The organism is Acidovorax sp. A1169, assembly GCF_030704685.1.
GTDB lineage: Bacteria > Pseudomonadota > Gammaproteobacteria > Burkholderiales > Burkholderiaceae_C > Acidovorax.
Window position 1 is genome coordinate 1 of the sequence record NZ_JAUZDX010000021.1, and the last position, 112,862, is coordinate 112,862.

103 protein-coding genes (1 of these 103 running past the window's edge) are annotated in these 112,862 nt (G+C 67.1%); 65 read left to right on the forward strand and 38 right to left on the reverse strand.

Annotated features, from left to right (window positions below; genetic code table 11):
- Positions 1-721: 721 nt before the first annotated feature.
- Positions 722-1,513: an enoyl-ACP reductase FabI gene (gene fabI, locus QYL93_RS25680; RefSeq protein ID WP_305746325.1), complete on the reverse strand. Its 792-nt coding sequence runs from the start codon at positions 1,511-1,513 to the stop codon at positions 722-724.
- 128 nt (positions 1,514-1,641) lie between these two features.
- Between fabI and QYL93_RS25685 the strand changes: the two genes are divergently transcribed.
- The 4 genes from QYL93_RS25685 to QYL93_RS25700 are packed head-to-tail and all read left to right on the forward strand — an operon-like array spanning position 1,642 to position 7,283.
- Positions 1,642-3,456, forward strand: coding sequence for an extracellular solute-binding protein (locus tag QYL93_RS25685; RefSeq protein WP_305746326.1), 1,815 nt, complete (start codon positions 1,642-1,644; stop codon positions 3,454-3,456).
- Between the two features lie 44 nt (positions 3,457-3,500).
- On the forward strand, positions 3,501-4,535 hold the full coding sequence (locus QYL93_RS25690) for a microcin C ABC transporter permease YejB (protein WP_305746327.1): 1,035 nt from the start codon (positions 3,501-3,503) through the stop codon (positions 4,533-4,535).
- Between the two features lie 49 nt (positions 4,536-4,584).
- Entirely contained in the window at positions 4,585-5,646 is a 1,062-nt protein-coding gene (locus QYL93_RS25695) for an ABC transporter permease (protein WP_370877039.1), read from the forward strand.
- Positions 5,643-7,283, forward strand: a complete 1,641-nt coding sequence (locus QYL93_RS25700; RefSeq protein WP_305746329.1) for an ABC transporter ATP-binding protein — start codon at positions 5,643-5,645, stop codon at positions 7,281-7,283. The genes QYL93_RS25695 and QYL93_RS25700 overlap by 4 nt, the downstream gene beginning before the upstream one ends.
- Before the next feature lie 78 nt (positions 7,284-7,361).
- Here QYL93_RS25700 and QYL93_RS25705 read toward each other — a convergent pair whose 3' ends face one another.
- From QYL93_RS25705 to QYL93_RS25745, 9 genes are all read right to left on the reverse strand, one after another.
- Positions 7,362-8,408 carry a branched-chain amino acid ABC transporter permease gene (locus tag QYL93_RS25705; RefSeq protein WP_305746330.1) on the reverse strand — a complete coding sequence of 349 codons (1,047 nt, stop codon included), beginning with the start codon at positions 8,406-8,408 and terminating at the stop codon, positions 7,362-7,364.
- Between the two features lie 8 nt (positions 8,409-8,416).
- Positions 8,417-9,316 carry a branched-chain amino acid ABC transporter permease gene (locus QYL93_RS25710; RefSeq protein ID WP_305746331.1) on the reverse strand — a complete coding sequence of 300 codons (900 nt, stop codon included), beginning with the start codon at positions 9,314-9,316 and terminating at the stop codon, positions 8,417-8,419.
- Positions 9,313-10,098, reverse strand: coding sequence for an ABC transporter ATP-binding protein (locus QYL93_RS25715; protein WP_305746332.1), 786 nt, complete (start codon positions 10,096-10,098; stop codon positions 9,313-9,315). Before QYL93_RS25715 ends, QYL93_RS25710 begins: the two co-directional genes overlap by 4 nt.
- Positions 10,095-10,856: an ABC transporter ATP-binding protein gene (locus QYL93_RS25720; RefSeq protein ID WP_305746333.1), complete on the reverse strand. Its 762-nt coding sequence runs from the start codon at positions 10,854-10,856 to the stop codon at positions 10,095-10,097. Before QYL93_RS25720 ends, QYL93_RS25715 begins: the two co-directional genes overlap by 4 nt.
- 6 nt (positions 10,857-10,862) lie before the next feature.
- Complete coding sequence (locus tag QYL93_RS25725) at positions 10,863-12,194, reverse strand: ABC transporter substrate-binding protein (protein WP_305746334.1); 1,332 nt, start codon at positions 12,192-12,194, stop codon at positions 10,863-10,865.
- Positions 12,195-12,225: 31 nt separating this feature from the next.
- A complete protein-coding gene (locus QYL93_RS25730; protein WP_305746335.1) occupies positions 12,226-13,119 on the reverse strand; it encodes a transporter in 894 nt (297 codons plus the stop codon).
- A 108-nt stretch (positions 13,120-13,227) separates the two neighbouring features.
- On the reverse strand, positions 13,228-14,142 hold the full coding sequence (locus tag QYL93_RS25735; protein ID WP_305746336.1) for an alpha/beta hydrolase: 915 nt from the start codon (positions 14,140-14,142) through the stop codon (positions 13,228-13,230).
- A 14-nt stretch (positions 14,143-14,156) separates the two neighbouring features.
- The gene (locus QYL93_RS25740; RefSeq protein ID WP_305746337.1) at positions 14,157-14,924 is read right to left on the reverse strand and encodes a coniferyl-alcohol dehydrogenase; all 768 of its coding nucleotides are present in this window, start codon (positions 14,922-14,924) and stop codon (positions 14,157-14,159) included.
- 52 nt (positions 14,925-14,976) lie between these two features.
- On the reverse strand, positions 14,977-16,452 hold the full coding sequence (locus tag QYL93_RS25745; protein ID WP_305746338.1) for a benzaldehyde dehydrogenase: 1,476 nt from the start codon (positions 16,450-16,452) through the stop codon (positions 14,977-14,979).
- Between the two features lie 267 nt (positions 16,453-16,719).
- Between QYL93_RS25745 and QYL93_RS25750 the strand changes: the two genes are divergently transcribed.
- On the forward strand, positions 16,720-18,573 hold the full coding sequence (locus QYL93_RS25750) for a sigma-54-dependent Fis family transcriptional regulator (protein ID WP_305746339.1): 1,854 nt from the start codon (positions 16,720-16,722) through the stop codon (positions 18,571-18,573).
- A gap of 4 nt (positions 18,574-18,577) precedes the next feature.
- Here QYL93_RS25750 and QYL93_RS25755 read toward each other — a convergent pair whose 3' ends face one another.
- Both QYL93_RS25755 and QYL93_RS25760 read right to left on the reverse strand, forming a co-directional pair.
- Complete coding sequence (locus QYL93_RS25755) at positions 18,578-18,940, reverse strand: FlxA-like family protein (RefSeq protein ID WP_305746340.1); 363 nt, start codon at positions 18,938-18,940, stop codon at positions 18,578-18,580.
- 30 nt (positions 18,941-18,970) lie between these two features.
- Entirely contained in the window at positions 18,971-19,657 is a 687-nt protein-coding gene (locus QYL93_RS25760) for a lipocalin family protein (RefSeq protein ID WP_305746341.1), read from the reverse strand.
- A 440-nt stretch (positions 19,658-20,097) separates the two neighbouring features.
- On the opposite strand from QYL93_RS25760, the gene QYL93_RS25765 reads away from it, so the two are divergent.
- Both QYL93_RS25765 and QYL93_RS25770 read left to right on the forward strand, forming a co-directional pair.
- The gene (locus tag QYL93_RS25765; protein WP_305746342.1) at positions 20,098-20,757 is read left to right on the forward strand and encodes a DUF1003 domain-containing protein; all 660 of its coding nucleotides are present in this window, start codon (positions 20,098-20,100) and stop codon (positions 20,755-20,757) included.
- 11 nt (positions 20,758-20,768) lie between these two features.
- Entirely contained in the window at positions 20,769-21,368 is a 600-nt protein-coding gene (locus QYL93_RS25770) for a hypothetical protein (RefSeq protein ID WP_305746343.1), read from the forward strand.
- On the opposite strand, the gene QYL93_RS25775 is transcribed toward QYL93_RS25770, so the two are convergent.
- A complete protein-coding gene (locus tag QYL93_RS25775; RefSeq protein ID WP_305746344.1) occupies positions 21,357-22,148 on the reverse strand; it encodes a GNAT family N-acetyltransferase in 792 nt (263 codons plus the stop codon). The two genes, QYL93_RS25770 and QYL93_RS25775, sit on opposite strands and share 12 nt — an antisense overlap.
- A gap of 20 nt (positions 22,149-22,168) precedes the next feature.
- Positions 22,169-23,134: a helix-turn-helix domain-containing protein gene (locus QYL93_RS25780; RefSeq protein WP_305746345.1), complete on the reverse strand. Its 966-nt coding sequence runs from the start codon at positions 23,132-23,134 to the stop codon at positions 22,169-22,171.
- A 283-nt stretch (positions 23,135-23,417) separates the two neighbouring features.
- Between QYL93_RS25780 and QYL93_RS25785 the strand changes: the two genes are divergently transcribed.
- Positions 23,418-24,446, forward strand: coding sequence for a carbon-nitrogen hydrolase family protein (locus QYL93_RS25785; protein ID WP_305746346.1), 1,029 nt, complete (start codon positions 23,418-23,420; stop codon positions 24,444-24,446).
- 26 nt (positions 24,447-24,472) lie between these two features.
- A complete protein-coding gene (locus tag QYL93_RS25790; protein ID WP_305746347.1) occupies positions 24,473-25,516 on the forward strand; it encodes a phenylacetaldoxime dehydratase family protein in 1,044 nt (347 codons plus the stop codon).
- Here QYL93_RS25790 and QYL93_RS25795 read toward each other — a convergent pair.
- Positions 25,503-26,687, reverse strand: a complete 1,185-nt coding sequence (locus QYL93_RS25795; RefSeq protein WP_305746348.1) for a M20 aminoacylase family protein — start codon at positions 26,685-26,687, stop codon at positions 25,503-25,505. The genes QYL93_RS25790 and QYL93_RS25795 overlap by 14 nt on opposite strands.
- Positions 26,687-27,682: a tripartite tricarboxylate transporter substrate binding protein gene (locus QYL93_RS25800; protein ID WP_305746349.1), complete on the reverse strand. Its 996-nt coding sequence runs from the start codon at positions 27,680-27,682 to the stop codon at positions 26,687-26,689. The genes QYL93_RS25795 and QYL93_RS25800 overlap by 1 nt, the downstream gene beginning before the upstream one ends.
- 239 nt (positions 27,683-27,921) lie before the next feature.
- Between QYL93_RS25800 and QYL93_RS25805 the strand changes: the two genes are divergently transcribed.
- On the forward strand, positions 27,922-28,806 hold the full coding sequence (locus tag QYL93_RS25805; protein ID WP_305746350.1) for a LysR family transcriptional regulator: 885 nt from the start codon (positions 27,922-27,924) through the stop codon (positions 28,804-28,806).
- Between the two features lie 19 nt (positions 28,807-28,825).
- Here QYL93_RS25805 and chrA read toward each other — a convergent pair whose 3' ends face one another.
- On the reverse strand, positions 28,826-30,208 hold the full coding sequence (gene chrA / locus QYL93_RS25810; protein WP_370877040.1) for a chromate efflux transporter: 1,383 nt from the start codon (positions 30,206-30,208) through the stop codon (positions 28,826-28,828).
- Between the two features lie 14 nt (positions 30,209-30,222).
- Positions 30,223-31,113, reverse strand: a complete 891-nt coding sequence (locus tag QYL93_RS25815; RefSeq protein WP_305746351.1) for a chromate resistance protein ChrB domain-containing protein — start codon at positions 31,111-31,113, stop codon at positions 30,223-30,225.
- Positions 31,114-31,352: 239 nt separating this feature from the next.
- On the opposite strand from QYL93_RS25815, the gene QYL93_RS25820 reads away from it, so the two are divergent.
- Positions 31,353-31,865 (forward strand): GNAT family N-acetyltransferase, encoded by a 513-nt coding sequence (locus QYL93_RS25820; RefSeq protein WP_305746352.1) that lies wholly within the window; start codon positions 31,353-31,355, stop codon positions 31,863-31,865.
- A 27-nt stretch (positions 31,866-31,892) separates the two neighbouring features.
- On the opposite strand, the gene QYL93_RS25825 is transcribed toward QYL93_RS25820, so the two are convergent.
- On the reverse strand, positions 31,893-33,623 hold the full coding sequence (locus QYL93_RS25825) for a hypothetical protein (protein ID WP_305746353.1): 1,731 nt from the start codon (positions 33,621-33,623) through the stop codon (positions 31,893-31,895).
- 121 nt (positions 33,624-33,744) lie between these two features.
- Here QYL93_RS25825 and QYL93_RS25830 point away from each other — a divergent pair, with 121 nt between their 5' ends.
- A complete protein-coding gene (locus QYL93_RS25830; RefSeq protein ID WP_305746354.1) occupies positions 33,745-34,209 on the forward strand; it encodes a VOC family protein in 465 nt (154 codons plus the stop codon).
- Positions 34,210-34,221: 12 nt separating this feature from the next.
- Here the strand turns inward: QYL93_RS25830 and QYL93_RS25835 are convergent, their stop codons facing one another.
- The gene (locus QYL93_RS25835; protein WP_305746355.1) at positions 34,222-34,662 is read right to left on the reverse strand and encodes a GNAT family N-acetyltransferase; all 441 of its coding nucleotides are present in this window, start codon (positions 34,660-34,662) and stop codon (positions 34,222-34,224) included.
- 53 nt (positions 34,663-34,715) lie between these two features.
- Positions 34,716-35,615: a LysR family transcriptional regulator gene (locus QYL93_RS25840; protein ID WP_305746356.1), complete on the reverse strand. Its 900-nt coding sequence runs from the start codon at positions 35,613-35,615 to the stop codon at positions 34,716-34,718.
- A 118-nt stretch (positions 35,616-35,733) separates the two neighbouring features.
- On the opposite strand from QYL93_RS25840, the gene QYL93_RS25845 reads away from it, so the two are divergent.
- The 5 genes from QYL93_RS25845 (at position 35,734) to QYL93_RS25865 (ending at position 40,450) form a co-directional block, all read left to right on the forward strand.
- Positions 35,734-36,738: a tripartite tricarboxylate transporter substrate binding protein gene (locus QYL93_RS25845; protein ID WP_305746357.1), complete on the forward strand. Its 1,005-nt coding sequence runs from the start codon at positions 35,734-35,736 to the stop codon at positions 36,736-36,738.
- Between the two features lie 26 nt (positions 36,739-36,764).
- Entirely contained in the window at positions 36,765-37,670 is a 906-nt protein-coding gene (locus tag QYL93_RS25850) for an alpha/beta fold hydrolase (RefSeq protein WP_305746358.1), read from the forward strand.
- A gap of 33 nt (positions 37,671-37,703) precedes the next feature.
- Positions 37,704-39,122, forward strand: coding sequence for a 3-isopropylmalate dehydratase large subunit (leuC, locus tag QYL93_RS25855; RefSeq protein WP_305746435.1), 1,419 nt, complete (start codon positions 37,704-37,706; stop codon positions 39,120-39,122).
- A complete protein-coding gene (leuD, locus tag QYL93_RS25860) occupies positions 39,119-39,769 on the forward strand; it encodes a 3-isopropylmalate dehydratase small subunit (RefSeq protein ID WP_305746359.1) in 651 nt (216 codons plus the stop codon). The genes leuC and leuD overlap by 4 nt, the downstream gene beginning before the upstream one ends.
- Before the next feature lie 117 nt (positions 39,770-39,886).
- On the forward strand, positions 39,887-40,450 hold the full coding sequence (locus QYL93_RS25865) for a YcxB family protein (protein ID WP_305746360.1): 564 nt from the start codon (positions 39,887-39,889) through the stop codon (positions 40,448-40,450).
- Between the two features lie 205 nt (positions 40,451-40,655).
- Here QYL93_RS25865 and QYL93_RS25870 read toward each other — a convergent pair whose 3' ends face one another.
- Together QYL93_RS25870 and QYL93_RS25875 are read right to left on the reverse strand one after the other, a co-directional pair.
- Complete coding sequence (locus tag QYL93_RS25870; RefSeq protein WP_305746361.1) at positions 40,656-42,353, reverse strand: hypothetical protein; 1,698 nt, start codon at positions 42,351-42,353, stop codon at positions 40,656-40,658.
- Positions 42,354-42,500: 147 nt separating this feature from the next.
- Positions 42,501-43,517 carry a PhnD/SsuA/transferrin family substrate-binding protein gene (locus tag QYL93_RS25875; RefSeq protein ID WP_305746362.1) on the reverse strand — a complete coding sequence of 339 codons (1,017 nt, stop codon included), beginning with the start codon at positions 43,515-43,517 and terminating at the stop codon, positions 42,501-42,503.
- A gap of 387 nt (positions 43,518-43,904) precedes the next feature.
- On the opposite strand from QYL93_RS25875, the gene QYL93_RS25880 reads away from it, so the two are divergent.
- The 9 genes from QYL93_RS25880 (at position 43,905) to QYL93_RS25920 (ending at position 52,453) form a co-directional block, all read left to right on the forward strand.
- On the forward strand, positions 43,905-44,738 hold the full coding sequence (locus QYL93_RS25880; protein WP_305746363.1) for a hypothetical protein: 834 nt from the start codon (positions 43,905-43,907) through the stop codon (positions 44,736-44,738).
- A 15-nt stretch (positions 44,739-44,753) separates the two neighbouring features.
- Positions 44,754-45,215 carry a hypothetical protein gene (locus QYL93_RS25885; RefSeq protein WP_305746364.1) on the forward strand — a complete coding sequence of 154 codons (462 nt, stop codon included), beginning with the start codon at positions 44,754-44,756 and terminating at the stop codon, positions 45,213-45,215.
- Positions 45,216-45,388: 173 nt separating this feature from the next.
- On the forward strand, positions 45,389-46,651 hold the full coding sequence (locus QYL93_RS25890) for a hypothetical protein (RefSeq protein ID WP_305746365.1): 1,263 nt from the start codon (positions 45,389-45,391) through the stop codon (positions 46,649-46,651).
- Positions 46,636-48,864: an ATP-binding protein gene (locus QYL93_RS25895; protein WP_305746366.1), complete on the forward strand. Its 2,229-nt coding sequence runs from the start codon at positions 46,636-46,638 to the stop codon at positions 48,862-48,864. Before QYL93_RS25890 ends, QYL93_RS25895 begins: the two co-directional genes overlap by 16 nt.
- Positions 48,865-49,103: 239 nt before the next feature.
- The gene (locus QYL93_RS25900) at positions 49,104-50,327 is read left to right on the forward strand and encodes a hypothetical protein (protein WP_305746367.1); all 1,224 of its coding nucleotides are present in this window, start codon (positions 49,104-49,106) and stop codon (positions 50,325-50,327) included.
- A 32-nt stretch (positions 50,328-50,359) separates the two neighbouring features.
- Positions 50,360-50,743: a YkvA family protein gene (locus tag QYL93_RS25905; RefSeq protein WP_305746368.1), complete on the forward strand. Its 384-nt coding sequence runs from the start codon at positions 50,360-50,362 to the stop codon at positions 50,741-50,743.
- Between the two features lie 48 nt (positions 50,744-50,791).
- On the forward strand, positions 50,792-51,253 hold the full coding sequence (locus tag QYL93_RS25910) for a GNAT family N-acetyltransferase (protein WP_305746369.1): 462 nt from the start codon (positions 50,792-50,794) through the stop codon (positions 51,251-51,253).
- Complete coding sequence (locus QYL93_RS25915; protein WP_305746370.1) at positions 51,253-51,771, forward strand: GNAT family N-acetyltransferase; 519 nt, start codon at positions 51,253-51,255, stop codon at positions 51,769-51,771. The genes QYL93_RS25910 and QYL93_RS25915 overlap by 1 nt, the downstream gene beginning before the upstream one ends.
- Positions 51,772-51,817: 46 nt before the next feature.
- Entirely contained in the window at positions 51,818-52,453 is a 636-nt protein-coding gene (locus QYL93_RS25920) for a putative glycolipid-binding domain-containing protein (protein WP_305746371.1), read from the forward strand.
- Here QYL93_RS25920 and QYL93_RS25925 read toward each other — a convergent pair.
- Positions 52,409-52,882 carry a hypothetical protein gene (locus QYL93_RS25925; RefSeq protein ID WP_305746372.1) on the reverse strand — a complete coding sequence of 158 codons (474 nt, stop codon included), beginning with the start codon at positions 52,880-52,882 and terminating at the stop codon, positions 52,409-52,411. The two genes, QYL93_RS25920 and QYL93_RS25925, sit on opposite strands and share 45 nt — an antisense overlap.
- Before the next feature lie 299 nt (positions 52,883-53,181).
- Between QYL93_RS25925 and QYL93_RS25930 the strand changes: the two genes are divergently transcribed.
- Complete coding sequence (locus tag QYL93_RS25930; RefSeq protein WP_305746373.1) at positions 53,182-54,354, forward strand: esterase-like activity of phytase family protein; 1,173 nt, start codon at positions 53,182-53,184, stop codon at positions 54,352-54,354.
- A gap of 39 nt (positions 54,355-54,393) precedes the next feature.
- On the opposite strand, the gene QYL93_RS25935 is transcribed toward QYL93_RS25930, so the two are convergent.
- Positions 54,394-57,015 carry an ATP-binding protein gene (locus QYL93_RS25935; RefSeq protein ID WP_305746374.1) on the reverse strand — a complete coding sequence of 874 codons (2,622 nt, stop codon included), beginning with the start codon at positions 57,013-57,015 and terminating at the stop codon, positions 54,394-54,396.
- 157 nt (positions 57,016-57,172) lie between these two features.
- Positions 57,173-58,075, reverse strand: a complete 903-nt coding sequence (locus tag QYL93_RS25940) for a LysR family transcriptional regulator (RefSeq protein WP_305746375.1) — start codon at positions 58,073-58,075, stop codon at positions 57,173-57,175.
- Positions 58,076-58,178: 103 nt separating this feature from the next.
- Here QYL93_RS25940 and QYL93_RS25945 point away from each other — a divergent pair, with 103 nt between their 5' ends.
- The 4 genes from QYL93_RS25945 (at position 58,179) to QYL93_RS25960 (ending at position 63,399) form a co-directional block, all read left to right on the forward strand.
- Positions 58,179-59,564 (forward strand): acyclic terpene utilization AtuA family protein, encoded by a 1,386-nt coding sequence (locus tag QYL93_RS25945; protein ID WP_305746376.1) that lies wholly within the window; start codon positions 58,179-58,181, stop codon positions 59,562-59,564.
- On the forward strand, positions 59,561-59,920 hold the full coding sequence (locus QYL93_RS25950; RefSeq protein ID WP_305746377.1) for a hypothetical protein: 360 nt from the start codon (positions 59,561-59,563) through the stop codon (positions 59,918-59,920). The genes QYL93_RS25945 and QYL93_RS25950 overlap by 4 nt, the downstream gene beginning before the upstream one ends.
- Positions 59,921-59,966: 46 nt before the next feature.
- On the forward strand, positions 59,967-60,962 hold the full coding sequence (locus QYL93_RS25955; RefSeq protein ID WP_305746378.1) for a tripartite tricarboxylate transporter substrate binding protein: 996 nt from the start codon (positions 59,967-59,969) through the stop codon (positions 60,960-60,962).
- 301 nt (positions 60,963-61,263) lie between these two features.
- Complete coding sequence (locus tag QYL93_RS25960) at positions 61,264-63,399, forward strand: alpha/beta hydrolase domain-containing protein (protein WP_305746379.1); 2,136 nt, start codon at positions 61,264-61,266, stop codon at positions 63,397-63,399.
- 56 nt (positions 63,400-63,455) lie between these two features.
- Here the strand turns inward: QYL93_RS25960 and QYL93_RS25965 are convergent, their stop codons facing one another.
- On the reverse strand, positions 63,456-64,355 hold the full coding sequence (locus QYL93_RS25965) for a LysR family transcriptional regulator (protein WP_305746380.1): 900 nt from the start codon (positions 64,353-64,355) through the stop codon (positions 63,456-63,458).
- 114 nt (positions 64,356-64,469) lie between these two features.
- Between QYL93_RS25965 and QYL93_RS25970 the strand changes: the two genes are divergently transcribed.
- The 3 genes from QYL93_RS25970 to QYL93_RS25980 are packed head-to-tail and all read left to right on the forward strand — an operon-like array spanning position 64,470 to position 66,287.
- Positions 64,470-65,336, forward strand: coding sequence for an MBL fold metallo-hydrolase (locus QYL93_RS25970; RefSeq protein ID WP_305746381.1), 867 nt, complete (start codon positions 64,470-64,472; stop codon positions 65,334-65,336).
- A 43-nt stretch (positions 65,337-65,379) separates the two neighbouring features.
- Entirely contained in the window at positions 65,380-65,646 is a 267-nt protein-coding gene (locus QYL93_RS25975; protein WP_305746382.1) for a hypothetical protein, read from the forward strand.
- Positions 65,643-66,287 carry a DsbA family protein gene (locus QYL93_RS25980; RefSeq protein ID WP_305746383.1) on the forward strand — a complete coding sequence of 215 codons (645 nt, stop codon included), beginning with the start codon at positions 65,643-65,645 and terminating at the stop codon, positions 66,285-66,287. The genes QYL93_RS25975 and QYL93_RS25980 overlap by 4 nt, the downstream gene beginning before the upstream one ends.
- Before the next feature lie 25 nt (positions 66,288-66,312).
- On the opposite strand, the gene QYL93_RS25985 is transcribed toward QYL93_RS25980, so the two are convergent.
- The 3 genes from QYL93_RS25985 to QYL93_RS25995 all read right to left on the reverse strand — a co-directional run bounded on the left by QYL93_RS25985 (position 66,313) and on the right by QYL93_RS25995 (position 69,052).
- Positions 66,313-67,452 carry a zinc-binding dehydrogenase gene (locus tag QYL93_RS25985; protein WP_305746384.1) on the reverse strand — a complete coding sequence of 380 codons (1,140 nt, stop codon included), beginning with the start codon at positions 67,450-67,452 and terminating at the stop codon, positions 66,313-66,315.
- A 131-nt stretch (positions 67,453-67,583) separates the two neighbouring features.
- The gene (locus tag QYL93_RS25990) at positions 67,584-68,018 is read right to left on the reverse strand and encodes a hypothetical protein (protein ID WP_305746385.1); all 435 of its coding nucleotides are present in this window, start codon (positions 68,016-68,018) and stop codon (positions 67,584-67,586) included.
- A 167-nt stretch (positions 68,019-68,185) separates the two neighbouring features.
- Positions 68,186-69,052, reverse strand: coding sequence for a LysR family transcriptional regulator (locus tag QYL93_RS25995; protein ID WP_305746386.1), 867 nt, complete (start codon positions 69,050-69,052; stop codon positions 68,186-68,188).
- An 84-nt stretch (positions 69,053-69,136) separates the two neighbouring features.
- Here QYL93_RS25995 and QYL93_RS26000 point away from each other — a divergent pair, with 84 nt between their 5' ends.
- Positions 69,137-70,108: a DMT family transporter gene (locus QYL93_RS26000; RefSeq protein ID WP_305746387.1), complete on the forward strand. Its 972-nt coding sequence runs from the start codon at positions 69,137-69,139 to the stop codon at positions 70,106-70,108.
- Positions 70,109-70,135: 27 nt separating this feature from the next.
- On the opposite strand, the gene QYL93_RS26005 is transcribed toward QYL93_RS26000, so the two are convergent.
- A complete protein-coding gene (locus tag QYL93_RS26005) occupies positions 70,136-70,948 on the reverse strand; it encodes a DNA translocase FtsK (protein ID WP_305746388.1) in 813 nt (270 codons plus the stop codon).
- A gap of 218 nt (positions 70,949-71,166) precedes the next feature.
- On the opposite strand from QYL93_RS26005, the gene QYL93_RS26010 reads away from it, so the two are divergent.
- Together QYL93_RS26010 and QYL93_RS26015 are read left to right on the forward strand one after the other, a co-directional pair.
- Entirely contained in the window at positions 71,167-71,640 is a 474-nt protein-coding gene (locus QYL93_RS26010; RefSeq protein WP_305746389.1) for a DUF1801 domain-containing protein, read from the forward strand.
- Positions 71,641-71,691: 51 nt separating this feature from the next.
- Positions 71,692-72,024 (forward strand): pilus assembly protein PilP, encoded by a 333-nt coding sequence (locus QYL93_RS26015; RefSeq protein WP_305746390.1) that lies wholly within the window; start codon positions 71,692-71,694, stop codon positions 72,022-72,024.
- 37 nt (positions 72,025-72,061) lie between these two features.
- Here the strand turns inward: QYL93_RS26015 and QYL93_RS26020 are convergent, their stop codons facing one another.
- On the reverse strand, positions 72,062-73,060 hold the full coding sequence (locus tag QYL93_RS26020) for an endonuclease/exonuclease/phosphatase family protein (RefSeq protein ID WP_305746391.1): 999 nt from the start codon (positions 73,058-73,060) through the stop codon (positions 72,062-72,064).
- Positions 73,061-73,206: 146 nt separating this feature from the next.
- Here QYL93_RS26020 and QYL93_RS26025 point away from each other — a divergent pair, with 146 nt between their 5' ends.
- Entirely contained in the window at positions 73,207-73,680 is a 474-nt protein-coding gene (locus tag QYL93_RS26025) for a DUF6882 domain-containing protein (protein ID WP_305746392.1), read from the forward strand.
- Between the two features lie 76 nt (positions 73,681-73,756).
- Positions 73,757-74,107, forward strand: coding sequence for a hypothetical protein (locus QYL93_RS26030; protein ID WP_305746393.1), 351 nt, complete (start codon positions 73,757-73,759; stop codon positions 74,105-74,107).
- 90 nt (positions 74,108-74,197) lie between these two features.
- Here QYL93_RS26030 and QYL93_RS26035 read toward each other — a convergent pair whose 3' ends face one another.
- Entirely contained in the window at positions 74,198-75,376 is a 1,179-nt protein-coding gene (locus QYL93_RS26035; RefSeq protein WP_305746394.1) for a trypsin-like peptidase domain-containing protein, read from the reverse strand.
- Positions 75,349-77,196, reverse strand: coding sequence for a bifunctional UDP-sugar hydrolase/5'-nucleotidase (locus tag QYL93_RS26040; protein ID WP_305746395.1), 1,848 nt, complete (start codon positions 77,194-77,196; stop codon positions 75,349-75,351). The genes QYL93_RS26035 and QYL93_RS26040 overlap by 28 nt, the downstream gene beginning before the upstream one ends.
- Before the next feature lie 267 nt (positions 77,197-77,463).
- Between QYL93_RS26040 and QYL93_RS26045 the strand changes: the two genes are divergently transcribed.
- From QYL93_RS26045 to QYL93_RS26155, 23 genes are all read left to right on the forward strand, one after another.
- The gene (locus QYL93_RS26045; RefSeq protein ID WP_370877038.1) at positions 77,464-78,678 is read left to right on the forward strand and encodes an ROK family transcriptional regulator; all 1,215 of its coding nucleotides are present in this window, start codon (positions 77,464-77,466) and stop codon (positions 78,676-78,678) included.
- Positions 78,675-80,162 carry a sugar ABC transporter ATP-binding protein gene (locus QYL93_RS26050; RefSeq protein WP_305746396.1) on the forward strand — a complete coding sequence of 496 codons (1,488 nt, stop codon included), beginning with the start codon at positions 78,675-78,677 and terminating at the stop codon, positions 80,160-80,162. The genes QYL93_RS26045 and QYL93_RS26050 overlap by 4 nt, the downstream gene beginning before the upstream one ends.
- Entirely contained in the window at positions 80,143-81,168 is a 1,026-nt protein-coding gene (locus tag QYL93_RS26055; RefSeq protein ID WP_305746397.1) for an ABC transporter permease, read from the forward strand. The genes QYL93_RS26050 and QYL93_RS26055 overlap by 20 nt, the downstream gene beginning before the upstream one ends.
- Positions 81,169-81,286: 118 nt before the next feature.
- Complete coding sequence (locus tag QYL93_RS26060; RefSeq protein ID WP_305746398.1) at positions 81,287-82,267, forward strand: substrate-binding domain-containing protein; 981 nt, start codon at positions 81,287-81,289, stop codon at positions 82,265-82,267.
- An 86-nt stretch (positions 82,268-82,353) separates the two neighbouring features.
- Positions 82,354-83,367, forward strand: coding sequence for a sugar phosphate isomerase/epimerase (locus QYL93_RS26065; protein WP_305746399.1), 1,014 nt, complete (start codon positions 82,354-82,356; stop codon positions 83,365-83,367).
- Positions 83,368-83,382: 15 nt separating this feature from the next.
- Positions 83,383-84,558 (forward strand): Gfo/Idh/MocA family protein, encoded by a 1,176-nt coding sequence (locus QYL93_RS26070; RefSeq protein ID WP_305746400.1) that lies wholly within the window; start codon positions 83,383-83,385, stop codon positions 84,556-84,558.
- Positions 84,559-85,424: 866 nt separating this feature from the next.
- Positions 85,425-86,234 carry a type II secretion system protein gene (locus QYL93_RS26075; protein ID WP_305746401.1) on the forward strand — a complete coding sequence of 270 codons (810 nt, stop codon included), beginning with the start codon at positions 85,425-85,427 and terminating at the stop codon, positions 86,232-86,234.
- Positions 86,235-86,255: 21 nt separating this feature from the next.
- A complete protein-coding gene (locus tag QYL93_RS26080) occupies positions 86,256-87,101 on the forward strand; it encodes a type II secretion system protein (protein ID WP_305746402.1) in 846 nt (281 codons plus the stop codon).
- Between the two features lie 66 nt (positions 87,102-87,167).
- Complete coding sequence (locus tag QYL93_RS26085; RefSeq protein ID WP_305746403.1) at positions 87,168-88,097, forward strand: type II secretion system protein; 930 nt, start codon at positions 87,168-87,170, stop codon at positions 88,095-88,097.
- A complete protein-coding gene (locus QYL93_RS26090) occupies positions 88,098-88,601 on the forward strand; it encodes a hypothetical protein (RefSeq protein ID WP_305746404.1) in 504 nt (167 codons plus the stop codon).
- Complete coding sequence (locus tag QYL93_RS26095) at positions 88,598-89,908, forward strand: hypothetical protein (RefSeq protein ID WP_305746405.1); 1,311 nt, start codon at positions 88,598-88,600, stop codon at positions 89,906-89,908. The genes QYL93_RS26090 and QYL93_RS26095 overlap by 4 nt, the downstream gene beginning before the upstream one ends.
- On the forward strand, positions 89,905-90,504 hold the full coding sequence (locus tag QYL93_RS26100; RefSeq protein ID WP_305746406.1) for a hypothetical protein: 600 nt from the start codon (positions 89,905-89,907) through the stop codon (positions 90,502-90,504). The genes QYL93_RS26095 and QYL93_RS26100 overlap by 4 nt, the downstream gene beginning before the upstream one ends.
- Positions 90,505-90,636: 132 nt before the next feature.
- Entirely contained in the window at positions 90,637-92,433 is a 1,797-nt protein-coding gene (gene mshL, locus QYL93_RS26105) for a pilus (MSHA type) biogenesis protein MshL (RefSeq protein ID WP_305746407.1), read from the forward strand.
- A complete protein-coding gene (locus QYL93_RS26110) occupies positions 92,430-93,374 on the forward strand; it encodes a tetratricopeptide repeat protein (protein ID WP_305746408.1) in 945 nt (314 codons plus the stop codon). Before mshL ends, QYL93_RS26110 begins: the two co-directional genes overlap by 4 nt.
- Positions 93,371-94,918 (forward strand): ExeA family protein, encoded by a 1,548-nt coding sequence (locus QYL93_RS26115; RefSeq protein WP_305746409.1) that lies wholly within the window; start codon positions 93,371-93,373, stop codon positions 94,916-94,918. The genes QYL93_RS26110 and QYL93_RS26115 overlap by 4 nt, the downstream gene beginning before the upstream one ends.
- Positions 94,902-96,641 (forward strand): GspE/PulE family protein, encoded by a 1,740-nt coding sequence (locus QYL93_RS26120; RefSeq protein WP_305746410.1) that lies wholly within the window; start codon positions 94,902-94,904, stop codon positions 96,639-96,641. The genes QYL93_RS26115 and QYL93_RS26120 overlap by 17 nt, the downstream gene beginning before the upstream one ends.
- Positions 96,642-96,663: 22 nt before the next feature.
- Positions 96,664-97,941: a type II secretion system F family protein gene (locus tag QYL93_RS26125; RefSeq protein WP_305746411.1), complete on the forward strand. Its 1,278-nt coding sequence runs from the start codon at positions 96,664-96,666 to the stop codon at positions 97,939-97,941.
- Positions 97,942-98,048: 107 nt separating this feature from the next.
- Complete coding sequence (locus QYL93_RS26130; protein ID WP_305746412.1) at positions 98,049-98,630, forward strand: hypothetical protein; 582 nt, start codon at positions 98,049-98,051, stop codon at positions 98,628-98,630.
- Positions 98,627-99,394 (forward strand): prepilin-type N-terminal cleavage/methylation domain-containing protein, encoded by a 768-nt coding sequence (locus QYL93_RS26135; RefSeq protein WP_305746413.1) that lies wholly within the window; start codon positions 98,627-98,629, stop codon positions 99,392-99,394. Before QYL93_RS26130 ends, QYL93_RS26135 begins: the two co-directional genes overlap by 4 nt.
- Before the next feature lie 24 nt (positions 99,395-99,418).
- Complete coding sequence (locus QYL93_RS26140; protein WP_305746414.1) at positions 99,419-101,698, forward strand: hypothetical protein; 2,280 nt, start codon at positions 99,419-99,421, stop codon at positions 101,696-101,698.
- A complete protein-coding gene (locus QYL93_RS26145; protein ID WP_305746415.1) occupies positions 101,695-102,903 on the forward strand; it encodes a type II secretion system protein in 1,209 nt (402 codons plus the stop codon). Before QYL93_RS26140 ends, QYL93_RS26145 begins: the two co-directional genes overlap by 4 nt.
- Entirely contained in the window at positions 102,900-104,270 is a 1,371-nt protein-coding gene (locus QYL93_RS26150; RefSeq protein ID WP_305746416.1) for a prepilin-type cleavage/methylation domain-containing protein, read from the forward strand. The genes QYL93_RS26145 and QYL93_RS26150 overlap by 4 nt, the downstream gene beginning before the upstream one ends.
- Before the next feature lie 25 nt (positions 104,271-104,295).
- The gene (locus QYL93_RS26155; protein ID WP_305746417.1) at positions 104,296-105,027 is read left to right on the forward strand and encodes a prepilin-type N-terminal cleavage/methylation domain-containing protein; all 732 of its coding nucleotides are present in this window, start codon (positions 104,296-104,298) and stop codon (positions 105,025-105,027) included.
- Positions 105,028-105,067: 40 nt separating this feature from the next.
- Here the strand turns inward: QYL93_RS26155 and QYL93_RS26160 are convergent, their stop codons facing one another.
- Both QYL93_RS26160 and QYL93_RS26165 read right to left on the reverse strand, forming a co-directional pair.
- Positions 105,068-105,418, reverse strand: a complete 351-nt coding sequence (locus QYL93_RS26160) for a hypothetical protein (protein WP_057206775.1) — start codon at positions 105,416-105,418, stop codon at positions 105,068-105,070.
- A 222-nt stretch (positions 105,419-105,640) separates the two neighbouring features.
- The gene (locus QYL93_RS26165; RefSeq protein ID WP_305746418.1) at positions 105,641-107,077 is read right to left on the reverse strand and encodes a PLP-dependent aminotransferase family protein; all 1,437 of its coding nucleotides are present in this window, start codon (positions 107,075-107,077) and stop codon (positions 105,641-105,643) included.
- A gap of 118 nt (positions 107,078-107,195) precedes the next feature.
- Here QYL93_RS26165 and QYL93_RS26170 point away from each other — a divergent pair, with 118 nt between their 5' ends.
- Positions 107,196-107,957, forward strand: a complete 762-nt coding sequence (locus QYL93_RS26170; RefSeq protein ID WP_305746419.1) for a c-type cytochrome — start codon at positions 107,196-107,198, stop codon at positions 107,955-107,957.
- A gap of 10 nt (positions 107,958-107,967) precedes the next feature.
- Positions 107,968-109,260: a cytochrome c gene (locus QYL93_RS26175; protein ID WP_305746420.1), complete on the forward strand. Its 1,293-nt coding sequence runs from the start codon at positions 107,968-107,970 to the stop codon at positions 109,258-109,260.
- A 7-nt stretch (positions 109,261-109,267) separates the two neighbouring features.
- Here the strand turns inward: QYL93_RS26175 and QYL93_RS26180 are convergent, their stop codons facing one another.
- Together QYL93_RS26180 and QYL93_RS26185 are read right to left on the reverse strand one after the other, a co-directional pair.
- On the reverse strand, positions 109,268-109,594 hold the full coding sequence (locus tag QYL93_RS26180; protein ID WP_305746421.1) for an EthD family reductase: 327 nt from the start codon (positions 109,592-109,594) through the stop codon (positions 109,268-109,270).
- A gap of 247 nt (positions 109,595-109,841) precedes the next feature.
- The gene (locus tag QYL93_RS26185; protein WP_305746422.1) at positions 109,842-111,677 is read right to left on the reverse strand and encodes an ABC transporter ATP-binding protein; all 1,836 of its coding nucleotides are present in this window, start codon (positions 111,675-111,677) and stop codon (positions 109,842-109,844) included.
- 196 nt (positions 111,678-111,873) lie between these two features.
- Here QYL93_RS26185 and QYL93_RS26190 point away from each other — a divergent pair, with 196 nt between their 5' ends.
- Positions 111,874-112,862 carry the 5' portion of an arsenic transporter gene (locus QYL93_RS26190; protein ID WP_305746423.1) on the forward strand. It continues 286 nt past the right edge of the window, so only the first 989 of its 1,275 coding nucleotides appear in the window; the start codon lies at positions 111,874-111,876; the stop codon falls past the right edge of the window.

The following is a 112,862-nucleotide window of genomic DNA, read 5'->3' on the forward strand; positions in this document are numbered from 1 at the left end:
GGGCCAAGAAAAGGCGACCCCCAGTCTGCGTCCCCCGTTCGCCCTGTAGGGCGAACGGGGGCAACCTGCGATGCTCGGATCTGGGGTGGTGCCGATGAACTCGCTGCGTTCTTCGAACTCCGCTCAAACAGCATCGGCAAGCTAGAGCACGAAGTGCGTGTGTCCTTCGGCACACGCACCCACCCCAGCCCCTGCGCTTCTCGGCGCAGCCAGCAGGGGTGGGGAGCGGGGACAAAGACGGCTGCTGCTGCGCAGCTACGCCGGATGTCGGTTACGCGCTGCGCGCTGCCGACGGGCGGCGCAGCCGCCCTGGCGAGCCGAGCGCAGCGAAGGCGCAACGGGCCGAGCGAAGCAATGGCCCGAGTGGAGCCCGCTCCCACCCCCTTCTGACCGTGCCGAGAAGCGCAGGGCCTGGGGTGAGCGCGTGCCGAAGGACACGCGCATCGTTGTCTGGCTCGCCGAAGCTGTTTGACCGGAGCTGCCCCGCAGAGGCAGCGCAGGGAGTTCTTCGGCGCCACCCCAGGACCGAGCATCGCAGGCTGCCCCCTCGCCCCCGGCGAGGGGGACACGGGCAGCGGGGTCGCCTTTTCTTGGCCTACCTTCTTTTGGCGACGCAAAAGAAGGTAGGTGCGCCGCCGGGCGCACACCCCGGCCTCCGCCCTTCAATCAACAACTGAAGCAACCACAGACCCAAAGGCCGCGAAGCTTCAAACAAAGACAATCAGCCCACCGTATCCCGGCTAACCCCAGCCGTCTGGCTGAACCCGCCATCGACATAAGTGATTTCAGCCGTCATCCCCCCGGCCAGATCCGACAGCAAAAACGCCGCCACATTCCCCACATCTTCAATCGTCACATTGCGGCGCAATGGAGAAGAATCCGCCACCATCGACAGCAGCTTGCCAAAGTCCTTGATCCCGCTGGCAGCCAGCGTCTTGATCGGCCCGGCGCTGATGCCGTTCACACGCATGCCCTTGGGGCCGAGCGCTTCGGCCAGATAGCGCACGCTGGCTTCCAGGCTGGCCTTGGCCAGGCCCATGGTGTTGTAGTTGGGGATGGTGCGCAAAGCGCCCAGGTAGCTCAGCGTGATCAGCGACGATTTTTCGTTGAGGTAGGGCAGGGCCGACTTGGCCATGGCCGGGAAGCTGTAGGCGCTGATGTCGTGCGCGATGCGGAACGACTCGCGCGACAGGCCTTCCAGAAAATCGCCGGCAATCGCCTCGCGCGGGGCGAAGCCGATGCTGTGCACGAAGCCATCGAACTTTGGCCACACCTGAGCCAGGTCGGCGAACATGCGGTCGATCTGCTCATCGCTGCCCACGTCGCAGTCGAAAATGAGCGTGGAGTCAAACTCGGCCGCGAAGTCGGTGATGCGGTCCTTGAAACGCTCGCCCACGTAGCTGAAGGCAAGTTCTGCGCCCTGCGCGTGGCAGGCCCGGGCGATACCGTAGGCGATGGAGCGGTTGGACAGCACGCCCGTGATGAGCAGCTTCTTGCCGGTCAGAAAACCCATGGTTTGTTCTCCTGTGGAATTGGGGGGGATAAGTAACATAAATGGCGGTGAAGGGCCTGGGGTAAGCACCGCGCATGGATATGCGCCATCCGCAGCAGAGCCGGCCGAACGTAGTGCAGAATTGTCGCATGCGGTATTGGCTTGCTTTTTTGCTGATGGGTTGTTGCACGGCTCCGGCCTGGGCCGCGCACGGCTATGCGCTGTGGGGTGACCTCAAGTACCCGGCCGGGTTTGCGCATTTCGACTATGTGAATCCTGATGCACCAAAGGGGGGCGAGCTGCGAATGGTGAGCAACCTGCGCTACTCCACCTTCGACAAGTACAACCCCTTCACCATGAAGGGGTCGCCGCCGGCCTACCTGTCGGACCTGCTGTTCGAGACACTGCTCACGGGCTCGATGGACGAGACCGCTTCGGGCTACGGGCTGCTGGCCGAGGACGTGGACGTGGCGTCCGACCGGCTGAGCGTGACGTTCCGCCTGAGGGCCGAGGCACGCTTTCACGATGGCAACCCTGTGGAGGCGGCAGACGTCAAGCACACGTACGAGACGTTGATCAGCCCCCAGGCTGCCCCCGGCTACGCTACCTCGCTGCAGGAAGTGGCCGGCGTGGACGTGATCGACAAGCGCACCGTGCGCTTTCGCTTCAAGCTGCCCAATCGCGAGCTGCCGCTCACGGTGGGCAGTCTGCCCATCTTCAGCCGCGCCTGGGGTCGCCAGGCCGACGGTAAGGCCAAGCGCTTCGATGAAATCGTGACCGAGACACCCATCGGCAGCGGCCCATACCGCATCGGCCCGGTGGCCTTCGGGCGCGACATCACCTATGCGCGCGACCTCAACTACTGGGGCCGCAACCTGAACGTGAACAAGGGCGCGTTCAACTTCGACAACATCACCGTCAAAATCTACAAGGACAACACCGCCCGGCTGGAAGCTGTGAAGGCCGGCGAGTTCGACTTCATGACCGTGTACTCGGCGGGCGATTGGGCGCGCCGCATCAACGGAAAGCTGTTCAAGCAGGGTGTGCTGGTAAAGAAGGACATGAAGCACCGCTTGCCTGCGGGCTTTCAGAGCTATGTGCTCAACACCCGCCGGCCCATGCTGAGCGACCCGCGCGTGCGCGAGGCGCTGGGTCTGGCCATCGACTACGAGTGGATGAACCGCCAGATGTTCTACGGCGGCTACCCGCGCGTGACCGACCTGTTCGGCAACACCGACTGCCAGGCCACCGGCACCCCCGGCCCCGAGGAGCTCAAGCTGCTGGAGCCCTGGCGTGGCAAGGTGCCCGACGCTGTGTTCGGCCCCATGTACCAGCCGCCGGTGACCGAGGGCGAGGGACACTCGCTGCGCGAGAACCTGCGCCGTGCGCGCCAACTGCTGGCCGATGCGGGCTGGACCTACCGCGATGGTGCCCTGCGCAACGCCAAGGGCGATGCCATGGTGATCGAGTACCTGGACAGCAGGGAAGGCGGCGCCCGCGGCCTGGCGCCGTGGATTCGCAACCTCGAAAAGCTGGGCATTACCCTGCGCTTCACGGCGGCGGACTTCGCGTTGTACCAGCAGCGCATGGACAAGTTCGACTTCGACATGATCACCCTGAACTACCAGGGCACCTACAACCCGGGCCAGGAGATGCAGGAGTACTTCGGCAGCAAGCGGGCCGACGTGGAAGGCGCCAGCAACCATTCGGGTGTGAAGAGTCCGGCCGTGGACGCCATCGTGACCGCACTCACTCGCGCCGACACCAAGGCCGAACTGCTGCCCGCCTGCCGCGCGCTGGACCGCGTGATCATGCACAGCCACTATTTGATTCCGCAGTGGACCCTGTCGTCGCACCGCGTGGTCTACAACCAGCAGCGCCTGGCCTACAAGGAGCCCATGCCCCCGTATGCCAAGGCTGAAGAATGGCTGATGTTCTCCTGGTGGAGCATCAAGAAGCCATGATGATGACGGCCCAACCCTGAACCGCCGGAGCCCAGCCACACGCCATGCTTGCCTACATCGCCAAACGCCTGCTGCTCATGCTGCCCACCTTGCTGGGGGTATTGCTTCTGACCTTTGCGGTGATCCAGTTCGTGCCCGGCGGCCCGGTGGAGCAGTACATGGCCGAGGCGCGCGCCGCAGCGGGCAAGGGGCGTGGTGCGGAAGGCGGCGGCATGGTCTACCGCGGTGACCAGGGCGTGGACCCCAAGCGGGTGGAGCAGATCAAGGCGCTCTACGGCTTCGACAAGCCCGCGCATGAGCGTTTCTTCATCATGCTCGGCCAGTTCGCACGCTTCGACCTGGGCAAGAGCTTTTTCCAGAACAAGAGCGTGTGGGACCTGGTCAAGGAGAAACTGCCCGTCTCCATCAGCCTTGGCCTGTGGACCTTCTTCATCAGCTACCTGGTGGCCGTGCCGCTGGGCGTGGCCAAGGCGGTGCGAGCGGGCTCGCGCTTCGACCTGGTGACCACGCTGCTCATCCTGGTGGGCTATGCCATACCGGGCTTTGTGCTCGGCGTGGCGCTGCTGGTGATCTTCGGCGGCCAGTTGCAGTGGTTCCCGTTGCGCGGGCTGGTGTCCTCCAACTGGGAGCAGCTCAGCTGGGGGGCGCGCATCGTGGACTACCTGTGGCACATCACGCTGCCGGTGACGGCCATGGTGGCGGGCAGCTTCGCGGTGACGGCCATGCTCACCAAGAACGCCTTTCTCGAGGAGATTCGCAAGCAGTATGTGCTGACGGCGCGGGCCAAGGGCCTGTCGGAGCGGCAGGTGCTGTGGAAACATGTGTTCCGCAACGCGCTGATTCCCATCATCACGGGTTTCCCGGCGGCATTCATCGGTGCCTTCTTCGCCGGCTCGCTGCTCATCGAGACGCTGTTCTCGCTCGATGGCCTGGGCCTGCTCGGCTACGAGAGCGTGATCCGCCGCGACTACCCCGTGGTGCTGGGCACGCTGTACCTCTTCACCCTGATCGGCCTGGTCACCAAGCTCATCAGCGACCTCTGCTATGTGTGGGTTGACCCCCGCGTGAAGTTTGACTGACCGCATGAACGTGCCCTCTGCAAGCCCCTCCAGCAGCACCGCAGCCGCCATGCCGGCTGCCGCGCCAGCGGCCTCCACGGCCCTCGTGTCCCTTTCTCCCTCGCGCCGGGCCTGGCTGCGCTTCAAGCGCAACCGCCTGGGCTTCTGGAGCCTGGTGATCTTCTGCGTGCTGGTGGTCATCAGCCTGGCGGCCGAGCTGGTCAGCAATGACCGGCCCCTGATCGTGCGATACGAAGGGCAGACCTACTTCCCCATGCTCCAGATCTACCCCGAAAAGACCTTCGGTGGCGATTTCGAGACCCCCACGGACTACCTGGACCCCTTCATCCAGCAGCGCCTGAGCGCCGGCAGCAACTGGGCGCTCTACACCCTCATCCCCTACGGCCCCACCACCCTCAATTACTTCGCCAAGGAGCCCAATCCATCGGCCCCCACGCGGGACAACTGGATGGGCACCGATGACCGCGGCCGGGACATGGTGGCCCAGTTGCTCTACGGCTTTCGCGTCAGCGTGCTGTTCGGCTTGGCACTGACCTTCATCGGCACCGTGCTGGGCATCATCACCGGCGCGATCCAGGGCTTCTTCGGCGGCAAGACGGATCTGGCGTTCCAGCGCTTCATCGAGATCTGGGGCTCCATGCCCGAGCTGTACCTGCTCATCATCTTCAGTGCGCTGTTTGCGCCCAGCATCTCCTTGCTGCTCATCCTGCTCTCCCTGTTCGGTTGGATGGGACTGTCGGACTATGTGCGCGCCGAGTTCCTGCGCAACCGCCAGCTCGACTACGTGAAGGCCGCGCGCGCCCTCGGCGTCAGCAATGCGCAGATCATCTGGCGCCACATCCTGCCCAACAGCCTGACCCCTGTGGTCACCTTTCTGCCGTTTCGCATGAGTGCCGCCATTCTGTCGCTCACCGCCCTCGACTTCCTCGGCTTGGGCGTGCCACCCGGCACCCCGAGCCTGGGCGAGCTGTTGAGCCAGGGCAAGAACAACATCGATGCCTGGTGGATATCGTTGAGCACCTTTGCCGTGCTGGTGATCACCCTGCTGCTGCTGACCTTCATGGGCGACGCGCTGCGCGACGCCCTGGACCCTCGCAAGGCCGATAAATGAACGCAGCATCTGTGACGGGCGCAGCCCATACCGGCCCATTGCTCGACGTGCGCGACCTGCACGTCCACTTCGGCACCAAGGAAGTGGTGTGCGGCGCGAGCTTCAGCATCGCCCCCGGCGAAAAGCTCGCCCTGGTGGGCGAATCGGGCTCGGGCAAGACCATCACCGCGCTGAGTTTGCTGCGCCTGGCGGGCGATGCCCGGGTGTGCGGCCAGGCGCTGCTGCGCGGGCGCGACCTGCTGGCCCTGAGCGAGCGCGAGATGCGCGGCGTGCGCGGTGGCGAGATCGCCATGGTCTTTCAGGAGCCCATGACGGCGCTGAACCCGCTGATGACCATCGGCCAGCAGATAGCGGAGATCCTGCAGCTCAAGAAGGGCCTCACGGGCGCGCAGTGCGCCCAGGCGGCCATCGAGCTGCTGGCCAAGACCGGTATCCCCGAGCCTGCGCGCCGGGCCAATTCCTTCCCGCACCAGCTCTCGGGCGGGCAGCGCCAGCGCGCCATGATCGCCATGGCCCTGGCCAGCGAGCCGCAGCTGCTGCTGGCCGACGAACCCACCACCGCGCTCGACGTGACCTTGCGCGGCCAGATCCTGGACCTGCTCAGTGATCTGCAGCGCCAGACCGGCATGGCCGTGCTGCTCATCACCCACGACCTGAACCTGGTGCGCCGCTTTGCTGACCGCGTGGCCGTGATGGAGCAAGGCGTGCTGGTGGAGCAGGGCGCCGTGGCCGAGGTGTTCGGTGCGCCCCAGCATGCCTACACCCGCAAGCTGATGCAAAGCCAGCCCCAGCGCGACGTGATCGAGGCTGCACCCGCGCCCGGCACCCCGCCCGTGCTGCAGGCCAGCGATCTGCGCGTGGTCTATCCCACGCCATTGCCGGGCCTGCGTGGCTGGTTCAAGAAGGGGGAGTTCGTGGCCGTGCAGGGCGCCAGCCTGGCGCTGCCACCCGGCCGCACGCTCGGGGTAGTGGGTGAATCGGGCTCGGGCAAGTCCACCCTGGCGCAGGCCATCCTGGGGCTGCTGCCTTTTGGTGGAACACTGCAGGTGGCGGGGCAGGGCTGGCAGGCGCCGGCCATGCGCAATTCACCGGCCAACCAGCAACTGCGCCGCAAGGTGCAGGTGGTGTTTCAGGACCCGTTCTCATCGCTGTCGCCACGCCTTACGGTGGAAGAAATCGTGGGCGAGGGCATGCGCGTGCACGAACCCACGCTCAGCGTGGCCGAGCGCCGCACCCGCGTGGAGGCGGCCCTGGCCGAGGTGGGCCTGACCGAGGCGCAGTTCCCCGGCCTGCTGGCGCGCTACCCGCACGAATTCTCGGGCGGCCAGCGCCAGCGCCTGGCCATTGCGCGCGCCCTCATCGTGCAGCCGCAGCTGCTGGTGCTCGACGAGCCCACCAGCGCGCTCGACGTCACCATCCAGCAGCAAGTGCTCAAGCTGCTGCAGCGTCTGCAGAAGGAAAAGGGCCTGAGCTACCTGCTCATCACCCACGACGTGCAGGTGATACGCGCCATGGCGCACGAGGTGCTGGTGATGAAGGACGGCAACGTGCTTGAAAGCGGCCCCGTGGGCCAGGTGCTCGACGCGCCGCAGCACCCTTATACGCGGCGACTGGTGGAGTCCGCCGGGCTGGACTGATACAGATTTGCCTTCAACCGGCTAGCGTCGTTGGGTCGCCTTGCCGTGCTATAGCACTGTCTGCGGCTTACCGCCTAGCTATCCGATTGAATGCAAATCCGTATGAGGTTCGCGTGCCCGCACGCGGTAGCCGGCCGACAGCAGGTGCACGTCCCAGCGCTGCTGCAGCGTACCCCATATCCCCTTGGGCAGGAACAGCGCAAACAGCATGGCGATGGCCCCCAGCCCGATGAGGTAGGCCACGCCCTGGCCGCCCCACCAGGTCTCCACCGCAAAGAACAGCAGCGCGCCCAGGATAGGGCCTTCCATGGTGCCGATGCCACCCACCAGCACCATGAAGATCATGTAGGCCGTCCACTGCACGCTGAAGTACGTTTTGGGCTGAAAGCTGATCGACGTGGCCAGCCACAGCCCCCCGGCCAGCGCGCAGCCGAACGCCGACAGCACGAACACCAGGCGCTTGACGGCCACCACGCGCACGCCGATGGAGATGGCTGCCGTCTCGTTGTCGCGGATGGCCTGCGCCGCCGTGCCCACCTTGCTGCGCAGCAGCAGGAACACGGCCCAGCACAGCCCCGCCATGGCCGCCAGCGCCGCCCAGTAGGTGTAGGCACGCCGTTCGTCGGCGGCGTACTGCTGCAGCGCGATCATGGAGGTGCCGGTCTCGCCCTGCACCAGGCTGTCCAGGTTCACGCACAGGTGCGCCAGCGCGGCCACCACCCACATGCCGATGGCGAACTCGCCGCCCTGCAGGCGCAGCATGAAGGCCGCCAGCGGCACCGCCACCAGCGCCACCAGCACGGCACCCAGCAGCAGCGCGTGGTAGGGGTCCAGGCCGGCATCGGCCAGCCGGACCATGGCGTAAGCCCCGAGCCCGAAGAATGCCTGGTGGCCAATCGACACCAGCCCGGCATAGCCTGCCAGGGCATTCCACATCACCGCCAGGATGACGTAGATGAACAGCGTGGTGAGCCGGTCCACCGTGCCCGCCTGCAGCCACAGCGGGCCCAGAAAGAGCACGGCCAGCAGTGGCACCGCAGCACCGGCGCAGACACGGGATGCGCGCGTCCAGCGATGAATGGTCCAGGCGGGCTGGCCCGCAGGTGCAGGAGAAGGGGAACTCATAGGGAGGCTCATGGTGTGGGCTGGCGACGGGTGGAAAAGAACCTGCGCAGTGCGCCGCTCGCGTAGAGCCGGGCCAGCAGGATGGTGAGGAAGGTGGCATGCCCGGCGATCAGAAAGCCCTGGGGATGCACCTGCGCCCCCAGGTTCTGCGCCACGCCCAGCACCACGCCGCCCAGCAGCGTGCCCCACAGCGAGCCCGCTCCGCCGATGATCACGGCCTCGAAGGCAAAGATGAGCTGCTGCGGCCCCGAGAACGGATCGAACGTGGCCCGCATGGCCAGCGATGCCCCGGCCAGGGTGACGGTGACCATGGTGATGGCCGAGGCTGCGGCGAACACGGCCCCGGTGTGCACGCCCACCAGGCGCGCGGTGTCGGCGTCTTCCGAGGCCGCTCGGATCTGCCATCCCAGCGCCGTGTGCGCCAGCATCGCGTGCAGTCCGCCCAGCAGGGCCACAGCCAGCAGCAGCACCATCGCGGGCAATTGGCCCACGTAGATGCCGCCGGGCAGCTCCCAGCTGTCGTAGGCCAGCGTGCCGATGGCGGTGGCCAGCGAGCGTGTATCGGCCCCGAAGTGCTGGAACAGCAGGTTGTCGATCACGCTGGCCAGGCCGAAGGTGGCGAGCAGGGGCACCAGTGCCCCCAGACGTGCGCTGCGCTCCAGCACCAGCCGGTGCAGCACCCAGCCCAGCAGCGCCATGGCCGGCAGCACCGCCAGCAGGGCCAGCAGCGGGTGCCAGCCCAGGGGCTCGGCCAGCAGCCACAGCAGGTAGGCGGCTACCACGGCCAGGCTGCCATGGGCCAGGTTGATGATACGCATGACGCCGAACATGAAGGACAGCCCGCAGGCCAGCAGGGCGTAGTAGCCCCCCAGCAGCAGGCCCTGGATGAGTTGATTGAGCAGGTTCATGCGGGCATCTCGTGGGGGTTGTCGGCAGGCGCCACGCCCGGGTTGCCAGCGGGGTGACCCGCGGGCGCGCTGCCGGGCCGCTGCGCACCGAAGTAATGCGCGGTGATCTGCGCACGCGAGAGTTCGGCAGCGGGCGCATCGGCCACCACGCGGCCTTCGAGCATGCAGACGATGCGGGTGGCAACGGCCTGCACACGCTGCAGGTCCTGCTCCACCAGCACCAGGGTGGTGCCCTGGCCCACCACGCCCCGCAGCGCGTCGTATACGCCTTGCACCGCCAGGGGCGACAGGCCCAGCGATATTTCGTCGAGCAGCAGTAGGCGCGGGTTGGTCATCAGCGCGCGGCCAATGGCCACGGCCTGCTGCTGCCCGCCCGACAGCTCGCCCGCCCGCGCATGCAGCTTGGGCTGCAACTGCGGGAATGCACCGAGCACCGTGTCCAGCGTCCAGGGCCCGCGCCGGCCGGCTGCCCGTGCCACCAGCAGGTTCTCGCGCACCGTCATGCCGGCAAACAGGCGCCGCCCTTCGGGAACCAGCGCCAGCCCCCGGGCCACGCGCTGGTGGGCGGGCATGCGGGTGATGTCCTCGCCGTCCCACCGCAGCGTGCCGCTGCTGGCGCGGTGTGCGCCGGCCACGGTACGCAACAGCGTGGTCTTGCCCGCGCCGTTGGCGCCCACCAGGGCCAGGATGTCGCCCGGGTGCACCTGCAGCGACACACTGCGCACGGCAGGCAGTTGCCCATGGTGGGCGTCCACAGAACCGATTTCCAGAAGGGCGCTCATGCCACCACCCCGCCCAGATAGGCCTCGACCACCGTGGCGTCGGCCAGCACGGCCTGCGGATCGCCGCTGGCGATGATCCGCCCGCCCTCCATGCACACCAGGCGCGTGGCCACCTGCAGCAGCACGTGCACGAGGTGCTCGATCCAGACGATGGCGATCTGGCGGCTGCGGATGGCGCGCACCAGGTCCACCAACTCGCTCGCCTCGGCATCGGTCAGGCCGCCCCCGATTTCGTCGAGCAGCAGCACGGTGGGCTGTGTGGCCAGCGCGCGCACCAGCTCCAGCCGCTTGCGGCCCAGCAGGCCCAGGGTTTCCGCGCGGCGGTTGGCCAGCGTCCCCATGCCGCACAGGTGCAGGGCCTCCATGGCCCGGTCGCCCGCATCGCGGGCGTTCAGCCCGGCACCGTGCGTGGCGGCGGCCAGGACGTTCTCGAACACCGTCATGCCCAGGAACGGGCGCGGCACCTGGTGGGTGCGCGCAATGCCCGCGCGGCAGCGGTCTGCCGCGCCCCAGGCGCCCACATCCACACCCTTGAACCACACGGTCCCCTGGCTGGGCGCATGCGCCCCGGCCAGCACGTTCAGCAGCGTGGTCTTGCCCGCGCCGTTGGGCCCGACGATGCCCACGGCCTCGTCGGCACCCACGGAAAAATCCAGCCGATCCAGCACCTGGAGCGCGCCAAAGCGCATCCCTATGCCCTGGGCCTGCAGCAGCAATGGGCCGCCCGCAGGCAGGCCCCGTGGTTGGGGTTGTGCCATGGCCGCTCAGCTGTAGGACTGGAGCGCCGCCGCCACCGGAATGCTGCGGTCGTTGGCGTTCTCAGTGATGATGATGTCCAGCTTGAACTTGCTGCCCTGCGCAGGCTTGACCCACTGCGCTCCCACCACCGGCGTCACCGACACATTGGGCACGGGCCCCTTGGCAAAGTCCACCGGCCCCTGCATGGTGGTGGCCTTGAGCGTGCTGATGGCACGCGCCAGGGCCGCCTTGTCGCGCGGGTTGGTGCTGGCCTTCAAGGCCTCGGTGCCCGCATCGAACAGCGACATGGTGGAGCCCAGCATCTGCGTCCATTGCTTGCCGGTACTGGCCTCGTAGGCATCGGCCAGTTGCACCCCGGTGAGCCCGGTGAGCGGCGATGCGTACGGAAAGGTCTTGTGCCAGAAGCACCCGGCGCCCAGGTTCACCGCCAGCGGGCCCAGGGCCTCCACCTGCGAGGGCACCAGGCCCGTCTTGGCGATCTGCGCGATCTTCACCATGCGCGTGTAGCCCTGCTGGGCCGCCTGCCGCCAGAAGGTGGCAAAGTCCGGCGGGATGGGGAAGGTGTTGAAGATCTCGCAGCGCTCGGCCTTGAAGCGCGCTATCTGCGCAGAGAAGTCGGTGGTGCCATTTTCATAAGGCCCCGCGTCCACCACGGTGAAGCCAGCCTTGCTGAGCTCGGGCGCCAGCGTGGCGCGGATGGCGTTGCCGTCGGCATCGTTGGGGTACAGCACACCAATCTTCTTGTTGGTGGGCAACGCGGAAAACTGCGAGGTGTACGACCGGGTAAAGCTGCCGCCGCCGAACGAGAAGTGGTAGGTCCACTTGAAGGGCGAAGGCGCGCCGGGCTTGGCGCCCCGGCCGAAGTACCAGGCCTCCCACGGCATCACGGTGGACAGGCAGGGCACGCCCGCCGCCTCGCACGCATCCGACACCGGGTTCACCGTCTCGGGCGTGGTGGTGGTGAGCATGAGGTCGATCCTGTCGTTGTTGATCAGGCCCTTGGCCAACTGGCTGGCGCGGGCCGGGTCCGACTGGGTGTCGCGGTCCAGGATCTCCACCGCGTACTTCACGCCGCCAATGGTCAGGCCCGCAGCCAGCGTCTTGCGCACCTGGGCCAGGATGAAGCTGTCGGTCTCGCCCAGTGCGCCCAGCGGGCCGGTGCGGGGGCTGATGAAGCCCACCTTGAGCACGGGCGCCGCAGCGGCGGCCTGGGCCCACAGCGGGCCGGAGCCCAGGGCCAGGCTGCCGGCGCCGGCCGCAGTGATCAAGTCACGGCGCGAGAGTTTGCGGAGCGTGGTCGTCTCGGTGGCCACAGGGGATGAAAGCGTGTTGTTCATGGGAATTCCTCAAAGGGGTTGGTCGCGGGGTTCAGAAAGGCACGGTGGTCTTGAGCCAGAACTGCGAGCCCTGGGCGCGGTTGCGCACACCGAACTCCTTCTCGAGCTTGGCGGTGATGAGCCAGCCCTTGCCGTCGGCGTAGCGCACGGAAGGCCCGATCGACTGGCTGCGGCCACGCGAGCCCGCCAGGGCCACGCCACCCACCTTGTCATCGCTCCATTGCCGGTACAGGTAGCCGCCCACGCCCAGCACCCAGCCGTTGCCCAGGCCCCAGCCCGCGGCGTAGTCCACGATGAATTCGCGGCCCGAGCGGTAGTTCGTGTCGCTGTTGGTGCGGTTGAAGTTGAGCGTGGCCTTCACATCGCCGTTGAAGCCGCTGGGGTCCATGAAGGTCAGCACGCCCAGGGGCTGCACCGACAGGTAGTTGCGGCCAATGTTGGCCTGGCGCGTGCGTTCGTAGGCCCCGGTGGGCAGCACGGCGTCCAGGCCCAGCACGCTGTGCAATTGGGCCGAGTGGTGCCAGGCCACCCCAGCGCCGACCGTCACGTCGCCCAGGCCGGTGCGCGAGTCGCTTGCCCCGCCGGCCCGCACCGACAGGTCCACCAGCGGCAGGATGGCGTGCGCGGTCACCTGGCCGCCCAGCGCCTGCTGCGGTGTGATCCAGATCAGGCGCGTGGCCGCCGCCGCCGCGCGCACCTTGAAGCCGGGGATGGGCACGGCGTTGCCCTGGCCATCGTTCACGCGGCTGGTGGTGTAGTAGTTCAGGTACTCCAGCACATACAGCCCGGGTGGCGGCGCAGCACCGGCCATGAAGTTCTCGGTGCCCAGCGGGTAGGTGGAGCCACCGCCTTCGGTGGCAAAGGCGGCCGTGGACGAGGCGCAGGCAAGTGCCGCCAGCGCCAGGCGGATATTTTTCGTTGTCATGTTGTCTCCTGGTTCATTCGTGTTGTTCTTCATGCACGCAGGCTCACGCCACGGCGTGCGCCGTTGGGCTTGGGGTGATGTGGCGGGTTGCCGGAGGCTGTGGCAGCGTCACGCAGGGGCGGTGCGCTGGCGTGCGGCCATGAAGCGCCCGGCCTGCTCCAGCGACTCCAGGGCCTCATCGAGCGCCGGCGCAAACAGCTGCCAGCAGTGCACCATGCCGTCCCACACCGTGCATTCCACCTCCACGCCCGCCGCCTTCAGGCGCGCGGCCATGGTCACGGCGTCGTCCCGCAGCCGCTCCCGGCCACCTACCTGCAGTTGCACCGGTGGCAGGCCCTGCAGCTCGGCGCTGTAGAACGGCGTGACGGTGGGTGCGCGCACATCGCCACCAGGCACATACATGGCATTGAAAAATCCCATGAGCTCGCGGGTGATGAATGGGTCATCTACCGTGCGGTGGGACTCGCCCTCGGATGCCAGGTCCAGCGCCGGCGACAAGGCCACGATGGCCGCCGGCAGGGGCAGCCCCTGGTTGCGGGCGCGCACGGCGGTGGACAGGGCCAGGTTGCCGCCTGCGGAGTCGCCTGCCAGCGCAATGGCCGACGCGGCGTAGCCATTGGCCAGCGCCCAATGGTAGGCCGCCAGTGCATCGTCGTGCGCAGCGGGTGACGGGTGTTCCGGCGCCAGCCGGTAGTCCACGTTGAGCACGTGCGACCCGCTGAACTGCGCCAGGTACGAGCACAGCGCTCGGTGCGAGGCCAGCGAGCCAAACACGAAGCCGCCCGCGTGGTAGTAGATGATGAGCTTGCGCGTGTCGGCCTGTGGTGTGCCCAGCAGCTCTGCCGCCATGCTGCCGCCAGCTGCATCGGGGATGCGCAGGCTCTGGATGGGCAGCCCCTGCGCCAAGGGCATCTGCGAGTTGCTGGCGTCAAACCAGGCGCGCAGCTGCTCGGGGCTGGCCTGCGGCGGCGGTGGGTTCTGTGCGGCCATCTGCAGGATGGCCTCCAGCTGTTGTACGGACATGGGCAATCCCTCGCTCAGATATAGGTCGAGGCCAGCCCGCCATCCACGGGCAGGTTGATGCCGCTCACCCAGCGCGCCGCGTCGCTGCACAGGAAGGCGATCACGGGCGCCACCTCGTCGCTGAAGGCCGGGCGCTTCATGCGGTGCGCGTCTTTCTCCACACGCTCCTGTCCCAGCATCTGCACGAAATCACCCAGGATGGGGGTGAACACCGGGCCCGGGGCCACGCAGTTCATGCGCACGCCGCGCTCCATGAAGATCTTTTGCGACTGGGTGGCGCTCCAGACGATCAGCGCCTCCTTGAAATACTGGTAGCAGGTCTCCTGGGTCACGGGGTGGCTGGCGAGCCACTGTGCTCCTTCCTCGAAGCTGGTGGTGGCGCCCAGAGCGCGGTGCAGTTCCAGCCGTGCGGGCCACTCAGCGCCCAGGATGGATGCGATGTGGACGATGGAGCTGCCGACAGGCATGCGCTCGAGCACGCGCTGCGTGAAGTGGCGCAGCCCCAGGTAGTTCACCCGGGCCACCAGTTCGGCGGGCGCGGTGCCGGGCACACCGGCAATATTGGCCAGCGCGTCCACCTGCGCGGGCAGTTGCGCCACGGCGGCGTCGACGGCTGCGGGGTCGCCCAGGTCCACCTGGATGAAGCCGTCCAGGGTGAGCGTGGGGGCGTTGCGGTCCACGCCGATCACGCGGGCGCCCTGCTGGCGCGCCAGCTTGGCGAAGTCGGCGCCAATGCCCGAGCAGCAGCCCGTGACGACGATGGTCTTGTTGTGCAATGTCATGAATTTGTCTCCTGTGGATGTTTTTTGTGAAAAGCAATTGCCGTCTTGTTGGTCAGAAAGGGAAGGCCGGCGGTGCGTCCTTGACGGTGATCCACTGCCACTGCGTGTACTCATCCATGTCGGCCGGACCGCCCACGCTGCCGCCGTTGCCGCCCAGGCCGGGGCCGCCGAAGGGGTTGGTGCAGTCGTCGTTCACGGTCTGGTCGTTGATGTGGACCATGCCCGCGCGCAGGCGCTGGCCGATGGCCATGGCGCGGCCCACGCTGGGGCTGATGACCGCGGCAGACAAGCCCCCCTGGCTGGTGTTGGCCAGGGCCACGGCCTCGTCATCGGTGCGGAAGGTGACGAGGTTGGCCACCGGACCAAACGGTTCTTCGTCGAACGAGCGGATGCCGGGCTTGACGCCCGAGAGCACCGTGGGCTGGTAGCACAGCCCATGGTAGGTGCCGCCCGCTTCAAGCCTGGCGCCCTGCTGGATGCTGTCGTGGATCACCCGGTCAAAGCGTTCGAGCTGCTTCGCATCGATCATCGGCCCCAGGGCCACCTGGCCGCTGGCGCCGTCGCCCACGGGCAGGTGCGTGGCCTTGCCCACCAGGCGCTGCAGGATGGCGTCGGCAATCGACTCGTGCACCAGGATGCGGTTGGCAGCCATGCAGATCTGGCCCTGGTGGAACCATGCGCCAAAGGCTGCTGCGCTGGCCGCCGCGTCGGGGTCTGCGTCTTCCAGAATGATGAGGTTGTTGGCGCCGCCCAGCTCCAGCGACACCTTCTTGAGGTGCTGCCCCGCCAGCGCGCCAATGCAGCGGCCCACGGCGGGCGAGCCGGTGAAGGCGATCATGGGCACGCGCTCGTCCACCACCAGCGCCTCGCCGGCCGCCGCGTCGCCCGGCAGCACCTGCAGCAGGCCGGCGGGCAGCCCGGCCTCTTCGAACACCCGGGCCATGATGAAGCCACCGCTCACGGGGGTGCGCGTGTCCGGCTTGAGCACCACGGCATTGCCCAGCGCCAGGGCCGGCGCCACCGAGCGCAGGCCCAGGATGAGCGGAAAGTTGAATGGCGAAATCACACCCACCACGCCGTGTGGCACGCGCCGTGCAATCGACAGGCGGCCCGGGGTGCTGGGCAGCACCTGGCCCTGGGCCTGCATGGGCAGGCCGGCGGCCAGCTGGCACAGGGTGATGGCCTCGCGCACCTCGTGCTGGCCCTTGGCCAGGATGCCCCCGGTTTCGCGGGCAATGGCCAGCGCCAGCTCGTCAAAGTGCTGCTGGAACACGGCGGCCGCCCGGTGAAACACCGCTGCGCGCTCGCGCGGGCCCTGCGCGGCCCAGGCCGGCTGGGCCCGGTGTGCCAGGCCGATGGCGGCCTGCATGTCCTGTGCATCGGCAATGCCCACGCGGCCGAGCACCTGGCCCGTGGCCGGCTCCAGCACGTCGCGCACTTCCTTGAGCGCCGTGGCCCATGTGCCGTCGAAGGCCTTGCCCGCCCACAGGCGGTTGTCCAGCAGGCCTGGTTTTTCTGAAACACCCATTGCATTGCTCCTTGGTTGAAAGAATCGGCGCGCACTGCGGCGGCGACTGCACAGGGATTTGCAATGGGCGTACCAGCCCTGTGGGCAAGGCGGCCGAAAGCAGCCTCTGGCACCTGCTTTTTGAGAGGCGAGGCTACGGACTTTCCCTAGGCCATCAAGCGGCCGGAGTGGACGACTTTTTGCGCAAAAATAGTTAATATCAATAAGCAGTTTGAGCGATGGAAATTGCTCAAATGATCACTTTTCGATCACTTCCTGGTAACCACCATGCCCAGACGCCGTGTCTCCCTGGCCGACCTGAACCGCAGCACCGCCACCGGCCAGGCCGCAGGATTGCCGGGGCCTGGGCTGCCGGGTGCGCTCGGCGGGTTTGACACCGTGGGCGTGAGCCAGCACGCCCATCCCACGGTGGCGGACATCAGCGAATGCCTGTTCTTCTCGCCGGGAGATGGCCGCATCTGGCTGCAGGACCAGCGCATGATCCTGTTGCACTCCGAGGCCCTGGGCTCGCTGCGGCGCGAGCTGATCGACAGCATTGGCCTGGACAAGGCGCGCGGCCTGCTCACCCGCGCCGGCTACGTCGGTGGCGCGCGCGATGCGCGCATGGTGCGCCAGCAGTGGCCCGACGCCGATCCCCCGGCCGCCGCCATGGCAGGTACGCGCCTGCACGCGCTGGAGGGCGTGGTGCAGGTCGAGGTGGTGCATGCGCGCTACGATGCCGAGACCGGTGACTACGAAGGCGAGTTCATCTGGCACAACTCCAGCGAGGACGACGAGCACATCGCTGCCTATGGCGTGGGGGGCTCTCCGGCCTGCTGGATGCAGGTGGGCTATGCCACGGGCTATGTGAGCACGCTGTTTGGCCGCATGATCGTGTTCCGCGAGGTGGAGTGCCGCTCCTCGGGTTCGGCGCACTGCCGCGTCATCGGCAAGTCGGCAGAGCGCTGGGACGACCCCGGACAGGACCTGTTCTACCTGAACGCGCAGGACTTCGTGGGCACCCCGCCCGCTGCGGCCCGGGCGCCATCGCGCAAGGGCACCCTGGGGGCTTCGCCGGGTTCGGTGGCCTTGGCAGGGGCTCCTGACGCCGATGGCGCCACCATGGTGGGCGCCTCATCGGCCTTCAATGCCGCCTGCCACATGCTGCAGCGCGTGGCGCCCACGGCTGCCACCGTGCTGTTCACCGGCGAGTCCGGCGTGGGCAAGGAGATGTTTGCCAGCATGCTGCACCGCATCAGCCCGCGCCAGGCCCATCCCCTGGTGGCGCTGAACTGCGCTGCGATCCCCGAGACACTGGTCGAGTCCGAACTGTTTGGTGTGGAGCGCGGCGCCTACACCGGCGCGGGGGCATCGCGGCCCGGGCGGTTCGAGCGCGCCCACGGCGGTACCCTGTTCCTGGACGAGATCGCCACCCTCAGCCTGGTGGCCCAGGGCAAGCTGCTGCGGGCCCTGCAGGAAGGCGAGATCGAGCGGGTGGGCGGAACGCGCACCATCACGGTGGACGTGCGCGTGGTGGCCGCCACCAATGTGGACCTGCGCCAGGCCGTGCGCGAGGGCACTTTTCGCGAAGACCTGTACTACCGGCTCAACGTCTTTCCCATCCACCTGCCGCCGCTGCGCGACCGGCGCGATGACATCCCGCTCTTGATGAGCCACTTTCTCGCGCACTACCAGCGCAAGCACCGGCGCCAGGGTCCGGGCTTCAGCCAGGCGGCCGTGAAGGCCATGTTCAACTACCCTTTCCCGGGCAACATCCGCGAGTTGCAGAATCTCATCGAGCGCAGCGTGATCCTCGTCAACGATGGCGAACCCATCGCGCCCCACCACCTGTTCAGCAGTGGCGAGCAGCCCGGCACCGGCGTGATGTCCCTGCAGTTGGGCGCCGACAGCACCGCAACCCTGCACATGCCCTGGGCGGGGGGCAACGCCCCGGCAACCCAGGCCGCTGCAGCGGCCATGGCCGGGGTGGCCCCGCTGCACCAGGCCGAGGCCCAACTGCTGCGCCAGGCACTGCACAGCGCCGCTGGCAACGTGGCCTCTGCCGCCCGCCTGCTGGGCATCAGCCGCGCCACGCTGGCCTACCGCTTGCGCAAATTCGGCATTCCTTCTGGTCGACCCTGAGGGATCAGGCGTAGGTATCGAGCTGGCTGCCCAGGCTGGTGGAGGCCTGGGTTTCGGTTTTTGCGCGCTGCTCGCGTGCGGTCTGGGCTGCCACCTCGGCCTTCTGGGCCTGTGCGGCCTGCTGTTCTTGCTGGCGCGCACGCTGGATGGCAGCGATCTGCGCCTGCACCATCTGGATCTGGGCCTGCAGCAGCTTGACCTTCTCCTTCTTGGCCTTGCTGGCATTGGCGTCCATGTCGGGCGTGGCCAGGTTCCTGAGCTCTTCGGTCAGGGACTGCAGCTGCTTTTGCAGCTTGGCGATCTCGCCGCCGCCGCCGCCGCTGGAAGAAGGCACCTTGCCGGCAGACGATGAGGAGGAGACTTGCATTCTCCCTTATCGGCCAGTCAGCACGGAACTTTAGTGCGGCGTGGGGTTCTTCAGCACCTTCGGTGCGACTGGGGGAGCCGGGCCATCCTGCGCCACCCACAGCACCTTGTCCACCGCCACCCCCAGCGACTGGGCCTTTACCAGCAACTGCTCGCGCACGCCGGGCGGCAGCGTCTTGGTGCGCGACAAGATCCAGAAGTAGCCGCGGTTCGAGCCGACCACCATGGACCACTGGTAGTCCGGGTCCAGAGCCACCACGTTGTAGCCGCCGTAGAAGGGACCGAAGAACGAAACCTTGAGGGCGCCCTTGTCAGACTCGCCGGCAAAGCGGGCCTTGCCCTCGGCCTCTTTCCAGCGGTCCCGACCGGGGTCGAAACCGCGGTTGATCACCTTGATGGTGCCGTCGGGGTTGGGAACGTAGTTGGCCGTGGTCTGCTGCAGGCCGCGCTCGAACGAATGGTCCAGCCGGGCCACCTCGTACCACTGGCCTGCGTAGCGCTGCGCGTCGAAGCCCGCCACCGGCTCAATACCGGCGGGAGGGTGCGTGGAGCAGGCCGTGAAGAACAGCACCGCCCCCAGTGCCAGCACGCCAATGGTGTTGGGCAGGAAGCGGCGGCCGGAAGAGAGCGCCGCACCGGTGCGGGCAGCGGTGGCGGCGTGCTGTGGATGTTGTGCTGGAGTGTCTCGCATGGCTCGCAGTTCAATCGTGTCAGTCATGGTGTTGTCCCTGGCTGAGGGGTTCGTCGCAGTCCTTTGCATGGGCCGGCCATTGGGGCGGGCGCTGCCTGTTCTGCGGCGGTGTGGTCAATGTAGTGAGGTTGCTAGCCGCCGCGTGTAGGCGCCCGCTGGCATCCCCTGTCGGCGGCAAGGGGGCTGCGCGGCCATGCTGCGCAGCGCCCCCTGGTCACCGCCGCGCATCACACCATGGGGCGGCGCCGTTGCAGGTGGGTGGGCTGGAAGTCCGCCTGCGTTATTGCCACAAAAGTCACGGTTTGGCGGCAGGAGTGGGGCGGCCGTACTGCCCGCGCAATCCCCGCGCCTGCTGGCACAGAAATTGAAGGCTCCCTGGGGGAAGGGCACTGCAGGGTAGAGTGGCACCAACCCTGTGCCGCCTGGCGCGCCCAGTTCTGTTCCCCCGCTTGCACGAGGTCCTTCGCATGACGACAACATCTACCGCCCCCGGCACAGCGCCTACAGCCCCTGCCAAGGATTCGCCCCCCGTGGTCGATCACTTGCGGTTTCTGCGCAAGCATGAGCATCTGTCCCCGGCCTTCGGCAACGACGGCTTCGCGCGCAACGCCGAAGCCTTTGCCCGCGTGTTCGGTACCCCCAAATTCCTGGCCGCGCAGACCGCGTTTGTCGCAGTATGGATCATCGCCAACATGACGGGCGTGGCCCAATTCGATGCCTACCCCTTCATCTTGCTCAATCTGGCGTTCAGCCTGCAGGCGGCCTACGCAGCGCCCCTGATATTGCTGGCGCAGACGCGCCAGGCCGAGCGCGACAAGGCGCTTGCCGATGCCGATGCCCAGCACCGCGAAGACCTGGCACGGGCCACCGAGCAGCGCCAGGCGATCGCCACCCAGAACACCGCCCAGTTGCTCGACCTGCTTGAGCAGAACACGCGCCTGACCGAGATGACCCGCAAGCTCAGCGAACGCATCGAGGCCTTGACGGTGGAGATGCACCACCGCATGCACTACATGCCCGCCGTGGCCCGCACCCAGCAGCAGGCCGACCAGCCGGGCACCCAGCAGTCTGGCGGGCCCGGCAGCAGCTATGGCGGCAGCGGTGAGGGCGGTGCGCGCCAAGGGTGATGGACCACGCCATGTTCGCTCGCTACCCGCTTCCTGCCACCGATGGCGCCACAGCCCCCGACACGGCTCGCGACCTGCAACTGCTGCAGACCCACTCCGAGCCCGGGCGGCCTCTCACGCTGCTGTACGTGGGGCCGGAGCGCACGCTGATCGTGCCGGTGGACGCCGCAGGCGCTGCCCCGAATGGTGCCGCGATCACCCTGGCCCTGGGCACCCACCGGACCGCCCGGGCCTTTTTCCGGCGCGACGTGCCCACCCCGCTGGAGCTGGAGAATGCCATCGCCAGCGTCGAAGACGAGGTCTACCTGGCCCACCGGCTGTACGCTGCGCAGGGCAATCCGTCGGGTATGGCCTGGTGGTCCACCGACGCGCATCTGGTGGCTCTGGCTGAGCTGGCCGGCGTGCCGCGTGCACCCGCCATGCTGCTCACGCTGGAGGCCATGGAGCGCCTGTTCCAGCGCTTGGCCGCCGTCTCCGAAGGCCGGCCGGCTGCCAGCGAGGGCCTGCCCGAGAGCGTTGAGTTCGCCACCACCTTGCTGCTGCTGCGCGAGCTGATGCACCACATGCCGTTTGCCGAACTGCATCTGGTGGGGCTGCAATCAACCGTCTAGCCCCCGGGCGTAGACCGCGAATTCATGGACCGGTTCGAACCCAAGGGCCTGGGCCAGCTCATACGACGCCCGATTGCCCCGAAAGCAGTCCCACCCCGGCTCCAGCTCGCGCCGCAGGCACTCATCGATGAAGGCCGTGGCCACCGCCCTGGCCAGGCCCCGCCGCCGGTAACCGTCCAAGGTGCCGATGTCGACGTCGTGCCGCGCCCCCTTCACGAACACCGAGTAGCACAGGCTGGCCACCCGCCCTTCATGGAGCACGCAAAAGCCGATGCCCTCGCGTTCGAACTGCGCGTTGGAGGCCCACATGCCCGCCGCGAAGGGGTAGGGGCCCTCGGCCAACAGCCGCAGCAACGCGGCATCCATGGGCACCAGGCGGTGGCCTGGCGGCAAGGCATGCTTGGTGTGCTGCGCCGCAAAGCGGCTACGGTCGAACGAAAAGCCCACGCGCGGCAGCTTTTGCACGGCGGGCGCCTGGCACGAGTCGAGCACCGGCTCCCAGCCGGCGTGGCTCGGGTAAAGGATGAAGAAGTCCTGGCCGGTAGGCCCCTGCAACCAGTCCAGGCAGGCCGCAGCAAACCGCGCGTCGGGTAGGGCACCCGCCAGCACGCAAAAGCCGTTGTCGTAGACAAAGGCGGCGCGCAGGTCCCCGTCTTTCGGGACAAAGATGCGGCCCCGGGTGTGGCCCGACAGCACGGCGCCCATGATCTCGGTGCCCACGTGGGGCCCTTCGAGCAGCGGCGTCAGCGTGCAGAAGTCTTTCGCATTCAGTTCATGCATGGGGCCGATTGTGCCAACGCTCAGCCCCTGATTTCAGCCAGCCCCTGTGCCCGCCACCCCCGCGGCGATTGCCCAAAGCGCTCCTTGAACGCCCGGCTGAAATGCGCCGCGTCGTTGAAGCCCCAGCCGAACGCGATTTCCGCCACCGAGGTCTTCGTGCGGCGTGCATCCAGCAGCTCGCGGCTCGCGCCATCCAGGCGCTGGCCCCAGAGGTAGTGCGAGGGTGACTGCGGCTCGGCCTTGAACAGGCGGTGCAGGTGGCCGCTGGACATGCCCAGGTCGGTGGCCACGGATTCGATGGTCAGCGCCGGGTCGCGCAGCCGGCTGTCGATATGCCGCTTGATGCGCGCCACATGGTAGGCACCCATGGTCGAGGGCTCGGCCCGGCTGCAGGCGGGCAGCGACTGCAGGCCGGCTACCAGCACGCTGATGACGCCGCTGGCCACGGCAGCGGCCGAGGCGGCGGGCAGGGTGTCCACCTCTCCGCGCAAGGCGGTGACCATGCTGGCCATCAGGTGCCCAGCCCCGCTGCGGCCCGAGACGGTGGTTGCTGTCAACTGCTCGGTGCCCGCCACCAGCGCGCGCAACTGCTCGCCGCGCAGCTTGAGCACGATCTCCTCGAAGTCCTCGCTGAACTGCAGGGTGTAGGGCCGCGTGCTGTCGTACAGCGCAAAGTCGCCGGGCGCCACGGCCGCGTCGCGCCCGTCCTGGGAGATGACGCCGTGGCCCTTGGTCTGCAGGCTCACGATGAAGCAGTCGTCCGTGGCGCGTGAGATGAAGCTCGGCGTGCGCACCACGCGCTGTGCGCAGGAGCGCACCACCGACAGGTCCAGCCCCGGCAGGTGGTGGCTCTGGATGGAGCCGCCGAAGCGGTCGCCACGCGGCGCATCGCATTCGAGCTGCACGTAGGTGGTGCAGATCATGTCGGTCCAGTAGGCCAGCCGGTCGCGCGGGGCAATGGGGTCGGTACTCAAGAGTTGGCTCATGGCGGGGTCTCAAGCGGGCATGGGGAGGAAGGGAGCGGAAGCACCCATCATCCTCCGGGCGCGCCCATTCTTCAAGCAAGGCCTATGCCGGTTAACCCCAGGTGGCGAGTCTGGATCAAGCCTGGGGAGACTTTCAGTCAAGTCGCCGTCCGCGTGGCTTTGCGGCAAGAGCCGCGAGACCCACAGGCAAGACGGCGCGCGGCTTCGGCCCGAGCATTCAGGTACCGCAGCAGGCACTGCCCGCGCGGCCCAACCCCTCACCTTGACCTACAGGACCCGCCCCATGCCCGCCACCCTCCACCCCAAGCTGCGCGTTGCCGCCGTCCAGGCTGCGCCCGTGTTCCTCGACCTCGATGCCACCATCGACAAGACCATTGCGCTGATGAAGGAGGCGGCCAAGCAGGGCGCGCAGCTCGTGGCCTTCCCGGAGACCTGGATCCCCGGCTACCCCTGGTGGATCTGGCTCAACTCGCCCGCCATGGGCATGCAGTACGTGCAGCGCTACAACGACAACTCGCTGGTGGTCGGCTTGGCCGAGTTCCAGCGCCTGGCGCAGGCCGCGCGCGACATCGGCATCTGGATGTCCACCGGCTACAGCGAGCGCGCGGGCGGCAGCCTCTACATCGCCCAGGCCCTGTTTGACGACCAGGGCCGCGTGGTCAAGACGCGGCGCAAGCTCAAGCCCACGCATGTGGAGCGCACCGTGTTCGGCGAAGGCGACGGCAGCGACCTGGCGGTCATGCCGACCGCCATCGGCAACGTCGGCATGCTCGCCTGCTGGGAGCACCTGCAGCCCTTGAGCAAGTACGCCATGTACGCGCAGAACGAGCAGATCCACATCGGCGCCTGGCCCAGCTTCTCTTTGTACCGGGGTGCGGCCAACGCCCTGGGTGCCGAGGTCAACAATGCCGCAAGCCAGATCTATGCGGTCGAAGGCGGCTGCTTCGTCGTCGCGCCGTGTGCCACCGTGTCGAAAGAGATGCACGCCATGCTCTGCACCGACGATCTGCAGCGCCAATTGTTGCTCGAAGGCGGCGGTTTTGCGCGCATCTACGGCCCTGACGGCGTATCGCTGGGCACACCGCTGGGCGAGAAGGAAGAAGGCCTGGTGATTGCCGATATCGACCTGGGCACGATCTCCCTGGCCAAGACCGCCGCCGACCCTGCCGGCCACTATGCGCGGCCCGACGTCACGCGGCTGCTGCTCAACCAGACGCCGGGCGACCGTGTGGTCTCGCAACTGCCTGCCGGCATGGTGTCCGCCGCCAACGAAGCCAGCGCAGAGCCCGCGATCGTCGCCCTGGCCGAGTAAGCCCGCCCGCACCGAGGAGCCGCGCCATGGAATCCGCCATCCCCACCCACCTGCAATGCCCGCGCCTGCGCCACCGCCGCGTGCCCGACGACTACGTGCCGCCATACCCCGCAACGGTCGCGCGCTACCGCGCGGAAGTCACGCGCGTGGTCATGGGCTACTTTGGCATCCAGCACCGGGCCGACGCACCGGCGCCGGCATTGGCCACCCGGGCGCTGCACTGCATCGCCGAGGCCTTTGCCGGGGCCAACGGCCCGGGCCACTGGGACCGCGCGCAGTGCGTGGACCAGGCGGGCTACCTCAACACCATCACCATCGGCTACTGGGACGACCCGGCCGCCTACGCGGCCTGGTTTGCCGAGCACGGCGGGCGCTGGGCATCCGGCGCGTTTTCCGACCCCGGGCTGGGCTTGTTCACCGAGGTGCTGCAGCCTGCGGCGGACCGCTTCGAGACGCTGTTTTCGGGCGATGTGATCGAGGGTGTGGCCGGCGTTGCCAGCGGCCTGGGCGAACCCATCCAGGAGCATGCCTACTGGGGCGGCATGCGCGACCGCCTGGCCCTGTCGCAGACCAGTGGCATGGAGCCCGCCGGTGCGCCGAAGATCGTCACCGAGGGACTGCACCAGCGCGTGCTGCCGCACGAGAACCTGTGCCTCATCCGCTCCGGCCAGGACTGGACCGGCACCCAGGGCGACGAGCGGCGCATGTACACCGAGGAGGTCGAGCCCGTGCTGCGCGCCGGTATGGATTTTCTGCAGGACCAGGGGCTCCAGGTGGATTGCTATGCCAACCGCTACATGAGCGTGGTGGACGCGGCGGGCAAGCCCATGGACAAGAGCTTCGGCATGGGCTGGTGGCGCAGTCTCGCGTCATTGGAGCGCTGGGCCGAGTCGCACCCCACGCACGTGGCCATCTTCGGCGCGGCCATGAAGTACCTGGGCACCATGGGCTCGGCGGCGCAGCTCAAGCTGTACCACGAGGTCACGGTGGCCACGGCGGCAGAGCAGTATTTCGAATACTTCAACTGCCACCCGCGCACGGGCATGCTGGGGGCTGTCACTGCGGCTTGAGAAAGGTCTCGGCCAGCCGTACCCAGTAGGCGCCCCCCACCACGATGTTGCCATCATGGAAGTCGTACCCCGGGTGGTGCACCATGCAGCCGCCGGGGGCATTGCCGTTGCCGATCTGCAGGTAGGAGCCCGGCACCTTCTCCAGCATGAAGGCAAAGTCCTCGCTGGCCGGCAGGGCCGCTGCCTGCAGGGTCACGCGCTCCGGGCCCACCAGGTCCAGCGCCACCTGGCGCGCCAGGGCGGTCTCTGCGGGGGTGTTTACCAGCACGGCGTAGCCGGGCCGCCAGTCGAGGTGGGCCACCACGCCGTAGCCCGTGGCGGTGGCGTCCACCAGTGCGCGGATGCGCTGCTCCAGCAGCGTGCGCACGCCGCTGTCCATGGCGCGCACGCTGATCTCCAGCACCGCGCTGGCCGGGATCACGTTGTTGGCCTGGCCGGCGTGCAGAGCGCCCACCGTGACCACGGCCATCTGCTGCGGGTCCACATTGCGCGAGACGATGGTCTGCAGCCCCATCACCAGGCTGGCTGCTGCCACCACGGGGTCGATGGCCGCGTGCGGCATGGCGCCGTGGCCGCCCACGCCTTCCAGGGTGATGGTGGCGTAGTCGCTCGACGCCATGGCCGGCCCCTCGCGCAGCAGCAGGTGGCCCTGTTCTACACCGGGCATGTTGTGCATGGCAAACACGGCATCGCAGGGGTAGCGCTCGAACAGGCCGTCGGCCATCATGCGCAGCGCGCCGCCGCCGCCTTCTTCGGCGGGCTGGAAGATCAGGTTCAGCGTGCCGCTGAACTGGCCGTGCTCGGCCAGGTACCAGGCCGCCGCCATCAGCATGGCGGTGTGGCCGTCGTGCCCGCAGGCGTGCATCACGCCCGGGTGGGCGCTGCTCCAGGCGGCGCCCGTGGCCTCGGTGATGGGCAGGGCGTCCATGTCGGCGCGCAGGCCCAGGCGCGGGCCGGGGCCGCGCACCAGCTTGCCAACCACACCGGTGCCGCCGATGCCGCGCTCCACCGCATAGCCCCAGCGCTCCAGCCGCTCGGCGACCAGCTCTGCCGTGCGCTGCTCCTCGAACGCCAACTCCGGGTGGCGGTGGATGTCGCGGCGCAGGGCGATGAACTCGCTGGCGCGCTCCTGCAGGGTGTCGAACAATGCGCTATGCAACATCTTCATCATCATTGCGGCTGCAGGTTGATGGAGCGGGCGATCTGGCGGTAGCGGGCCGTTTCGCTCTCGAAGAAGGCGGTGGACTCTGCCAGCGTCATCGCGGGCGATGCCACCATGGACTGCGCTGCGAGCTGGGTGTGCACGGTCGGGTCCTTGAGCGCGCGGCCAATGGCCTGGTGCAGGCGCTGCACCACGGGCTCGGGCGTCTTCTTGGGCACCATGAAGCCGGTCCAGATCTTGTACGAGAAGTTGGGCAGGGCCTTGCCCTCGCCCACCGTGGGAATGTTCTTGAGCATCTCCGAGCGCTGTGCGCCCAGTTGGCCGATGATCTTCAGCCGCCCCTGGTCCGCCATGGCGCCCATCGCCGAGCTGTAGACCAGCACCGCAAAGTCGAGCTGGCCGCCCCCAAGGTCCTGCAGCAGCGGCGCATTGCCCTTGTAGGGGATGTGCTGCATGGTGGTGTGCGTGGTCTGCTGCACCTTCTCCAGGATCAGGTGGTACAGCGAGCCTATGCCCACGCTGCCGTAGCTCAGCGGGTCCTTGCCCGGCGTGCGCGCCAGCGCTATCAGCTCGTCCACGCTGTTCACGCCCAGGTCCTTGCGCGTCACGAAGACCATGGCCGCGTCGGACACCGGGTGCACCAGGCGAAAGTCCTCCGTGCGCAGCTTCACCGCGGCATTGGCCAGCGGCGCCAGAATGGCCTCGTTGGGCGAGCCCTGAAAGATGTAGTACCCGTCGGCCGGCGCGGCCAGCACCTTCTGCGCGGCCATGGCGCCGGCGGCGCCACCCAGGTTCTCCACGATCACCTGCTGGCCCAGCTCGCGGGTCATGGGGGTGTTGAGAATGCGGGCCATCGCGTCGGACGGGCCGCCCGCAGGGTAGGGCACCATCAGGCTCACCGGCTTGGCGGGGTAGGCATTGGGTGCCTGGGCCAGCGCGGCCAGGGGGCTGGCGCCGAGCACCAGGCCTGTGAGCCCGGTCAGTGTGGCGAGCAGGCGTTTCATCGCAATCGTTGTGTGGTTCATTTCGATCCCTTGCGGAAAAATTGGTAAGCGGCCATGCAGCCATGGCTTGCGTTTCTTCGACACCCTCTGGCCTCGCCACGCGGCTCTTTGGGGGCGCGCTTTACAGGTCAGTCGGGCCATCTTAGGATTGGCCTATCTGCGCGTCCAATGCATTGCAAAGTGGGTTAGCATGAGTTGAAGTTATTCGACTATCACGCACCAGAAAGGGGCAAATTGCGATGACTTTGGTGCAGCTTCGGCACTTCATCTCGCTGGCGCAGACCGGCTCGTTCAGCAAGTCGGCCGAGGCCATGCACCTCACGCAGCCCGCGCTCAGCCGCAGCATCCGCGCCATCGAGGACGAACTGGGCCTGCCGCTGTTCGACCGCATCGGCCGGCGCAGCGAGCTCACGCCCTTTGGCCGTCAGGTGCTGCAGCGCGCGCAGCACTTGGTGGACGATGCCGCCGAGCTGCGTGCCCTGGGCCAGTGCATGCAGCAGGGTGAGGGCGGCGCCATTCGCATCGGCCTGGGCTCGGGCCCAGGCGCGTTGCTGATGACGCCGCTGCTCATGCAGGTGGCCACTCGCCATCCGCAGCTCACGCTGGAAATCTCGCGCGGCAGCACCGACCGCCTGGTGCAGGCCCTGCGCGACCGCCAGCTCGATGCCCTGGTGATCGACGCCCGCTCGTTGCAGCCTGCCACCGACCTGCGCACCGAGCTGGTCTGCGAGCTGCGTGGCTCCTTCATGTGCCGGCGGGGCCACCCGCTGCTGCGCAAGCGCGGCGGCGTGCGCTTCGAGATGCTCAAGGACTACCCCATCGCTGCTACCCCGCTCAGCGACGAGGTGGCACGCCGGCTGATGGAAAGCTACGGCCCCGGGGCCCACCCCGCATCGTGCGTGACCCTGCGCTGCGAGGAGATACCCAGCCTGGTCGAGGTGGTGCGCAAGAGCGACGCCATTTTGCTGGCTGTGCGCGCCGCCGCGCCCGACCTGGTGGAGCTGCCCATGGTGCCCGAGCAGAGCGCCACCGCGCTGTTTGGCCTGGTCACGCTGGCTGGCCGTACCGAAGCACCGGCCATGCCCATCGTGCGTACGCTGGTTGAAGAGCTGCTGCGCGATTGAGCTGCAGCGCGCTGGCCTGCTATCCGCCCAGCATGCGCAAAGCCAGTCCGGCCAACGCACAGCCGGCCAGCAAGGGCAGCACCCCCAGCTTGAAGCGGAACAGCGCCACCCCCGCCAGCAGCGTGATGGCGACTGACGCGACGTCTACCCCTCCCGCGAAGCCCCGCGGCCACCACACGTGGTACGCGAAGAATAGTGCCAGGTTCAGGATCACGCCAACCACGGCCGCCGTGATGGCCGTGAGCGGCGCGGTGAAGCGCAACTGGTTGTGCGTGGTCTCTATCAGCGGCCCGCCCGCCAGGATGAACACGAACGATGGCAGAAAGGTGAAGAAGGTCACCACCGACGCTGCCAGCGCGCCGGACCAGAAGGCCGCATCGGGCCCGAGCACGTTGTGCAGCCAGCCGCCGAGAAAGCCCACGAAAGCCACCACCATGATCAGCGGGCCCGGCGTGGTCTCGCCCAGCGCCAGGCCATCGATCATCTGCCCGGCATCGAGCCACTGGTAGTGCTCCACCGCACCCTGGTACACGTAGGGCAGCACGGCATAGGCCCCGCCAAAGGTCAGCAGCGCCGCCTTGGTGAAGAACCAGCCCATCTGCGTGAGCGTGCCCTCCCAGCCCACCAGCGCCACCAGCACCCCCATGGCCGCCAGCCACAGGCCGCCGCCCACGGCCAGCACCTGGGCCAGGCGCTTGCGGCTGAACAGCGCGTGGGCCGGTGTGGGGGTGTCGTCGTCGATCAGCGCGGGCCCATAGCCCCGCTGGGCGCTGCCGTGGCCGCCGGCCGTGAACAGCTGCGGCCAGCGCTGCCCGGCCACATGCCCGGCGAGCGCGGCCGCGAGCACGATGGCCGGGAAGGGCACGCTGAACGCCATGATGGCCACGAAGGCCGCCGCTGCGATGCCCCAGAGCCAGCGGTTCTTAAGCGCGCGTGTGCCGATGCGGTGCGCCGCATGCAGTACCAGCGCCGTCACCGCGGGCTTGATGCCGTAGAAGATGCCTTCCACCACGGGCAGGTGCCCGTACGCGATGTACACCCACGACAGCAGCACCAGCAGCACCAGCGAGGGCAGCACGAACAGCCCGCCCGCCACCAGAGCGCCGCGTGTGCGGTGCATCAGCCAGCCGATGTAGGTGGCCAGCTGCTGCGCCTCGGGGCCGGGCAGCACCATGCAGTAGTTGAGCGCATGCAGAAAGCGCTTTTCGCTGATCCAGCGGCGCCGCTCCACCAGCTCGGTGTGCATGATCGCGATCTGCCCTGCCGGCCCGCCAAAGCTGATGCAGCCGAGCTTGAGCCAGAACCACAGGCCCTGGGCGAAACTCACGTCGGCGGGGCGGGCATCGGCGGCGGCGCCGCCGCCCTTGTCGGCCATCGTGGCCACGTTGTTCGTGTCGGTCATTTCATTCACATCAGTCATGCTGGCACACCTTCGGGCGCCCAGCGGTGGTTTTCCTGCGGCCCTGCCACCCCCTGGCGGCGCCAGGCGTAGAGCGCGTCGTACACGGGCATGGCCGCCGCGAGCATGCCCAGGTCGTCGCCGGCATGCAGCTGCGAGAGGCCGAGCGATACTGCCAGCAGGCCCGCCGCCTGCGGCGCCAGTGGCAACTGGTCGGTGTCGGCGCCGCGCACGATGAGGGCCAGCGCGGCGAGTGCCGGGTCGGCCTGCAGGTCGAAGGCTGCGAGCAGCGCATCGAAGCTGCACAGCGCGCCTTCGTGCGTGATGGGCGCGCCAGGGATGTCATAGGCCACGGCGCCCAGCCGCTGCGCCTCGGGCAGCACCTGGGCCGCTTCCACATAGAAGAACTCCGCTCGCGGGTCGATGAAGCGGCGCACCAGCCAGGGGCAGGCAATGCGGTCGATCTTGGGCCGTGCGCGCGTGATCCAGCGCGATGCAGCCGTGCCATCCACGCCCAGGTCGGGCCGCTTGCGCAGCCCCAGGGGCCGCATGGCGCGCCAGCGGGCCAGGTCCTCGGGCGTGTCGACGCCGGGCTCGCCCCCCTCGAACCCTCCCGCCAGGAAGCGGGCATTCCAGCCCGCCTGCCGCAGCACGCCCGCTGCCTCCTGGCTCACGGCGTGGCCATACACGCAGTACACGACGGCCTCGCAGGGCGGGGCGCTGGCGGCCAGGGCGGCGATGTCTTCGGGTGTGCAGTGCCGCGCGGTGGCCAGCAGGTGCGTGCTCTGCGCAAAGCGGGACTGCCGGCGCACATCCAGGATGAGAGGGGCCCCGGGCGTGCCGATGCGGGCAGCGAGGTCCTGGGGAGGAACGGAAAGGGGAAGGGCGTTGCCCATAGAGGTGTCCACGGATGACTCCAGCAAAGAGTGATCAGCGCTTGGATGGGACACCATCTATCCGTGAGGATTCGGGAGGCTGGGTTCCCGATGGGCAAATCTTAGCAGGAGTTGGTGGCGCGGCTTGTGTGGCTTCCTTCTCGCATGCGCCCGCGCATGCACGCTGCGGCGTTTATGTAGTATGCGAGCGGCGCAGGTGGGCGGTGGCTAAGATATCGCTCCCTTTGCCGACCCAGCCTACCGGTTCAACCATGCCAGCACCGTTGCGTATCGAACAAGCCACTCTCGCCGACGTGCCCGCCGTCGTCACCCTGTTGCAGGACGTGGCCCAGTGGCTCGCCAATGCTGGCCGCCCTCTGTGGGGTGCCGAAGAAGTGGGGCACGAGCGCGTGCTGCGCCAGATCAGTGCGGGGGCCTACTTCATGGTGCTTGCCGGCGAAGCCGACGGGGCGCAGCTGGCTGGCGTGATGCGCTTTGAGCTCGATGATCCGCACTACTGGCCGGAGATAGCGCCGGGTACCTCGGCCTTCGTGCACAAGCTTGCGGTGCGCCGGGCCTGGGCGGGGCAGGGCGTATCCACTGCACTGCTCGACTTCGCGCGCGAGCGGGCTCGGGCACTACAGCTTTCGCATTTGCGGCTGGACTGCGTGGCGGACCGCAAGGCGTTGCGCACGATCTATGAGCGCTTCGGGTTCGTGCTGCACAGCGAGGTGCCCAAGGGGAACTGGGCGTTGGCGCGGTATGAGCTGGCGGTGGCCTCCTGACCGGACTCGGGATGCGCCGCCTGGGCCCTACGCCGTTCCCCAGTCCCCCAGCACCATCCCATTCCACTCCCGCAACGTCTTCTGCTTCTCGTCATCCGCCAGCGCATTCGCCTCCTGCTGGCGCTTGAGTTCCTTGAGCAGGGGCAGCAGGTCCGTCTGCTTCGATTGCTGGCGGGCCGGATCGGCGGTGTTTTCGGTGATCCGGTTGTTTTCCACCTTGAGCGACTGCAGCGATTGCGACGCGGTCTGGGTGACCAGGGCGCGCACCGGTTCGTCCTTCTCGTAGGCCAGCTCCACCTGGGTGCTGCTGCTGTCTTCCACCTTCTTGTAGTAGTAGTTCTGCGTGGCGGAGTCGGAGGTCAGCTTGAGTTTGGCCGAAGGTCCGTCGAGCGACTGGTGGAAGGACGCCAGCAGCCTGGCGGTCTGTGTCTGTGTGACGGCGCGGTTACCGGGCGAGGTGCCTGAGACCTGGGTGGACTGGTTGAGCGTGTACTCGAAGCTGTCCACCTCCTTGAGGCGGCGCGGGTTCGAAGCGCGGCGGGTGGCGGTGATCGAGGCGTTGAAGTCCGCCAGGCCTGTGAGCAGGCTCTGGTCCTCTTCGCTGAAGGCTCCTGCATCGCGGTTCAAGTCCACGGACTGGGCTGGCCCGAGGCCGGTGGTGGCGCGGTTGCCTGCGGCCGACCCGTAGCTGCCGTTCATGGCCGTGAAGCTGGACTTGAAAAGCTCCACCAGGTCCGCGTCTGCATTGCCGCGCTGGGCGGCCTTGTCGATGCGGCCCAGATACTGCTGCACGGCATAGGCCTTCTGGTCCGCCGTGCCCCACAGCGCGCTCTGGCGCAGGTCGGTCTTCATAGCCACCGTGCCCTGGGGGGTCTTGATCTCGATCTCGCGGTTGCTGGCGTCGGCCGTGTAGCGGACGCCCAGCTTCTGGATGCGCGAGCCGTTCTCGTCCACGCCATAGAGGCTGGTCTTGAACTCGACCTTGCCCAGCAACTGGGTGTCGAACTTCGACAGGCCTTCCAGGTCCAGCGTCGGCGGCTCACCGGTCAGGCTCTCTATGGCCTGGTCGAAGCCCTTGGCCAGGGACTGCAGCGCCTGCTTCTCCTGCGGCGTGAGGTCGCCCTCGACATCGATCTGCACCGCGATGCCCGAACCCGTGCCGATCGGCTCGCGCTGGTCGGCAATCGAGATGCGCACCGTTGCGCCCGACTGGGTCTTGATGGTCAGCTCGGCACTGGCGCTGGGGCGGGACTGGATGGCCCACAGCGCATCGGTGGCCTTGCCCTGGATCTTGCCCGGCGAGTAGGCTGCGCCCACGTTCACGATGGTCTGCCGGTAGCTGGCGCCGGTGCTGGCCACCTGCTCCAGCAGGGCCGAGCCCAGCCCGGCAAACCGGGCCTTCTCTGTGGTGGCACTGGCGTTGCGGCCGATGATCTGGTCCACCGCCGTGGTGGGTGCCTGCTCCCACACCTGCATCTGCCCGTTGCGGGTCTGCAGGTTCGCCAGTGCCTCGTAGGTCACGTCCACTGCTTCGAGGGACGCGGGGTACTGCGTGACGTGGAGAAAGCGGGTGTCGCCGGTGGCCGATGGTGCAATCGCCGGTGGGACCGATGCAGTGAATCTCGTGGCCGTGGCGACTGCTGCGGCCACTCCGCTGGAGGCTGGTGCTGGGGCCGTTTTCGATGCGGTGGAGGCTTTGATGCTGGCACTCTGTGTTCCCAGGGCTGCTGCCGGAGAGGAAAGACTGACTGCACTCATTTTCTGGTTCTTGGTTTGTTGATGCGGCTGCGGTTGTTATCGGCAGGGCTTGAGAAATCTGAAGGTCCTGGCCTGTGCGAAGCTCTGCACCTTTGAAAAAAGTGAGGAGTGATGGCAAGCCATGGATCTGAAATTCAGCCACGTCGATGTTCTGGTCAGCAACCTGGAGGAGGCCTGCGCCTACTACGCCCGTGTCTTCAGCGCCCGGGTCTCCAGGACCCAGGTGTGGGAGCGCGGTGGCCTGCATGTGCGCTATGCGGTGGTGATGTTTGGCTCCGAGCGCTTCATGCTCGTGCAGCCCATTGCCGGCAACCTGAAGGCGCTGATGGACACCCAGGGCGAGGGCACGATCTACCGCCACTGCTACTCCACCCCTGACATCGAGGCGGCCTACGATGAGCTGGTGGCCGCCGGTGTGCAGCCGGAAGACGAGCATGGCAAACCCCTGGCGCGTGGCGATCTGCAGTCACCCAGCGGCGCGCGCATCCTGTGGCTGCCCAGGCGCTTTGGCCATTTCTCGATCGAACTGCTGGAAGAACAAGAGCTTCAGCGCTTCATCGAAGATGCGTTTGCGGGCGTTGCGTGAACCCGATGGGACTCAAGGCCGGGCAATGAAGGCCTGTTTGCCATGCCGGTCAAAGCCTGCGGATTCGTAGAATCGCAGCGTCGCCTCGTCCTTGCGCCCGGTCATCAGCATCACCTTGTAGCAGCCCTGGGCCCAGGCGAAGGACAGGGCATCTTGCAGCACGGCCCTGGCGTAGCCACGCCCGCGATGGTCGGCATGCGTCACTACGTTCTCGATCAAACCATACGGCCTGCCGCCGCGCGTGAGGTTGGGGATGACTGTGATGGTGCAGCTGGAGACCAGTTGGCCATCCACATAGGCACCTTCATACCGATAGAGGCCGCTGTCCAGCAGTTCATCCCAGATCCGTTCGGCCGTCCCGTCGTCGGGCGGCAGGTCATCGTCAGCATGCAGGTGCGTGTAGAGCGCCAGCAGCTCCGAGAGTTCTGATCGTGCGATGGGGCGGATCTGCATGCCTGTGTGCTCCCTTGCTGTGTGCCTGCATTCTGCATCCGTGCGCCGGCTGCTCACGCCACCCGCCGCCCGGCAAACCACTCCCCCAGAAAATCCGCCAGCGCCCGTGTCTTGGCCGACAGGTCGCTCTTGGTCGGGTAGACCAGCGTCACGTCCGCAGCGGGCAGGGCCCAGCCCGGCAGCACCAGCCGCAGGCGGCCTGAGGCGAGGTAGGGCGCCACGTCCCAGTGCGAGCGCATGAGCACGCCATGCCCGTCCAGCGCCCAGGTGGTGGCCGCTGCGCCGTCGTTGGTGCTGAGCATGCCGCGCACCTTCACGGTCTCCTGCCGCTCGCCCTGGTGCAGATGCCAGGTGCCATAGGTTTCGTCGCTCTCGCGGATCACGATGCAGTGGTGGGCCAGCAGGTCGGCCGGCTGCGTTGGCTCGCCCGCCTGCGCCAGGTAGGCGGGCGACGCGCACAGCACGCGCTGGTTGGCCATGAGGCGCCGGGCCGTGAGGCGCGAGTCGGGCAGGTCGCCGAAGCGCACGGCGGCGTCGAAGCCCTGTTCCACCAGGTTCACGGGGCGGTCGGTCAGGTGCAGTTGCACCTCCACCTCGGGGTAGGCGCGCGCGAATGCCGAGAGGGCCGGCGCAATGTGCACGCGGCCAAAGCCCAGCGTGGCGGCCAGCTTGAGCAGGCCGCGTGGCGAGCTGCGCGCGCCGGCCACCGTGCGCTCCAGCGCCTCCAGGTCGCCGAGGATGCGGGCACCGTCGAGCAGGTAGGTCTCGCCCTCGGGCGTGAGGTGGATGCGCCGCGTGGTGCGGTGCAGCAGGCGCACGCCCAGCCGGTGCTCCAGCTGGGCCAGGCGGCGGCTGACCGCAGGTGGGGTGATGCCCATCTGCTGCGCGGCGGCGGCCAGGCTGCCTTCCTTCATGAGCAGTGCAAAAAAGCGCAGGTCCGAAAAACCGTCCATGGGTGCTTGATTCGTGCTTTGAATTTATGAATGAAGTAATTTTGACGGTATTTATGGCTTTGCACATCACTCATAAGATCCAACCCACAACAAATAACCACCTGCAGGAGACAAACCCATGACCGATTCCGCTATCCCGCTCACATCCCGCCGAATGGCTGCCGCTGCAGTCGCCGCAGCCACACTGGCCCTGTTGGCGCCATCCGCCGCCATGGCGCAGCCAGCCGGCTACCCCAACAAGGCCATCAAGCTGGTGGTGCCCTATGCCCCGGGCGGCAGCGCCGACATCGCCGCGCGGCTGGTCACGGACGAGTGGGCCAAGGCACTGGGCGGCTCGCTGTTCATCGAGAACAAGGGCGGCGCCGGCGGCAACATCGGCGTGGATATGGTGGCCAAGGCCGCACCGGACGGCTACACCATCGGCCTGCAGACCGTGTCGCTGGCCATCAACCCCAGCCTTACCGCGAAGATGCCCTACGACACGCTCAAGGACCTGGCGCCCATCGGCATGGTGGCCAGCTCGCAGCATGTGCTGGTGGTCAACAATGCGCTGCCGGCCAAGAACATCAAGGAACTGGTGGCGCTGCTCAAGGCCAGGCCGGGGCAATACTCCTATGGCTCTGCAGGGGCAGGCAGCACCTTCCACATGTCGGCCGAGCTGTTCAAGGCCGTGGCGGGCACGCCCATCGTGCACATCCCCTACCGCGGCGGCGGCCCGGCCATGATCGACACCATGTCGGGCCAGGTGGCGCTGAGCTTTCCGGTGCTGTCGGCCGCGCAGCCGCATGTGCAGGCGGGCAAGCTGCGGGCGCTGGGGGTCACGGGCCCCAAGCGCTCGGCTCTGATGCCAGACGTGCCCACCATTGCCGAGGCGGGCCTGCCCGGCTACGCTTTCGAAACCTGGTTCATCGTGTTCGCGCCGGCGGGTACGCCCAAGCCCGTCATCGACCGGCTCAACACCACGCTGAACCAGGCGCTCAATGCCCCCGCGCTCAAGGAGCGCATGACCAAGGATGGTTTCGACCCCACGCCCTCGACCCCTGAGCAGGCCCGCGCCCGGCTTGAAAAGGAAATGCCGCAGTGGGCCAAATTGATCAAAGAGCGGGGCATCACCGCCGAATAGACCCCGCCGCAGTTCCAACGACACCCATGACCACGACGACCCCGCTTTTCCCCGGCTTCACCCCCTACCGCGTGCCCACGCCCGACGGGCAGCACATCCACGCGCTGGTGGGTGGCACGGGCCCGGCCCTGCTGTTGCTGCACGGGCACCCGCAGACTTCGGCCATCTGGCACAAGGTGGCGCCGGTGCTGGCGCAGCACTTCACGCTGGTGCTGGCGGATTTGCGCGGGTACGGCGATTCGGCGAAACCTGCTGGCGATGCCGAGCATGCCCTCTACAGCAAGCGCACCATGGCCGCCGACATGCTGGCGGTGATGCAGCACCTGGGCCACCCGCACTTCACCGTGCTGGCCCATGACCGGGGTGCGCGCGTGGCGCACCGCCTTGCGGCGGACCACCCGGCGGCCGTGCAGCGCATGGTGCTGTTGGACATTGCCCCCACGCTGGCCATGTACGAGCAGGCCAACGACGCCTTTGCGCGCGCCTATTGGCACTGGTTCTTTCTGATCCAGCCCGCACCGCTACCCGAGCGCCTGATCGAAGCCGAACCTGCGGCCTATGTGCGCGACGTGATGGGCCGGCGCAGCGCGGGCCTGGCACCGTTCGACCCACGGGCCCTGGCCGAGTACGTGCGCTGCCTGGCCCTGCCCGGCACGGCCCACGGCATCTGCGAGGACTACCGCGCCGCCGCCGGCATCGACCTGGTGCAAGACCGGGCCGACCGCGATGCCGGCCACCAACTGGCCATGCCGCTGCTGGCCCTGTGGGGCGAGCAGGGCGTGGTGCACCAGTGCTTCAAGCCCCTGGCCGAATGGCAGCGCGTGGCGGCCGACGTGCGCGGGCACGCACTGCCCTGCGGGCACTACATCGCCGAGGAAGCGCCGGATGCGCTGCTCGAAGCGGCTTTGCCCTTCCTGCTGGATGGCCGATAGGCAAGAACCCACACAACAAAACCAACGATGACCATGACCATCCCCACAACGCTCTACCAGAAGCTGGTCGCATCGCACACCGTGGCCGTTCTGGACGAACAGAACGTGCTGCTCTTTTGTGACCTGCACCTGATGAACGAATACACCAGCCCCCAGGCCTTCGCCGGCCTGCACGAGGCCGGGCGCGGCGTGCCCGTGCCGGGGCAGAACGTGGCGGTGGTGAGCCACATCATCCCCACGCATCCGGTGCGCTGGCGCACCATCCAGGACCCACCCTCGGCCCTGCAGGCCAGCAACCTCAAGGCCAATTGCGACCGCCACGGCATCCCGCTGTTCGACACCAACGACCCGCTGCAGGGCATCGAGCACGTGATCGCGCCCGAGCACGGCATGGTGCGCCCGGGCATGGTCATCATCTGCGGCGACAGCCACACCACCACCTACGGCGCCCTGGGCGCCTTGGGCTTCGGCATCGGCACATCCGAAGTGGAGCACGTGCTGGCCACCCAGACCCTGGTCTACCGACTGGCCAAGGACATGCGCATCCGCGTGGATGGGGTGCTGCCCAGCGGCACCACCGCCAAGGACCTGATCCTCATGGTCATCAGCCGCATCGGCGCGCAGGGCGCGCGCGGCTATGTGGTGGAGTTCTGCGGCGGCGCCATCACTGCGCTGTCGGTGGAGGCGCGCTTCACGCTGTGCAACATGGCGGTGGAGGCGGGCGCCCGCGGCGCACTGATCGCCCCCGACGCCACGGCCATCGCCTACGTGTTGGCCAAGGCCCCCGACATCACGGGCGACGTACGCACCCAGGCCCTGGCCCACTGGGCCACGCTGCAAAGCGATGCAGGTGCCGTGTTCGACGTGGAGCATGTGTTCGACGCCAGCGCCGTGGCCCCCTTCGTCACCTGGGGCACCAGCCCCGACCAGGCCATGGCCATCAACGCCACCGTGCCAAGGCCCGAGGAGATTTCCGACGCCGTGCAGCGCAGCAGCGCCGAGCAGGCCCTGCGATACACCGCGCTCACGGGGGGCCAGCCGCTGGCGGGCGTGCCGGTGCAGCATGTGTTCATCGGCTCGTGCACCAATGCCCGCATCGAAGACCTGCGCGAGGTGGATCGCATCGTCGGTAGCCGCCAGGTGGCCAGCTGCGTGCGCGCCATGGTCGTGCCCGGATCGGGCGCCGTGAAGGCCCAGGCCGAGGCCGAGGGCATTGCCGCGCGCCTGGTGGCCGCCGGCTTCGAATGGCGCCAGCCCGGCTGCTCGATGTGCCTGGCCATGAACGACGACGTGCTGGCCCCCGGCCAGCGTTGCGCCTCCACCACCAACCGCAATTTCGAGGGCCGCCAGGGCCGCGGCGCCATCACCCACCTGATGAGCCCGGCCATGGCTGCGGCTGCCGCGGTGACTGGCTGTATCACCGATGTACGGACCCTGGAGGTGACCGCATGACCGCCGACAACAACACCACCGTGCGCGGCCAGGCTGCCTTGCTCGACATCGCCAACCTCGACACCGACCAGATCATGCCCAAGCAGTTTCTGCGCGGCATCGACAAGGCGGGCCTGGCGCCCGGCCTGCTGTACGACCTGCGCTTCGACGGCGCGGGCCAGCCGCGGCCCGAATTCGTGCTCAACCAGCCGGCCTTTGCCGGCACCGACGTGCTGTTGGCCGGCAGCAACTACGGCTGCGGCTCCAGCCGCGAGCATGCCGTGTGGGGCATGCAGCAGTACGGCTTCAAGGCCGTGGTCGCATCGAGCTTTGGCGAGATCTTCTACTCCAACGCCATGAACAACCGCCTGCTGCTGGCCATGGTGAGCGAGCCTGATGCCCAGGCTTTCATGCAGGAGGCCCGCACCACCACAGGACCGTTGGCCATGGAGATCGATGTGGAGCAGCGGCAGGTGCGCACGGCGGGGCGCAGCGCACCGTTCACCATCTCCGAGCGGCACCGGCGCATGTTTCTCGATGGGCTGGACGTGATCGGTGCGTCGCTGACTTACCAGGATCAGATCAACGCCTTTGCCGCGCAGCACTGGGCGGTGCAGCCCTGGGTGAAGGATGTGGCGCGGCTGACACGGGAGCGGCTAGGGGCGTGAGGGCACAGCGCAAACTCTGCCGGCAACCGTGAGATTGTGCCGGTTGCGGCCGCCGTAGCAGGGCAGGGGATGGGTTGACCTCTATAGTGGGGTGACACATTGCCCCAAGCCGTACCCATGCAATCCTTTTCCCTTACGCGCAGCGACTATGTCGATCTGCAAAAACGCATCCTGGCCAATGCCAAGGCCCAACTGCGGCGCGGTGCTGGCAGCAGTGATCAGAGCAGCGACAAAACAGCAGCCGGGTCGGGACGATGGTGGTTGCCCCTGGTGCTGTGGGGTGCCTCCGTGGTGCCGCTGGTGTTCCTGTTCCGCTGGCTGGAGTCGTTGCCTGATATGGGCAGCCACCTGGCGGTGGGGGCCGCAGGCATCGTGATCGGTGCATTGGCCTTCTGGGCGCTGGTCGGCAGCGGCACCCGTTCGCTCCAGAATGCCATGTTCGAGGACGACGGCTATTGCCTTGCGCCCCAGTCCCTCGACATACGGGCCGACTGCATCGAGCAGCGATCGGATGCTGCCCACAGCCTTTGGCAGTGGGCCGGCTTCAAGCGCCGGCAGGAGAGCGACACGCTCGTGTTCCTGTTCGTGGACAACGCCGTGTGCCTGACCGTGCCCAAGTCCATCCTCACGCCCGAGACCTATGCGCTCATCGAGCAGCGCGTGCCGCTTCAGGTGGACTAAAGATTCTTCACCCTGGGGCCCGCTTGCACGGGGCCCGTCGGCTCAGAGGCTGAGGGTTTTTTGACCGTGCCCGAAAGGCGCGTCACAACGCACTGGATCTAGGCGCAAAGCGCAGTCATAGCTCGGGCTATGGCGAGCATTTGCTTTCGAAGAGCCAGGGTGTTTTGGCGTGCAAGGCGGGCATGGACGAAAGACTCTCAGCCTCTCAGATCCCGAACACCTTGAGCACCGAATCCGCCAAGCCCTCCAGCCACCGTGCCGGGCCGCCCTGGTGCTTGCCAGGGTGGGGCATCTCCTCGTACACATAGAACCCCTGGCCGCCCTCGAAGGAATCGTTGAGCAGAGCCTGCTTGCCGCGCAGGTAAGCGATGAAGGTCTCGCACCGGCGCGTGGAATAGCCCAGGTTGGCATTGAAGCCGATGGTCGCCGCCTGGCTGATGGCGCGGCCCGCATCGGCCGGTTCTACCCGCACGCCCCGGCAGCCCTGCACGATCAGTTGCGCGGGGCCGTGGAACGCCAGGTAGCGCAGTTGCAGCGTGAGCCAGGCGTGCAGGCTGCCAAGCCGCCAATGTGAGGTGATGCGCACCGGCATGCCGCGCTGCTGCAGCACACCCACCAGGTTGTGCGGCTGCATCACCAGGGCCGCGCCTGCGGGCAGCAGCAGGACGCCGATTTCACTGTGGGCGTCCTGCGTGGCCGACACCACATAGGTCGCAGGTTCGCTGGCGCGGATGCGGGTCAGCGCCACCATGCCCGACGCCAGGCTGGTCAGCGGGTAACGTGGGTTCAGCAGCCAGCAGGTGTCGCTGTGGCCTGCGGTGGACGCGCTCTGCAGAAAGTCGGGGTGTACCAGCAGCTCGTGGCCGGCGTCCACCACCACCTCGCGCGACACCGCTGCGTGGCCTGATTCCAGCGCCAGCTCGCCCAGGCTGTCCGGCAGCAAGCGCACGGGAGGGCGCCGCGCGGCCAGCGGTGCGAGCACGAAGTAGAACAGCACCTTGATGGCCAGCGGCGTGAGCATGGCACCCAGCAGTATCAGCAGCGCCGTTGGCATGATCTCCAGCAGCGGGGCCGACAGCCTGCCAAACCAGTTGCCGGCACGCAGGTCCTGCAGCGCCGCCTGCCGTTCGCGCAGTGGTGCAAGCAAGGTGTCGATATCGCTGCGGTCCGGCGCGAACGCCTGCAGGGCCGGCAGCGGCTGTATCTCCTGCACCAATGCCAACTGGCGCTGGTAGTCGCCATCGGCGCGGCGGTTGTCTGCCAGCAACTGGTCCTGCAGCGCCCTCAATTGCCCGCACTGGCGGTATTGTGCCGAACCGATGCCCAGCCGGCATGCCACGGGATGGCTCTGCTCCAGCGCCTCCCGCTCCCTTTTTGCGGCCTGCCACTGCGTGTACACACCTTGGTGTCTGAGGCGCAGCCGCTCCAGCTCAGCCCGGCGCGACTGCGCCGACTGGGTGGCCTGCAAGCGCAGCCGCAGTTCCTGCAGGTACTTGCGCTCCGCGTCGAGCAGGTAGATCTCGGCATCCAGCCGCATGCCGGCCAACTGGTGTTCCAGGATGGGCTGGCCTTTGAGCAGGGGGCCGAGCTCACTGGCCTTCTGGCGCTCAAGCTGCTTGCGCCGGGTCTCCTGGTCCACCGCGTCGATGCGCTCGCCCAGGGCGCTCAGCGATGCCGACGATAGCCTGGCCACGCGCTCCTGGCTGGCGGTGGCAAGGGCGCCTGCATCGCGCGCGATGCGCTGGTCGGCCCCTGCCAGCTGGGCAATCTCGGCCTGTGATGACCGGTAGGCCTGCCACTCGGCCCAAGCCCATCGGCCCAGCAGCAGCACCGCGCAGATCAGCACGAACGACAGCAGGTGGCGCAGAAAGAACCGGGCGATCATCGCAGCAAGAGTGGTCAAGAGCGGGGCCTTTGCTTCATCGTGTTGAAAGCGCTACACCCCAACGCCTTTTCACGCCGGGGTGGCCAGCGTACCTGCCGGCGAGCGAGCCCAGACTGTGCCATGTCCCTGCATGACCCACTAGCTAGTCAGCGGATCGGTGGCTCTTCAGGGCTTGGCCGCTGTGGCCGCCTTGCCCGCCTGGGCCTTCTGGGTCTTGTTGTAGACCTCCATCACCGTCGCAAAATCGCGCTCGAAGTTGATGGCCAGGAAGGAGTCGTTGCCCGGCAGCAGCTGGCGCAGCTTGGGCGAGAAGCTGTAGCTGTACGAGCACTTGGTCACGCGCGCCTGCACTTCGGGCGAGACGTCCTTGCCCAGGGTCCAGGTCTCGGTCATGAAGGGTGGGCTCTCCCACAGGGTGCGAATGCTCGACCCCTTCACGTCGCCCTTGACCACCATGCGCTGGTACAGGTCGCTGGCCACGGCGGCGGCCGGGTAGAAGCCGTGCATCACCCCGGTCACCGAGCGCTCGTGGCCATTGGAGAAGACCACCTCGTAGTTCTGGTCGGGCACCAGGCCCAGCGCAGGGAACAGGGCGCGCGGCGCCAGGTTGCCCGAGTTGGAGGTGGGCGTGGTGTGCGCGATCTTCTTGCCCACCAGGTCCTGCGGCTTGGTGAACGGGCTGTCCACCCGCGAGATCAGGATCAGCTTGTACGAGTTGCGCTGCCCACTGGCCTTGTTGCCCGGCACGCCGAAGGGGGTGGGCTGGCCTGCGGCCACCAACTGCGGCACCAGCCCGGGGTTGACCTGGGCCAGCTGCACCTTGCCGGCGACGATGCCGTCGATCAGCTCCTTCTCGCCCAGCGTGTCGATGTTCACGCTGCGCTCCAGCGACTCGCCCTGCAGGTTCTGCAGGTCCATGTTGCCGCAGCGTGCCAGGTGGTTGAAGTAGTCGCCCCAGATGAGCATGGTCTCGCTCTTGGCATAGGTCTTGGGCATGGCCACGACCAGCTTTTCGCGCGTGCCGCCAAACAAGGGGGCGGCGGGTCCAGCGGCCTGCCGCGCAGCGCTGGTCTTGGCCGGCGGGGTGGCCGTGGTCTGTGCGGCCACGGGGCCCAGCAGCAAGGTGGCGCCTGACAGCAGCGTCGCGCACAGGCGCGCATCCAGTGGCTTTGTGGCAAACATGGTGTTGTATCTCCCTAGGTTCGTTCTGGTAAGCGGCAACGCAAGGCCGCCCGCAGCGCAGGCCGACCGGGATGGCCGGGCGCTGGAGTGGGCTTTGCGTTGGGAATGGGTGCCCTGCGGGCGGCCTGCTGCTGCACGGAGGTGCGACTCAGGCGCTGAAAGGGGTACCCAGTATGCACGAGGCGACTGGGGTATTTGTAACCTTGGCGACTGCGCGGGGCAGGGTTGTGGCGAGCGAGTCAAAAGGCATGCCTGCCATGGCCCGGTTGACGCGCTGTCAACCGCCGAAGCGGCGGCGATGGACAAGGTGGAGAGGGCGCGGCACACGCGCCACGGCAACAATTCAACCACTTCGCAGCCCATCCCGGTCGCTGCACCGACTCCACCATGTCCCAAAACGCACATACCCTGCACCTGTTCTTCGAAGATCCGATCCGGCTCAAGTACGCCCAACTGGTGTACCAGTACATCGCCGAGGGCAACACCGCAGAGGCCGCGCGCTGGGCCGCAAAGCTGGGCGTGGCGCTGGCAGACCTGTGGGATGCCGAGTGGTTCAACCAGCAGGTGACGGCCGCGCCCGGCTACCTGCAGCTGAACTTCGACACCGGCACCAGCGACCCGCTGCCCCTGTCACCCCTGGTGGCGCTTTTCGGCCATGGCCTGCAGGCCGCCGTGCTCGACGTGTTCTACGACCAGGTCGGTGAAACCCAGCGCATGTACTTCGACAAGGGCCAGTGGGTGCCGCGCTCGTATTTCCTGGCGCTGTACCCGCACCTGCAGACCATCGTCGAGCCCGCGCACGACCCGGACGATGGTGATGAGCCCGGCGAACGCGCTGCGGCCGATGCGCACGACCCGGCCAAGCCCCTCTCCGTCGCCCGCCTGGCCAAGGACGAGGCCAAAAAGCGCAAGGAGGCGCAGGAGGCCGCCGAGGCCTTTGTCGAGATCGCCAAGGCCATGGGCAAGAACGGCGTCAAGAACACCATGGACGGCGTCATCGGCGTGGTGGTGCTGGGCTCGGCGCTCAAGGGCCTGCTGCACGCAGCGCTTTTCACCGTGGTCACCGTGCTGCTGTTCAAGGGCCTGTGGCTGTGGCTCGGGCTGGGCCTGGTGCTGGCCATTGCGCTGCCGCTGTACTACGCGACGCGCACGCACAGCGAGCTGAAAGGCGATGGCGGTGATGACGAGACCGACGGTGAAGTCGCGGCCATCGGCTCTTGACCAGGGAGAACACACATGCTGACGCAGATCGAATGGTGGGGTGGGGTGATCTTTGTGCTGGGGGCCTTGGCCTACCGGCTGGTGCTGGGCGCGCTGGAAAAAGGCGAAGGCTACGACTGGTACCGGTGGCTGATGCGCCTGTTCTTCGTGCTGCCGGGCGTGCTGCTGGCCGGCTATTTCTATCCGCTGGAGCGCCTGGCGCTGCAGTACTCCTACCTGGGAGTGCTGGGCGTTGCGCTGCTGGCGGTGGCCGGGGTGATGGTGCAGGAGGTCACAGGTGACGCCGATTCGGACAAGGACAAGGCCGCAAAGGCCGCGAGGGAGGGAGAAAAAGGCCAGGCCGGGGAGGACTGCGAAGACGAGGAGCCTGGCTGGCTGATGACCATCGTGGGCGTTGCCGTGCTGTACAGCCCGGTGCTGGCGGCATGCGGGCTGGCCTGCCACAAGGCCTGGCCCTTGGTGCAAAGGCTGGTGTGAGCCCGCATCGAGCGGCGGCCATGGCCTGCCGGCCCACTGCCGGGCTCGGTCGCTGTTCGATGCACAGGCTTTTTGGCGGTCGGCAGCCCTGGCTCAGGAGACAATCCGTGCCAGAGGCTCCGGCCTCTTTTTGCTGCCATCCCATTCCCCAAACGGCTTGCCGCCCACCATCCATGGCCCACGATTCGTTCCCGGAGCTTTTGTCCCTCTACATGCGCCGCATCCGTGCCAGCGCCTCGGGGGTGGCCACCGAGATCGGCCTGAGCCGCGAGGCGGTGAACAACTGGCGCAACGGCATGTCGGCGCCCAACGCCCGCTCGCGCGATAAGGTGGTGGCCTGCACCCGCTACCTGCGCCTGACCGAGGTCGAGGCCAACCGCCTGCTCAGCGCTGCCGGGTTTGCGCCGGAGTTTCCGCTTCAGGCCGAGGTGGAGGCGCCTGCCACGGCTGCGGGCACCGCCACGGGTGCGGAGCGCGAACAGCCCTTCGGCGCCTTCCAGGCCCGGCTGTTCGGCCAACTCGCGCAGGCCATGCCGTACCCCATCTCCATGCTGCTGTCGCCCGCGCACTGGGGGCAGCCGCCGTTTCGGCCCGAGCTGCTGCAGCGCGCGCGCCAGCAGTACGGGGCCACGTCGGTGCTGCACATCCAGCCGCCCTACAGCGTGAGCACCGCGCCCACCGAGTACTTCGCCGCCATCGGCCGCCAGTGCGGGCTGGGCGAGGTGCAGTCGGACTATGAATTCGAATCCGCGCTGGAGCGGCGCCTTGTGGCCGGCGAGCGCCTGTTCTGCCTGGTCAGCCGCTTCGAGCAGGGCACGCCCGCGCTGCGCGAAACGCTGGCCGGCATATTGCGCAGCCTGAGCGAGATGCACAGCGGCCGCCTGCACCTGCTGCTGTGCGGCGGCGAGGCGCTGGCCGACCTCAAGTACCGCAGCGGCGACCTGTCGCTGCTCAACATCGCCCAGGTCAACCACTGGCCCGAGCCCACGCTGGCCGATCTGTCCATCCTGGCGCGCCAGCGCTGGCCCGGCCATGACTGGCCAACGCCCGTGCTGGCCCACCTGCTGGACGCCAGCGGCGGCCACCCCGCGCTGTTCGAAGAGGGGCTGCAGTGGCTGGTGGAGCAGGGCATCAACGAGACCCAGGCTGCATCTGCCGCGCTGCGCACACAGCTGGCAGGCAGCCCGCGCCTGTGGCAGACCTTTTTGCCGCTGGCGCAGGAGGGCGCCCCGCGCGAACGCCTGCGCAGCCTGCTGCAGGCCGATGACCTGGGGCGCGCCCGCCCCTACCTGCAGGACGACGACCTGCGCCGCCTGTTCTGGGGCAACCTCATCCATGTGCGCGGCACCGGCGATGCGGCGCGCCTGCACTGGCGCTGCGACACGGTGCGCCATGCGGGCCTGATGGTGCTGGAGGCCGCGTGCTCGAACAGCTGAGGTACTGGCTGACCTGGCCGGTAGTGCGCGCGCTGCTGATCGCCACAGCCACGCTGTTCATCGGCAGCGCGTTGCTCACGCCGCACCTGAACCCCGCCACCCGCGGATCGGTGCGCACGGCCGAGAGCATCGGCCCCTTATGGGGCGAGCTGGTGCAGTGGCGCGTGGCCCTGGTGCAGGCCAGCCAGGAGCTGGGCCATTGGCCCGAGGACATCCAGAAGTACGCGCCGCAGATACCCTTCCCCAAGCTGCGCGTCACCTCGCCCGGGCCGCTGCGCCTGCAGGCCGATGTCATCAACGACCCTGCGCTCGGCAACCTGTCCGGCACCCAGGTGCTGCTGCACATGACGCCCGACATGTACCACTGGACCTGCCGCCCCGGCAAGCCGCCCATGCCCGCTGGCGCGCTGCCCATCAGTTGCTCAGCCGGCCCCGAAAGCCAGGACGGCAAGGGCGACGACATGGACCCCGAGGCCGTGCGCCAGAGCCGCATCGCTGCGGTGGAGGCAGCCGACCCCTTCGGCTGGCTGCGCAGCCTCATCAAGTGGTGCGCCTTGATCTTCATCGTGGGCGCCGTGGTATGGGTGCTGCGCCACCCGCTGATCGGCCCGGCGCAGCTGCGCCCCGAAAAGCTGCTGCGCACCCCTGTCTCGCGCCTGCCGCGCATCGACCAGCTGCTGCGCACCGTGGGCCGGCTGCGCGCCACGCTCGAAGCTGCCGAGGTCCGCACCCGGGACTGGCAGAGCGCCGTGCAGTTCGCACACGACGACCCCGCGGACCAGTCCACGGTGCTGGCCGAGCGCGTGTCTGCCCGCAGCCAGCCGAGCCGCGACTGGGCGCTGCCCGGCGCGGTGTTCGAGTGGCAGTTTCCACCGGACCTGCCGGTCTCGCTGGACCGCTGCCTGCTCTACATCCCCGCGCCGGGGCTCGACGAAGCCACCGTGCTGCGCCAGCTGCGCGCCGCGCAGACCGGCACCGACGTGCTGCTCATCCTGTGCGACCATGGCACCGAGACCCCCTGGCCACTGCTGCGCGCCCACACCGACGATGGTGCCAACCTGCACGTGATGGTGGACAGCGCCAGCCAGACCGAATGGCTGCTCTCGGCCCAGCCGCTGCAGGTGCTGCTGCGCCTGCTCTCGGCCCAGTTGCGCGTGACACGCATCTCGCCCTACCAGACCCGGGGCGGGGTCACGCGCGAGGGCTCCTTCTTCGGGCGCGAGCAACTGCTGGCCCGCGTGGTCAACCGCGAGCCGGCCAACTACCTGGTGGTGGGCGGGCGGCAACTGGGCAAGAGTAGCCTGCTCAAGGCCGTGCAGCGCCGCCTGCAGGGCCACCCGCAGATCGTCTGCCACTACGTCTCGTTGCGCGACCACCGGCTGGCGCCGCGCATGGCGCTGCAGTTCGGCCTGCCGGCGGAGACGCCGCTCGAAGCCATCGTGGACCACCTGCAGGCCCAGTACGCCGGCAAGCGCCTGTACCTGCTGATCGACGAGGCCGACCTGTTCTTTCGCGACGAGTCGAACAACGGCTACCACCAGCTGTCCACCCTGCGCTCGCTCAGCGAAGAAGGGCGCTGCTGGTTCATGCTGGCCGGCTTCTGGGACCTGTATGCCACGGCCGTGCTCGATTACCAGAGCCCCCTTCGCAATTTTGGCGAGGTGCTGGCCATCGGCGGGCTGGAGCGGCCCGCCTGCAAAGCCCTGGCCACCGAGCCGCTGCGCCGCCTGCGCCTGGGCTTTGGCGGCGATGCGCTGGTGGAGCGCCTGGTGGACGCCAGCGGCCTGCGCGCCAACCTGGTCGCCATCCTGTGCCAGGAATGCCTGGAGGCCCTGCAGCCCGGCGAGCGCGTGATCGAGGCGCGCCACCTGGACCAGGCCCTGGCCTCCCAGCCCGTGCAGGACGCCCTGGCCGGCTGGGGCCGCCTCTCGCCCGACGACGACGCCTGCCGGCTCGACCGCGTGGTGGTCTACCACGTCGCCCAGCAGAGCGAGACCAGCCTGGTGGCGCTGGCGGGGTTGCTGCAAGGCCATGGCGTGCAGGCCGACGCCCAAGCCCTGCGCCAGTCGCTCGCGCGCCTGCAACTGGCCTGGGTGCTGCGCCGCGAGGGCGCGACCTACGGCTTTGCCATACCGCTCATGTCCGCGCAGTTCGAGCCCAGCGAGGTGGAGTTGCTGCTGCACCAGGAACTGGCGGTGATGGCCAAGTCCTGATCCTCCCGCATTTTTTAACCTGTTCACTTTTCGTCATGGCCTCTTCAAACGTCACCCTGGAACGCGAGATTGGATTCGACGCCCTCATTGCCGAGATCGAACGCCTAGTGCGCTCAGGCGTACACCCGGACCGCATCAGTGTGTCCCAGTACCCTGCGGCCCAGTGGGTCTGCAGCACCCATTGGGCTTACTCCGACAGTTCTGACGATGCATCCGTGGCCCGTCGCGTGGATGCCCAGGTGGCGCTGCTGCGCCTGTTGCTGGAGCACGGTGCCGATCCCAACAGGCGCAAGAACCGCAATTCCACGCCGCTGGCCGTGTGCTGTGGGCAGTTGTCCACCTATTCCGGGGAGCACCATCGTGTGCTGGAGAAGCTGGGCCTGGTGCTGGCGGCAGGGGGCGATCCGAAGCAGACCAAAGAGCCCGCCATCTGCATCGCACTGGGGCTGCGCGACATGCGGGGCGAGATTTCTGACATACCGTTCCGCGACGATGCGGATGAAGGCCACGCCGACATGGTCTTGCAGGCCATCGACATGCTGCTCAAGGCCGGTGCCGACATCGAAGCCATGGACCAGCGCGGGATGTACACACCGGTGCTCATGGCGGCTTACCTGGGCAGCTTGCCGTTGCTGCAACTACTCAGGGAGCGCGGTGCCAATGTGCACGCCACCAACACTGGCGGCTCCAATGCCCTGATGTTCATCGCTGGCGACGTGGAGGGCCTGGCCGGCAGCCGCGCAGGCATTTCGGCAACCTGGCACCGCTTTGGCGACCCTGTCGCCACCACCCGCCAACTGCTGGAGTGGGGCCTGGACCCCGCAGCTGCCAACGCTCGCGGCCGCACCCCGCTGCGCCTGGCGGTGAACGCCGGCAGCCTCGACGTGGCCGCCGTGCTGGCCGAGGCGTTGGCCGCGCGGGCCAAGTTGGTGGCTGCCGATGTGCGCCTTTTCAAGGGCACCGAGTACGAAGCCCGCGTGGCCGCTTTGACGACCACTGTGCCCACGAAGAAGCCTCCCAAGGTGAACGCTAACCTCGATAGTGCAGCCCAACGCGCGTCATGGGAGCGGGCCCGCACCGCGCTCAACGACCACCTGGGGGAACCTCCCAATCGGGAATCCCGATGGTTCTTGCCATTCCTCCACACCGTCTTCGAGCACCTGGCCACCGGTGCAGACCCGCGCGTCCCGCCACAGGCGCTGTACGCTGAGTACGCTAGCCACTTCACCGCCATCCGGCTTTCCAAGACCAAATCCTGGCTCAGCCGCAGCGGCGTCGTAGAAGTTGATCCGGACTTGTTCTGGACGCACCTGCGGATCAGGTATTCGCAGGCGGAGGACGATAATTTCCTCTGTAGGGAGGAGGTGTTGCTTGCGCTCTCTGCCAATGCACTGCCCACTGTCGAGGAAGTCGCTGAAGTGGTCGGGCGCATGTGCGCGCAGTATTTCAAGACCCAGGGGTGATGGGCCTGCGGCCTGGGTGATACTTGCTCACCATGTCACTCCTGACCGCCGCCAAAGACTGGGCGCGCCGCATCAAGCGTGACGTCGTCGCCGTCTACTTCGCCGCGCGCGATGTGCGCACGCCATGGCCCGCGCGCTGCCTGGCCGTTGCAGTGGCCGCGTACGCGCTCAGCCCCATTGACCTGATCCCCGACTTCATCCCCGTGCTCGGGTATCTAGACGACCTGCTTGTCGTCCCTCTGGGCCTGCTGCTCGTCATCCGTATGCTGCCGCCTGCGGTGCTGCAGGACGCCCGTGACAAGGCAGCCAGCGTGCTGGAGCGGCCCCGGAGCCGGGCTGCGGCGGTGGCCATCGTGCTGGTCTGGCTGGCCTTTGCGTCGGGGCTCATCTACTGGTGGGTGCATCGGCCGAACTGAAGGCAGCGGTGGGGTGCGATCCCTTACGATTCCCGTACGATAGCGAGCATGCAAATCCGATTGGAATCCCCCCGCCAACCCGACGTGGTGCAGCTCATCGACGACCTCGACGCCTTTCAAAAGCCGCTGTACCCACCCGAGAGTCACCACGGCATCGACCTCAACGCGCTCGACCAGCCCCACGTGCTGTTCGCCGTGGCGCGCTCGGAGCAGGGCGTGGCCCTGGGCTGCGGCGCCATGGTCCTGGGCGCCGATTTCGGCGAGGTCAAGCGCATGTACGTGCGCCCCGAGGCCCGCGGCCAGGGCCTGGCCCGGGCATTGCTGGACTTTGTCGAAGCCCAGGCCGTCGCGCGCGGCTGTAAGCGTTTTGCGTTGGAGACCGGCCCCCTGCAGCCCGAGGCGCTGTCGCTGTACGCGCGCATGGGCTATGAAGAGTGCGGTCCGTTTGGCGACTATGCGCCGGATGTGCACAGCGTGTTCATGCGCAAACAGGTGCCGGTGGCTGCGTGATGGCGCTGTCCGATGGCACGAGCGTGCGCCGGCTCACGGCCGAGGATGCCGAGGCCTTCAGCGCGCTGCGCTGGCAGGTTGCTGCAGACAACCCCGTGCCTTTGGGCCTGGGCATGCAGGAGGAGCTGGCGCGCCCCCTCCAGGGCTTTCGTGACCAGCTGTCCGCTCCGTCGAACGCCGTGTTCGGCGCCTTTGTCGGGGCCGCGCTGGCCGCCACAGCCGCCGTGGCCCCATCGGGGCCATTCACCTCCTCGCGCCACAAGCTTGTACTGTGGGGCACCTTCGTGGCACCTGCCCACCGGCGCAAGGGCCTGGGGCGCCTGGTGGTGCTCCAGGCCATCGACCACGCTCGCCAGGCAGGCGCGCGCCGCGTTCACCTCACCATGTACCTGCCCAACCCGGCCGCTCACGCCTTGTACGAGTCCTTGGGTTTCGTCGCCTGGGGCACCGAGCCCGAGGCCGTGTGCATCGATGGCACCTACCATGGTGCGATGCAGATGGGTTTGCTGCTGCAGTAGGCAGTAACGCGGAGGCGCCTGGCACTGAACCGCAGGAGGAACCCCTATGCCGCAGACCGTTGCCATGACCGCCGCACCGCAACACACCTTCTTCTGGCGCCGCATTGGCGGCGGCACTGGCAGCGATGTCTGCCGTGTCTACCAGCGGGCCGATGGCGGCTGGGACCTGCGCGGCATGGCGGTGTTCCATGACGAAGGGCTGGCATGCGACCTGGGCTATGTGGTCCGTGTCGATACAGGCTGGGTGACGCAGGCTGCCCATGTGTCCGGCCATTGCGGTGAGCGCGTAGTGGACTTGCGCTTTCACCCCGGCGCCGATGGCCGTTGGCGGGTGGGGCAGGGCGCTGGGCCCGATGCGGATACCGGCGTCAGCGTCAGCGCATGCCCGGACATGGACCTCAATTTCAGCCCTGCCACCAACATGATCGCGATCCGCCGCATGGCCTTGCAGGTGGGGCAGGAGGCGAAGGCGCCTGCGGCCTGGCTGTCGTTTCCGGATTTGCGGCTTCAGGAATTGCCCCAGGTCTACCGGCGGCTGGATGCCCTGCGCTACCAGTACGACGCGCCTACGGTGGGGTACAGCGGTGTGCTGGAGGTGTGCGAGCGCGGCGCGGTGGTGGAGTACCCGGAACTGTTCTCAAGGCTGGGCACTGGGACCCCCTCGCTCTCGACGCCCGATTGAAAACAGCGCCGTCCTGCACTCAAGCACCAGTTTGTCCGCATCGGCCCGAAATCTTGGCCAGTCGATCACCGCGAGCGCCGCGCGGGCGTCGTTCCTGACCGGCTCCCAATCGGGGTGGTTGAAGATTTCCGGATCACCACATTCCAAGGCGCCTGCATCCATGGCATTGCAGCTTTCCCACGTGCGCGCCAAAGCATGCCTTACGTCCGGACCAACGGCCTGGGGGCAACTTTCAAGGTAGTCTTTGACCGGCAAGACCATGCAATACCAAGTCTCGCATGCCTGGCAATTGGGGATGCTGTTCGCCTGTTCTGCTGCACTGGAAGCCAGGAATTCGAGTGCCTGGCACAGCTCGCAAAGTGCGAGGATGTTCTTGTACTCGTCTTCTGCGTACCAGCTCCAGAGCACCAGGGATAGCCGTTCAGTCATGCAAACTACCTGTTCTTTAGCCGAGGTGTCGAAAGGGTGCCATCCAGCGCCAGCTTGCACTGATCTTCATCCGCATGGCGGTGTTGGTGCAACAGCGATTGAAACATGGCGGCGGTCGATATCCAAGGTTGACTGCGGGAACCAACTGATTTTGATGCAACGCGCTGCTCCTGTACTGGATGTGCTGTGTTTCCCCGCAGCAACATGTGTCTCCAATGACTTGGAGTGTCACGCACCTGACGCATTTGCCCCCCAACCTCCCGTGCTGCTTTCCTCAATCCCCCAGAAAGACGCACAACATGAGTTTCGCTCACACCACCACCTCCGCCTGGCGCCGCACGGCTGCCGCGTTCGCGCTGGCCGCGCTGACGGCAGCCACCCTGGCCGCCTGCGGCGGCAGCGACGACGACAACGGCGAATCCCGCGTCGCATCCCTCAAGCTGATCGGCACCGCCTCCATCCCCACCGCCACGCTGTTCGAAGGCGTTGAGTTCGGCGGCATCTCGGGGCTGGACCAGGCCACCGATGGCAGCTACTGGGCCATCTCGGACGACCGCGGTGGCGAGCGCGGCACGCCGCGCTTTTACAACCTCAGCATCGACTACGCCGCCACCGGCCCGGTGACGGTCAAGGTCAACCGCCAGACCTACATGCAGCGCGAGGATGGCTCCAGCTTCCCGGCCAACGCCCGCACGGTGGACCCCGAGGCAATCCGCCTGGCACCCAATGGCAACCTGTACTGGTCGTCCGAGGGCAACTGGGGTACTACGGCGGCAACCCTGTTCCAGCCCTTCGTGCGCGAGATGACGACGGCCGGCAAGTTCGTGCGCGAGTTCAAGATGCCGGCGATCTACAACTACGTGGACAACACCAGCACGGGCGCGCGCAGCAACAAGCTCTTCGAAGCGCTGACGGTGGCGCCCGACGGCACGGTGTTCGTGGCGAATGAGGACGCGCTGATCCAGGACGGCCCGCTCACCACCGTGCAGGCCGGCAGCGTGGTGCGCGTGACGGCTCTGGACCCGGTCTCGGGTGCGGCCAAGGCGCAGTATGCGTACCAGTTGCCGAAGATTCCGGTGGATGCGCCGGCCGGCGCGCCGTTCGGGCCGGACAACGGCTTGTCGGACTTTCTGGCCATCGGCAACAAGAAGTTCATCGCGATCGAACGGGCCTTTGCATCGGGCATCGGCAACACCATCCGCCTGGTGCTGACCGAGATCACCGACGCCACGACCAACGTGACCAGCATGGCCAGCCTGGCAGGCACTGCTGCCTACACCCCCATGACACGCAAGCTGCTGCTCGAAATGCCCATCACCTACCAGGGTGTCAAGCTCGACAACATCGAGGCCATCACCTGGGGCAAGACCCTGCCCAACGGCCACCGCACCATCGTGCTGGCGGCGGACAACAATTTCACCGCCGACACGCAGGCCAATCAGTTCGTGGTGTTTGAAGTGATCCCGGACTGATGTGCAGCGGTTGGGGCGCCAGCAGCCAAGCTGCTGGCCCTACCGCTCGATCATCTCCTGCACCTTGGCCGCCAAGGCCGCCACGTCGAACGGCTTGGTGATCACCTCCATGCCAAACGCCAGCAGGCCGTTGCCCACGGCGGCGTTCTCGGCGTAGCCGGTGATGAACAGCACCTTGAGGTCAGGGCGCGTCACGCGGCCGGCGTCGGCCACCTGGCGGCCGTTCAGGCCGCCGGGCAGGCCCACGTCGGTCAGCAGTAGGTCGATGCGGCGGTCGGACTGCAGCACGTGCAGTCCGGCCGGGCCATCGCCCACCGAGATCACGTTGTAGCCCAGGTCTTCGAGCTCCTCGGCGATCAGGCCGCGGATGGTGGCCTCGTCCTCGATCACCAGCACCACCTCGCCATCGGCCCGGTGGTCGAAGGTGGGCTGGATGTGCGGATTCTCCTGATCGGCATCGCCCATGTAGCGCGGCAGGTACAGGCACATGGTGGTGCCTTCGCCGGGCACCGAGTAGATGCGCACCTGCCCGCCCGACTGGCGCACGAAGCCGTACACCATCGACAAACCCAGCCCCGTGCCCTGGCCCATGGGCTTGGTGGTGAAGAAGGGGTCGAACGCGCGCGCAATCACCTCGGGCGCCATGCCCACGCCGGTGTCGGTCACGCACAGCGAGATGTACTGGCCGGGCGGCAGCTCGCGCTCGGCCGCAGCACGGTCGTCCAGCCATTTGTTGGCCGTCTCGATGGTCAGGCGCCCACCGTTGGGGGCCATGGCGTCGCGCGCGTTGATGCACAGGTTGAGCACGGCGTTTTCAAGCTGCGAGGGGTCCACCTGCGTGAGCCACAGGCCGCCCGCGCCCACCACCTCCACCTCGACCGAAGGGCCTACCGTGCGGCGCACCATCTCCTCGATGCCGCCCACCAGGCGGTTCACGTCGGTGGGGCGCGGGTCCAGCGTCTGGCGGCGTGAGAAGGCCAGCAGGCGCTGGGTCAGCGATGCCGCCCGGCGCACCGCGCTTTGCGCCATGCCGATGTAGCGCTCGGTGTTGTCGAAGTTCTTCGCGGCAAGGCGCTTTTCCAGCACCTGCAGGCTGGCGCTCATGCCCGCCAGCAGGTTGTTGAAGTCGTGCGCAATGCCGCCGGTGAGCTGGCCGATGGCCTCCATCTTCTGCGACTGGCGGAACTTGGCCTCCACCTCCATCAGCTCGTTGGTGCGCTCCGTCACCTTGCGCTCCAGCGACTCGTTCATCTCGCGCAATTGGGCTTCGTTGCCGCGCAGCTCGTTCTCGGAGCGCGCGCGTTCGGCGGCCGTGCGGGTGCGGCCTGCAATCTCGCGCATGAACTCGCACTCTTCGTTCGTCCACTGGCGGACGTCGTTCTGGTTCACGAAGAGCACGGCCACCAAGCGCTCGTGCTCCACCACGGGGATGTTCATGAAGGCACGGGCGCTGCGCGACTCCAGCGCACCGGCGGCCATCGCAGTGCGGGGGTCGTTGCGCGCATCGGTCACCATGACGAACTCGTCGTTCTTGAGCGCGTCGATGAACGTACCGAAGTCCCGCAGGCAAATCTCTCCATGCAGCGTCAGCACCCCCGGGGCCTTCCAGTCGCACTGCACATGCAGGATGTCGGTATCGTGGTCCACGCGGCCATAGCCCGCGCGGCTGACTTTGAGGGTCTGGCCCAGGATGCTGGCTGCGGCCAGGCTGATGTCGTCCACGTTGTCCAGCCCGCGCAACTGGCTGGTGAACTCGATCAAGGCGTCGCGCTTGGCCTCTGCGGCCACGCGCTCTGTCACGTCCAGGCCATCCACGAAGATGCCGGTCACCGTGCCGGACGTATCGCGTATCGGCTGGTACACGAAATCCATGTAACGCTCGCTCACCGGCTCACCCGCGCGCTGCTGGATGTCGAACCGGGCGCCAAAGGCAGTGGCTGCCTCGCCGCTGGAGTACACGCCATCGAGCATGCCCAGGTAGCCCTGCTCGGCGGCCTCGGGCAGAGCGTCGCCCACTGTGCGGCCCAGTAGTGCGCGGTCGCCCACCAGCTCCAGGTATTTGGGGTTGGCCAGTTCGATGCGGTGCGTGGGCCCCTGCAGCAGCACCATGAAGCTGGGCGACTGCTCGAACAGGGTGGCAAAGCGCTCGCGCTCCATCAGCAGGCGCCGGTCGGCCAGCACCTTGTCGGTGGTTTCCACCACAAGGGCCATGGCGCCCACCGGGGTGCCTGCGTCGTCCACCAGGGGGGAGTAATTCAGGTCCACCCACAGCGGCTTGTGCACGCCGTCGCGGTTCAGGCTCAGCTCCTGGTCTTCATACGTGAGCGTGCCGCCGGCCAGGCAGACCTTGAGCACCCGGTCGTTGAGCTCAGCCGCCTCGGGCCAGGCCTCGCGGATCTTCATGCCCAAGAGGCCCGGGTGGCGCGCGCCCGCAAACCTGGCGTAGGGGTCGTTGTAGATCAGCACGCCAACCTCGCCCCACAAGGTGGCGATGGGCATGGGGCAGCGCAGCATGTTGGCCAGTGCCAGCGTGAGGTGGGCGGGCCAGTGTTCAATGGGCCCCAGCGCGGTCTTGGCCCAATCGAAGCGCGCAATCAAGCCGGCCATTTCGCCGCCGGCGGACAGGAGGGAAGCTTGGGTAGTGGGTATGCCGGAGGACATGGGTGCCTGGTTCTGTGATCGGGTCGTGCCCGGGGAAGGCGGTGCGGCACCGCATTTTTCGCACGATGATAAAGACACCTGTCCAGAGATTTTGTAGGCATTCGCCTATGCCATTACCAAAACGTGCACGACTTGGCAATGACAGACCGATAGGGGGCTACCCCTGACCCGGCCGCCGCGCCATCACCAGCGTGTACAGCGCCTGCGCCGCAACCGACAGGCTGCGGTCGCGCCGCCGCACCAGGTAGATCTGGCGCAGCAGGCCGGGCAGCGCCAGCGGGCGCGTGACCAGGCCCGGCTGGTCGAAGTGGAACAGCGTAAGCGCCGGCACCACGCTGATCCCCAGGCCCGCGCGCACCATGCCCATCACGGTGGCCAGTTGCTCCACCTCCATCAGCGTGTGCATGGCCTCGGGGTGGAAGGCGGCTTCCAGGTACTGGCGCACGCTGCTGTTGCGCGCCAGGTGGATGAAGGGCCAGGTGGCCAGGTCGGCGGGAGCAATGGGCTTCTTGCGGTAGGCCAGCGGGTGGTCGGCCTGGCACACCAGGTGGAAGTCGTCGCTGCAAAAGGGCTCGGCCTGCAACTCGGGTGTGTCGGCGCGGATGGCGGCCAGCGCAAAGTCTGCCTTGCCGCTGGCCACGCGCTCGATGCAGGGCTCCGAGAGCACGTCGGCAATGTCGATCTCGATGCCCGGGTAGGCCGCGCGGTAGGCCGCCAGCACGCCCGGCAGCCAGCCGGCCGCCAGCGATGGCAGCAGCGCCACGGCCACGCGCCCGCGCTGCAGGGTGGCCGCGTCGCGCATGGCGGCCAGGGCGGTGGTGATCTCGGTGCGGATGCGCCGGGCTGATTCCAGGAAGTTCTGGCCCTCGCCCGTGAGATCCACATGCCGCGTGCTGCGGTCGAACAGGCGCAGGCCCAGGTCCTCCTCCAGCGCACGGATGAGGGCACTGAACGCCGGCTGCGAAAGGTGGCACTGGGCTGCGGCGCGCGTGAAGTTGCGCTGCTCGGCCAGCGCCAGGAAGGCGTCGAGCTGGCGGGTGGAGAGGTGGTGGCTGCTCATTGCCGGTAGATTAATCTGAAAAACGGATGAATTGATACCAACAATCTATTTCACAGAATAACACCCGGTGCCTACAGTGCAGCACAGGAGACAAAGACACCTTATGGCGAACAACGCAACACTGCTGGTCGGATGCGCCGCCGGCTTCTCGGGCGATCGCACGGACGCCGCCGCGCCCGTGGTGCAGGCCCTGATCGCCAGCGGCAAACCGGCCGTGCTGATCTTCGAGACCCTGGCCGAACGCACCCTGGCCCTGGCCCAACTGGCCCGCCGCAGCGACCCCGACGCCGGCTACGAACCCCTGCTGGTCGACATGCTGCGCCCCGTGCTGGGCGACTGCCTGGCGCACGGCGTGCGCATCGTGAGCAACTTCGGCGCGGCCAACCCCGAGGGCGCGGCTCGGCGCATCGTGCAACTGGCGGCCGAGCTGGGCCTGCGCCGCCCGCGCGTGGCGGTGGTGCAGGGCGACGACCTGAGCGGCCCCGCGCACCGCGCCCTGCTGCAGGGCGCCCTGGGCGATGCCATGCCCACCGAAACCATCGCCAGCGCCAACGCCTACATCGGCGCGCAGGCCATTGCCGGCGCGCTGCGCGAGGGCGCCGACGTGGTGGTCTGCGGCCGGGTGGCCGACCCCTCGCTGGTGCTGGGCCCGGCCCTGGCCCACTACGGCTGGGCGCACGACGACTGGGACCGCCTGGCCCGCGCCACCATGGCCGGCCACCTGCTCGAATGCGGCGCCCAGGTCACTGGCGGCTACTTCGCCGACCCCGGTTACAAGGACGTGCCCGGCATGGCCCGCCTGGGCTACCCGATTGCCGAGATCGATGCCGACGGCCACTGCACCATCACCAAGCCCCCGGGCACGGGCGGGCGCATCGACGAGCGCACGGTCAAGGAGCAGCTTTTGTACGAACTGCACGACCCCGCCGCCTACCTGACCCCCGACGTGGTGGCCGACATCACCGAGGCTACCGTCACCGCCGTGGGGCCCGATGCCGTGCGGCTCGAAGGCGTGCGCGGCCATGCCCGGCCGCCTACGCTCAAGGTCAACGTGTGCTTCGAATCGGGCTGGTTCGCCGAGGGCGAGATCTCTTACGCCGGCGCCCGTGCCGAGGCCCGTGCCCGACTGGCCGGCGAGGTGCTGCGCGAGCGCCTGGCCGGCCTGGGCCCGCTGCGCATCGACCTGATCGGTGTGACCAGCGTGCTGGGCGACGACGCCGGCCGCTGGCTGGATGCCAGTGATACCGATGGCGGCGCCCGCGACGTGCGCCTGCGCGTGGCCCTGCAGCACCGCGACCACGCCAGCGCACAGCGCCTGCTGCGCGAGGTGACGGCCCTGTACACCTGCGGCCCTGCAGGCGGCGGAGGGGTGCGCACGGCCATGCGCCCGCGCCTGGGCACCGTGTCTTGCCTGGTGCCGCGCGAGTCCGTGCCCACGGGCTACCGCATGTTCGATGCCATCGTGCAAGAGGAAAGGGCGGCCGCATGACCGACACCATCACTGTTCCGCTCTACCGCCTGGCGCACAGCCGCACCGGGGACAAGGGCAACCGCTCCAACATCAGCGTCATCGCCTGGCACCCCGCGCTGTGGGACGTGCTCATGGCCCAGGTGACCGAAGCCGCCGTGGCGCGCCATTTCGTGCAGCGCCAGCCGGGCCGCGTGGTGCGCTATGTGCTGCCGCAACTGCAGGCCATGAACTTCGTGCTCGACGACGTGCTCGATGGCGGTGTCAACGACGCCCTGAACCTCGACAGCCACGGCAAGGCGCTGAGCTACCTGCTGCTCGACCTGCCGGTGCAGGTGCCGCAGGCACTGGCCGGGCATCTTGTGGGCCCGGGCTGACCCCGATTTGCTTCTTTCACCCTTACCAACAACACCAGGAGACAACATGAGCGCTTTCAACATCCATTCCCCATCCCGCCGACGCACCCTTGCCGCCGCCGTGGCCATGGCCGCATCGCTGGGCTTGGCCGGTACGGCCATGGCCCAGGCATACCCGGCCAAGGCCATCACCTTCGTGGTGCCGTTTGCCGCCGGCAGCGCCACCGACCAACTGGCGCGCGCCATCGGCCAGTCCATCACCAACGACACCAAGCAGCCCGTGGTCATCGACAACAAGGCCGGCGCGAGCGGCATGATCGCCGCGCAGGCGGTGGCCAAGGCGCCGGCCGACGGCTACACCCTCCTCATCACCACCAACACCACGCACGCGGCCAACGAGCACCTGTACAAGAAGCTCTCGTACGACCCGGTTAAGGACTTCGCGCCCATCTCGGGCCTGGGCAAGGGCGGGCAGGTGATGGTGGTCAACGCCGCATCGGCCTATAAAAGCGTGGGCGACGTCGTGGCCGCCGCCAAGAAGGCACCGGGCAAGCTGAGTTTCGGCAGCGGCAGCTCGTCGAGCCGCATGGCCGGTGAAATGCTCAAGCAGCTGGCGGGCGTGGACATCCTGCATGTGCCCTACAAGAGCAACCCCCTGGCCATCACCGACCTGCTCGGCGGGCAGATCGACCTGATGATCACCGACACCTCCACCGGCGTGCCCCAGGTCAAGGCAGGCAAGCTGCGCGCGCTGGGCTACTCTACGCAAAAGCGCAGCTCGCAGCTGCCCGACGTGCCCACCATCGACGAAGCCGGCGTCAAGGGCTACGACATGGGCTACTGGTTCGCCGCCTACGCCCCCGCAGGCACGCCGCCAGCCGTGGTGGCACGCCTCAACGAGCTGATGGGGGCGGCCACGAAGAGCGCGGCCGCCAAGTCCTTCTTCGACACCGCCGGCTCCGAAGCCTGGACGACCTCGCCGGACGAACTCGCCAAATTCCAGGCCGCCGAAACGGTGAAGTGGGGCAAGGTCATCAAGGCCGCCGGCATCGAAGCCGAGTAAGAGCGGCTAACAAAACTCTTCTGGCGTCGTTGCTGCGCCTTGTCGTACTAACGTACTGCCTGCGGCGCAGCGCCTAGCCAGAACCGCTTCGCTGAGTTTTGGCATCCGCTCTAAGCCTCCAGCCCTCCGCGCGACCCGCGCATCCGGGTCCTGAACGATCGATCCCGCCAGCTGTGCCCCTGCGCAGCCGGTGTGGGCGCAGCCATGCCTGAGCACTTGCCCCCGTGCAGGCCGGAGCACGCCCGTTTTTCCCGCAGAGCAAGCACGACCACCAGAGTCATTTCACAAGGAGACAAGCGATATGAAACATCCCCATCTGCACACCCTCGGGGCCCTGGCCCTCACGGCTGCCGCTGCAGCCGCCATCACCGCTTGCGGCGGCAGCAGCAGCGACGACGGACTGACCGGCAAGGCCCCGGCCATGAAGCTCGAGATCACCGCCCGCGAGGACTTCCCGGGCACCTACGGCACCGTGGGCGCCTACGAGCGCCTCTCGGGCACTCTCTCGGGCGAGGTGGACCCGGCCGATCCCAAGAACGCCGTCATCCAGGACCTGGCGCTGGCGCCCGTCAACGCCCGCGGCATGGCCGAGTACAAGACCGAGTTTGTGATGTTGAAGCCCAAGGACATGGCCAAGGCCAGCGGGGTCTTGCGCTACGACGCACCCAACCGCGGCAATATCCTCACCATGCTCAACCCCACGGTCACGCCCAGCGACGCCGTGTACCTGGAGCGCGGCTATGTGATGCTCTACTCGGCCTGGCAGGGCGATGTGCCCAAGAGCGCCGCGGCGCGCCTCACGGCCACGGTGCCCGTGGCGAAGAACAAGGACGGCACCAGCATCACCGGCCCTTACCGCGCCGAGCTGGTGCCCACCGCCGCCAGCCCCGCGATGACACTGCCCGGTGGCGTGTTCAACGGCTCCATGATTGCCTACCAGCCCGCCAGCCTGGACAACACCCAGCCCGGCTATTCGCTCACCCGCCGCGCCAACGAGACCGATGCGCGCATCCCGGTGCCCGCCGCCGATTGGAAGTTCGCCACCTGCGACACTGCGGCCAACGCCTTCCCCGGCACACCAAGCCCTACCAGCGTCTGCCTTAAGGGCGGGTTCGATCCGGCCTACCTGTACGAGCTGGTCTACGTCGCCAAGGACCCCAAGGTCATGGGCGTGGGCCTGGCCGCGCTGCGCGACACGGTGAGCTTTTTCCGCAGCAAGGCGGCCGACGCCAGCGGCACGGCCAACCCGGTGGCCGGGCGCATCACGCACACGCTGGGGCAGGGCACCTCGCAGTCGGGCAACGCGATGAAGACCTTCTTGCACCTGGGTTTCAACCAGGCGCTCGATGGCAGCAAGGTCTTTGACGGCATGTACGCCCACGTGGCAGCACGCCAGACGAACACCAACACCCGCTTTGCTGTGCCCGGCGGCGGCGGCGGGCTGCGCACCGACCACACGGCCTTCGGCCAGACGGCACCGCGCGGGCTGGACAAGGACTACATGGATGATGTCAGCGGCCGCCAGGGCGGGGTGATGAAGCGCTGTGCCGCCACCAGCACCTGCCCCAAGTTCTTTTTGGGCCTGTCGGGCACGGAGTTCTGGCAGCTGCAGGGCTCGCCGGTGCTGACCGATGCCAATGGTCTCAAGGACCTCACCCAGCCCGACAATGCCCGCATCTACTACTACGCCAGCACCCAGCACGGTGGCGCTGGCGGTACGGCCAGCATCAGCTATGCGCCGAGCCGCGCGCCGTACCCCACGGGCACGGTGGTGCAGTTCAACGACACCTTCCGCGCGCTGTTCCTGGGGCTGGAGGACTGGGTGGTGCGCGGCACCACGCCGTCGGCCACCCAGGTGCCCAAGGTGGCCGACGGCACCCTGGTGCGGCCTGCGCAGGTGGCCTTCCCGGTCATGAAGGGGCTCACCTGGGCGGTGAACGGCACGCAGACGGCCATCCCCGACTTCAACTACCTGGGCTGGCACAACAACTTCCCGCTGTTCGACTTCGGACCGCAGTACCTGCCGCAGGACGAGGCCGGCATTGCCAGCGTGCTGCCCCCGCGCAACCTGAACCGCGACTACGCCATTCTGGTACCCCAGGTGGACGCGCGCACGGGCCTGACCCGCGCCGGCATCCAGAGCGTGGAGGCGCGCGCGCCGCTGGGCACGAGCTTCGAGTTCAACTATGTGGCCACGCCGGGCATCACCGACCTGGCCAACCTCACGGGCGGCTACATCCCGTTCCACACCACCCGCGCCGCGCGCCTGGCAGCCGGCGATGGCCGGGTGTCGCTGGAGGAGCTGTACGGCAACCAGGCCGGCTACGTGGCCGCGGTGACCGAGGCGGCCAACGCCCTGGTGGCCCAGCGCCTGCTGCTGCCGCGCGATGCTCAGGCGCAGATCGAGCGGGCGAAGGCGACCGTGATCCTGCCTTGATGGTGGGCTGATCCAGAGATGCGAAGGCCGGGGCCCTTACCCTGGCCTTTGCGTTTTCAGAGCGACCAGGGGGCGCCCTTGAAGCGCTCGACGAGAAAGTCTAATAGCGCCCTTACGGCCGGCGACTGGTGCCTGCGCGAGGTGTACAGCGCATTGATGGCCATCACCGGAAGCCCCCAATCGGGCAGCACAGCCACCAACTCCCCGCTGGAGATATGCGGGTTGGCCAGGTAGGTGGGCTGCGGCGCGATGCCGCCCCCGGCCAGCGCGGCGCGCAGCAGGGTGGTGGCCTCGTTGGCGCTGAAGTGGCTGGACACGGCCACGCGCGCGGTCTCGCCGCCACGGGCCAGCTCCCACACGCTCTTGCCGAAGTTGGCATAGCTCAGGCAGCGGTGGCGTTCCAGGTCGGCCGGCAGGTCGGGCACGCCATGGCGCGCCAGGTAGGCGGGCGATGCCACCAGCATCGAATCGCAGCGCGCCAGCGGCCGGGCGATCAGCATCGGGTCGGGCCCGCTACTGATGCGGATGGCCAGGTCGATGCGCCGCTCCACCAGGTTGAGCGCGCCTTCGCTCGCATCGAGGTCGATCTTGAGCAGCGGGTGCAGCGCCAGAAAGTCGGCAATCGCCGCGCCCAGCTGCGCATAGGCGAACGATACGCTGCAGGTCAGCCGCAACTGGCCGCGCAGCTCGCCTTCACCCGTGGCGGTGGTCTCTTCCTCGATGTCCTCCACCAGCGCCAGCATCTGCTGGCAGCGGCGCAGGCATGCCTCGCCCGCATCGGTCAGCGTCACGCTGCGGGTGGTGCGCTGCAGCAGGCGGGCCTGCAGCCATTGCTCCATCTCGCCCACATAGCGCGTGACCATGGCGCGCGACATGTCGAGCCGGTCGGCCGTGGCGCTGAAGCTGCCGCTGGTGGCCACTTCCACAAACACGCGCATCGCGGTCAGTCGATCCATATTTGATCTATTTATGCAACAAATATGCGCATTTTAAGCGGTTTATTAGATCGATTGGCGCAAATAAACTGCAGCCTGTACCGAGCAACACCACCCACTTCTGGAGATTTCAGCATGTTCCGCACCACCGTTGTCGCTGCCACCCTGGCCATCGCCTTCACCGCCGCTCAGGCTGCCGAGCCATTGCAGATCAAGGTCTACAACGCCGACGGCAACAGCTTCAATGTCAACTCCACCCTGGTCTACGGCGAGAAGGAGGCCATGGTCATCGACGCCGGTTTCACCCGCGCCGACGCACTGCGCATTGCCGCCAACGTGCTCGACAGCGGTAAAACGCTCAAGACCATCTACGTGAGCCAGGCCGATCCCGACTATTACTTCGGCGTGGAAACGCTCAAGGAATTCTTCCCCCAGGCCGAGGTGGTGACCACCCCCGCCGTGCTGGAGAAGATCAACGCCAAGCTCGCCGGCAAGCTCGCCTTCTGGGGCCCCAAGATGGGCGCCAACGCACCGCGCACGCCCGTGCTGCCCAAGGCCATCACCGGCAACACCCTCACGGTCGACGGCCAGGTGGTCGAAATCCGTGGCACCACCGGCCTGCTGGCGCACCGACCCTATGCCTGGATCCCGTCGGTGAAGGCCGTGGTGGGCAACATCGGCGTGTTCGGCACCAACACCCATGTATGGACCGCCGACACGCAGACCGTGGCCGAGCGCAGCGCCTGGGTGGCCCAGCTCGACGAAATGGCCGCCCTGCAGCCCACCGTGGTCGTGCCCGGCCACATGGCCGCTGGTACGCCGCTGACGCCCGCCAATGTGACCTACACCAAGGGCTACCTGCAGGCCTTTGAGAAGAACGCCGCAGCGACCAAGACCAGCGCCGAGCTGATCGAGGCCATGAAGAAGGCCTACCCCGCAGCGCCCATGGGCCTGTCGCTCGATATCGGCGCCAAGGTGAACAAGGGCGATATGAAGTGGTGAGCAACGGGTTTACCAATCCCCCAAAGTGATGGATCACCAGATCATGCCAACGCACCCACTTCAACCCGTCTTGCAGCACCTGCGTGCCGGGCGATGGAACGACGCACACGATCTGGTGCAACACGATGGCTCCCTGCTGGCGGCCTGGCTCCATGGCATCCTGCACCTGCAGGAGGGTGATCTGGAGGACGCCGAGAACTGGTACGAGCGTGCCAACCGCCACTTCCGCAGCCGCGGCACCCTGGAAGAAGAGCTGGCGCTTTTCGAAGCGGCGCTCTCCCAACCTACTGAAAAAGAACCAAGACCATGACAACGGCGGTGACGTATTTGTTTGACCCCCTGTGCGGCTGGTGCTACGCCGCTGCGCCTGCCCTGGGCCGCCTGCAAGGGACCCCTGGCGTGCATATCACCCTGGCACCATCGGGCCTGTTCGCGGGCGCTGGTGCCCGGCCCATGGATGCGGAATTCGCCGGCTATGCCTGGTCCAACGACCAGCGCATCGAACAACTCACGGGCCAGCGCTTCACCCAGGCCTACCGCGACAACATTCTGGGTGCGCCTGCGGGCCGCTTTGACTCCGGCCCCGCCACCCTGGCGCTCACCGCCGTGGCGCAGACCGCGCCTGACCGCGAACTGGATACCCTGCACGCCCTGCAGCGCGCCCGCTACATCGACGGCCGTGACACGGCCGATGCGCAGGTGCTGGCCGATGTGCTGACCAACCTGGGCCTGGCCGAAGCCGCCGCGCAGACCCTGGCGCCCGATGCCGCACTGCACCGCGCCATGGCCGAACGCGTGGGCAGTTCGCAGGCCACCCTGCGCGCCGTGGGCGCGCGTGGTGTGCCTCAGCTGGTTGTCACGGGGCAGGGCGGGGCGCTGCGGTTGATCGGCGGGGATGCGCTGCTGGGGCCGCATGAGCGCTTGCTGGAGCTGGTGCTGGCTGCCGCCTGATTTCAGCGCCGTTGGCGCTCACCGACTACTTCGACGGATCGATCAGCACCTTGGCACCGGTGTTGCGCGGCCCGTAGAAGGCGATGGCGTCGGCGCTCAGCGCCTCGGCCAGCGACACCGTGCGCGCGTAGTGGCTGGCAAACGTGGTCTTGAGCTCGGCCGCCACGCGCTGGCGCAGCGCCTGCGCCGCCTCGTTGCCGATCTTCTGCAAAAACGGGAACAGCAACCAGCCGCCCACGCCCCAGGCCATGCCGAACGTGCGCTGGATCTCAGTCGGGCGCGTGTCCAGGTGGCCATACAGGTAGACCTGCTTGTGCACGGCCGAGCCGTAGCGGCTGTACTCGGTGGCCTTTCGGTTGATGGCGGCTTCCATGCACTGCAGGATCTGCCCGGCCAGCGTGCCGCCGCCGGTGGCGTCGAACGCGATGGTGGCACCCGTGGCAGCCAGGGCATCGGTCAGCTCGGCCATGAAGCCGGGCGCACTGCTGTCGCACACGTACTGGGCGCCGATCTCGCGCAGCAGCGCCGCCTGCTCGGGCTTGCGCACGATATTGACCAGGCCGATCCCGTCCTTCTGGCAGACCTTGTTGAGCATCTGGCCCAGGTTGCTGGCCGCCGCGGTGTGCACCAGGGCGGTATGGCCTTCGCGCTTCATCGTCTCCACCATGCCCAGCGCCGTGAGCGGGTTGACGAAGCACGACGCACCCTCGGCCGCCGTGATGCCGGCCGGCAGCGGCAGGCATTGCGCGGCGGGCATGGCACGGTACTGCGCGTACATGGCCCCACCGATCAGCGCCACCGTGCGCCCAAGCAGCGCCTGGGCCGCTGGCGAGGAACCAGCCGCCACCACCAGGCCCGCGCCCTCGTTGCCCACGGGCATGCTCTGGCCCAGGCGTGCGGCCATGCCGGGCATGGCGCGGTCCGGGATGCGGGCGGTGACCACGGGCCGGTCGGCGCTGCCGGCCACCTGCACGGTGGACAGATCGGCCGGCCCGAACAGCAGTCCGATGTCCGACGGGTTGATCGGCGTGGCCTGGATCTGGATCAGTACCTCGTCGGGCCCTGGGGCGGGCACGGGGGTGGGTTCGAGGCTGATCTGCAAGGTGGCATCAGGCTGCACGAGCGAGCGCAACTGCAGGGCGGTGGCAGGTACGGTTGTGGTCATGGGTGTCTCTCCAGGTGATGAACCGGCCACACGCTTTTAGCTTGGCGTCACAGCCGTCATCTGGCCATTGTCGCCTGCAACGAGTGTGGCCCGCGCTGCATGTGCGACAGTGTGGCCCGCTCAGAACGGCCTCACTCGCGCGTCTGGATGCCGCTGAGTCGTCCGTTCTCGAAGTACAGGTAGTTCCCGTTGCGGTATACCCACTGCTCGCGGGTGCCGTACTGGGTGGTGGTCTTGTTGACGTGCTGGGGCGACCCCCAATCGGAGTTGAGGACGTCGTCAGCCCGCATCCCTACCGACAGCGTAGGCACCACGCTCTGTTGGGCCGACTGTTGCATCACCGGCTGGGACCCTACCTGGGCCGCAGCGGCCTTTCGTTCGTTGTCCAGCTTCGCAATGCGGGCCGCCTTGGTCTCGGGTGTTTCCGATGCCATCGAATCGACCATGGCCCGGCACTTGAGCGGCTCGGTACTGCCTGCGCAACGCGCGTACTTGCCCGTGGGGTCAGGAGGAAGTTCCTGGGCCACCGGTTTGGCAACGGGGGCGGGCGGTGCCTTGGCTTCCACCTTGTCTTTGCACCCTTGCAACGCAACCAGACATGTCACGGCAACGGTCATCCATACACGCATCTTTTCCTCCCTTTTTATCCAGTTCCGTCAGCTTGAAACCTATCGCCGTCGACCTCGCATCATGGTCGCTGCGAGGTGTTCCTCGTCTCTCGGCAGGTCGCAGTCTAACCACCCAACGTCCGCACCATCTGCTCGTACATCGCATCCACCGCCGGTGAGCGCTGCGACTCCTTGCTGCGCAGCACCGAGACGTCCATCGAATCGAGTGCGGGCAGGTCGAACTCGGCTGGCAGGTTCTGTAGGATCTGCAGGTTGGGCGGCACGCTGCAGCGCGTGAGCACGGCCACGGCCAGGCCGCTTTCCACGGCTGCCAGCTGGCCGGCCAGGCTGGAGCTGTGGTAGACGATGCGGTAGGCGCGGCGGCGCGCGGCCAGGGCCTTCATGGTGGCGATGCGCGCCAGGCTGGCCGATTCGTACACCGCAATCGGCAGCGGGTCGCGCCGCCAGGCCTCGAACTGCGCGGCGCCCACCCAGACCAGGGGCTCCTGGAACAGAAAGCGCCCACGCTGCGCCTTGTCGCGCGAGACCAGGGCCAGGTCGAGCTCGCCGCGCGCCACGCGCGGAATCAGCGAGGTCGACTGCTCGCAGGTCAGCTCGATCTCCACCCCCTGGTAGCGGTGCGAAAAGCTGCGCAGCACGGGGGTGAGGTAGGTCGATGCGTAGTCGTCCGGCACGCCCAGGCGCACCCGGCCCGCCAGCCGTGGGCCGAACAGGGCCGTCTGCGTCTCGGCCTGCAGCTCCAGCATGCGGCGCGCGTATGACAGCAGCTCATCGCCCACGGGCGTCAGTTCCAGGTGGCGCGGGCCGCGCAGCAGCACCGGGCGGCCCAGCGCCGCTTCGAGCTTCTTGATCTGCATGCTGACGGCCGACTGCGAGCGGTGCACCAGCGGCGCAGCGCCCGAGAGCGAACCGGCATCAACCACGGCCACAAAGGCGCGCAGCCAGTCGATCTGTAGGTCGGGATGAGTCATGCGTGCAATGTATTCGATTATCGAATGGCTATACCGCGAACTATGCGCTTTACCTGGAGTTCCGAACAAACGACCATTGGCGCCATGAACCACAAGGCCTCCGCACTTCCAGCATCCTCTGCCTTCCTCGCCAGGGGCTCGGACCCCGCAGGCATTGCCCGCGAACGCACCGGTCAATGGCTCATGATCGCTGGCGGCGTGCTGCTGGGCACCATCGGCGTGTTTGTGGAAGAGGCCGGCCAGCACCCGCTGGTAACGGTGTGGTTCCGCTGCGCCTTCGGCGCGCTGGCCCTGGTGGCCTGGTGCCTGGCCACGGGCCGGGGGCGCGAGTTGCTGCTGCGCCACCAGGCCAGGAGCCGCTGGGTGGCCTGCGCCACCGGGGTGTTCATGGTGCTCAACTGGGCGCTGTTTTTCGCGGCCATCCCACGCACCTCCATCGCGGTGGCCACGGTCATCTTCCACGTGCAGCCCATCTGGGTCATCGTCTTCGGGGCGCTGTTCCTGCGCGAGACGATCTCGGGCATCCAATGGGCCGCTACGCTGGCGGCCCTGGCCGGCCTGGTGCTCACCACCGGGCTGCTGGACGGCATCCCCGCCGGCACGGCCGATGGCGGGGCCTATGTGGCCGGGGTGCTGATGTGCCTGGGCGGCTCGTTCTGCTATGCCGCCGTCACGCTGCTGGCCAGCCGAGCGCCTGCGCCTATTAGCCCGTTTGCCCTGTCGCTGTGGCAGTGCCTGGTGGGCGCCGTGCTGCTGGCCTGGGCCCCGCTGGCCTTTGGGTTGCCGCACACGGCGGCAGCCTGGGCCTGGCTCACGGGCCTGGGTGTGCTGCACACAGGCCTGGCCTATGTGATCCTGTTCGCCGGCATGGCGCGGCTGGCGCTGGGCAAGGTGGCGGTGCTGCAGTTCGTCTACCCGCTCACCGCGGTGCTGGTCGACTGGGCGGTGTACGGGCGCACGCTGAGCCCGGTGCAACTGGGCGGCGTGGTGCTGATGGCAGTGGCGCTGTGGACCATACGGCGGCCGGGCCGGCAGTCCGCCGCCCGCACGGGATGAACAGCGCACCAGCCCACCAGGCGTTCGTCAAGGCGCCTGTACGGCGTCCTGGGCTTCCGGCGGCACCTGGTGGCCGAGCCAGCGATAGAAGAGTGCAGGCATTTTCTCCCGCACCTGTTCGCTGCTCTTGATATCAATGGTGCTGTTGGACATCAGTGGCACCTCGACCACGCTGTCCTGGCTTGCCCAATCCACTTCCAGGTAGCGCACGTGGTCGGATGTGTACTTCACGCCTTTCACCCGGCCGTGGCCATAGAGTTGCATCGTCCTGCCAATCTCCTGCCGCTTTTTCAGCACGATCAGGTCGCCTGGCCAGATGCTGTTGAACCGCTGCAGTTGGTGCGCGCTGTCCATGTGGTGGAAGGTGCAGATGCCCTGGGCTTTCCATTCGATGTCGAGCCGGTTGTCAAAGTCCGCATCGGGGCAAAAACCCATGAAGATGATGTCCCTGTCCAGTGCCACCGCGCCATCGATAGCCGTCACCACGGCCTGCGCACCCCGGTCTCCCTGTTGAATGCGCTGGACGGCGTTCTCTCTGAATTGCCGCAACTCCTGTTTGCTGAGCAATCCGCTGCGGATTCTGTCGATGGCCGGCTGGTATTTCATGGCCGCGGCTTCTGCATGCCCGGCTGTGTCTGGTGCAGTGCTGTGCGCGGGAGCTATGCGGCGTATTCCGTCTTCGCCGGTGACAACGACTCCCTCCTGCTCAAGATGGTTCAGTACCTGGCCGGCCAGTCCGTAGCCTATCCGGAAGTGGCGCTGCAGGAGCGAGATGGTGGGTTCGTTGCGGCTCGTCACCAGTTGGGCGGCGGCGCGAAGAAGGTCTTTGGAAAGGGGCATGGCAATGGACTCCAGGGTTGAAGGAGCACCAACAGGCTTGACCCGCTTCTAACAGTTCGGTTTTTGGCGGGAAATTTGTATTATTTTGTTTCTCGCATGAGGACCTGGTCCGGTTGCCGCTGGGCAGGCCCGGGCGCGCAGGGCCTGTGGGACAGGGACTGCAAGCCGATACACTGCGGCGGCGCGGGCGGCGATCCGCATGCAGGAGACACCCAACCATGGGAAAAACACCATCCGCCAAGACCCGCAAGGCGCCAGACACCTCGGCCGAGGCCCCTGGCGAATTCGCATCGGCCCTCATCGACGCCAAGATCCGCGACCTGGCCGACTGGCGCGGCGCCACCCTGGCCCGCCTGCGCCAGTTCATGCACGAGGCCGTGCCCGATGTGGTCGAGGAGGTCAAATGGATGGGCGTGCCCGTCTGGTCGCATGCCGGCATCCTGTGCACCGGCGAGGCCTACAAGCAGGCCGTGAAGATGACCTTTGCCAGGGGCGCCTCGCTGCCCGACCCCCAGGGCCTGTTCAATTCCAGCCTCGAAGGCAACACCCGGCGCGCCATCGACCTGCACGAGGGCGAAGCGATCAACGAGGCGGCGCTGAAGGCGCTGTTCCGTGCGGCGGCGGAATTCAATGGCCTGCAGGCCGCGCAGAAGAAGGCCAAATCCAGGGTGCCAGTAAAAATGGGCAGTTAGAGCCTTCCCGGGCAGGGCGTGAGCAAAGCAATGAAAGGATCAGGGAGTGCAATGAAGACACTTAAATTCATCGGGTGCTTGCTTGTATTGGTGTCGACGAATGTGCACGCCTCCAGAGAGCGCCAGGCGCTGGAGGCGTTTGATCGGGAGTCACTCCAGATAGAAGCGACTCACTTCAAGAATGAAATCGGGCGACCCTACGCCTCGGTGCGAGACCCCAATGGCTTTATGCACAGGGCGTTCAAGTGGGACTACATCGGGAGAGATTTTGGCCTGATAAAAAGAATATCCAAAGAAGGAATTCAGATTCGAGAGGTGCGCCAAGATGCCCATGGAGAGTGGGTGCCGCAGGAAATCTGGATACCGGTCCGCAAGAAAGATTGATTTCTCGGTACGAGATGCTGAGCCGCCGGTGATGCCCTTACGGCCCTGCCGCCACCAAAAGCACGACCACCGGCCTATGGTCCGACCCCAGATCCGGCCCGATGCCCCCGCCCACCACCTGCCAGCCGCTCGATGCCAGCACATGGTCCAGCGGCAGCACCGACAGCCAGCCGAAGGCATTGGGCCAGCTGGGTGCCATGCCATTGGCGCGGCGCATGCTGCCATCCACCGCGAACAGCCCCCGCGCCCAGGGGGTGATGTTCAGGTCCCCCGCCATCAGTGCCAGGCCGCCCGGATGTGCTGTGAGGTGCTGCGCCTCCTGCACCAGGGCCCGGTCGCGGGCATGGGCGAAGCCCTCATCCAATGGCGGCATGGGGTGCAGTGCGCTCAGGTGCACGGCCTTGCCATTCCAGGCCACGGTGGCGCGCAGCCGCAGGGTGTCGCGCAGGTCCTGCGGTTGCAGTGTCTGCAGGTCCGAAAGGGGGTGGCGTGACAGCACGGCCAGGCCAAAAGGGTCGGGCTGGGGAACTGCGAGGCGATGGGGGTAGCGCGCGGCCACTGCGGGGTTGCGGATGAGCGCCTGCTGTGCTAGCTCGGTGAACTCCTGCAGGAACACCACATCGGGCGCATCGGCCAAGGCCAGCCACGCGGTGAGCGGGCCGAAGTCGGTGGTTGCCGCATTGAGGTTGGCGGTGCCCACGGTCAGTACCGCGCCGGGGTCGGCCGGCTCGGTGCCGCGCGGCAGCGTGGCCGGCTGCCAAAGGAAGACGCCGCCCAGTGCCAAGGCCGGCAGGGCCAGCCACCCCTTGCCCATGCCGCTGCGCCCCGAGAGCATGAGCAGCACCAGCGAGGTCGCCCCCACCACTAGGTAAAGCCACTGCCAGTGGGCCGGCAGCTCCACCAGCCACTGCAGCGAGGGCGCCTGGTCGGCCGGCAGAAAGCGCGCCACCGGTGCCGCCAGCGCGCCCAGGGTGCACAGCCAGGCCAGCCACCGGGCCCTGGCGGTGATGAAGCGGGGAACTGCGGCATGTGGCATACGGTCAATTGGCAGGGTGGCAGGGCAAACGTGCAGGACAATTTGCGCAATGTACTGATCGTGGAATAGTGCCTGGGTTGGATGGCCGATTGCGTACTGTCCAGCCTGCGGCACCACGATACCCGGATACTATTGTCCGAACTCCCATGCATCTCCATCGCCACCATCAGGACACCACAGACGCCCGGTTCGCAGACTTGCTGCGCATTGCCATGGACGGCTACCGGGCCAGCCAGGCGGCCTTCAGCGAGGCCATTGCCGGCTTTTCTGCATGGAACATCGATGAAGAAGCAGCGACGCTGACACTCACCGGCGATGGTGGCCGGACCTGCGTGTACCAGGCGACACCCATCGTCACCTACCTCCCCGCGTTGGAAAGCCTGGCCTGGGCATGGGCCAACGACGTGTTCCCTGTGCTGTCAAGAAGCAGGGCCGCTCAGGTCAGGGAGCTGGCGACCCAGACCGGCTACCAGATGTTCGATACCCCGCAATTGCGCGCCACCCCCGGCGATATGGACGAGCTGTGCGCCCTGGCACTGCACCATCTGCAAGGCATTGCCGTTTTCAAGACCAAGAACCAGGAGCCATGGGTTTGCTATGTCCTCCATGCCGCCGCCTGAGCTTCGTTTTGCGCGCATTCCAAGTCCATCATGGGCGGGACCAGTGGATGTGGAGCGGTGTGATCGCTTCGAGGACGTGGACTACGACGCCCTCCAGCATGTGCGCGCCGCGATCGACGCCGAGGTGTGGCGCCGGGTGGCGCAGTACGTCAGTGGGCTACCTTCTGGCAATGCATTTCCCGACCTGGACAAGCTGACCGGCGAGTGCTACCTGTCTGCCGAGCGCTATTGGGTTCAGGACGAACCCTGGTTTGCCAAGGTTGGCAGACAAAGGGAGGTGTGCTTGAGCTTCTTCGCACGCTGCCTTGAACGGCAGACTGCCCTCAACGCAGCGGATCGCGACTATCTGGGCCTGGAAGTCCACTTCCGGTGGCTGCGGGCGTTGGGGCGTTTTCAGTGGACTGCCACCGACTCAAGCAGCATTTAGCCATGCGCCGATCAGTGCCCAGCGCCAGGGTTCCGCCATAAAGCAGAAGACGCGCCTGCAGGAGCGCAGGCATTGCAGCCTGCCCGCGCCTCAGCGGGCGGCGATCACCTGCAAGGTACTGCGCAGCGCCGCTTCGTACACCGCGTCGGGTCCCAGGCGGCCAGCCTCCGAGGACGCAGGCAGCGCCACCCGCCCCGCGAATGCAGCGCGCAAACGGGGCGCGGCCACCAGCCTGGCACCACCCTCGGCACCACCGGCACCTTCAGGCAACGCGATGCCCGCGAGCCGTCCGGACTGGTCGAAGACGGGCCCACCCGGCGCCAGGCCCCGGTGCATGGACACATCGAGCTCACGATCCCCCTGCGCACCCGTGGCGGCACCGACGAAGCCCGTGCGCAGCAGGGGCCAGGCGGCGCCCGCATCGCCTGCTTGCGCATACGCCACGGCGAAGGCCACGGCACCCGGGAACACATCGGCGGGCACGGTGCCCATGGACGGCGCGGGCAGCGGGCTGCCCAGGCGCAGCAGGGCGACGCCACTCTCGCCGCGCACCGGCATGGCGGTGGCCGGCACCAACTGCCCCAGCCCGTTGCGAACCCACAGGCGCCGGCCACCGGCAACGGCCTGTGCCGGCACCAGCGCCATGCGGCCTTCATCCACCAGCGTACCGGCCGCAACCAGGCGCGCGCCCCGCGGCAATGCGGCCGGGTGGCCGGGGTGGCTGTACGGGGCCAGCCGTGCGGGCGCCAGCAGCATGTCGCCGCTCGCATGTGGGGCACCCGACGCCAGTTCACGGCCCACGCTGGCCACCAGTGGCTGCGACGGTGCACGCACCTGCGCATCGGCCAGCAGCTTGCGGGCGATAGCGTCCTGCCCGCCCGCGTGGAGCAGCCAGGCATACAGCGCCGCGCCGCCGACCACGTCCAGGTGCGCACCCGCCGTGTGGGCGCCAAAAGCCAGCGCGCGCCGGTACTGGCCCGACTGCATGTAGCTGCGCACCAGGCCCATCTCGGTGTCGGCTGAATGCAGGATCAGCGCGGCTCGGTCAAAGCCCTGCTCGGCCTTCTGCGCATCGCCGGCCGCCAGTGCGGCCTCGGCCTCGCGCAACAGGGCCTCGCGCTCGCGCAGGCGTTCGGCGTCGGGCGGCCGGGCGGCAGCCGCTTGCATGATCGCCTTGAGCTTCTCCTCGGTGGCTGGCGAGGCCGCCAGCGGGCCGGCCGCCGCCAGCGCCAGCAGGCCGCTCAGGAAGTGACGGCGCCGGTCGGGCATGCGGTGCTGGTGCCGGTGCGGTTGATGCGTGTGCCGCCCGCATCGTTGGGGTTGGTGCCCAGCGTGTAGGGTGCCTTGGGCGCCTTGAAGCCGGACAGGTAGGCCACCAGTGCGTCGATGTCCTGCGCGCCGCCCAGGCGGCTGGTGCCCTTGAGGAAGGTGGAGTAGCCATCACCGCCGTCGGCCATGAAGTTGTTCATGGTGACACGGTAGGTCTTGGCCGGGTTGGCCACCGTGCCCGCGGCGTCGACGATGGTCTCCGTCGAGGCACCGTTGCGCAGCGTGACGTTGCTGACGCGTGTGCCGCAGGCCTTGGCGCCGTCCCAGGTGTACTTGAAGCCGTTGGAGGGCAGCATCACGCGCGTGGCCGTTGCAGACTGGCCCTTGCAGGCCGCGAACTGCTCTTCCAGCACGTCCTTCAGGTCCTGCGCCGTGAGCGACATGGTCACCAGGCTGTTGCCGAACGGCTGCGTGGTGAAGGCCTCGCCGTAGGTGACGTTGCCGGCACCTTCGCCCACCGTGCTGCTCGCGAAGGTGAAGCCGGGGTTGCGCACGCCGCCGCCGTTCATCAGGGCGATGACCGCCGAGCCGAAGGTGGGGCCCTGCGTGGCCGCCAGCATGGCGTCGGCCACCAGGTCGCCGGCCGGCATGTTGCAGGCGCCGTCGGTGCGGCTGTTGGGCAACTCGGCGGCGATGGAGCCGATCACTGTGTTGGCGATGGGCGAGACCAGGGTGTTGTAGCCAGCGATGATCCGGGCGACGGCCGCATCGGCGGGCACGGCGGGGTCGTTGCGCACCACGAGGCGGTTGGTGGCCGTGGCGGCGGTGATGTCGCGCGTGGACGGGTCGATGGTCAGGTCCATGTCGGTCAGCACGCGGCCGAACGAGCTGGAGCTGGTCACCGGAATAGCGCGGCCCGTGGCGTTGGGCAGCTTGCAGTTGTAGGCAGCGTGCGTGTGGCCGCTGATCACCGCGTCCACCGCGTTGTCCAGGCCCTTGACCAGGGTGGCGATGCCCGAGCCGGCGAGCGCGCCCTCGCAGCCGTTGATGTCCGACACGGTGCCGGACTGGAAGCCGCCTTCGTGCACCAGCACGACGATGGCTTCGATGCCCTGGCCCTTGAGCTCGGGGATGAGACTGTTCACCGTCTGGATCTCGTCGCGGAACTCCAGGCCGGCCACGCTGGTGGGTGTCACCACAGTGGGCGTCGCCTTGAAGGTCATGCCGATGAAGGCCACCTTGACGCCCTTGAACTCCTTGATGCCATAGGCCGGCAGCAGGGGCTTGCCGGTGGCGGTGGAGATGACGTTGGCCGACAGCCACTTGAACCTGGCGCCTTCAAAGGGCACCGGCGTGCCGGCCACCGAGCCCTTGCAGCTGTTGGGCTCGCCGGTCTTGCAGCCGCCGTTCTGCAGGCGCAGCAGCTCGGCCGAGCCCTTGTCGAACTCGTGGTTGCCCACCGAGTTGAACTCCAGTCCGATGCGGTTGAGCGTTTCTACCGCGGGCTCGTCCTGGAACAGTGCGGAGATCAGCGGCGATGCGCCGATCGAGTCACCGGCGCCCACGACCACGTTGTTCGGGTTCTGGGCCTTGAGCTTCGAGACATGGGCTGCCATGAATTCGGCGCCGCCCACGGGCGGGCGGTCGGCTGCCGGCACGGCGGCGCTGGCGCCGAAAGTGCCGGGGGATTCCAGGTTGCCGTGGTAGTCGTTGAAGCCGATCAGCTTGACGGTGAACGGCGGCTCGCTGCCGCCGCTGCCGCAGGCGATCAAGGTGGCGGCCATAGCGGCACAAGCCGCGGCGATCAATCGCAATTTCATGGATTCCCTCGTCGGTGTTGGTTGCTTAGTTTCCTGAAAGCCGCACGGCGGTAGCCGGCTCCGGTCTGCCGCCTGAGTGGACCCAGCCAACGTGACAACGACATGACCACGAAAACAAGTGACTTAGGACAAAATTAGGTCTAAGTTAAGTCTTGTGTGGCCTAAGTGGGCCGCATAGTATTTGCCCAACGCGTCCGTTTGAGGCGCAGGCGACCCAGGCGAGGCCACCATGGCCCCTGGATCCGCCACCACAACAGGAGACAAGCCTTGGCACGCTGGCACAACTGCGGCACCGAAGACCTGGACGTTCTGCAGACCATTTTCTGGTCCGCAGGCGCGTCGCGGCATGCGCTGGCGCAGCGGCTGGCCTACTCCAAGAGCAAGGCCAACGCACGGGTGGCGGCCTTGCTGGATGAGGGCCTGCTCGACGAGGTGGGCCTGCAGGAGTCCTCTGGCGGCCGACGTGCCGAAACCTTGCGCCTGAGCGAGACCCTGGGCGTGGTGATCGGCGCCGACCTGGGCGCCACCAGCATGCAGGTGGCCATCATGCGGCCCGACATGACGGTGCTGGCACGGCACCGCGAACCAATCGACGTGCGCCAGGGCCCGGGCGTGATCCTGGCGCGGCTGCGCGGCCTGATGCGCGAGTTGATGGCGCGCTGCGGGCTACCCGCCTCGCAGGTCATCGCCATCGGCATGGGGGTGCCGGGGCCGGTGGACTTTGAAAGCGGCCAACTGGTCAACCCTCCGCTGATGCCCGACTGGGACGGCTTTTCCATCCGCGACTACCTGCGCGAGGCCTTTGCCGCACCGGTCTTTGTGGACAACGACGTGAACCTGATGGCCCTGGGCGAGCTGTGGCGGCTGCAGCGCAACCTGCCCAACTTCCTGGTCATCAAGATCGGCACCGGCATCGGCTGCGGCATCGTCTGCCATGGCCAGGTGTACCGGGGCGCCAATGGTTCGGCCGGTGACGTGGGCCACATCTGCGTGGACCAGGCCGGCCCACGTTGCCACTGCGGTAACCAGGGCTGCGTGGAGGCCATGGCCGCCGCGCCTGCCATGGCGCGCATGGCGCTGGCCGCGGCCCAGGCGGGCGAAAGCGCGCTGCTGGCCGAGCGCCTGCAGGCCACCGGCACCCTGACCACCGAAGACGTGGCCCAGGCCAGCCGCGCGGGCGACGTGGCGGCCAACGCCATCATCCAGCGCGCGGGCAACCTGGTGGGGCAGATGCTGGCGTCCATCGTCAACTTCTTCAACCCCTCGCACGTGTTCATCGCGGGCCGGGTGGCGGACATGGGACCGCTGTTCCTGGCCTCGGTGCGCCAGAGCGTGTACCACCGCTCGCTGGCGCTGTCCACGCGCCACCTGGAGATCCAGTACGCCCCCCTGGCCGACGATGCCGGCGTGGTGGGCGCGGGCGTGCTGGCCATGCAGGAGAGCATGGCCCAGTCCTCGCGTTCTGGAGGGGCCGCACGATGAGCGTCGCCGTCGAGTTCCGCAACGTCACCAAGGAGTTTGGGCCCGTGCGCGTGCTGCACGGCGTGGGCTTTGCGTTGCAGCCGGGCCGCGTGTACGGCCTGCTGGGCGAGAACGGTGCGGGCAAGTCAACGCTGATGAAGATACTGGCCGGGTACGAGAGCCCCACCACTGGCGAGGTGGTGGTCGACGGCGCCGTGCGCGCCCCCGGGGGCGGGTCGCGCGCGGCCGAGGCCCAGGGCATCGTGCTGATCCACCAGGAGTTCAACCTGGCGGACGACCTGACGATTGCGCAGAACGTCTTCCTCGGGCATGAGATAAAAAAGGGCCTGTTCCTTGACGACAAGGCCATGCGGGAGAAGACCCGCCTGGCCTTGGCCCAGGTCGGCCTGCCGCTGGACCCCGACACCCGCGTGAAGAAGCTCATCGTGGCCGAAAAGCAGCTGGTGGAGATCGCCCGCGCGCTGGCCCGCAATGCGCGCCTGCTCATCATGGACGAGCCCACCGCCACGCTGACCCCCGGCGAGACCGAGCGCCTGTTCGCGCTGATGGCCGAGCTCAAGGCCGCGGGCGTGACCATCATCTACATATCGCACAAGCTCGACGAAGTGGAGCGCACCACCGACGAGGTGGTGGTGATGCGCGACGGCCTGCTGGTGGCGCGCGAGCCCACGGCCAGCGTCACGCGGCGGCAGATGGCCAACCTGATGGTGGGCCGCGAGCTGGCCGACTTGTTCCCCGCCAAGCTGCCCGCCCCGGCGGGCGAGCCCATCCTCCAGGTGCGCGGCCTCACCGTGCCCGGCTGGGCGCAGGACGTGGATTTCGAGGTGCGGCGCGGCGAGATCCTGGGCTTTGCCGGCCTGGTGGGTGCCGGCCGCACCGAGCTGTTCGAGGGCCTGTTGGGCCTGCGCCCGCGCTCGGCCGGTACGGTGGAGCTGGCGGGCAATGCGGTGCAGCTCAAGAGCCCGCGCGACGCCGCACGCCACGGCCTCACCTACCTGAGCGAAGACCGCAAGGGCAAGGGCCTGCATGTGCACTTCAGCCTGCGGCCCAACCTCACGCTGATGGCGCTGGAGCGCTATGCCAAGCCCTGGCTCAACCCGGCGGCCGAGCAGGCCGCGCTGCGCGATGCGGTGCAGGAGTTCGGCATACGCACCGGTTCGCTCGACGTGCGCGCATCGTCGCTGTCGGGCGGCAACCAGCAAAAACTCGCGCTGGCCAAGGTGCTGCACCCCGGCCCTACCGTGGTGGTGCTCGACGAGCCCACGCGCGGTGTGGACGTTGGCGCCAAGCGCGAGATCTACCACCTGGTGCAGCGCCTGGCCGCGCAGGGCCTGGCGGTGATCGTGATTTCGTCCGAACTGATGGAGCTGATCGGCCTGTGCCACCGCGTGGCGGTGATGCGCGCCGGCCGGCTGCAGACCACGCTGCAAGAACCCCATTTGACCGAAGAGGAGTTGATCGTCCATGCCACAGGTACCCGCTGAAAACGCCCCGGCCGCGCCGGTTGCAGGTAGCCGACACGGCGCCGCTACCGCCTGGTGGGGCAAGCTGCACGGGCTCGGCCCCGTCATCGGCCTGGTGCTGCTGTGCATTGCCGGCACGCTGCTCAACAGCAACTTCGCCACCTACGACAACGTGATGAACGTGCTCACGCGCACGGCCTTCATCGGCATCATCGCGGTGGGCATGTGCTTCGTCATCATCTCGGGCGGTATCGACCTGTCGGTGGGCTCCATGGCGGCGCTGATCGCCGGCTCGGTCATCCTGTTCATGAACGCCATGGCGCCCGTGCTCGGCTCCCCAATGGCCGCCGTGGTGGTCGGCATGCTGCTGGCGGTGGTGCTGGGCGCAGTGTTCGGCCTGGTGCATGGCCTCTTGATCACCAAGGGGCGCATCGAGCCCTTCATCGTGACGCTGGGCACGCTGGGCATCTTCCGCGCCTACCTCACCTACTTCTCCAACGGTGGCGCCATCACGCTGGACAACGAGCTGTCTGACATTTACAGCCCCGTGTACTACGCCAACCTACTGGGCGTGCCCATCCCGGTGTGGATCTTTTTGCTGGTGGCGCTGGTCGGCGGCGTGATCCTCAACCGAACGGCCTATGGCCGCTACGTGCAGGCCATCGGCTCCAACGAGCAGGTGGCGCAGTACGCCGCGGTGGATGTGCACAGGATCAAGATCCTGACCTACATGCTGCTCGGGGTGTGCGTTGGCATCGCCACGCTGCTCTATGTGCCGCGCCTGGGTTCCGCATCGCCCACCACGGGCCTGCTGTGGGAGCTGGAGGCGATTGCCGCGGTGATCGTGGGCGGCACCGTGCTGAAGGGCGGGGCGGGCAGCATCACCGGCACGGTGGTGGGCGCCATCCTGCTGTCGGTGATCAGCAATATTTTGAACCTCACCAGCATCATCAGCGTGTACCTGAACGCGGCAGTGCAGGGCTTCGTGATCATTGCAGTGGCCTTCATGCAGCGTGGAAAACGGTGATGGCTTATTGAATCGGTTTCTCGGTTTTTTGGTAGGTGTTATTGACTTTCGTGTTCCCCAGCCGGCCAGCTTCCATGGCCTTTTTCATCAAAGCAACAGCAACAGGAGACAACGCATCATGAACAGCCAATTTACTTTCACCCGCCGCCTGGCTCTCTCGGCCGTGGGCGCCGCAGCCGCACTGGCGCTGGCCGGACCGGCCATGGCGCAGGCCAACAAGGTCGTGGTGGGCGTTGCCATCCCGTCGGCCACGCACGGCTTCACCGGCGGCATCGTGTACTGGGCCAACCAGGCCAAGAAGGACCTGGAGAAGGCCCACCCCGGCCTGCAGGTCATCGTCAAGACGGCCGGCGGCGCGCCCGAGCAGGCCAACCAGCTGCAGGACCTGGTCACGGTGAACAAGATCAACGCTTTGGTCATCTTCCCGTTCGAATCGGCCGCGCTGACCAAGCCCGTGGCCCAAGTCAAGGCCAAAGGCGTGTACGTGACGGTTGTGGACCGCGGCCTGACCGACACCAGCGCGCAGGACGCCTATGTGGCCGGCGACAACACCGCTTTCGGCAAGATCCCGGCCGAGTACATCGCCAAGGCGCTGGGCGGCAAGGGCAACGTGGTGGCCATGCGCGGCATTGCCACCACGCTGGACAACGAGCGCATGGACGCCTTCAACGCGGTGCTCAAGAACCACCCCGACATCAAGCTGCTGGACGCCAAGTACGCCAACTGGAACCGCGACGACGCCTTCAAGGTCATGCAGGACTACCTCACGCGCTTCCCCAAGATCGACGCCGTATGGGCGGCCGACGACGACATGGCCGTGGGCGTGCTCAAGGCCATCGAGCAGGCCAAGCGCAAGGACATCAAGCTGGTGTTTGGCGGCGCCGGTGCCAAGGGCATGATCAAGACGCTGGCCGACGGCAGCAACCCGCTGATCCAGGCCAACGTGTCGTACAGCCCCAAGTTCATCTACGACTCGATCAAGCTCACGGCCGAAGCGCGCATCAAGGGCGACAAGCTGCCGCCCACGACCATCATTCCTTCGGTGCTGATCACCAAAGAGAACGCCAAGAGCTTCTACTTCCCTGACTCTCCATTCTGATCAGGACGCCTGATGGGGGTCTCGCCCCATCGCAGCGGCGGCCGCCCGGTGGGCTGGTCGCTGCCCCCATTTTCTGGAGCGCCACCATGCCAAGACCCGTCACCCTCTTCACCGGCCAGTGGGCCGACCTGCCGCTGGCCGAGCTCGCGCCGCTGGCACGCAGCATGGGCTACGACGGCCTGGAGCTGGCTTGCTGGGGCGACCATTTCAACGTGCAGGAGGCGTTGGCCTCCGTGCAGTATGTGAAGGACAAGCATGCTTTGCTCGCCCAGCACGGCCTGCAGTGCTTCGCCATCGGCAACCACCTGGTGGGCCAGGCCGTGTGCGACCGCATCGACGAGCGCCACCAGTCCATCCTGCCGCCCCACGTGTGGGGCGACGGCGACCCTGAGGGCGTGCGCCAGCGCGCAGCCAGCGAGCTGGCCGACACGGCGCGGGCCGCTGCGAAGTTTGGGGTGAAGACGGTCACGGGCTTCACGGGCTCTTCCGTGTGGCATGCGATCTATGCCTTCCCGCCCACCAGCCAGGCGTACTGGGACAAGGGCTTTGCCGACTTCGCGCAGCGCTTTGGCCCCATTCTCGACGTGTTCGAGCAGCACGACATCAACTTCGCGCTCGAGGTGCATCCCACCGAGATCGCCTTCGACATCGCCTCGGCCGAACGCGCCATTGCCGCCGTGGGCGGGCACCGGCGCTTCGGCTTCAACTACGACCCGAGCCATCTGGCCTACCAGGGTGTGGACTATGTGAAGTTCATCCGCCAGTTTGCCGACCGCGTCTACAACGCCCACATGAAGGACGTGTGGTGGGGCAAGGGCGACGGCACGGTGGGCGTGTTCGGCGGGCACACCAGCTTTGGCGATGCGCGGCGCCACTGGGACTTTCGCAGCGTGGGCCGCGGCATGATCGATTTCGAATCCATCATCGTCGCCCTCAACGACATCGGCTACCAGGGCCCCCTGTCGGTGGAGTGGGAGGACAGCCGCATGGACCGCGTGCACGGCGCCACCGAGAGCGCGGCCTTCTGCAAGCGGCTCGATTTCAAGCCGGCCGCCGGCGCCTTCGACGCCGTCTTCGCCCGCGACGAGCAACCGAAATAACCAACAAGGGTATCCATGTCCTCTGAACGCAAGCTGCGCTACGCCATGGTGGGCGGCGGCAACGGCGCCTTCATCGGTGCTGTGCACCGCAAGGCCATGGCGCTGGATGGGCATTTCGAGCTGGTGGCGGGCGCGCTCTCTTCCTCGCCCGAGCGCGCCCGCGCCTCGGGCGCCGCCCTGGGCCTGGCCGACGAGCGCAACCACGGCAACTGGCAGGACCTGCTGGCCGACGAGCTGCGCCGCCCCGCCGGTGAGCGCATCGACCTGGTGAGCATCGTCACCCCCAACCACATGCACCACCCGGTGGCCCTGGCCTTTGTGCAGGCGGGCTTTCACGTGGTGTGCGACAAGCCGCTGGTGCACACCAGCGCGCAGGCCGATGAACTGGTGGCTGCCGTGCGCCAGGCCGGCACCGTGTTCGGCGTGACCTACAACTACACCGGTTACCCCCTGGTGCGCGAGGCGCGCCACCTGGTGCACAGCGGCGCCCTGGGCACTCTGCGCAAGGTCACGGTCGAATACAACCAGGGCTGGCTCGCCACTGCGGTCGAAGAGGGCGGTAGCAACAAGCAGGCCGACTGGCGGCTGGACCCCGCGCGCAGCGGCGCCGTGGGCACCATGGGCGACATCGGCTCGCACGCCGAGAACCTGGCCGCCACCGTCACCGGCATGGAGCCCGAGTGGCTGTGTGCCGATCTCACCGCCTTCGGCGCGGGCCGCCGCCTCGACGACGACACGCAGATGCTGCTGCGCTACGCCAATGGGGCGCGCGGTGTCATCGTGGCATCGCAGGTGGCAGCGGGGCTGGAGAATGACCTGCGCCTGCAGGTCTCGGGCACCCTGGGCACCATCACCTGGCGCCAGGAAGATCCCAACCACCTGGTGCATTCGCCGGTGGACGCGCCGCGCCGCATCCTCACGCGCGGCGCACCCTGGCTCAGCCCGTCTGCGCTGCGCGCGGGCCGCATCCCATCGGGCCACCCCGAGGCCTTCATCGAGGCCTTTGCCAACGTCTACCTGGGCGTGGCTGCGGACATCCGCGCCCATGCCACCGGCCAGCCGGCCGACCCGCTCGCGGCCGACTACCCGCGCGTGCAAGACGGCGCGCGCGGCGTGCGCTTCATCGAGAAGGTAGTGGAGTCCGCGCGCAGCGAGCGCAAGTGGACGGCGCTGGCGGGCGAAGGGGTGTGAGCCAGGCACTGCTGCGTCACCAACGGCACTGAGCGGCCCATTCCTGCGACGGGGGCGATGGCGCGGCAAGCAGTGCGCGCTGCATGCGCTCGCACGACTTGCAGCCCATGTGCAGGCCCATCGTCGAGCCACGGCCTGCGCCATCTCTCAGCGCGACGGCATGGCGGCATGGCACGGAAGAGCGCCACGCCGGTGAGGCAATTCTCCGCACCTGCGGAGTCACTGCGCGGCGTGCGACTCTGAGCATTCCGCGAACAGCCCACCCTGCGTGCTGCTGCGCGATGCAGCCCCTGCACATTCCGTTCAGGCACATGCAAAAATACGAGGGTGAAGGCCCTCTTCAGGCCGTGCCTGCCGGCTATCACCTGCGGCGTCCAAACGCTCTCCTTGTGCCTGTCTCTGCAGCCCGGTGAGCCCCGGTTTTCGGGCGTTTCGCTGCCATTCCTTCTACAGCGCAGGCTCTAACAGATTTCCGGCCACTTTCAGGCCGATTTCCCGCGCCAATTCGATTTGTGAAATCTATTGGATTTTTATTTTGATTGTTTGTTTTGTATTTTGTTGCCACTCTAATACATAAGCACTATGGCTAATTGCAAGGCGATGGGGGATGCTTCGCTATCGCTTTTGGAGGCGTGAAGGATGCTGTAAATGCCTTCACTTCTCCTATGAAAAAAACCCTTTTTGACGGCGAAATCGGGGCACTGTCAAGGCGGGAAAAATCGACCGAAAACCACCCGAAAGAGTGATTGTTTTTTTCTTGACTTCAGTTATGCATTGTTTACAGTCGTTACATTTAGCAATCTTTCTTGTGTGCTCTTTTTTCAACGCCTGAGGACGTCATGCGACCACTTTTTTCCCACTTGCCTATGCGGCGCAAACATGGCTCTGCCAGTCAAAGGGCAGCGCAAGGCGGCTTCACTTTGGTGGAGCTGGCGGTCGTTCTGGCCGTCATCGGCCTGATCATTGGCGCCGTCGCCATCGGCAAGGATGTACAGCGCAACGCCGAGTACACCAAGATCAAGAACAAGTTCATCGACCAGTGGGAGCAGGCCTACAACCAGTACTACCAGCGCACGGGCGTGGTGGTGGGGGACAGCCAGGTTGCGCCGCGGATCATGGTGAATGGATCGAACTACACGGCGGTGGCTCCCTTGCCAACGTCGGGGGGCGATATGACTGCCATCGCTCCGCCGGCCACAATTTGTCAACACGCTCCAGAGGCCGGTGCTGTACGAGCTACGGTCACGCCACTGCTCACCCTCCGGGAGCTGATCACGCGCACCGGTATCCGCATGCCGCCTGGCCGTGCGGAAGGGCAAGAGGATCTGTATGTTTACACCGACACCAACGGTTCTCCTCAGGAAATCCAGGTGTGCTTCCAGTGGAATCAACCTTCGTCAGCGGAGGGCTCTGGCAATGTCATGGTGATCGCTGGCCTGACGCCTGATCTGGCCCGCATGCTGGACCAGATGATCGACGGCAAGCCAGATGCACAGGAAGGGCGTTTCCGCATGAGGGGTGTGGACAACGGCACTGCCAATGGTCCTGGTGTGGAGTGGAAAGGCAATAACACTTATGGCCACGGTACCGCCGCCCCTACGGCTGCTGCATCTGGCGCCACGCGAGATGAAGACCAGGTCATGACATTGACCGCCATTTACAAGATGAATCAGTAAGCCGCGTGCGGGAACACCATCATGAAAAATTCACTCAAGCAACCCCGTAGCAGCCTGAGCGCAATGCGCCAGCAAGGCTTCACCCTTGTTGAACTTGCCGTGGTCCTGGCTGTCATCGGCCTCATCATCGGTGCCGTTGCCATCGGCAAGGATGTGCAGCGCAACGCCGAGTACACCAAGATCAAGAATAAGTTCATTGATCAGTGGGAGCAGGCCTACAACCAGTATTACCAACGCACGGGTGTTGTGCTTGGCGATAGCCAGACAGCTCCACAGAATATGGTGAATGGTCAGGCTTACATCGCTACGGCTGGCGCAGTTCGCTCTGGCCGGGATATGAGCGCGATCGTGCCTCCGGCGGCCATTTGCCGTGGGTCCCTCGGACAGGGCATGAATCGATTGACTGTCAATACCGGCCTTCGTGAAATGATGACGCGCGCGGGCATCCGCATGCCTCCAGGCCGCGCAGAAGGCCTTGAAGACCGATACGTGTACCTGGATAGCAACGGCAACCCCCAGGAAGTCCAGGTCTGCTTCCAATGGAATGCGCCGATGAATTCAGCGACTGCTGACGCCTCCACCAAAGGTGACGGCGCTGGCAACGTGATGGTGATCACAGGCTTGACGCCGGATCTCGCGCGCTCGCTGGACCAGATGATCGACGGCAAGCCTGATGCTCGCGAAGGCCGCTTCCGCCGTGAGGGCATCGTCAACAACGTCGGTGGGGCCATCAATGCACCAGGCCAGGAATGGCAGGCCAGTAACCGGGACAAGATCGGTACCTCCGGCAACGCAGGTACCCGCGACTCGAACTTGGATGAAGACCAGGTGGAAATCGTCACGGCCATCTACCGCATGAATCAGTAATTGACTGGGCTTTCGCCAGTCACTCTCATCAAACAATCCCCTCATTCAACCTCGTCGGAGATTTCGATGAAACAGATGCAATCTTTTCGCAAGCTCGGCCGCAAGGTCCAGCAAGGTTTCACCCTAGTAGAACTGGCCATCGTGCTGGCCGTCATCGGGCTGATCATTGGCGCCGTGGCCATCGCCAAGGATGTGCAGCGCAATGCCGAATACCAGAAGGCTATCAACAAGTACGCCTTCCAGTGGAAGATGGCTTACGACCAATACTACCAGCGCACCGGCGTTGTGTTGGGCGACTGCCAGCAAGCACCGATCTTTGCGGTTAATGGAACTGAAACCACAATCAACAATGGTTCCGCTTGCACTCGGGCAGGCTCCATGGCAGTGGCGGGTATTCCAGGGAATTTTGGCAACGGCGGCCTCAAAATCTGCAGCGGCCAAGGCTATACCGCAAATACTGTTGGATCTGGCGACAAAGGCTTGGCCAAGCAGAATCTGCGCGAACTCATGACCCGTGCTGGTGTGCGCATGCCGCCCGGTCGCGGTGAAGGGCATGAGGACCGTTTCCTGTACGTGGACTCCAATGGCAACGGCGCTGAACTGCAGGTTTGCTTTCAGTGGAATCCGCCAGGAACAGCCAGCGGTGCAGGTAACGTGATGGTGATCCGGGGCCTCACTCCCGACTTGGCGCGTTACATGGACCAAGTGATTGATGGCAAGCCCGACTCCCGCGAAGGCCGCTTCCGCATCCAGGGCCGCCCAGTCCATGACAACACCGCGGACGCGAATGCTCCCGGCACCCAGTGGGAAGCCAACAACACACAGGGTGTGAAGCTCGTCACGACGGATCCCAGCGGGTCAGTGATGGCCGGCAACGTCGACGCGCCTTCCGCCGTGGTCAATACCAGCGGCAATGCTGGTGGCACCGTCACGGGCCGTACGTTGGACGAAGACCAGGTCATCCTGCTGACCGCCCACTGGATCATGGAGCAGTAATTGAACGGCACCCGTACCGTCAAGCTCGGGGCCCTGGCCCTGGCCACCGCCTTGCTGGCTGGTGGCGCCTGGCTGGCGCAAAGTGGGCTCAAGCGGCTGGCGTTCGAGCGCCAGCAGACAGCCCAATTGCGCCAGAGCCTGGACAGCGCCCGTAACCTCATGCCCGAGGTGGAGCAGCGCGAGCGCCTCGTGCAGTCGCTCAAGCAGGTGGCGCAACAGGTAGACCGCCTGGGCTTCGATCCCGCGCAGTGGGGCGAGCGCAAGCTGCGTCGTACGGTGGGGCCCGCCAGTCGGGTGGAAGCGGCTCAGTTCCTGGGCGAGTTGGGCCGCGGTGGCGCGGGTTCCATCTTCGTCGCCGATGTTTTCGAGATCGCCACGGCGACCCCGGAAACAGGTTTGTTCCACTCGCCCTTGCCGGGTGACAGAGGGCTGACGCTGGGAGCCAGCGGCACGCTGTACTTCCAGACGGTTTCCGTTGCCCCCCCGCCCAGGACCATGCCATGAGCGCTGCTGCCGAACACGTTTACCGCGTCGCCAATGCCGGGTGGGTGCATTGCCACGGCCACGAGGCGCAGGACGTGCCTGCCTGGCCCCGGCTCACGCATACCGCGCTGGTGGTGCTGGACCTGGACGACGTCTTCACCGATGTCTGGCGCTTTGAGGGCAAGTCCGAATACGCCACGGCGCTGATCGAAAAGCGCGTGCGCACGCAAGGCTTGGTGGAGGGATCGGCCCACATCATCATGCACCGCATGCTCAAGTTGCCCGGTGGCTTCCAGGCCTTTTTCTCGGCGGTGTCGCTGGATCTGTGGCAACGCAGCTCGCAGTGGGCGAAGGAGCAGAACGACCACTGCCTGGTGATGACCACCGGTGGCCTGCTGTGCAATGGCGTGGACGTGGGCCAGGCGCGCCTGCTGCTCTCGCAGCGCCGGCTGATGTGCTTTGCCCACAGCGAGGAGGGCATGGTGTTCGCCTCGACCCAGGCGCTGGGTTCGGGCGCTTCGGCCATGACCAGTTCTGCCCAGGTGCTGGTGGCCAACCAGAGTGCGCTGCTCAGCCGCCTGGGGCCCGATGCGGTGGAGTGGGGTGCCTTGTGGAGTACTCAGCCCGCCGATGGCGAGATCTGTGTATCGGCCCTGCAGGGCGTGCTGGGCAGCGCACCCGTGGTGATGCAGGCTGCGGAACTGTCGCTTGCAGGCGAGCGGGTGCAGACGGTGATGCCAGCTTTGGCGCGTGACGCTGCAGGCCGGCATGCCCTCAACCCCTTTTCGGAGCGCGTGGCCTGGCGCGCAGAACGCTGGGTGGCATCGATCACGGCGCTCACGGCGGTGGTTGGCGGTGCGTTGGTTGCCGTGGGTGCATTCACCAGCCAGCAGGCGGATGTCCAACGCGAGGAAAGCCAGACCCAGCGCGCGCAGCTTGCGGCAATGCAGCAACGCATCCAGGCCGTGACTACGGTGCAGGCACCCCAGCAACTGCTGCCGGTGGCAGAGTTTTCTCGCACGCTGGATGAAGGTGCGCGCTACGACCCCATGGCCTTCCTGGCCGTGCTGAAGGCTTCGACGAACCAGAACATCCGCATCGTGCGTGTGAAGCTGGAGTCTGCCCAGCAGCCACAGACCCGCCCGCGCGCCTTCCGCGTGGACGGCGTGGTGGCACCCGGTGCATCTGCATCCATCACCCGTTGGGTGAGCCAGATGGTTGCAGCCGGCTGGACGTTGAAGGCCGTGGATCCGGCAGATTCCACCCCCGGTGCTTTCTCCTATGAACTGGTTGCCAAGGCTGCCGCATCCGGAAACTTGAAACCATGAAATACGCAGCACTGCTCTTGAATGTGGTTGCCGTCGCATTGCTAGGCTGGGCGATGTACGGCGTGGTGCAACTGGCCCAGGCGCGCACCCCCAATGTACGCCCACCTGAAATGGCCTTGGCCGCACTGCCGGAGGCGCTGCGCACCGACCAGGCGAAGGTGATGGATGCCTTCGGAGCGATGGCCCGCGTGCAGCAACAGGCGGCCGCCCAGGGGGTCGACCCGCAAAGCCTGATCGCGTTGCCTGCTCCCGGCCGCGAAATCGTGGGCAGCGTGCAGATGCCACGCCGCTCGCTGTCGCTGCACCTGGATGACCTGGCTGGGGAAACGCAGTCCGTCGTGATCGACGACCGCCTGGCCCGCCAGGGCACTTGGCTGGCGGAAGGCGGCCGCATCACCAGGGTGGAGCCCAACAAGGTCGTGATCTCCGAACGCCTGGGTCGCCAGACGCTGACCCTGCCCGAGACGGGGCTGCGGGTCGGCACCTTGCGCTGGCCCGATGGCTCGCTGGCCAGTATCAACACCCAGCAGTTCAAGGCGGGCGTGCCCGGCACGGCGCAGGACAACGCCCAGGGGCAGATCAGGAGCCTGCCGTGAACCTGGGCGCCGCCGTGACTGTGCGTGCACCGGCGGCTCCCAAGTAATGGCCAGACAGCCTGAAGTGCGCACCCAGAAGAACCAACTTTCAAGAAATCCATGAAGCACCCGAGTGGTGCCAAGGACAGCGATATGAACCAATCTCCGATCTTCACGCCCATTGCCTTGCTTTGCGCTGCGTTCATTCTCAGTGGGTGCGCCAACAATCCACCGCGCAGCGTATCGAGCCTGCCCGCGCCGGACACCGCGGCTGCCGATCAGATGCGCGAGAACGCGGTGCAGGAGGCCAAGCGCCTGCTGGAGCACCAGCAACTGCTGCTGGCCGAACTGAACAGGGCCGCGCAGCCTCCGGTGATTGTGCCCATGGCGCCCGTGTTCGATCCGCTGGAAGGCAAACTGATCAACGTGGCCATGTCCAAAGCCAGTATCAGCCAGATCCTGGGGGCATTCGCCGATGCCGGCAACCTCAACCTGATCGTGGACCCCAACGTGCTCAAGGGCGGACAACTGGCCGACATGCACTTGCGCCAGGTCACGCTGCGCGAAGGCTTCAACGAAGTCATGCGCACCTACGACGTGGCGGGTGAGTTCCGCGGCAACACGCTGCGCGTGAACCTCACCGAAGAAAAATTCTTCTCCCTCAACTTCCTGAACGCCAAGACAAGCATCCAGATGGGTTCTGGCGGCAATGTGTTCGGTGGCAGCGGAGGCAGTGGCGGCGGCAGCAGCGGTGGTGGTGGCAGCAGTGGCGGCGGCTCGGGGGCGCAGCAGGGCAATCTGACACTGTCGGGCTCCGGTGGCAGCAGCACCGACCCCTACCAGGACATCGAAGGCGCGCTCAAAGCCATCCTGGGTGATGGCCAGCAAGGCCGCAACCAGCCGCAGCTCCAGCAGATGCAGTCTGGACAGGGCCAGCAGATCGCCCCCGGCGCGTCTTCCGCCTGGATCGGTGGTTCCGGCCAGCAGGGCGTGCAGCAAGGCGCCCTGGCGGCATCCACCATGGGCGAAGACACCGGCTTCACCCTGAACAAGATGACGGGCACGCTTTATGTCAAGGGTCGCCCGTCAAAGATGCGCGCCGTGGAAAAGATGCTTGCCCAGGTGCACAAGGTGCTGGGCAAACAGGTGTATGTCGAGGCACAGCTGATCGATGTGCAGCTGTCTGACAACTTCGAATTTGGCGTCGACTGGACCTCGCTGCGCAGCCGCCTGGCCACGGGCTTCGGCTCCTCGCCCATGCAGATGGGCGGAAGTGCCGGGACCCTGCCCAACGCAGGCAATGGTTATCCGGCGCGTGCGATCTCTATCCCCGCTGCGCTCATCGGCAGCCTCACGGGGCCTGCGTTTGGCGCCTCCTACCAAGGCAGCAACTACGGCATCGTGATCAACGCGCTGCGCTCGTTCGGCAACCTCAAGGTTCTGTCCAACCCCAATGTGCAGGTTCGCAATGGCACGCCAGCGCTGTTGTCGGTGGGCACCAGTTCGCGCTACGTGTCGCAGTCGGCCTCCACACAGACGGCGCCCGGGGGCGGTGCAACCACGACCTCTTCCAGCGTGCAGACCGACACGGTGTTCTCCGGCGTGATGGTGGGTGTTCTGCCCATGGTGCGCGAAGACGGCCGCATCGAGCTGCTGATCAATCCCATGCAAAGCGACGTGGATCCCGCCAGCCTGCAACTGGTGGCCGTGGGCGGTGACAACCTCGTATCGCTGCCCAAGGTGAGCTACAAGGGCCTGACAACCACCCTCAACGTGGGTGACGGCGACGTGGTGGTGGTGGGCGGGCTGATCGACCAGCGTACGTCCAACAACGACCGTGGCGCGCCAGGTGTGTCCGATGTCCCTTTGCTGGGCAAGCTGTTCGGCAATGAGAACAAGGTGCATGGCAGCCGTGAGCTGGTGATCGTTCTGCGGGCGCGTGTGCTATGAGCCTCATCCACGACGCGCTGAAATCCATGGATACGGCAGCAGCAGCCCCTGCTGCGCCCGCTCCAGTGCGGCCGCGTGCCAATGCCGCGCCGCGCGGCGGCCGTCCTGCATGGCTGGACGGTGCCCTGGCCTTCGCCATCGTGGTGGCTGCGGGTGGTCTGGGTTGGGTGATCTGGCAGAGCCAGAAGCAACCCAAGCCCCAGCCGTACGTGGTGGCCCCGGCTGCACCAGCACCTCAGGTGGTTCTTGCTCCTGCAGCGGCCGCTTCGCTGCCGTTGGTAGCGGTGCAGACCACCGCTGGTACCACGCCGATTGCTGATTCGCCCGTGGTGGTTGCTACGACCGCAATGCCTGCGCCTTCGGTATCCGCACCAGCCGCGCAACCACGGTTTGTACTAGCCCCGGTGCAGGCCGCCGAGCCCGCTGCTGCCGTGGTGGTCGCGCAGTCCGCAACCAGCCAGGCTGACAACGTAACGGTAGCACCGCGGCCTGCGGCAATGCCTCGCCCCGCGCTTACGGCGCGCGCTGCCGTACAGCCCGCAGTGGCGCCGCTGTCCGCGCCGGTGGTGGACGAAACGCCGGTGGAGTTGCGCTTCGCCCGCTTCGTGGCCGCCATGAAGAACAACCAGACCGTCGATGCCGAGCGCGAGCTGGCCGCCCTCAAGGCCCGCCTGCCCGCTGGCTCCCTGGGCCTGCTGCGTGCCCAGGCCTGGTTCGACCTGCGCGGCGGCAACGATGCCGCCGCTGCCGAGCAGTACCGCGCCATCCTGGACCGCATGCCTGGCGATGAAGAGGCATCCATCAACCTCGCCAGCATCCACAGCCGCCGGGGCAAGCCCGAGGAGGCCCGTGCGACGCTGGACACCGCACTGCGCCTGTCCCCCGACTCTGCCGCGCTGCGCTCTGCCCTGGGTCAGTTCACCCCCAACGCCCGCCAATGAGCACCAGCCCTGTCTACGCGACGCTGGGTCTGTCGCGCAATCCCTTCCCTCCCACGCCGGACGCGGGGTCGTACTTCTTTACGCCCCGATTGGAAGAGGATTTCGCGGAGGTCGCGCACTGCATCGAGGCACGCAAGGGCTTCGTGCTGCTCACCGGCGAGGTGGGCCTGGGCAAGAGCACCATGGTGCGGCGCCTGCTCGATACGCTCAAGGACAGGAATTGCCGCTCAGCGCTGGTGCTGAACACCTTCCTGCAGGACAGCGCACTGCTCTCGGCCATCCGGAGCGACTTCGGCCTGCCGCCCAGTGACTCGGTGGAGCAGGGCCTCGCCCGGTTGACGGAGTTCCTGATCGAGCGCCATAAGGCCGATGAAACCAGCCTGCTGGTGATCGACGATGCGCAGAACCTGAGCGTGCAGTCGCTCGAACTCGTGCGCCTGCTGTGCAACCTCGAAACCGGGCAGGAGAAGCTGCTGCAGATCCTGCTGGTGGGCCAGCCCGAGCTGGAAGACACCCTGGCCGCGCCCGAGCTGCGCCAGCTCAAGAGCCGCATCGTCAAGCATGCACGCCTGTCGGGCCTGCAAAAGGACGAAATGCCCCGGTATTTCGACTTCCGCGTCAACGCGGCGGGGGCCGAAGGGCGTTTGTCCATCGAGCCGGCTGCGGTCGATATCGTCTACCGCGTCACACAGGGCAACCTGCGCCAGATCCACCTGGTGCTGGACCGCTGCCTCTATGGGCTGGCCAGCACCCGCGGCTCGGTGATCACCGAGGCGCTGGTGCAGCGCGCTGTCTCGGATATGCCGGCGCTGGGCGATGACGCTGCCACCATCGCTGCCGCCGTGGCACGCCCACGCCGCCGCTGGGCCTGGGTTGCTGCCGGCCTAGTGGCCGGAACCACGGCCACCGTGGCGCTGGCCAGTTGGGGGCTGTCTTCTTCCGGCGGCAGTGCGCCGCCGGTGGCCGATGTCGCCCCGAAGAACTCACTGGCGCTAGTGCCAAAGGCTGCGCCCGAGGCGCCAACGCCGGCTCCCGTCGCGCAGATGCCGACGGTGGCGGAGCCCTCACCTGCCGTAGCCGCATCGGCGGCCGCTGACCCCAGCGCTGCCGCAGCCTCTGCGCCCGTGTCCGTAGCCGAGGTTTCTCCCCGCATTGCCTGCGAAGCCCAGCTCAAGGCCATCGCCACCGCAGACGACGTGCTGCAGGTGCAGCGCCTGCCGCAGCCCCGGGGCGCCAATGCCAATGCGCTCAAGCCCATGCCCCGTGTTTGCCGCTTTACCGACGGCAAGGATGCATGGGTGGCGTGGCTGGGCCGCAGCGAGGCGCGCCACATCCTGGCGGCCCAGCAGGCCACGCGCAACGTGCAGCTCAAGCTCAAGGGCCTGGGTCTGCTCGATCCGCGCGAGCTGGACGACGGCTTCTTCGGCTCCAAGACGGGGGAGGCTCTTGCCCGCTTCCAGCTGCAACACGGGTTGGCCCCCACGGGCAAACCAGACGAACTGACTTTCTTTATCTTGGAGCAGCAGAATGTATCCGCCCGCTGACCCGGTGCTAGACGCCGCCCTTTCGCTGCCGCCCGGCACTTCCGTCACCGACCGCCTGGCTGCCCTGCAGGAGAAAAGCCCCTCCCTGGGGGCGGCGCTGGTGAATGCCGGCGTCGTCTCGTCCGTGGCGATCGACTACGTGCTGCAAAAGCAGAAGATCGAGAAGGTGCCCATGGGCAACCTGCTCGTGGAACTGGGCTTTGCCAGTGCCAACGAGGTGGCCCGCCAATTGGCCGGCCAGCGTGGCCTGCTGTTCGTGAACGCCGCCGAGCTGCCCGAGCCCGACCCCGCCGTGGCGGCGGTGTTCAACCGCTCGCTGTGCCTGACCTACGGCTTTTTGCCTGTGCGCGAGCATGAAGGCAAGATCGAGGTGGTGCTGGGCGATGCCCAGCCCGACGCCGTGCGCGAACTGGTGATGCGCAAGCTGGGCAAGGCCTGCCATTTCTTCCAGGGCGAGTTCGACAGCGTGGCCCAGGCCATTCAGCAGCACTACTACTTTGCCGACAACCCGCCCACGCGCCTGGTCGAGAGCGAGGTGCGCAAGCTTGAGGCCGACATCGACCGGGCCTACAGCCCGGCGCGCTTGCTCGAACACATGCTGCACCTGGCCGTGCGCGAGCGCGCCACCGACATCCACCTGGCGCCCACGGCGCGCAGCCGCTCGGTGCTGCTGCGGGTGGACGGCGTGCTGCGCCCGGTGTTCGCCCTGTCGCCCGCGCTCGACCGCCTGGTGGTCTACGTCAAGCTGCAGGCCGACATGGACGCCAGCGAGCAGCGCCTGCCGCAGGACGGCAGCTTCACCGCGCAGGTGATGGAGCACAACTACACGATCCGCGTCTCCACGCTGATCTCCGAATTCGGCGAGCGCATGGTGTTGCGCCTGCTGCCCGAGCGCAGCAGCCTGGACAAGCTGGCCGACCTGGGCTTTCTGCAGGAAGACGTGACCGTGATGGCCAAGGCTTTTGCCAAGCCGCACGGTCTGATCCTCATCACCGGCCCCACGGGCTCTGGCAAGAGCACCACGCTGCATGCCGCCCTGCGCATGCAGCCGCTGATTGAGCGCAACGTGCTCACCGTGGAAGACCCGGTGGAATACCGCGTGCCCGTGGCCTGCCAGACCGAGGTGAACCGTCGCGCGGGCTACGAGTTCGCCAATGCCATGCGGCACTTTCTGCGGCACGACCCGGACATCATCCTGGTGGGCGAAATCCGCGATTCCGAGACCGCGCGTGCGGCCCTGGATGCATCGTCCACCGGCCACCTGGTGCTTTCCACCCTGCACGTGGGCAGCATCTTTGGCGTGATGCCGCGCCTGAAGCTGCTGGGCGTGGACACCGAGACCATCGCCGAGAACCTGGTCGCGGTTATCAACCAGCGCCTGGTGCGCCGCATCTGCCCGCATTGCGCCAAGCCCCGCCTGGCGACGGACGACGAGCGCCGCTGGCTGGGCCTGACCAACCCCGACTCGGCCCCGCAGGTGTTCCACGGCGCGGGTTGCCACCACTGCCGCGACACCGGCTACCTGGGACGGCTGCCGGTGTACGAGATGCTGGTCGTCAACCGCGACCTGGCCGACGCCATCGCCTCCGACGCCACGCGCGCAGAAATCCGCCAGCGTGCCATGGGGGCGGGCATGCGCCCGATCCTGACCCTGGCGCGCAACCGGGTGCTGGCGGGGGAGACCACCATGGAAGAGATCCTGCGCACGGTGGGCGAGGACTGACCCGTCTCGGCGGAAACGACCCATGGCCTCATCTCTCAATACCTACTACTACCGGGTGCTGCTGCCGCATGGCAGCGTGCGCTCGGGCCTGCTGCGCCTGGCGGTCAAGCGCGAGGTGTCGGTGCGCATGCGCATCGAATCGGACACCGATGGCACGGTGCTCAGCCTGTTCCGCTTTCCAAGCTGGCTGGCCTTCTTCTCCGAAATCCTCATGCATGTGTTTCGCCGCCAGGTGCGCGGCGAAGATCTGGCGGGTTTCCTGCGCGACATGGGCCTCATGATGCGTGCCGGCGTTCCTGCGCTCGACGCGCTGCAGACCCTGGTGGACGAAAGCGACACCAGCGAGAACCGCGCCATGGCCTACGTGGCCCGCAACATGCTCGACGACTTGAACGCCGGCGTGGGCATGACGGAGGCCTTCAACCGCCACCCCGACGTGTTCCCGGAGACCGTGCGCAACCTGGTCTCCATCGGTGACCAGACGGGTACGCTCGACCGCATGCTGGGCGAGGCGGCAGAGCACGTGGAGCGCATGATCAACATCAAGCGCGACATCAAGACCGCGCTGATCTACCCGGCCTTCGTGTTCAGCACCATCATCGGCGTGGCGATCTTCTGGATCTACTACGTGGTGCCCAACATGGCCCGGCTTTTCAAGCAGATGCAGGCCAAGCTGCCGCCCATCACCGAAGGCCTGGTCTCGTTCGCGAACATGCTCTCGACCCACCTGCCCTGGGTGTTGCTCGTCGTCGCCGTGGTCGCCATCACGGGTACCGTGCTGTTCAAGCGCTCGGAAAGCTTTCAGCTGGCCACCTACAACCTGCTGCACCGCCTGCCGATATCGCGCACGCTGCTCTTGTCCTCGGGTATGGCGCACATGACGGAGCACCTGTCCATCCTGGTGCGTGCCGGCGTGGACCTGGTCTCCAGCCTGCGCATCCTGGGCCGCGCTACCAAGAACCGCTACTACCGCACCCGCCTGATCCAGGTGGCCGAATCGGTGTCGCGTGGTGAATCGGTGTCTTCCTCCATGCGCCGTGTGGGCGGCTTCCCGGCCATGGCGGTGCGCATGATCTCGGTGGGCGAGGAGTCCGGCAGCCTGGACCAGCAGCTCGCCCACCTGGCCGGAGACTACCGCAAGCGTCTGGAAGTGGTCGTCAAGTCGCTGGCCGAAATCCTGAAGCCGGTGATCATCCTGATTGCCGGTGCATTGTTCCTGTTCCTCATCGTGGCGCTGCTGCTGCCGGTCTACGACCTGGTGCGCCAGTCGGTGAGCCAGACCATGGGGATGGGGCAGTGATGCGTACGATCGCGCCGCTTGCCCCGTCAGGTGCACCGCGCCCGTTGGTGTCGTGCGGAAGTCTTGTTTTTGGAGAGGGCCGCCCACTTGCTCGGGCGGAGAGTTGAATGCGCAAGCACGTATTGATTGGCGGGGGCTTGGGCCTGCTGCTGTTGGCTATTGTGGCGGCCGGATCCTGGTTGCTGGCTCCAGCGCCCGGGCCCGCCGCAAGCGGCCCGGCCAGGACCGATGGTGCTCAGGTCACGGCTCCCGCTCCCCAGCCCCAGGTTGCCCGCAGCGCGCCCGCAACGCTGGCCGACGTGCCTGCGCCTACGGCATCGGCCCAGGCCCTGAAGGACCGCCGCCAGCGCCTGAACGAACTGCGCGCGGAGTTCAATGCCTTGCGCGCGCAGGGCATGCAGGCCTCACCTGAAAAGGCACGTGCGTTGATCGACCAGCTCGAAGCGATTTCGGAGGGCGTGGATCCGCGCTATTTCCAGGCCCTGCGGGGCACGATGGAGACGAGCGCCAAACTCCAGAAGCTCAACGATGAGTTGCAATCGGTGGAGAAAAGCACCGCGCCCAAGGATGTTGCCCGCAAGCGGGCCATCGAGGCCGAGATGCAGGCCCTGGGCCCACGTGTCAGCACCGATATACAGAATCTCCAGAAGTACGCGCCGGCCTTGCCAACGGGGACCAAGGCTCCATGAACAAGCCCGTGCTCCGCCCGACCCGCTCTTTTGCGCAAAGGGCGCAGGCCGGCTTCACCATGCTGGAGGTGGCGGTGGCGCTGTTGGTTGCGGGCCTGATGTCCTGGGCGGCCTTCACCGGGTACGAGACGGTGGCCGCGCAGCAGCGGGTGGAGCGCGGGCGGGCGCATGCGCAGCAGCTCCAATCCATTGTGCGTGCCTTTGCATTGCGCCATGGCCGGCTGCCATGTCCCGCAGCAGACCCCAATGGCTATGAGGTGTGTGCGGCCAATCGGCAACTGGGGTGGTTTCCGTATGTGACCGTGGGGCTGGAGTTGCCAGTGCCGGAGCTGTTTGCGCGCTATGCCATGTTTCGGGCTGAAAACCTTGCTGTTCCGACACAGGACGCCGACTTGGCCGTGGCCCGGGAGCGGTCGCTCGATGTCGCCGGCAACCTGACGTTCGAGGATGTCTCGGACCTGATCGTCGCACTGAATAATGCCTCGCTCCTGGCGACGGTGAACACCCGGCCCTACTTGACCGGCGATGCTGGCGTGGCGGGCGCCATTGACTGCGCGGGCAACCTGGTTGTTTCGGCGGCCTATTGGGCGATCGTGCCGCTGCAGGAGAAGACCACTGCAGGCAATCGCTTCGACCCCCCCCACGCAGTTGCCAGCCTGTGCGCCGCCAACCCTGCAGCCCCGCTGCGATTCGGTTCCGACGATGTGGTGGTGGCGGATTCGCCCACCGAGCTCGCTGGCTGGTTGCGCCAGAGCCTGCCCTGACGGCGCTGCCCTTTGAAGAATTCCATGCCACGCCATCTCCCTGTCCCCACCCATCGCGCTGCAGCCCACCGCTCGCGTGGCTTCGGCCTGCTGCAGGTCCTGCTGATGATCTCGGTGGTCGCAGGCCTTGCCGCTATCGGCTACCTGCAATGGCGCGAGCGCTCTGCGGTGGATTCGTCGCGCCAGGAGCGCCAGGCGCTGGCCCAGGCCGACCAAGCGATCATTGCCTTTGCCACGGTGGAGAGGCGCCTTCCCTGCCCGGACGTCAATCGGGACGGGGAAGAGGACTGCGGTGCACCCGCCGACCAGAAGGGCTGGCTTCCTTCCGTGACGCTGCGCCTGGCAGGCGCCGACCCGGGGGTGGACGTAGGCCAGTTGCGGTATCTGGTACAGAGGCAGGGGGGTACCAATGACCTGAGCCTGCTGACCGATGCGTGGAGGCCTCTCGAGTACGGCGGCACGCCGGCGAACTTTTCCCAGATGCGGACGTACAGCCAGCCGGCCCTGTTCACCCTGACCGATCTGTGCCAGCGCATTGAAACGGCGCGAGGGACGCCCATGGCGGCCACGCTGGCAAGCGTGAATTCGGCACCTGCAAGGGCCACGGCCTATGCGCTGGCCCACCCGGGCATCAACGATGCGGATGGCAACGGTGATGTGTTCGATGGGGCCAATGACAACAGGGCCGCCAATGCCAATTGGTTGGAAGACCCGGCCCGCAGGCCGGGCCTGGGCCCGAACAGCTACAACGACCTGGTGCTGGAGCGATCGTTCGCCAGCCTGCTTACCGCCTTCCATTGCCGGCCCCTCATCGATTCGATCAACACCGTGGCCTTGGGGCATGACGTCAGCGTGCACGTGGCCGCGATGCAGGCGGACAACATACGCTTTGCGCGCCGCGCAGTCGCCTTCGCGGCGCTGGCGGCCACCATCACGGGGCTGGAGCTTGTCCTGACGGCCATCGAAGGAGCGTCCGAAATTGCAAACGGGGCCACCCATCTGGGAATCTGCGTCGGCTCGCTGGGGATCATCGCCACCTCCTGTGCGGCCTTCCCCATGCACTTTGCCGCTGCCGCACTGGCTTTTGCAGGGGTCATGCCCGCGCACATTGCTGCCTTTGTGTTGAATGTCGAAGCAGCCATCGCCGCGAACAAGGCCCTGGATATTGCGGACCGAGATGCGGTAGCCGCGGACTTCCAGTGCCCCAAGATCGACAGCGATCTGGCTGACAAGATGAAGGCCGCATTCGACAAGCAAAAGACCGACGCGGCGGCGGATGTAGCCAATATCAAGGCGGCAATTGCCTCCAAGGAGGCAGCGTTGGTACTGGCGATCAGTGAGCGCGAAGCTGCGAAAAAGAACCTTCTCGATGTTCTCCGCAGAAATAATCCGGCGTATACATCTTCCAGCTTGGATGGTCAGATTATCTTGATACAAGATGCCGCTACGACGTGGGCTGACGCCTCTCTTAAGTTCGAAGTTTCCAAGTCCGTGGTGACCCAATACACCGATGAAATCAAGCACTGGAACGACGAAATCAAGAAGTACCAGGACATGCAGGCGGATGCTGCTGGGAGCATCACACGCCTGAATGCGGAAATAGCCGCTCTCGATCAACAGATCATCGCCCAGCAGCAATTGATTGATGCCACCAATCCCGCTGATCCTCTAATGAACGCTATGAAAGAAGAGCTCAAGCGCCTGAATGGTGTGCGTACGGGCAAGAATGCTGAATTGTCGCTGGCGAAAAATGGTGGTGCCATGACGTCTGCAATTGCCAGTGCCGTGGATTCGCGCGACAAGGCCCAGGTGAAACTGGATGCCGCCATCCTTGATCGCAATGCCAAGGAGATTGCTTTCAATAATGCGCAGGCAGATTACCAGGCGAAGATTCAGCGTTTTGTGGGCACGAATCTGAATACGCTCACGTACACACTCACTGGGCCTGGAGGCACGGTGTCGGCTTGTACGCAATTTGGTGCCTGCGCCATCCAGGTCAATGCAATCGATATCAGGGATGCCTTGATAAGGTTGTTTGGCTCTGCATATGGCACGGCGCCGAGCACCACGGCTTCTTTCCTGGCAGCCGACAGACTTCAGCGAGAAATCAACGCGCTCAAGGACCGCCTGGCCAAAGCCGAAGCGTGGCAGGCCGAAATCATTGCCCAGGCCGACAAAATGAAGAATCTGGTGGACAACCCCGCGAGTTGCACTTTCACCAGGACGGGCGGGGTCAACCCCATGGCACCGAGCCATGCCGACAATATCCTTTACCGGGTGGATCAGAAGGGAGGGACGCGATGATGGCCGCGCGTTTTCGAACCCGGCAGCACGGTCTGTCGTTGGTGGAGCTGGCGGTGGCGATGGCGATCGTGGGCGTGATCGGCGTCTTCACGTGGCGCTGGCTGGAGGGCACGCGGCAGCCCTTGCAGCGCCCCGCCATGATGGGGCAGCTGGCGCAGGCACAGGCTGCGGTCGAAGGCTTCGTGCTGGCCCACCATCGCTTGCCGTGCCCTGCGTTGACGAATGCGGGCAATGAGTCCTGTGCCGACGCCACGGCCGTGCTTTTGCCCTGGCGGGCGCTGGGGCTTGGAAGCAGCTTCAGCCAATTGCACTATGGCGTCAACAGGGGAGGCACCGGCCTGGATCTGGCGGTTACCGCCCCGGCCTTCGTCCGCCCCACCCTGGGTGTCGACTTCAGTCAACTGCTGCCGATTCCTGCGGGTACAGCCGTGGTCACCAAAGCGGTCACGGACGCCGGCGACGCCATCACCGCCGCCACGAACCGCAACAATGTTGTCAATGGACTGGACTGGTGCCGCGTGTTGCGCAGGTATGCAGCCAACCCCACCGTGGCGAACACCCTCAGGATCGGTACCAGCAATGCCAACGAAATTCCCGTGGCCTATGTGCTGGTGCACCCCGGGGCCAATGGGGTTTTCGAAGGGAACAATGCGTCCGGTGGGAGCCATCGCTTTGACTTTCCGGGGCGCACGCCAGATCCCCGCTTCGACGACCTCGCGATTGCCGTGGGTCCGGCCGACCTGTCTGCCCGCATCGGGTGCGTGGCCCGCCTGGGTGAACTGCTGGCCGCTGCGCAAGGCGCCTATGCGGCGTACGACACGGCCCGCGTGGTGAGGGAGTACTGGTCGCTGCTGATTTTCGATATCGAGCAGGCCGAGTCTGCGGTGCAAAACGCCGATACAGCCTTCCAGCTGGCCACGATGAACGCCGCCATCGCCGCGGGAAGCGCAGCCTTGGCCATTGCCAGTGCCGCGAACACCGAGGCCGCCACGGTCTTTGGCATTGCACTGTCTGCAGCCAGCGCGCTCGCAGCGGCCGCCGAGCTCGGTTTGGCCATCGCCGAGCAGCGCGTGGCGAGGGAAGAACTTTTGGCCGCCACGGCGAAGGAGGCAGCAGTGCACCCTTATGTGGCGCACGTGCTGGACTCTTTTACGCAGGCTTTGAACGCTGCAGTGCTGCGTGACACCAAGGGGCTCAATCCATGAAACACCGCATGATGGGTTTCACTCTGGTCGAGTTGTCCCTGGTGCTGCTCGCTCTGGGGCTGGTGATTCCGGCAGCCGTGATCTTTTGGCAACTGTCCGAGCGGCAGCGCGTCACCTCGGTGCAGACGGACGTGCAGCAGCAGGCGCGCGATGCCGTGGTCGGTTTCCTGCATTCGAACTACCGGCTGCCTTGCCCTGCTGTCAACGCGCAGGGCGTGGAAGATTGCGCCGGCACGCGCCAGGTGGGCTTTGTGCCCTGGAGAACCCTCAACCTGCCCCGGCCGGAGGCGGGGCTGCTGCGCTACGGCGTGTCTCGGGATCCCTCGGTTACCCCCCATCTGGACCGCGATCTGGCCGTGGCAAAGGACAGGATGAACCCGCTGCGCGTGCCCACGCCCAACCCACGCACCGGTGCCGCACCCAATCCGCCCACGAACAACAACGCACCCAACCCCAATCTCCCGCAACTTCCCGTGCCGGCGGAAGGGGTGCTGGGGGCCACGTTTTCGGGCAAGGTCGGGGACCCATCGCTTGCCGCCGAGGACCCGCTGAACGCCAATTGCCTGCCCAACAATGTCTCCCCGACGGCCGCCTGCCCGCCACCCGCCGGGGGGACCCAAGCGGTCAACCTGATTGACGTTTGCCTGGCCTTGAACACGGCTTCCGACGCCGTGTCCACCGTTTCGACGCGGTTGGGTGTCAATGCCAGGCTGGCTGGCACGACAGCCAAGCGTGCCGTGGCATTCGTGATCGTCGCACCGGGCTTGCTGGATGCGGACGGTATCAACGGGGCCTTCGATGGCGCCAACAGCACGGCCAGCGACAGTGCCCCGACCTTCGAGGCGCCCGGCACGGCGGTGACGGACACCTATGACGACATCGTGATGGCGGCCAGCCCCACGGAGTTGTTTGCGGAGCTCCATTGCGGTGCGGCGCTTTCCGGGGCGTCCCATGCGCACTTCAACGCGGCCACGGGGGCCTTGGTGCTGGAGCGGGCCATGTACGACTACCGGGACCAACTGTACGTGGCCGTCGTGCTGGGCGAGGCGGATGTGGCTTCAGCGAAGGCGGGCGTGGCGTCTGCCGCTGCCAGCGTGCTGGATGCCGGCAAGGAAACCCTGGCGGCCATGGCGGATGCGACAGGCAGCGCGGGCGCCCGCTCGTTCCAGCTGGCCCCGGCCTTGTTCGGTGCCGGGTTGGCCGCCGCGAGCGTGATTGTCGCGGCCATTGCCCTGGATGACGCCCAGAAATCCCTGGCAGAAGCCAGGCAGGTGCATACGGACTTCGCTACGCGGACCTCGGCCATGACCGCGTTGGCCCAGGCCGTCAACTTGAATGCCCTCAGAGCAGATGCCATCAGCCACTGATCTCCACGCACACCGAGCTACCAACATGACTTCTCTTCGCCCCTTTCCTGGCCGCCTGGCCAAGCGCCGTGAGCGCGGCTTTTCACTTCTGGAGCTGAGCGTTGTCCTGGTCGTCATCGGCCTGTTGATCGGCGCCGTGGCCGTGGGCCGCGATCTGCAGCGCTCGGCCGCCAACCAGCGCCTGTCTACCGACTTCATCCAGGGCTGGCAGTTGGCATATGAGGCGTATTTCAATGGGGTGGGACGGCCGCCAGGCGATGACCCCCTTGCTCCTTCTGGACGGGTCAATGGGAGCGGTGCCAACGTCGGAGTTGCGTTGTGCGGTGCTCCCATGATGAACGCCTTCCTGGCGGCAGGCATCCGCATACCCACCGGGCGTACTGAAGGCCAGCAAGACCGCTATGTCTACCTGGACAGCAATGGCAACCCGCAGGAGGTGCAGGTCTGCTTCCAGAGCGCTCAATGGTCGGAGCCTGGTGCGGCAATGGGAACTTATGTGGCGCTGCCGCGCAACGTGATGGTGATCAGCAACGTCACCTATTCTTTGGCGGGCGCGCTAGACCAGCAGATCGATGGTCGCAGTGATGCCCGTTTCGGCAGCCTGCGTGCTGCCGCACTGGCGGCTGACGTGACCGCGAACAACCCTGGTCAGATCTGGCCCATCGACGACCGCATGGCCTTTGGCACCGTGGCGGCGACATCGCTGGACGAATCCCAGGTGGCTGTGGTGAATGCGCTCTTCAAGATGACGCGCTGACGCTACCCGGGAGTGGCATGAAGGCTTCGCGGCGGGTGCCTCACACCCCCGCCAGCTGAAACCTCTGGTCAAAGTTCATCTTCCCCAGCACCTGCAGCGCAGCGGCCAGCAGATTGCCGTCCACCTTGCTGATGTCCAGGCTGTAGCGGCGCTCGGTGGAGACCACGTCCACGCTCTTGCTGCCCCATTGCACTGCGACCAGCGGGGCAGGGCGGGTGCCCATGCCGGCGCCGACGAACACGCCGCGCTGCTCGGGGCGCAGCATGAACTCCAGCCGGGGCGTGCGCTTGAGCGTCAGGCGGTCTGCCCCCTGGGGGCCGAACGCAAACGAGACGACCCAGTCGTCTTCGTCTTCCACGGTCAGGATCGGGACACGCTGGGGTGGTGGCATGGTAGGCGGTGTTGATTGCTCGGCCGGCCCTGGTGGGGCCAGCAAGCCGGGCGGCGGTCAGTATGCCGTGCAATAGCCATGCCAGAAGAGGGGCGAACCCGAAGTTGGGTGTATCCAACGCTGTGCCGGGGTTTGTCAGCAAAATGAAAGAACTTGTCGTGCGAGTTTTCCGTCGGATGGGGCGCAAAAGTGCTGCGTTGCACCAAAAAGCGGCAAACACCCTCAGCCCAGCGCCAACTTCCCCGCCAGCCGCCCCACGGTGGCCAGTGCCTCCTCGAAGCGCTCCTGTGCCGGGTGCCCGTAGTTGATGCGCACGCAGTGGGCAAAGCGCTGGTCGGCCGAGAAGATCTGGCCCGGCGCCAGGCTGATGCCCTGGGCCAGGGCCTGGCGGTGCAGGGTAAGGGCGTTGACCGACGGCGGCAGCTCTACCCACAGAAAGTACCCACCCTCGGGCCGCGACACCCGCGTGCCGGCCGGAAAATGCCGCGCAATGGCGGCCAGCGCACGCTCCTGCTGCCGTGCCAGGCTGCGGCGCAGCTGGCGCAGGTGCCGGTCGTAGCCGCCCTGGGCCAGGTACTCGGACAGCGCCTGCTGCGACGGTGTGGCCGCCGCCAGCGTGGTCATGAGCTTGAGGCGCTGCACGGCGGTGGCAAAGCGGCCCGCCGCCACCCAGCCCACGCGGTAGCCGGGGGCCAGGCACTTGCTGAACGAGCTGCAGTGCATCACCAGCCCCTCGGTGTCGAAGGCCTTGGCCGGGGGCGGGCGCTCGGGGCCAAAGTGCAGTTCGCCATACACGTCGTCCTCGATCAGCGGCACCTGGTGGCGCGCGAGCAGGGCCACCAGCGCGCGCTTGTTCTCCTCGGGCATCAGGCTGCCCAGCGGGTTCTGAAAGCTCGGCATCAGCCAGCAGGCCTTGACCGGGTGGCGCGCCAGGGCTTCGGCCAGCGCGGCCAGGTCGATGCCCTCGCGCGGGTGGGTCGCCACCTCCACGGCTTTCAGGTTCAACCGCTCCAGCGCCTGCAGCGCGGCGTAGAAGGTGGGCGACTCGACCACCACGATGTCGCCCGGCCGAGTCACGGCCTCCAGGCACAGGTTGAGCGCCTCCATGGCGCCGTTGGTGATGATGAGCTCGCCCGTGTCCACCGCCGTGCCGTGCAGGCCGTAGCGCAGTGCGATCTGCTGGCGCAGGCGCTCGTCGCCGGGCGGCAGGCTTTGCACGATGCTCCAGGGGTCAAGCTTGCGCATGCCGCCCGACAGGCAGCGCGCCAGCCGCTCGAACGGAAACAGCTCCAGCCCCGGAAAGGCCGAACCCAGCGGCACCAGACCGCGGTCGCGTGCCGAGCCCAGCACCTCGAACACCAGGTCGCTGATGGCCACGCCGGTCGAGCCCGCTGCCGGCTGCGAGGGCAGGGGCTCGGCCGGAGCCGTCGTCTGCCCGGCGTCCGTGGGCAGGTGCGTACTGACGTAGTAGCCCGAGCGCGGACGCGCATGGATCAGGCCCTGCGCCTCCAGCAGGTAGTAGGCCTCAAACACCGTGGAGGGGCTGATGCCCCGGGTGCGGCTGGCTTCGCGCACCGAAGGCACGCGCTCGCCCGGGCGCAGCGCACCGCTGTGGATGAGCTGGGCGATGGCATCGGCGTGGCGCTCGTAGCGTTTCATACAGGGAATGTTTTGATCTGGTACAAACTGATCCGTATTTTTAACCTGAAACTGAATCTGTACTGTTTTTGAGGTCGGGCGTAAAGTCCATGGCAACCCCAAAAGAAGCAGCCTCCCCATGATCGATCGTTTGCGCAGTCTGCTGCGTCCTCTTGTTGTCCCGCTGTGGATGGCCGCCAGCCTGGGCTGTGCAGTGGCGCAACCGGCGACTCCCGCAGTCCCTGTGGCCGCCACTCCCGTAGCCAGCGGCATGGCGCCGCGCGTACTGGCCTGCGTCACCTGCCATGGCAAGGAAGGCCGCGCCACTCAGGAGGGCTACTTTCCGCGCATCGCGGGCAAGCCCGCAGGCTACCTGGCCAACCAGCTCATCAACTTCCGTGACGGTCGGCGCAGCTACCCGCAGATGACCGGCCTCATCGAGCACCTGACCGACGACTACCTGCGCGAGATGGCCGCGCACTTCGCTGCGCTCGACGTGCCGTATGCCCCACCGCCCGCACCCCAGGCGCCACCCGCTGCGCTGGAAAAAGGCCGCCTGCTGGTGCAGCAGGGCGATGCCGCGCGCGGCATCCCGGCCTGTGTGCAATGCCATGGCCAGGCCATGACGGGGGTGAACCCCTTCATCCCCGGCCTGCTGGGCCTGCCTCGCGACTACCTCAACAGCCAGCTCGGCGCCTGGAAGACCGGCCAGCGGCGCGCCCATGCGCCCGACTGCATGGCCGATATCGCGCGCCAGCTCACGCCCGACGACGTGAGCGCCGTGTCCGCCTGGCTCGCCGCCCAGCCCGTGCCCGGCGGCGGCAAGCCAGCGGCCCGCCTGGCCCAGCCCATGCCTGCGCGCTGCGGCGGGGTGGACGGCGTGCCCGTGGCCGCAGGCTGAGGGGGATGCCATGAGAACACGCACCATCCTCCGTTCCATTTCATTCACCCTGGCTGCGCTGGGCATTGCCGCAGCTGCCGTGATCACCCTGAACCTGCGCGGCGAGGAACCGCTGCCTTCCACCCCCGAAGCCTTTGCCTCTACCCCCGAACAGGTGGCGCGCGGCGAATACCTGGCGCGCGTGGGCAACTGCATGGCCTGCCACACCACGCAGGGAGGCGCGCCGTTCGCGGGCGGGCGCGGCATCGAAACACCGTTTGGCGTGGTGCACAGCTCCAACCTCACGCCCGACAAGGCCAGCGGCATCGGCCAATGGTCGTCCGCCGAGTTCTGGCGCGCCATGCACCATGGCCGCTCGCGCGACGGGCGGCTGCTGTACCCGGCGTTTCCGTACCCCAACTACACCCAGGTCACGCGCGAGGATTCGGACGCCATCTACGCCTACCTGCAGAGCCAGCCTGCCGTGGCCGACGCCAACCGGCCGCATGCGCTGCGCTTTCCGTACAGCACGCAGGCCGCGCTGGCCGTGTGGCGGGCGCTGTTCTTTGCGCCGGGCACGGCAGTGACCGCACCCACGCGGACGGCCGAGTACAACCGCGGCGCCTACCTTGTCAACGGCCTGGGCCACTGCACGGCCTGCCACACGCCGCGCAACGCCCTGGGCGCCACCAGCGACGCCCTGGCCTTCAACGGCGGCCTGATCCCCGTGCAGAATTGGTACGCCCCGGCGCTCAACGCCGCGGCCGAGGCCGGCGTGAAGGAATGGCCGGTGCAGGACGTGGTGGCCCTGCTCAAGACCGGCGTGGCGCCCCACGGCTCGGTCTTGGGCCCCATGGCCGAGGTGGTGTTTAGCAGCACCCAGTACCTCACCGATGCCGATGCGCAAGCCATGGCGGTCTACCTGCAGGACCTGCCGCAGCACACCGTGTCGCCACCACCCGCTGCACCACCTGCCACCTCGGCCATGGCGCGCGGCGCCAAGGTCTACGAGCAGCAGTGCGCCCAGTGCCATGGCGACCAGGGCCAGGGGCAGGGCGGGCCGGGCGCCTTCCCGGCGCTGGCCGGCAACCGCGCCGTGGTGCTGGCCGACACCACCAACCTGGTGCGCGTGGTGCTGCAGGGCGGCTACCTGCCGGCCACGGCCGGCAACCCGCGCCCGTACGGCATGCCGCCGTTTCGCCATCTGCTGACGGATGAGGAGGTGGCCGCCGTCGCCACCTTTGTGCGCAACAGCTGGGGCAACCAGGCTGCGGCGGTGGGCACCCTCGACGTCTACCGTGCGCGGGAGCGCCGGGGTCTGTAGAGCGGATTCAGCCGCCCAGGGGGTGCGCCTTCATCTGCGCCATGTACGACTCGGGCTTGATGTCGGTGTAGTTGGGCACGTCGGCCGTGAGCACCGGTGCGGTCTGCTGCGCCGCCGCCTGGGCCTGCTCCACCGTCTCGAAGAAGGCATTGGTCAGCGCCACCACTTGCCCGGGGCGTGGCGGGCCGGGGTACATCACGCGGTCGCTCTCCAGCCGCACCAGGCCCAGCGGGCCCAGTGCCTGGCGCGCAATGCGCATGTGCTCGCCGTGGTAGTAGTCGTGGTCGAACGTGGCACCCTCGTGCCAGCGGTACAGTGCCGTGATCTTGATCATGCAGGCGCTCTTCGTTGGAGCGACTCACAAAACTCTTCTGGTGTCGTTGCTGCGTCTTGTCGTACTACTCGTACTGCCTACGACACAGCGCCTAGCCAGAACCGCTTCGCTGAGTTTTGTGAGCCGCTCTGGTTGGGGGGCTGAATGGCCTCCGAAGCCTGCACGTTAGGGCGCACTGTGGTTGCCAGCAGCCGCCTGAGTGACACGGGCGGCTGCCGTTGTCGCCTGCGTGTCAAATCGCGCCGCTTCAGTCTTCGTCGGTTTCACCAAGGAAGCCACCGCTCTGGTGCCCCCATAGCCGCGCATACACGCCGCCCTGCGCCAGCAGTTGCGCATGCGTGCCCTCTTCGATGATGCGCCCGGCGTCCAGCACGATCAGCCGGTCCATGGCCGCGATGGTGGACAGGCGGTGGGCAATCGCGATCACCGTCTTGCCCTGCATCAGCCCGTCCAGGCTCTGCTGGATGGCCGCCTCCACCTCCGAGTCCAGCGCGCTGGTGGCCTCGTCGAGCAGCAGAATGGGCGCGTCCTTGAGCATCACGCGCGCAATCGCCACGCGCTGGCGCTGCCCGCCCGAGAGCTTCACGCCGCGTTCGCCCACATGCGCCTCGTAGCCGGTGCGGCCCTGCAGGTCGCTCAGCGTGGCGATGAATTCAGAGGCCTCGGCGCGCTGGGCGGCGGCTTTGAGGTCCTCCTCGTTCGCGTCGGGACGGCCGTAGAGGATGTTGTCGCGCATGGAGCGGTGCAGCAGCGAGGTGTCCTGCGTCACCATGCCGATGGAGCGGCGCAGGCTGTCCTGCGTGACATGGGCGATGTCCTGCCCGTCGATCAGCACGCGGCCCGAGCGCACATCGTGAAAGCGCAGCAGCAGGTTCACCAGCGTGGACTTGCCGGCGCCGGAGCGGCCGATCAGCCCGATCTTCTCGCCGGGGCGGATGGTCAGGTTCAGGTGGTCGATGACCGGGCGGCCATTGCCATAGGCAAAGGTCGCGTTGTCGAACTTCACCTCGCCCTGGGTGACCTGAAGCGGCTTGGCGTCGGGCGCGTCCACCACGGCACGCGGGCGCGTCAGGGTGTTGATGCCGTCCTGGATGGTGCCCACGCTCTCGAACAGCGTGGTCATCTCCCACATCACCCAGTGGGCGTGGCCCGATACGCGCAGCGTCATCGCCGTCACGGCGGCCACGGCGCCGGCGCCTACCTGGCCCAGCGACCACAGCCACAGCGCAGTGCCGCAGGCCCCAAGGATCATGCCGACCACCAGAATGTGGTTGACGATCTCGAACTGGCTCACCAGGCGCATCTGGGCATAGCCCGTGAGCTTGAAGGCGTCCATCGCGGCGCGCGCGAACTCCGACTCGCGCCGTGTGTGCGAGAACAGCTTCACCGTGGCGATGTTGGTGTAGGCGTCGGTGATGCGCCCCGTCATGGCCGAGCGTGCATCGGCCTGCGCCTTGCCCACCTTGCCCAGGCGCGGCACGAAGTACCAGCAGGCCAGGCCGTAGGCCACCATCCAGATCACGAAAGGCAGTAGCAGGCGCGCGTCGAAGCCTGCCAGCAGCGCCAGGATGGTCACCAGGTACACGCCCATGCCCACCACCACGTCGGTGGTGGTGAAGATCATGTCGCGCACCGCCAGCGCGGTCTGCATGATCTTGGTGGTGATGCGGCCCGCGAACTCGTCGGCATAGAAGGCCATGCTCTGGCCCAGCATCAGCCGGTGAAAATTCCAGCGCAGGCGCAGCGGGAAGTTGATGGCCAGCACCTGGTGCTTGACGCTGGTCTGCAGCGCCACCAGGGCCACCGAGCCGAGCAGCAGCACGGTGATGCCGATCAGCTCGGTGCGGCGCTCGGCCCACAGGGCCGCGGGCGAGACGCTGGAGAGCCAGTCCACCACATGGCCGAGCACGGCGAAAAGCAGCGCCTCGTAGACCGCAATCGCTGCCGACAGGGCCGCCATGGCCACCACGTGGCCGCGCAGGCCGCGCGTGCCGTCCCACACGAAGGCCATGAAGTCCTTGGGCGGCAGGTGGGGTTCTTCGACAGGGTAGGGCGCTACGCGTTTCTCAAAAAATCCGAACAATGGGAGGGCTCCTTGGCGCGTGCCGCAGGCACGTTCTTTTGACCACATGGTAAGTGCCCTCGTGACCCGGCGCACCGGCAGGGGCATTGGGGCGAGGCGCGGTGGGCGGGCACTGCATAGAATCCGCCCCCATGCACACCCGTCCCGCGTACGCTGCGTCCATCGATATCCCAAAGCCCCTGGGGGGCCTGGCCGCATGACGGCGCTCGCGCCCTGGACCTGGGGCATCATCGGCGTGGCCACCGCAGCGGTCATCGTGCGGCCCTGGCGCCTGCCCGAGGCGGTATGGGCTGTGGCCGGCGCAGCGCTGCTGCTGGCCTTTGGCCTGCTCACCCCGGCGCAGGCCTGGGCGGGCGTGCTGCGCGGGCACGACGTCTACCTGTTCCTGGCCGGCATGATGCTGCTGTCCGAGCTCGCCCGGCGCGAGGGGGTGTTCGACTGGCTGGCCACCCTGGCGGCGCGCCAGGCCAAAGGCTCGGGCCGGCGCCTCTTCGTGTGGGTGTATGCGGTGGGCACGCTGGTCACGGTGTTCCTGTCCAACGACGCCACCGCCGTGGTGCTGACCCCGGCCGTGTTTGCCGTGGCGCGTGCGGTGGGGGCCTCGCCCTTGCCCTACCTGTTCATCTGCGCCTTCATCGCCAATGCGGCGAGCTTCGTGCTGCCCATCTCCAACCCGGCCAACCTGGTGGTCTGGGGCAGCGGCATGCCCTCGCTGGCGCACTGGCTGGCGCTGTTTGCGCTGCCTTCGCTGGTGTCCATCGGTGTGACCTATGCGGCGCTGCGCTGGGTGCTGCGCGGCAGCATCCCCGAAACCATTGCCACCACCGTGCCCGAGCACCCCCTGGGCCTGGGCGGCCGGGTGGCGGCAGGGGGCCTGGCGGCGTCGGTGGTGGTGCTGGTGGCCTGCGCCTGGCTGCGCATCCCACTGGGCTGGCCCACGCTGGGTGCGGCGCTGGGCACGCTGGCGCTGCTGGCCTTTGTATGCGGGCGTGCGCCTTGGCAGGCGCTGCGCTCCGTCTCGTGGGATGTGCTGCCCCTGGTGGCGGGGCTGTTCATCTTCGTACAGGCGCTGGAGTTGACGGGCGTGGTGGGCCTCATGGCGGGCGCACTGCGCAACGCCGCCGCAGCCTGGCCGCAGGGCGCGGGCACGCTGCTCGGCGCCCTGCTGGGTGTGGCGACCAACCT

Bases quoted from the DNA above. Each gene is read 5' to 3' on its own strand.
- fabI (WP_305746325.1), bottom strand. From the start codon at position 1,513: ATGGGTTTTCTGACCGGCAAGAAGCTGCTCATCACGGGCGTGCTGTCC.
- QYL93_RS25685 (WP_305746326.1), top strand. From the start codon at position 1,642: ATGCGGTATTGGCTTGCTTTTTTGCTGATGGGTTGTTGCACGGCTCCG.
- QYL93_RS25690 (WP_305746327.1), top strand. From the start codon at position 3,501: ATGCTTGCCTACATCGCCAAACGCCTGCTGCTCATGCTGCCCACCTTG.
- QYL93_RS25695 (WP_370877039.1), top strand. From the start codon at position 4,585: ATGCCGGCTGCCGCGCCAGCGGCCTCCACGGCCCTCGTGTCCCTTTCT.
- QYL93_RS25700 (WP_305746329.1), top strand. From the start codon at position 5,643: ATGAACGCAGCATCTGTGACGGGCGCAGCCCATACCGGCCCATTGCTC.
- QYL93_RS25705 (WP_305746330.1), bottom strand. From the start codon at position 8,408: ATGAGTTCCCCTTCTCCTGCACCTGCGGGCCAGCCCGCCTGGACCATT.
- QYL93_RS25710 (WP_305746331.1), bottom strand. From the start codon at position 9,316: ATGAACCTGCTCAATCAACTCATCCAGGGCCTGCTGCTGGGGGGCTAC.
- QYL93_RS25715 (WP_305746332.1), bottom strand. From the start codon at position 10,098: ATGAGCGCCCTTCTGGAAATCGGTTCTGTGGACGCCCACCATGGGCAA.
- QYL93_RS25720 (WP_305746333.1), bottom strand. From the start codon at position 10,856: ATGGCACAACCCCAACCACGGGGCCTGCCTGCGGGCGGCCCATTGCTG.
- QYL93_RS25725 (WP_305746334.1), bottom strand. From the start codon at position 12,194: ATGAACAACACGCTTTCATCCCCTGTGGCCACCGAGACGACCACGCTC.
- QYL93_RS25730 (WP_305746335.1), bottom strand. From the start codon at position 13,119: ATGACAACGAAAAATATCCGCCTGGCGCTGGCGGCACTTGCCTGCGCC.
- QYL93_RS25735 (WP_305746336.1), bottom strand. From the start codon at position 14,142: ATGTCCGTACAACAGCTGGAGGCCATCCTGCAGATGGCCGCACAGAAC.
- QYL93_RS25740 (WP_305746337.1), bottom strand. From the start codon at position 14,924: ATGACATTGCACAACAAGACCATCGTCGTCACGGGCTGCTGCTCGGGC.
- QYL93_RS25745 (WP_305746338.1), bottom strand. From the start codon at position 16,452: ATGGGTGTTTCAGAAAAACCAGGCCTGCTGGACAACCGCCTGTGGGCG.
- QYL93_RS25750 (WP_305746339.1), top strand. From the start codon at position 16,720: ATGCCCAGACGCCGTGTCTCCCTGGCCGACCTGAACCGCAGCACCGCC.
- QYL93_RS25755 (WP_305746340.1), bottom strand. From the start codon at position 18,940: ATGCAAGTCTCCTCCTCATCGTCTGCCGGCAAGGTGCCTTCTTCCAGC.
- QYL93_RS25760 (WP_305746341.1), bottom strand. From the start codon at position 19,657: ATGACTGACACGATTGAACTGCGAGCCATGCGAGACACTCCAGCACAA.
- QYL93_RS25765 (WP_305746342.1), top strand. From the start codon at position 20,098: ATGACGACAACATCTACCGCCCCCGGCACAGCGCCTACAGCCCCTGCC.
- QYL93_RS25770 (WP_305746343.1), top strand. From the start codon at position 20,769: ATGTTCGCTCGCTACCCGCTTCCTGCCACCGATGGCGCCACAGCCCCC.
- QYL93_RS25775 (WP_305746344.1), bottom strand. From the start codon at position 22,148: ATGCATGAACTGAATGCGAAAGACTTCTGCACGCTGACGCCGCTGCTC.
- QYL93_RS25780 (WP_305746345.1), bottom strand. From the start codon at position 23,134: ATGAGCCAACTCTTGAGTACCGACCCCATTGCCCCGCGCGACCGGCTG.
- QYL93_RS25785 (WP_305746346.1), top strand. From the start codon at position 23,418: ATGCCCGCCACCCTCCACCCCAAGCTGCGCGTTGCCGCCGTCCAGGCT.
- QYL93_RS25790 (WP_305746347.1), top strand. From the start codon at position 24,473: ATGGAATCCGCCATCCCCACCCACCTGCAATGCCCGCGCCTGCGCCAC.
- QYL93_RS25795 (WP_305746348.1), bottom strand. From the start codon at position 26,687: ATGATGAAGATGTTGCATAGCGCATTGTTCGACACCCTGCAGGAGCGC.
- QYL93_RS25800 (WP_305746349.1), bottom strand. From the start codon at position 27,682: ATGAAACGCCTGCTCGCCACACTGACCGGGCTCACAGGCCTGGTGCTC.
- QYL93_RS25805 (WP_305746350.1), top strand. From the start codon at position 27,922: ATGACTTTGGTGCAGCTTCGGCACTTCATCTCGCTGGCGCAGACCGGC.
- chrA (WP_370877040.1), bottom strand. From the start codon at position 30,208: ATGACCGACACGAACAACGTGGCCACGATGGCCGACAAGGGCGGCGGC.
- QYL93_RS25820 (WP_305746352.1), top strand. From the start codon at position 31,353: ATGCCAGCACCGTTGCGTATCGAACAAGCCACTCTCGCCGACGTGCCC.
- QYL93_RS25825 (WP_305746353.1), bottom strand. From the start codon at position 33,623: ATGAGTGCAGTCAGTCTTTCCTCTCCGGCAGCAGCCCTGGGAACACAG.
- QYL93_RS25830 (WP_305746354.1), top strand. From the start codon at position 33,745: ATGGATCTGAAATTCAGCCACGTCGATGTTCTGGTCAGCAACCTGGAG.
- QYL93_RS25835 (WP_305746355.1), bottom strand. From the start codon at position 34,662: ATGCAGATCCGCCCCATCGCACGATCAGAACTCTCGGAGCTGCTGGCG.
- QYL93_RS25840 (WP_305746356.1), bottom strand. From the start codon at position 35,615: ATGGACGGTTTTTCGGACCTGCGCTTTTTTGCACTGCTCATGAAGGAA.
- QYL93_RS25845 (WP_305746357.1), top strand. From the start codon at position 35,734: ATGACCGATTCCGCTATCCCGCTCACATCCCGCCGAATGGCTGCCGCT.
- QYL93_RS25850 (WP_305746358.1), top strand. From the start codon at position 36,765: ATGACCACGACGACCCCGCTTTTCCCCGGCTTCACCCCCTACCGCGTG.
- leuC (WP_305746435.1), top strand. From the start codon at position 37,704: ATGACCATCCCCACAACGCTCTACCAGAAGCTGGTCGCATCGCACACC.
- leuD (WP_305746359.1), top strand. From the start codon at position 39,119: ATGACCGCCGACAACAACACCACCGTGCGCGGCCAGGCTGCCTTGCTC.
- QYL93_RS25865 (WP_305746360.1), top strand. From the start codon at position 39,887: ATGCAATCCTTTTCCCTTACGCGCAGCGACTATGTCGATCTGCAAAAA.
- QYL93_RS25875 (WP_305746362.1), bottom strand. From the start codon at position 43,517: ATGTTTGCCACAAAGCCACTGGATGCGCGCCTGTGCGCGACGCTGCTG.
- QYL93_RS25880 (WP_305746363.1), top strand. From the start codon at position 43,905: ATGTCCCAAAACGCACATACCCTGCACCTGTTCTTCGAAGATCCGATC.
- QYL93_RS25885 (WP_305746364.1), top strand. From the start codon at position 44,754: ATGCTGACGCAGATCGAATGGTGGGGTGGGGTGATCTTTGTGCTGGGG.
- QYL93_RS25890 (WP_305746365.1), top strand. From the start codon at position 45,389: ATGGCCCACGATTCGTTCCCGGAGCTTTTGTCCCTCTACATGCGCCGC.
- QYL93_RS25905 (WP_305746368.1), top strand. From the start codon at position 50,360: ATGTCACTCCTGACCGCCGCCAAAGACTGGGCGCGCCGCATCAAGCGT.
- QYL93_RS25910 (WP_305746369.1), top strand. From the start codon at position 50,792: ATGCAAATCCGATTGGAATCCCCCCGCCAACCCGACGTGGTGCAGCTC.
- QYL93_RS25915 (WP_305746370.1), top strand. From the start codon at position 51,253: ATGGCGCTGTCCGATGGCACGAGCGTGCGCCGGCTCACGGCCGAGGAT.
- QYL93_RS25920 (WP_305746371.1), top strand. From the start codon at position 51,818: ATGCCGCAGACCGTTGCCATGACCGCCGCACCGCAACACACCTTCTTC.
- QYL93_RS25925 (WP_305746372.1), bottom strand. From the start codon at position 52,882: ATGACTGAACGGCTATCCCTGGTGCTCTGGAGCTGGTACGCAGAAGAC.
- QYL93_RS25930 (WP_305746373.1), top strand. From the start codon at position 53,182: ATGAGTTTCGCTCACACCACCACCTCCGCCTGGCGCCGCACGGCTGCC.
- QYL93_RS25935 (WP_305746374.1), bottom strand. From the start codon at position 57,015: ATGTCCTCCGGCATACCCACTACCCAAGCTTCCCTCCTGTCCGCCGGC.
- QYL93_RS25940 (WP_305746375.1), bottom strand. From the start codon at position 58,075: ATGAGCAGCCACCACCTCTCCACCCGCCAGCTCGACGCCTTCCTGGCG.
- QYL93_RS25945 (WP_305746376.1), top strand. From the start codon at position 58,179: ATGGCGAACAACGCAACACTGCTGGTCGGATGCGCCGCCGGCTTCTCG.
- QYL93_RS25950 (WP_305746377.1), top strand. From the start codon at position 59,561: ATGACCGACACCATCACTGTTCCGCTCTACCGCCTGGCGCACAGCCGC.
- QYL93_RS25955 (WP_305746378.1), top strand. From the start codon at position 59,967: ATGAGCGCTTTCAACATCCATTCCCCATCCCGCCGACGCACCCTTGCC.
- QYL93_RS25960 (WP_305746379.1), top strand. From the start codon at position 61,264: ATGAAACATCCCCATCTGCACACCCTCGGGGCCCTGGCCCTCACGGCT.
- QYL93_RS25965 (WP_305746380.1), bottom strand. From the start codon at position 64,355: ATGGATCGACTGACCGCGATGCGCGTGTTTGTGGAAGTGGCCACCAGC.
- QYL93_RS25970 (WP_305746381.1), top strand. From the start codon at position 64,470: ATGTTCCGCACCACCGTTGTCGCTGCCACCCTGGCCATCGCCTTCACC.
- QYL93_RS25975 (WP_305746382.1), top strand. From the start codon at position 65,380: ATGCCAACGCACCCACTTCAACCCGTCTTGCAGCACCTGCGTGCCGGG.
- QYL93_RS25980 (WP_305746383.1), top strand. From the start codon at position 65,643: ATGACAACGGCGGTGACGTATTTGTTTGACCCCCTGTGCGGCTGGTGC.
- QYL93_RS25985 (WP_305746384.1), bottom strand. From the start codon at position 67,452: ATGACCACAACCGTACCTGCCACCGCCCTGCAGTTGCGCTCGCTCGTG.
- QYL93_RS25995 (WP_305746386.1), bottom strand. From the start codon at position 69,052: ATGACTCATCCCGACCTACAGATCGACTGGCTGCGCGCCTTTGTGGCC.
- QYL93_RS26000 (WP_305746387.1), top strand. From the start codon at position 69,137: ATGAACCACAAGGCCTCCGCACTTCCAGCATCCTCTGCCTTCCTCGCC.
- QYL93_RS26005 (WP_305746388.1), bottom strand. From the start codon at position 70,948: ATGCCCCTTTCCAAAGACCTTCTTCGCGCCGCCGCCCAACTGGTGACG.
- QYL93_RS26010 (WP_305746389.1), top strand. From the start codon at position 71,167: ATGGGAAAAACACCATCCGCCAAGACCCGCAAGGCGCCAGACACCTCG.
- QYL93_RS26015 (WP_305746390.1), top strand. From the start codon at position 71,692: ATGAAGACACTTAAATTCATCGGGTGCTTGCTTGTATTGGTGTCGACG.
- QYL93_RS26020 (WP_305746391.1), bottom strand. From the start codon at position 73,060: ATGCCACATGCCGCAGTTCCCCGCTTCATCACCGCCAGGGCCCGGTGG.
- QYL93_RS26025 (WP_305746392.1), top strand. From the start codon at position 73,207: ATGCATCTCCATCGCCACCATCAGGACACCACAGACGCCCGGTTCGCA.
- QYL93_RS26035 (WP_305746394.1), bottom strand. From the start codon at position 75,376: ATGCCCGACCGGCGCCGTCACTTCCTGAGCGGCCTGCTGGCGCTGGCG.
- QYL93_RS26040 (WP_305746395.1), bottom strand. From the start codon at position 77,196: ATGAAATTGCGATTGATCGCCGCGGCTTGTGCCGCTATGGCCGCCACC.
- QYL93_RS26050 (WP_305746396.1), top strand. From the start codon at position 78,675: ATGAGCGTCGCCGTCGAGTTCCGCAACGTCACCAAGGAGTTTGGGCCC.
- QYL93_RS26055 (WP_305746397.1), top strand. From the start codon at position 80,143: ATGCCACAGGTACCCGCTGAAAACGCCCCGGCCGCGCCGGTTGCAGGT.
- QYL93_RS26060 (WP_305746398.1), top strand. From the start codon at position 81,287: ATGAACAGCCAATTTACTTTCACCCGCCGCCTGGCTCTCTCGGCCGTG.
- QYL93_RS26065 (WP_305746399.1), top strand. From the start codon at position 82,354: ATGCCAAGACCCGTCACCCTCTTCACCGGCCAGTGGGCCGACCTGCCG.
- QYL93_RS26070 (WP_305746400.1), top strand. From the start codon at position 83,383: ATGTCCTCTGAACGCAAGCTGCGCTACGCCATGGTGGGCGGCGGCAAC.
- QYL93_RS26075 (WP_305746401.1), top strand. From the start codon at position 85,425: ATGCGGCGCAAACATGGCTCTGCCAGTCAAAGGGCAGCGCAAGGCGGC.
- QYL93_RS26080 (WP_305746402.1), top strand. From the start codon at position 86,256: ATGAAAAATTCACTCAAGCAACCCCGTAGCAGCCTGAGCGCAATGCGC.
- QYL93_RS26085 (WP_305746403.1), top strand. From the start codon at position 87,168: ATGAAACAGATGCAATCTTTTCGCAAGCTCGGCCGCAAGGTCCAGCAA.
- QYL93_RS26095 (WP_305746405.1), top strand. From the start codon at position 88,598: ATGAGCGCTGCTGCCGAACACGTTTACCGCGTCGCCAATGCCGGGTGG.
- QYL93_RS26100 (WP_305746406.1), top strand. From the start codon at position 89,905: ATGAAATACGCAGCACTGCTCTTGAATGTGGTTGCCGTCGCATTGCTA.
- mshL (WP_305746407.1), top strand. From the start codon at position 90,637: ATGAACCAATCTCCGATCTTCACGCCCATTGCCTTGCTTTGCGCTGCG.
- QYL93_RS26110 (WP_305746408.1), top strand. From the start codon at position 92,430: ATGAGCCTCATCCACGACGCGCTGAAATCCATGGATACGGCAGCAGCA.
- QYL93_RS26115 (WP_305746409.1), top strand. From the start codon at position 93,371: ATGAGCACCAGCCCTGTCTACGCGACGCTGGGTCTGTCGCGCAATCCC.
- QYL93_RS26120 (WP_305746410.1), top strand. From the start codon at position 94,902: ATGTATCCGCCCGCTGACCCGGTGCTAGACGCCGCCCTTTCGCTGCCG.
- QYL93_RS26125 (WP_305746411.1), top strand. From the start codon at position 96,664: ATGGCCTCATCTCTCAATACCTACTACTACCGGGTGCTGCTGCCGCAT.
- QYL93_RS26130 (WP_305746412.1), top strand. From the start codon at position 98,049: ATGCGCAAGCACGTATTGATTGGCGGGGGCTTGGGCCTGCTGCTGTTG.
- QYL93_RS26135 (WP_305746413.1), top strand. From the start codon at position 98,627: ATGAACAAGCCCGTGCTCCGCCCGACCCGCTCTTTTGCGCAAAGGGCG.
- QYL93_RS26140 (WP_305746414.1), top strand. From the start codon at position 99,419: ATGCCACGCCATCTCCCTGTCCCCACCCATCGCGCTGCAGCCCACCGC.
- QYL93_RS26145 (WP_305746415.1), top strand. From the start codon at position 101,695: ATGATGGCCGCGCGTTTTCGAACCCGGCAGCACGGTCTGTCGTTGGTG.
- QYL93_RS26150 (WP_305746416.1), top strand. From the start codon at position 102,900: ATGAAACACCGCATGATGGGTTTCACTCTGGTCGAGTTGTCCCTGGTG.
- QYL93_RS26155 (WP_305746417.1), top strand. From the start codon at position 104,296: ATGACTTCTCTTCGCCCCTTTCCTGGCCGCCTGGCCAAGCGCCGTGAG.
- QYL93_RS26160 (WP_057206775.1), bottom strand. From the start codon at position 105,418: ATGCCACCACCCCAGCGTGTCCCGATCCTGACCGTGGAAGACGAAGAC.
- QYL93_RS26165 (WP_305746418.1), bottom strand. From the start codon at position 107,077: ATGAAACGCTACGAGCGCCACGCCGATGCCATCGCCCAGCTCATCCAC.
- QYL93_RS26170 (WP_305746419.1), top strand. From the start codon at position 107,196: ATGATCGATCGTTTGCGCAGTCTGCTGCGTCCTCTTGTTGTCCCGCTG.
- QYL93_RS26175 (WP_305746420.1), top strand. From the start codon at position 107,968: ATGAGAACACGCACCATCCTCCGTTCCATTTCATTCACCCTGGCTGCG.
- QYL93_RS26180 (WP_305746421.1), bottom strand. From the start codon at position 109,594: ATGATCAAGATCACGGCACTGTACCGCTGGCACGAGGGTGCCACGTTC.